The organism is Meiothermus ruber DSM 1279, from assembly GCF_000024425.1.
GTDB classification, from domain to species: Bacteria; Deinococcota; Deinococci; order Deinococcales; family Thermaceae; genus Meiothermus; species Meiothermus ruber.
Map to the genome: position 1 here is coordinate 2,944,544 of NC_013946.1, position 110,764 is coordinate 3,055,307.

Annotated in this window: 112 protein-coding genes, 3 tRNA genes and 1 CRISPR repeat array (2 of these 116 cut by a window edge); of the genes, 45 read left to right on the forward strand and 70 right to left on the reverse strand. The window is 64.0% G+C overall.

Annotation, left to right across the window (positions count from 1 at the left end; genetic code table 11):
• Positions 1–103, reverse strand: the start of a protein-coding gene (locus MRUB_RS14610) for an alpha-amylase family glycosyl hydrolase (protein ID WP_013015152.1). The gene continues 2,045 nt to the left of window position 1, outside the view; only the first 103 of its 2,148 coding nucleotides appear in the window; it begins with the start codon at positions 101–103; its stop codon lies beyond the left edge, outside the window.
• An 82-nt stretch (positions 104–185) separates the two neighbouring features.
• Here MRUB_RS14610 and MRUB_RS14615 point away from each other — a divergent pair, with 82 nt between their 5' ends.
• A complete protein-coding gene (locus tag MRUB_RS14615) occupies positions 186–395 on the forward strand; it encodes a hypothetical protein (RefSeq protein WP_015586631.1) in 210 nt (69 codons plus the stop codon).
• 341 nt (positions 396–736) lie between these two features.
• Here MRUB_RS14615 and MRUB_RS14620 read toward each other — a convergent pair whose 3' ends face one another.
• Both MRUB_RS14620 and MRUB_RS14625 read right to left on the reverse strand, forming a co-directional pair.
• Complete coding sequence (locus MRUB_RS14620) at positions 737–1,627, reverse strand: DMT family transporter (RefSeq protein WP_235438265.1); 891 nt, start codon at positions 1,625–1,627, stop codon at positions 737–739.
• Between the two features lie 6 nt (positions 1,628–1,633).
• The gene (locus MRUB_RS14625; protein WP_013015154.1) at positions 1,634–1,888 is read right to left on the reverse strand and encodes a hypothetical protein; all 255 of its coding nucleotides are present in this window, start codon (positions 1,886–1,888) and stop codon (positions 1,634–1,636) included.
• Between the two features lie 52 nt (positions 1,889–1,940).
• Here MRUB_RS14625 and glyA point away from each other — a divergent pair, with 52 nt between their 5' ends.
• Positions 1,941–3,173 (forward strand): serine hydroxymethyltransferase, encoded by a 1,233-nt coding sequence (gene glyA / locus MRUB_RS14630; RefSeq protein ID WP_013015155.1) that lies wholly within the window; start codon positions 1,941–1,943, stop codon positions 3,171–3,173.
• Here the strand turns inward: glyA and MRUB_RS14635 are convergent.
• Positions 3,170–3,853, reverse strand: a complete 684-nt coding sequence (locus MRUB_RS14635) for a putative 2OG-Fe(II) oxygenase (RefSeq protein WP_013015156.1) — start codon at positions 3,851–3,853, stop codon at positions 3,170–3,172. The two genes, glyA and MRUB_RS14635, sit on opposite strands and share 4 nt — an antisense overlap.
• A 19-nt stretch (positions 3,854–3,872) precedes the next feature.
• A complete protein-coding gene (locus MRUB_RS14640; RefSeq protein ID WP_013015157.1) occupies positions 3,873–4,115 on the reverse strand; it encodes a hypothetical protein in 243 nt (80 codons plus the stop codon).
• A gap of 72 nt (positions 4,116–4,187) precedes the next feature.
• Here MRUB_RS14640 and gabT point away from each other — a divergent pair, with 72 nt between their 5' ends.
• Complete coding sequence (gene gabT, locus MRUB_RS14645; RefSeq protein ID WP_013015158.1) at positions 4,188–5,492, forward strand: 4-aminobutyrate--2-oxoglutarate transaminase; 1,305 nt, start codon at positions 4,188–4,190, stop codon at positions 5,490–5,492.
• A 270-nt stretch (positions 5,493–5,762) separates the two neighbouring features.
• Here the strand turns inward: gabT and MRUB_RS14650 are convergent, their stop codons facing one another.
• The 3 genes from MRUB_RS14650 to MRUB_RS15850 are packed head-to-tail and all read right to left on the reverse strand — an operon-like array spanning position 5,763 to position 8,202.
• Positions 5,763–6,326 carry a hypothetical protein gene (locus MRUB_RS14650; protein ID WP_013015159.1) on the reverse strand — a complete coding sequence of 188 codons (564 nt, stop codon included), beginning with the start codon at positions 6,324–6,326 and terminating at the stop codon, positions 5,763–5,765.
• A 9-nt stretch (positions 6,327–6,335) separates the two neighbouring features.
• The gene (locus MRUB_RS14655) at positions 6,336–7,580 is read right to left on the reverse strand and encodes a hypothetical protein (protein ID WP_241476943.1); all 1,245 of its coding nucleotides are present in this window, start codon (positions 7,578–7,580) and stop codon (positions 6,336–6,338) included.
• Positions 7,501–8,202, reverse strand: a complete 702-nt coding sequence (locus MRUB_RS15850; protein WP_013015161.1) for a hypothetical protein — start codon at positions 8,200–8,202, stop codon at positions 7,501–7,503. The genes MRUB_RS14655 and MRUB_RS15850 overlap by 80 nt, the downstream gene beginning before the upstream one ends.
• Positions 8,203–8,469: 267 nt before the next feature.
• Here MRUB_RS15850 and MRUB_RS14665 point away from each other — a divergent pair, with 267 nt between their 5' ends.
• From MRUB_RS14665 to MRUB_RS14680, 4 genes are read left to right on the forward strand one after another with little or no spacing between them, the layout of a single operon-like run.
• Positions 8,470–9,525 (forward strand): ABC transporter ATP-binding protein, encoded by a 1,056-nt coding sequence (locus tag MRUB_RS14665; protein ID WP_013015162.1) that lies wholly within the window; start codon positions 8,470–8,472, stop codon positions 9,523–9,525.
• Positions 9,518–10,423 carry an ABC transporter permease gene (locus MRUB_RS14670; RefSeq protein ID WP_013015163.1) on the forward strand — a complete coding sequence of 302 codons (906 nt, stop codon included), beginning with the start codon at positions 9,518–9,520 and terminating at the stop codon, positions 10,421–10,423. Before MRUB_RS14665 ends, MRUB_RS14670 begins: the two co-directional genes overlap by 8 nt.
• A gap of 58 nt (positions 10,424–10,481) precedes the next feature.
• Positions 10,482–11,267, forward strand: coding sequence for an ABC transporter permease (locus MRUB_RS14675; protein WP_013015164.1), 786 nt, complete (start codon positions 10,482–10,484; stop codon positions 11,265–11,267).
• Positions 11,268–11,302: 35 nt separating this feature from the next.
• Complete coding sequence (locus tag MRUB_RS14680; RefSeq protein WP_013015165.1) at positions 11,303–12,328, forward strand: polyamine ABC transporter substrate-binding protein; 1,026 nt, start codon at positions 11,303–11,305, stop codon at positions 12,326–12,328.
• A 56-nt stretch (positions 12,329–12,384) separates the two neighbouring features.
• On the opposite strand, the gene MRUB_RS14685 is transcribed toward MRUB_RS14680, so the two are convergent.
• Both MRUB_RS14685 and MRUB_RS15675 read right to left on the reverse strand, forming a co-directional pair.
• The gene (locus tag MRUB_RS14685; protein ID WP_013015166.1) at positions 12,385–13,413 is read right to left on the reverse strand and encodes a hypothetical protein; all 1,029 of its coding nucleotides are present in this window, start codon (positions 13,411–13,413) and stop codon (positions 12,385–12,387) included.
• 1,205 nt (positions 13,414–14,618) lie between these two features.
• Positions 14,619–14,774, reverse strand: coding sequence for a type II toxin-antitoxin system Phd/YefM family antitoxin (locus tag MRUB_RS15675; RefSeq protein WP_152024907.1), 156 nt, complete (start codon positions 14,772–14,774; stop codon positions 14,619–14,621).
• A gap of 100 nt (positions 14,775–14,874) precedes the next feature.
• On the opposite strand from MRUB_RS15675, the gene MRUB_RS14695 reads away from it, so the two are divergent.
• The 4 genes from MRUB_RS14695 to MRUB_RS14710 all read left to right on the forward strand — a co-directional run bounded on the left by MRUB_RS14695 (position 14,875) and on the right by MRUB_RS14710 (position 19,338).
• The gene (locus MRUB_RS14695; protein ID WP_013015167.1) at positions 14,875–16,146 is read left to right on the forward strand and encodes a serine hydrolase domain-containing protein; all 1,272 of its coding nucleotides are present in this window, start codon (positions 14,875–14,877) and stop codon (positions 16,144–16,146) included.
• Positions 16,147–16,308: 162 nt separating this feature from the next.
• On the forward strand, positions 16,309–17,661 hold the full coding sequence (locus tag MRUB_RS14700; protein ID WP_013015168.1) for an aspartate aminotransferase family protein: 1,353 nt from the start codon (positions 16,309–16,311) through the stop codon (positions 17,659–17,661).
• Positions 17,662–17,668: 7 nt separating this feature from the next.
• Positions 17,669–18,625: a threonine/serine dehydratase gene (locus MRUB_RS14705; RefSeq protein WP_013015169.1), complete on the forward strand. Its 957-nt coding sequence runs from the start codon at positions 17,669–17,671 to the stop codon at positions 18,623–18,625.
• Between the two features lie 56 nt (positions 18,626–18,681).
• A complete protein-coding gene (locus MRUB_RS14710; RefSeq protein ID WP_013015170.1) occupies positions 18,682–19,338 on the forward strand; it encodes a GNAT family N-acetyltransferase in 657 nt (218 codons plus the stop codon).
• Positions 19,339–19,413: 75 nt separating this feature from the next.
• Here MRUB_RS14710 and MRUB_RS14715 read toward each other — a convergent pair whose 3' ends face one another.
• Positions 19,414–21,345 carry a DNA topoisomerase subunit B gene (locus MRUB_RS14715; RefSeq protein WP_013015171.1) on the reverse strand — a complete coding sequence of 644 codons (1,932 nt, stop codon included), beginning with the start codon at positions 21,343–21,345 and terminating at the stop codon, positions 19,414–19,416.
• 236 nt (positions 21,346–21,581) lie between these two features.
• Positions 21,582–22,499 (reverse strand): hypothetical protein, encoded by a 918-nt coding sequence (locus MRUB_RS14720; RefSeq protein ID WP_013015172.1) that lies wholly within the window; start codon positions 22,497–22,499, stop codon positions 21,582–21,584.
• A gap of 159 nt (positions 22,500–22,658) precedes the next feature.
• Between MRUB_RS14720 and MRUB_RS14725 the strand changes: the two genes are divergently transcribed.
• Both MRUB_RS14725 and MRUB_RS14730 read left to right on the forward strand, forming a co-directional pair.
• Positions 22,659–24,287 carry an amidase family protein gene (locus MRUB_RS14725; RefSeq protein WP_235438234.1) on the forward strand — a complete coding sequence of 543 codons (1,629 nt, stop codon included), beginning with the start codon at positions 22,659–22,661 and terminating at the stop codon, positions 24,285–24,287.
• A 12-nt stretch (positions 24,288–24,299) separates the two neighbouring features.
• The gene (locus MRUB_RS14730) at positions 24,300–24,719 is read left to right on the forward strand and encodes a hypothetical protein (RefSeq protein ID WP_013015174.1); all 420 of its coding nucleotides are present in this window, start codon (positions 24,300–24,302) and stop codon (positions 24,717–24,719) included.
• Here MRUB_RS14730 and MRUB_RS14735 read toward each other — a convergent pair.
• The 10 genes from MRUB_RS14735 to trpE are packed head-to-tail and all read right to left on the reverse strand — an operon-like array spanning position 24,682 to position 32,387.
• Positions 24,682–25,860 carry a lipid-A-disaccharide synthase-related protein gene (locus MRUB_RS14735; RefSeq protein WP_013015175.1) on the reverse strand — a complete coding sequence of 393 codons (1,179 nt, stop codon included), beginning with the start codon at positions 25,858–25,860 and terminating at the stop codon, positions 24,682–24,684. The two genes, MRUB_RS14730 and MRUB_RS14735, sit on opposite strands and share 38 nt — an antisense overlap.
• Positions 25,857–26,882: an anthranilate phosphoribosyltransferase gene (gene trpD / locus MRUB_RS14740; protein WP_013015176.1), complete on the reverse strand. Its 1,026-nt coding sequence runs from the start codon at positions 26,880–26,882 to the stop codon at positions 25,857–25,859. The genes MRUB_RS14735 and trpD overlap by 4 nt, the downstream gene beginning before the upstream one ends.
• A 17-nt stretch (positions 26,883–26,899) precedes the next feature.
• The gene (locus MRUB_RS14745; RefSeq protein ID WP_013015177.1) at positions 26,900–27,754 is read right to left on the reverse strand and encodes a glycosyltransferase family 2 protein; all 855 of its coding nucleotides are present in this window, start codon (positions 27,752–27,754) and stop codon (positions 26,900–26,902) included.
• On the reverse strand, positions 27,751–28,638 hold the full coding sequence (locus MRUB_RS14750; RefSeq protein ID WP_013015178.1) for a glycosyltransferase family 2 protein: 888 nt from the start codon (positions 28,636–28,638) through the stop codon (positions 27,751–27,753). The genes MRUB_RS14745 and MRUB_RS14750 overlap by 4 nt, the downstream gene beginning before the upstream one ends.
• Positions 28,614–29,432: a glycosyltransferase family 2 protein gene (locus tag MRUB_RS14755; protein WP_013015179.1), complete on the reverse strand. Its 819-nt coding sequence runs from the start codon at positions 29,430–29,432 to the stop codon at positions 28,614–28,616. The genes MRUB_RS14750 and MRUB_RS14755 overlap by 25 nt, the downstream gene beginning before the upstream one ends.
• Positions 29,429–29,821, reverse strand: coding sequence for a type II toxin-antitoxin system VapC family toxin (locus MRUB_RS14760; protein ID WP_013015180.1), 393 nt, complete (start codon positions 29,819–29,821; stop codon positions 29,429–29,431). Before MRUB_RS14760 ends, MRUB_RS14755 begins: the two co-directional genes overlap by 4 nt.
• A complete protein-coding gene (locus tag MRUB_RS14765; RefSeq protein ID WP_013015181.1) occupies positions 29,821–30,039 on the reverse strand; it encodes a ribbon-helix-helix domain-containing protein in 219 nt (72 codons plus the stop codon). Before MRUB_RS14765 ends, MRUB_RS14760 begins: the two co-directional genes overlap by 1 nt.
• 31 nt (positions 30,040–30,070) lie before the next feature.
• Entirely contained in the window at positions 30,071–30,631 is a 561-nt protein-coding gene (locus MRUB_RS14770) for an anthranilate synthase component II (protein ID WP_036198724.1), read from the reverse strand.
• 11 nt (positions 30,632–30,642) lie between these two features.
• The gene (locus MRUB_RS14775; RefSeq protein ID WP_024050644.1) at positions 30,643–30,975 is read right to left on the reverse strand and encodes a chorismate mutase; all 333 of its coding nucleotides are present in this window, start codon (positions 30,973–30,975) and stop codon (positions 30,643–30,645) included.
• Positions 30,972–32,387 (reverse strand): anthranilate synthase component I, encoded by a 1,416-nt coding sequence (gene trpE, locus MRUB_RS14780; protein WP_013015184.1) that lies wholly within the window; start codon positions 32,385–32,387, stop codon positions 30,972–30,974. The genes MRUB_RS14775 and trpE overlap by 4 nt, the downstream gene beginning before the upstream one ends.
• Positions 32,388–32,585: 198 nt before the next feature.
• Between trpE and MRUB_RS14785 the strand changes: the two genes are divergently transcribed.
• From MRUB_RS14785 to MRUB_RS14795, 3 genes are read left to right on the forward strand one after another with little or no spacing between them, the layout of a single operon-like run.
• Complete coding sequence (locus MRUB_RS14785; RefSeq protein ID WP_013015185.1) at positions 32,586–33,383, forward strand: HAD family hydrolase; 798 nt, start codon at positions 32,586–32,588, stop codon at positions 33,381–33,383.
• Positions 33,384–33,391: 8 nt separating this feature from the next.
• Positions 33,392–34,444, forward strand: coding sequence for an NAD(P)H-dependent flavin oxidoreductase (locus MRUB_RS14790; RefSeq protein WP_013015186.1), 1,053 nt, complete (start codon positions 33,392–33,394; stop codon positions 34,442–34,444).
• On the forward strand, positions 34,437–35,666 hold the full coding sequence (locus tag MRUB_RS14795) for an MFS transporter (RefSeq protein ID WP_013015187.1): 1,230 nt from the start codon (positions 34,437–34,439) through the stop codon (positions 35,664–35,666). Before MRUB_RS14790 ends, MRUB_RS14795 begins: the two co-directional genes overlap by 8 nt.
• A gap of 64 nt (positions 35,667–35,730) precedes the next feature.
• Here the strand turns inward: MRUB_RS14795 and MRUB_RS14800 are convergent, their stop codons facing one another.
• From MRUB_RS14800 to MRUB_RS14820, 5 genes are all read right to left on the reverse strand, one after another.
• Positions 35,731–36,348, reverse strand: coding sequence for a DsbA family oxidoreductase (locus MRUB_RS14800; protein ID WP_013015188.1), 618 nt, complete (start codon positions 36,346–36,348; stop codon positions 35,731–35,733).
• 24 nt (positions 36,349–36,372) lie between these two features.
• Entirely contained in the window at positions 36,373–37,338 is a 966-nt protein-coding gene (gene argC, locus MRUB_RS14805; protein ID WP_013015189.1) for an N-acetyl-gamma-glutamyl-phosphate reductase, read from the reverse strand.
• A gap of 183 nt (positions 37,339–37,521) precedes the next feature.
• Positions 37,522–38,463: an ornithine carbamoyltransferase gene (gene argF / locus MRUB_RS14810; RefSeq protein ID WP_013015190.1), complete on the reverse strand. Its 942-nt coding sequence runs from the start codon at positions 38,461–38,463 to the stop codon at positions 37,522–37,524.
• Between the two features lie 75 nt (positions 38,464–38,538).
• Complete coding sequence (gene deoD / locus MRUB_RS14815) at positions 38,539–39,237, reverse strand: purine-nucleoside phosphorylase (protein WP_013015191.1); 699 nt, start codon at positions 39,235–39,237, stop codon at positions 38,539–38,541.
• A gap of 104 nt (positions 39,238–39,341) precedes the next feature.
• Positions 39,342–39,665, reverse strand: coding sequence for a twitching motility protein (locus tag MRUB_RS14820; RefSeq protein WP_015586624.1), 324 nt, complete (start codon positions 39,663–39,665; stop codon positions 39,342–39,344).
• 202 nt (positions 39,666–39,867) lie between these two features.
• Here MRUB_RS14820 and MRUB_RS16015 point away from each other — a divergent pair, with 202 nt between their 5' ends.
• Both MRUB_RS16015 and MRUB_RS14825 read left to right on the forward strand, forming a co-directional pair.
• Positions 39,868–40,140, forward strand: a complete 273-nt coding sequence (locus MRUB_RS16015) for a winged helix-turn-helix domain-containing protein (RefSeq protein ID WP_036199488.1) — start codon at positions 39,868–39,870, stop codon at positions 40,138–40,140.
• A 35-nt stretch (positions 40,141–40,175) separates the two neighbouring features.
• Entirely contained in the window at positions 40,176–40,775 is a 600-nt protein-coding gene (locus MRUB_RS14825; protein WP_201342563.1) for a restriction endonuclease, read from the forward strand.
• Here MRUB_RS14825 and mltG read toward each other — a convergent pair.
• From mltG to alaS, 3 genes are read right to left on the reverse strand one after another with little or no spacing between them, the layout of a single operon-like run.
• The gene (mltG, locus tag MRUB_RS14830; protein WP_013015192.1) at positions 40,772–41,833 is read right to left on the reverse strand and encodes an endolytic transglycosylase MltG; all 1,062 of its coding nucleotides are present in this window, start codon (positions 41,831–41,833) and stop codon (positions 40,772–40,774) included. The two genes, MRUB_RS14825 and mltG, sit on opposite strands and share 4 nt — an antisense overlap.
• 16 nt (positions 41,834–41,849) lie before the next feature.
• The gene (ruvX, locus tag MRUB_RS14835; RefSeq protein WP_013015193.1) at positions 41,850–42,260 is read right to left on the reverse strand and encodes a Holliday junction resolvase RuvX; all 411 of its coding nucleotides are present in this window, start codon (positions 42,258–42,260) and stop codon (positions 41,850–41,852) included.
• A 47-nt stretch (positions 42,261–42,307) separates the two neighbouring features.
• Positions 42,308–44,959, reverse strand: coding sequence for an alanine--tRNA ligase (gene alaS, locus MRUB_RS14840; protein WP_013015194.1), 2,652 nt, complete (start codon positions 44,957–44,959; stop codon positions 42,308–42,310).
• A gap of 257 nt (positions 44,960–45,216) precedes the next feature.
• Between alaS and MRUB_RS14845 the strand changes: the two genes are divergently transcribed.
• Positions 45,217–46,329: an IMP dehydrogenase gene (locus MRUB_RS14845; RefSeq protein ID WP_013015195.1), complete on the forward strand. Its 1,113-nt coding sequence runs from the start codon at positions 45,217–45,219 to the stop codon at positions 46,327–46,329.
• Between the two features lie 2 nt (positions 46,330–46,331).
• Here MRUB_RS14845 and MRUB_RS14850 read toward each other — a convergent pair whose 3' ends face one another.
• From MRUB_RS14850 to MRUB_RS14865, 4 genes are all read right to left on the reverse strand, one after another.
• Positions 46,332–46,805, reverse strand: coding sequence for a DinB family protein (locus MRUB_RS14850; protein WP_013015196.1), 474 nt, complete (start codon positions 46,803–46,805; stop codon positions 46,332–46,334).
• A gap of 109 nt (positions 46,806–46,914) precedes the next feature.
• A tRNA-Ser gene (locus tag MRUB_RS14855) sits at positions 46,915–47,009 on the reverse strand.
• 76 nt (positions 47,010–47,085) lie between these two features.
• A tRNA-Ser gene (locus MRUB_RS14860) sits at positions 47,086–47,175 on the reverse strand.
• A gap of 84 nt (positions 47,176–47,259) precedes the next feature.
• Entirely contained in the window at positions 47,260–48,477 is a 1,218-nt protein-coding gene (locus MRUB_RS14865) for an MFS transporter (protein WP_013015197.1), read from the reverse strand.
• Between the two features lie 106 nt (positions 48,478–48,583).
• Here MRUB_RS14865 and rlmN point away from each other — a divergent pair, with 106 nt between their 5' ends.
• The 6 genes from rlmN to MRUB_RS14895 all read left to right on the forward strand — a co-directional run bounded on the left by rlmN (position 48,584) and on the right by MRUB_RS14895 (position 53,710).
• Positions 48,584–49,612 (forward strand): dual-specificity RNA methyltransferase RlmN, encoded by a 1,029-nt coding sequence (rlmN, locus tag MRUB_RS14870; RefSeq protein WP_013015198.1) that lies wholly within the window; start codon positions 48,584–48,586, stop codon positions 49,610–49,612.
• Positions 49,613–49,656: 44 nt separating this feature from the next.
• Complete coding sequence (locus MRUB_RS14875; protein WP_013015199.1) at positions 49,657–50,148, forward strand: FKBP-type peptidyl-prolyl cis-trans isomerase; 492 nt, start codon at positions 49,657–49,659, stop codon at positions 50,146–50,148.
• 116 nt (positions 50,149–50,264) lie between these two features.
• Complete coding sequence (rapZ, locus tag MRUB_RS14880; protein WP_013015200.1) at positions 50,265–51,095, forward strand: RNase adapter RapZ; 831 nt, start codon at positions 50,265–50,267, stop codon at positions 51,093–51,095.
• 11 nt (positions 51,096–51,106) lie between these two features.
• A complete protein-coding gene (locus MRUB_RS14885) occupies positions 51,107–52,432 on the forward strand; it encodes a gluconeogenesis factor YvcK family protein (protein ID WP_013015201.1) in 1,326 nt (441 codons plus the stop codon).
• Between the two features lie 127 nt (positions 52,433–52,559).
• On the forward strand, positions 52,560–53,246 hold the full coding sequence (locus MRUB_RS14890; RefSeq protein WP_013015202.1) for a glucodextranase DOMON-like domain-containing protein: 687 nt from the start codon (positions 52,560–52,562) through the stop codon (positions 53,244–53,246).
• Positions 53,247–53,341: 95 nt separating this feature from the next.
• Positions 53,342–53,710: a phage holin family protein gene (locus MRUB_RS14895; protein WP_013015203.1), complete on the forward strand. Its 369-nt coding sequence runs from the start codon at positions 53,342–53,344 to the stop codon at positions 53,708–53,710.
• 109 nt (positions 53,711–53,819) lie between these two features.
• Here the strand turns inward: MRUB_RS14895 and MRUB_RS14900 are convergent, their stop codons facing one another.
• The 3 genes from MRUB_RS14900 to MRUB_RS14910 all read right to left on the reverse strand — a co-directional run bounded on the left by MRUB_RS14900 (position 53,820) and on the right by MRUB_RS14910 (position 56,503).
• Positions 53,820–54,257: a CBS domain-containing protein gene (locus MRUB_RS14900; protein WP_013015204.1), complete on the reverse strand. Its 438-nt coding sequence runs from the start codon at positions 54,255–54,257 to the stop codon at positions 53,820–53,822.
• Positions 54,258–54,368: 111 nt separating this feature from the next.
• Positions 54,369–55,511: an MFS transporter gene (locus tag MRUB_RS14905; protein ID WP_013015205.1), complete on the reverse strand. Its 1,143-nt coding sequence runs from the start codon at positions 55,509–55,511 to the stop codon at positions 54,369–54,371.
• 107 nt (positions 55,512–55,618) lie between these two features.
• Positions 55,619–56,503 (reverse strand): SIS domain-containing protein, encoded by an 885-nt coding sequence (locus MRUB_RS14910; RefSeq protein ID WP_013015206.1) that lies wholly within the window; start codon positions 56,501–56,503, stop codon positions 55,619–55,621.
• A gap of 155 nt (positions 56,504–56,658) precedes the next feature.
• Between MRUB_RS14910 and MRUB_RS14915 the strand changes: the two genes are divergently transcribed.
• Entirely contained in the window at positions 56,659–57,837 is a 1,179-nt protein-coding gene (locus tag MRUB_RS14915; protein ID WP_013015207.1) for an MFS transporter, read from the forward strand.
• 30 nt (positions 57,838–57,867) lie between these two features.
• Here MRUB_RS14915 and MRUB_RS14920 read toward each other — a convergent pair whose 3' ends face one another.
• Complete coding sequence (locus MRUB_RS14920; protein WP_013015208.1) at positions 57,868–58,572, reverse strand: ABC transporter ATP-binding protein; 705 nt, start codon at positions 58,570–58,572, stop codon at positions 57,868–57,870.
• On the reverse strand, positions 58,572–59,711 hold the full coding sequence (locus tag MRUB_RS14925) for an ABC transporter permease (RefSeq protein WP_024050648.1): 1,140 nt from the start codon (positions 59,709–59,711) through the stop codon (positions 58,572–58,574). Before MRUB_RS14925 ends, MRUB_RS14920 begins: the two co-directional genes overlap by 1 nt.
• A 94-nt stretch (positions 59,712–59,805) precedes the next feature.
• Here MRUB_RS14925 and MRUB_RS14930 point away from each other — a divergent pair, with 94 nt between their 5' ends.
• Positions 59,806–60,354, forward strand: coding sequence for an LOG family protein (locus tag MRUB_RS14930; RefSeq protein ID WP_013015210.1), 549 nt, complete (start codon positions 59,806–59,808; stop codon positions 60,352–60,354).
• Here the strand turns inward: MRUB_RS14930 and MRUB_RS14935 are convergent.
• The 5 genes from MRUB_RS14935 to MRUB_RS14955 form a co-directional block, all read right to left on the reverse strand.
• Positions 60,329–60,916 (reverse strand): YceI family protein, encoded by a 588-nt coding sequence (locus MRUB_RS14935; protein ID WP_013015211.1) that lies wholly within the window; start codon positions 60,914–60,916, stop codon positions 60,329–60,331. The genes MRUB_RS14930 and MRUB_RS14935 overlap by 26 nt on opposite strands.
• Positions 60,917–60,926: 10 nt before the next feature.
• On the reverse strand, positions 60,927–61,472 hold the full coding sequence (locus MRUB_RS14940; RefSeq protein ID WP_013015212.1) for a hypothetical protein: 546 nt from the start codon (positions 61,470–61,472) through the stop codon (positions 60,927–60,929).
• 71 nt (positions 61,473–61,543) lie between these two features.
• Positions 61,544–62,839, reverse strand: a complete 1,296-nt coding sequence (locus tag MRUB_RS14945; RefSeq protein ID WP_235438235.1) for an ABC transporter permease — start codon at positions 62,837–62,839, stop codon at positions 61,544–61,546.
• Complete coding sequence (locus tag MRUB_RS14950; protein WP_013015214.1) at positions 62,836–63,549, reverse strand: ABC transporter ATP-binding protein; 714 nt, start codon at positions 63,547–63,549, stop codon at positions 62,836–62,838. Before MRUB_RS14950 ends, MRUB_RS14945 begins: the two co-directional genes overlap by 4 nt.
• Positions 63,546–64,892 (reverse strand): efflux RND transporter periplasmic adaptor subunit, encoded by a 1,347-nt coding sequence (locus MRUB_RS14955; protein WP_013015215.1) that lies wholly within the window; start codon positions 64,890–64,892, stop codon positions 63,546–63,548. The genes MRUB_RS14950 and MRUB_RS14955 overlap by 4 nt, the downstream gene beginning before the upstream one ends.
• Before the next feature lie 48 nt (positions 64,893–64,940).
• On the opposite strand from MRUB_RS14955, the gene MRUB_RS15855 reads away from it, so the two are divergent.
• The 4 genes from MRUB_RS15855 (at position 64,941) to MRUB_RS15865 (ending at position 66,517) form a co-directional block, all read left to right on the forward strand.
• Complete coding sequence (locus MRUB_RS15855; RefSeq protein WP_157413583.1) at positions 64,941–65,117, forward strand: hypothetical protein; 177 nt, start codon at positions 64,941–64,943, stop codon at positions 65,115–65,117.
• A 225-nt stretch (positions 65,118–65,342) separates the two neighbouring features.
• Positions 65,343–65,693 carry a hypothetical protein gene (locus MRUB_RS15860; protein WP_156113852.1) on the forward strand — a complete coding sequence of 117 codons (351 nt, stop codon included), beginning with the start codon at positions 65,343–65,345 and terminating at the stop codon, positions 65,691–65,693.
• A gap of 52 nt (positions 65,694–65,745) precedes the next feature.
• Entirely contained in the window at positions 65,746–66,267 is a 522-nt protein-coding gene (locus tag MRUB_RS14960) for a CPBP family intramembrane glutamic endopeptidase (RefSeq protein WP_013015217.1), read from the forward strand.
• A gap of 85 nt (positions 66,268–66,352) precedes the next feature.
• Positions 66,353–66,517 (forward strand): hypothetical protein, encoded by a 165-nt coding sequence (locus tag MRUB_RS15865; RefSeq protein WP_156113851.1) that lies wholly within the window; start codon positions 66,353–66,355, stop codon positions 66,515–66,517.
• On the opposite strand, the gene MRUB_RS14965 is transcribed toward MRUB_RS15865, so the two are convergent.
• The 10 genes from MRUB_RS14965 to MRUB_RS15010 all read right to left on the reverse strand — a co-directional run bounded on the left by MRUB_RS14965 (position 66,514) and on the right by MRUB_RS15010 (position 76,072).
• The gene (locus MRUB_RS14965; protein ID WP_013015218.1) at positions 66,514–67,572 is read right to left on the reverse strand and encodes a TolC family protein; all 1,059 of its coding nucleotides are present in this window, start codon (positions 67,570–67,572) and stop codon (positions 66,514–66,516) included. The two genes, MRUB_RS15865 and MRUB_RS14965, sit on opposite strands and share 4 nt — an antisense overlap.
• Positions 67,573–68,898: a TolC family protein gene (locus MRUB_RS14970; protein ID WP_015586622.1), complete on the reverse strand. Its 1,326-nt coding sequence runs from the start codon at positions 68,896–68,898 to the stop codon at positions 67,573–67,575.
• A 168-nt stretch (positions 68,899–69,066) separates the two neighbouring features.
• Entirely contained in the window at positions 69,067–69,963 is an 897-nt protein-coding gene (locus MRUB_RS14975; RefSeq protein WP_013015220.1) for an MBL fold metallo-hydrolase, read from the reverse strand.
• Between the two features lie 19 nt (positions 69,964–69,982).
• Positions 69,983–71,344: a M20/M25/M40 family metallo-hydrolase gene (locus MRUB_RS14980; protein ID WP_013015221.1), complete on the reverse strand. Its 1,362-nt coding sequence runs from the start codon at positions 71,342–71,344 to the stop codon at positions 69,983–69,985.
• 66 nt (positions 71,345–71,410) lie between these two features.
• On the reverse strand, positions 71,411–71,869 hold the full coding sequence (locus MRUB_RS14985) for an RES family NAD+ phosphorylase (protein WP_013015222.1): 459 nt from the start codon (positions 71,867–71,869) through the stop codon (positions 71,411–71,413).
• Positions 71,866–72,273 carry a type II RES/Xre toxin-antitoxin system antitoxin gene (parS, locus tag MRUB_RS14990; RefSeq protein ID WP_013015223.1) on the reverse strand — a complete coding sequence of 136 codons (408 nt, stop codon included), beginning with the start codon at positions 72,271–72,273 and terminating at the stop codon, positions 71,866–71,868. The genes MRUB_RS14985 and parS overlap by 4 nt, the downstream gene beginning before the upstream one ends.
• A gap of 62 nt (positions 72,274–72,335) precedes the next feature.
• Positions 72,336–73,949: a long-chain fatty acid--CoA ligase gene (locus MRUB_RS14995; protein ID WP_013015224.1), complete on the reverse strand. Its 1,614-nt coding sequence runs from the start codon at positions 73,947–73,949 to the stop codon at positions 72,336–72,338.
• A gap of 89 nt (positions 73,950–74,038) precedes the next feature.
• Complete coding sequence (locus tag MRUB_RS15000) at positions 74,039–74,953, reverse strand: MBL fold metallo-hydrolase (protein ID WP_013015225.1); 915 nt, start codon at positions 74,951–74,953, stop codon at positions 74,039–74,041.
• Between the two features lie 87 nt (positions 74,954–75,040).
• Positions 75,041–75,745: an endonuclease V gene (locus MRUB_RS15005; RefSeq protein WP_235438237.1), complete on the reverse strand. Its 705-nt coding sequence runs from the start codon at positions 75,743–75,745 to the stop codon at positions 75,041–75,043.
• A gap of 251 nt (positions 75,746–75,996) precedes the next feature.
• Positions 75,997–76,072 (reverse strand) — tRNA-Arg (locus tag MRUB_RS15010).
• 43 nt (positions 76,073–76,115) lie between these two features.
• Here MRUB_RS15010 and MRUB_RS15015 point away from each other — a divergent pair.
• Together MRUB_RS15015 and ndk are read left to right on the forward strand one after the other, a co-directional pair.
• Positions 76,116–77,978, forward strand: coding sequence for a peptidylprolyl isomerase (locus MRUB_RS15015; protein ID WP_013015227.1), 1,863 nt, complete (start codon positions 76,116–76,118; stop codon positions 77,976–77,978).
• Between the two features lie 112 nt (positions 77,979–78,090).
• Positions 78,091–78,507: a nucleoside-diphosphate kinase gene (ndk, locus tag MRUB_RS15020; RefSeq protein WP_013015228.1), complete on the forward strand. Its 417-nt coding sequence runs from the start codon at positions 78,091–78,093 to the stop codon at positions 78,505–78,507.
• On the opposite strand, the gene uvrB is transcribed toward ndk, so the two are convergent.
• Positions 78,504–80,504, reverse strand: a complete 2,001-nt coding sequence (gene uvrB / locus MRUB_RS15025) for an excinuclease ABC subunit UvrB (protein WP_015586619.1) — start codon at positions 80,502–80,504, stop codon at positions 78,504–78,506. The two genes, ndk and uvrB, sit on opposite strands and share 4 nt — an antisense overlap.
• A 79-nt stretch (positions 80,505–80,583) precedes the next feature.
• Between uvrB and MRUB_RS15030 the strand changes: the two genes are divergently transcribed.
• The gene (locus tag MRUB_RS15030) at positions 80,584–80,823 is read left to right on the forward strand and encodes a ribbon-helix-helix domain-containing protein (protein ID WP_013015230.1); all 240 of its coding nucleotides are present in this window, start codon (positions 80,584–80,586) and stop codon (positions 80,821–80,823) included.
• Complete coding sequence (locus MRUB_RS15035; RefSeq protein ID WP_013015231.1) at positions 80,823–81,230, forward strand: type II toxin-antitoxin system VapC family toxin; 408 nt, start codon at positions 80,823–80,825, stop codon at positions 81,228–81,230. The genes MRUB_RS15030 and MRUB_RS15035 overlap by 1 nt, the downstream gene beginning before the upstream one ends.
• Positions 81,231–81,277: 47 nt before the next feature.
• Here MRUB_RS15035 and MRUB_RS15040 read toward each other — a convergent pair whose 3' ends face one another.
• Positions 81,278–84,076 (reverse strand): S-layer homology domain-containing protein, encoded by a 2,799-nt coding sequence (locus MRUB_RS15040; protein WP_013015232.1) that lies wholly within the window; start codon positions 84,074–84,076, stop codon positions 81,278–81,280.
• A gap of 654 nt (positions 84,077–84,730) precedes the next feature.
• Here MRUB_RS15040 and glmS point away from each other — a divergent pair.
• Together glmS and MRUB_RS15050 are read left to right on the forward strand one after the other, a co-directional pair.
• Positions 84,731–86,545 carry a glutamine--fructose-6-phosphate transaminase (isomerizing) gene (gene glmS / locus MRUB_RS15045; RefSeq protein ID WP_013015233.1) on the forward strand — a complete coding sequence of 605 codons (1,815 nt, stop codon included), beginning with the start codon at positions 84,731–84,733 and terminating at the stop codon, positions 86,543–86,545.
• 68 nt (positions 86,546–86,613) lie between these two features.
• Positions 86,614–87,432 carry a DUF72 domain-containing protein gene (locus tag MRUB_RS15050; protein WP_013015234.1) on the forward strand — a complete coding sequence of 273 codons (819 nt, stop codon included), beginning with the start codon at positions 86,614–86,616 and terminating at the stop codon, positions 87,430–87,432.
• Here MRUB_RS15050 and MRUB_RS15055 read toward each other — a convergent pair.
• The 3 genes from MRUB_RS15055 to MRUB_RS15065 form a co-directional block, all read right to left on the reverse strand.
• Positions 87,412–88,593 carry an MFS transporter gene (locus MRUB_RS15055; RefSeq protein WP_036199979.1) on the reverse strand — a complete coding sequence of 394 codons (1,182 nt, stop codon included), beginning with the start codon at positions 88,591–88,593 and terminating at the stop codon, positions 87,412–87,414. The genes MRUB_RS15050 and MRUB_RS15055 overlap by 21 nt on opposite strands.
• Before the next feature lie 73 nt (positions 88,594–88,666).
• Entirely contained in the window at positions 88,667–89,626 is a 960-nt protein-coding gene (locus MRUB_RS15060) for a branched-chain amino acid transaminase (protein WP_013015236.1), read from the reverse strand.
• Between the two features lie 78 nt (positions 89,627–89,704).
• Positions 89,705–90,505, reverse strand: coding sequence for a DciA family protein (locus tag MRUB_RS15065; RefSeq protein WP_013015237.1), 801 nt, complete (start codon positions 90,503–90,505; stop codon positions 89,705–89,707).
• 82 nt (positions 90,506–90,587) lie between these two features.
• Between MRUB_RS15065 and MRUB_RS15070 the strand changes: the two genes are divergently transcribed.
• Positions 90,588–91,328, forward strand: a complete 741-nt coding sequence (locus tag MRUB_RS15070) for a sulfite exporter TauE/SafE family protein (RefSeq protein ID WP_013015238.1) — start codon at positions 90,588–90,590, stop codon at positions 91,326–91,328.
• Between the two features lie 9 nt (positions 91,329–91,337).
• On the opposite strand, the gene MRUB_RS15075 is transcribed toward MRUB_RS15070, so the two are convergent.
• On the reverse strand, positions 91,338–91,703 hold the full coding sequence (locus tag MRUB_RS15075; RefSeq protein WP_013015239.1) for a hypothetical protein: 366 nt from the start codon (positions 91,701–91,703) through the stop codon (positions 91,338–91,340).
• On the reverse strand, positions 91,700–92,773 hold the full coding sequence (gene recF, locus MRUB_RS15080; RefSeq protein WP_013015240.1) for a DNA replication/repair protein RecF: 1,074 nt from the start codon (positions 92,771–92,773) through the stop codon (positions 91,700–91,702). Before recF ends, MRUB_RS15075 begins: the two co-directional genes overlap by 4 nt.
• 83 nt (positions 92,774–92,856) lie before the next feature.
• Between recF and MRUB_RS15085 the strand changes: the two genes are divergently transcribed.
• Positions 92,857–93,696 carry an EamA family transporter gene (locus tag MRUB_RS15085; RefSeq protein WP_015586616.1) on the forward strand — a complete coding sequence of 280 codons (840 nt, stop codon included), beginning with the start codon at positions 92,857–92,859 and terminating at the stop codon, positions 93,694–93,696.
• 14 nt (positions 93,697–93,710) lie between these two features.
• Here the strand turns inward: MRUB_RS15085 and MRUB_RS15090 are convergent, their stop codons facing one another.
• The 3 genes from MRUB_RS15090 to MRUB_RS15100 form a co-directional block, all read right to left on the reverse strand.
• On the reverse strand, positions 93,711–94,316 hold the full coding sequence (locus MRUB_RS15090; protein WP_013015242.1) for a GNAT family N-acetyltransferase: 606 nt from the start codon (positions 94,314–94,316) through the stop codon (positions 93,711–93,713).
• Positions 94,316–96,487, reverse strand: coding sequence for a primosomal protein N' family DNA-binding protein (locus MRUB_RS15095; protein WP_013015243.1), 2,172 nt, complete (start codon positions 96,485–96,487; stop codon positions 94,316–94,318). Before MRUB_RS15095 ends, MRUB_RS15090 begins: the two co-directional genes overlap by 1 nt.
• A 96-nt stretch (positions 96,488–96,583) precedes the next feature.
• A complete protein-coding gene (locus MRUB_RS15100; RefSeq protein ID WP_013015244.1) occupies positions 96,584–97,465 on the reverse strand; it encodes a GGDEF domain-containing protein in 882 nt (293 codons plus the stop codon).
• A 166-nt stretch (positions 97,466–97,631) separates the two neighbouring features.
• Between MRUB_RS15100 and MRUB_RS15105 the strand changes: the two genes are divergently transcribed.
• Entirely contained in the window at positions 97,632–98,690 is a 1,059-nt protein-coding gene (locus MRUB_RS15105) for an MFS transporter (RefSeq protein WP_013015245.1), read from the forward strand.
• A gap of 6 nt (positions 98,691–98,696) precedes the next feature.
• On the opposite strand, the gene MRUB_RS15110 is transcribed toward MRUB_RS15105, so the two are convergent.
• Both MRUB_RS15110 and MRUB_RS15115 read right to left on the reverse strand, forming a co-directional pair.
• Positions 98,697–99,311, reverse strand: coding sequence for an MBL fold metallo-hydrolase (locus MRUB_RS15110; protein ID WP_013015246.1), 615 nt, complete (start codon positions 99,309–99,311; stop codon positions 98,697–98,699).
• A gap of 35 nt (positions 99,312–99,346) precedes the next feature.
• Complete coding sequence (locus tag MRUB_RS15115) at positions 99,347–100,033, reverse strand: sulfurtransferase (RefSeq protein ID WP_013015247.1); 687 nt, start codon at positions 100,031–100,033, stop codon at positions 99,347–99,349.
• Positions 100,034–100,076: 43 nt separating this feature from the next.
• Here MRUB_RS15115 and MRUB_RS15120 point away from each other — a divergent pair, with 43 nt between their 5' ends.
• The 4 genes from MRUB_RS15120 to meaB all read left to right on the forward strand — a co-directional run bounded on the left by MRUB_RS15120 (position 100,077) and on the right by meaB (position 102,767).
• A complete protein-coding gene (locus MRUB_RS15120) occupies positions 100,077–100,664 on the forward strand; it encodes a GNAT family N-acetyltransferase (protein ID WP_041654127.1) in 588 nt (195 codons plus the stop codon).
• 340 nt (positions 100,665–101,004) lie between these two features.
• Positions 101,005–101,406 carry a hypothetical protein gene (locus MRUB_RS15125; RefSeq protein ID WP_241476942.1) on the forward strand — a complete coding sequence of 134 codons (402 nt, stop codon included), beginning with the start codon at positions 101,005–101,007 and terminating at the stop codon, positions 101,404–101,406.
• A 30-nt stretch (positions 101,407–101,436) separates the two neighbouring features.
• Positions 101,437–101,814 (forward strand): RidA family protein, encoded by a 378-nt coding sequence (locus tag MRUB_RS15130; RefSeq protein WP_013015250.1) that lies wholly within the window; start codon positions 101,437–101,439, stop codon positions 101,812–101,814.
• Positions 101,815–101,840: 26 nt separating this feature from the next.
• Positions 101,841–102,767: a methylmalonyl Co-A mutase-associated GTPase MeaB gene (gene meaB / locus MRUB_RS15135; RefSeq protein ID WP_013015251.1), complete on the forward strand. Its 927-nt coding sequence runs from the start codon at positions 101,841–101,843 to the stop codon at positions 102,765–102,767.
• A 5-nt stretch (positions 102,768–102,772) separates the two neighbouring features.
• Here the strand turns inward: meaB and MRUB_RS15140 are convergent, their stop codons facing one another.
• A complete protein-coding gene (locus MRUB_RS15140; RefSeq protein ID WP_013015252.1) occupies positions 102,773–103,939 on the reverse strand; it encodes an aminotransferase class I/II-fold pyridoxal phosphate-dependent enzyme in 1,167 nt (388 codons plus the stop codon).
• Positions 103,940–104,281: 342 nt separating this feature from the next.
• Here MRUB_RS15140 and MRUB_RS15145 point away from each other — a divergent pair, with 342 nt between their 5' ends.
• Complete coding sequence (locus tag MRUB_RS15145; RefSeq protein WP_013015253.1) at positions 104,282–104,506, forward strand: hypothetical protein; 225 nt, start codon at positions 104,282–104,284, stop codon at positions 104,504–104,506.
• A gap of 18 nt (positions 104,507–104,524) precedes the next feature.
• A CRISPR array of direct repeats spans positions 104,525–109,080; the repeat unit is 29 nt; unit sequence CGGTTCATCCCCGCGGGTGCGGGGAATAC.
• A gap of 20 nt (positions 109,081–109,100) precedes the next feature.
• On the opposite strand, the gene cas2e is transcribed toward MRUB_RS15145, so the two are convergent.
• The 3 genes in view from cas2e to cas6e are tightly spaced (at most 2 nt apart) and all read right to left on the reverse strand, a layout consistent with a single transcriptional unit that may run on beyond the window.
• Positions 109,101–109,481: a type I-E CRISPR-associated endoribonuclease Cas2e gene (cas2e, locus tag MRUB_RS15150; RefSeq protein ID WP_013015254.1), complete on the reverse strand. Its 381-nt coding sequence runs from the start codon at positions 109,479–109,481 to the stop codon at positions 109,101–109,103.
• Complete coding sequence (cas1e, locus tag MRUB_RS15155; protein WP_013015255.1) at positions 109,435–110,397, reverse strand: type I-E CRISPR-associated endonuclease Cas1e; 963 nt, start codon at positions 110,395–110,397, stop codon at positions 109,435–109,437. The genes cas2e and cas1e overlap by 47 nt, the downstream gene beginning before the upstream one ends.
• 2 nt (positions 110,398–110,399) lie before the next feature.
• Positions 110,400–110,764: the 3' portion of a type I-E CRISPR-associated protein Cas6/Cse3/CasE gene (cas6e, locus tag MRUB_RS15160; protein ID WP_013015256.1), read on the reverse strand. It continues 268 nt past the right edge of the window; only the last 365 of its 633 coding nucleotides appear in the window; its start codon lies off the right edge, out of view; it ends in the stop codon at positions 110,400–110,402.

Genomic DNA, 110,764 nt, shown 5'->3' on the forward strand with positions numbered 1-110,764 from the left:
GGCCGTAGGGGGGGTCGTAGGTGAAGGTGACGGGAACTCTCTGCTGGGCCCAGGAGAAGCCCAGAAGCAGCAGCCACAGTAAAGCCCACTTACGTCCTTGCATCGTCTACCTCTAAACCAGTCCCTCGTCACTCCAGCCTACAAGACGTTTCTGGGCTCGAGGGCTTCTTGATACAATCCAGAATGTGAGGGGGAGCGTTTCCCATGACCGCGCAGAGGAAACCCTGCAGGCCAAGGCCCGCTGGTTCCGCTCCCTGACGCTCGAGGAGCGGATGGATTACCTGGTGATGATGACCGATCTCATCCTGCAAAATAATCCCAGCGCGCTTGCGAAGGCGGCCAAGGACGATGCTGCATCTCCTCAAAAACGTATTCGCGTCGTTGAACGCCCATGACGTCAGGTATGTGGTCATCGGTGGTATCGCCGCAGTTTTGTATGGCGTTCCCAGGGCCACTTTCGACCTCGGCCTACTAATAGAGGCAACGCCGGAAAATGCAGCAAAACTGCTAGATGCCCTATATGAGGCTGGAATTGCTTCTGCTGCCCGGAAGAAATACTGAGCAACGACATCACCGTTTTCAAAGACCGCATCCGCATTGACGTGCAGACCCACACACCGGGCCTGCACTTCGATACCGCCTGGGAGCGCAAAACCACCATGGCCTACCAGGGCCAAAGTTTTTACGTGGCATCGCTCGACGATCTGGTCACTTCTAAAAATTGCTGCCGGGCGACCTAAAGACCTCGAGGACGTTCAGGCCCTGCAGTCGGACGAAGAGGCGTAGCACCGGTCTGCGGCCTGAGCACCATCCACACCACCCCCGCCAGCACCAGCCCGGCCCCCAGGTAGCCCAGCAGGCTGAAGCGCTCGCCCCACCACAGCCAGGCTGTCAGGGCCGCCACCACCGGCTCGATGGTCGCCACCACCGAGGCCCGGGTGGCCTCCAGGCGCCGGAGGCCGGCAAAATAAAGCGTGACCGCGAAAAAAGTCGAGGCCACGGTCAGGAAGGCGATGGCCGTCCAGGCTTCGGCGTTTTTGGGCGCAAAGTGCACAAACGGCAGCAACCCCAGCGCCCCCACCGGCAGCGCGTACAAAAACACCGTGGGGGTGCTGTATTTGTTCAGGTAGAGCTTGCCAAACAGGTAGTGGGTGGCATAGGTCAGGGCCGAGAGCAGGCCCCAGAACACCGCCGCCGGCGTAACCCTGACCCCGCCCCCTTGCAGGCTGACCAGGGCTACGCCCAATAGGGTCAGGCCCACCGCCCCCACCTTGTGGGCGTCCATGGGCTCGCGCAAAAACAGCCAGGAGAGCAGGGCCACGATGGCCGGGGCTGTATAGAGCAGCACCGCGGCCAGGGCCGCCCCGCCGCTTCCGATGGCGAGCTGGTAAGACCCGTAGAAAAGCGAGATGCCCACCAGCCCAAAGCCCAGCACCGCCCCGGCGTCGGCGCGCTCGAGGCGAACTTTTTGTATCAGCACCGCCTGCGACCCAAAAAGCACCGCGCCCAGGGCAGCCCGCCAGAAGGCCACCTCGAGGGGGCTCACCCCCTGCTCGAAGGCCCAGCGCGAGACCACCCCCAGAAGCCCCCACAAGCAGGCGGCGGCCAGCACGTAGAGATAGCCAATCACGGCTTATTCAACCGCGTGGTTGCGGCGACGGGCCATCCAGCTCCAGACCAGACCCAGACCCAAGAACAGGCCCGAGCCAAACACCACCAGATAGGTAATCCAGAGGCGGGGGTTCACGTTGTAAAAGTCGCGGCTGCGCTGGGCCGTAAGGGCCACCAGGTAGTCGCGAATGGTGATGAAATTCATCGTGGCCAGGATAATCGCCACAACCAGTAGAATCAGCCCCAAGACCAAAGAGATGCGCCCCAAAACGCTCATAACACCAGTCTACCGGATTTAGCGGGCGTTTTGATATTGCTATACTTGGGGCGTGATCAAGGCGCCCGAAACCCCTCCCCGCGACGAGCTGGTCTTCGACCTGATCCGCCAGGAAGAAGCGCGCCAGCGCAACGGCCTCGAGCTCATTGCCTCGGAAAACTTCACCTCGGCCCAGGTGCGCGAAGCCGTGGGTAGCGTGCTCACCAACAAGTACGCCGAAGGCTACCCCGGCAAGCGCTGGTACGGCGGCTGCGAGGTGGTGGATCAGGTGGAAGCCCTGGCCATCGAGCGGGCCAAGCAGCTTTTTGGGGCGGCCTGGGCCAACGTGCAGCCCCACTCCGGCTCCAGCGCCAACATCGCGGTTTACACGGCCTTGCTCAAGCCCGGCGATACCGTGCTGGGCATGGATCTGTCGCACGGCGGCCACCTCACCCACGGCTCCCCGGTCAACTTTTCCGGCCTCAACTACAAGGTGATCGGGTACAAGGTGCGCCCGGAGGATGAGCTGCTGCACATGGAGGACGTGCGGGCCCTGGCCCTCGAGCACAAACCCAAAATGATTATCTGCGGGGCCAGCGCCTACAGCCGCATCCTCGACTTCAAGGCCTTCCGCGAGATCGCCGACGAGGTGGGGGCCTACCTGATGGCCGACATCGCCCACATCGCGGGGCTGGTGGCGGCGGGCCTGCACCCCTCCCCCCTGCCCTATGCCCACATCGTGACCTCCACCACCCACAAAACCTTGCGCGGGCCGCGTTCCGGCCTGCTTCTGAGCAACGACCTCGAGGTCGCCGCCATCCTCGATCGCTCCATCTTCCCTGGCACCCAGGGGGGGCCTCTGGAGCACGTGATCGCCGGTAAGGCGGTGGCCTTCTGGGAGGCCTTGCAGCCTTCGTTTAAAACCTACTCAGCCCAGATCATCAAAAACGCCCAGACCCTGGCCGCCGAGCTACAAAAGCGCGGCTACCGCATCGTCTCGGGCGGCACCGACAACCACCTCTTCGTGGTGGATCTGCGCCCCCAGGGCCTCAACGGTAGCAAGGCCACCAGGTTGCTCGACGCCGTGCACATCACCATCTCCAAGAGCACCCTGCCCTACGACACCGAGAAAATCATCCACGGCGGCGGTATCCGCATCGGCACCCCGGCCATCACCACCCGCGGCATGACCGAAGAACACATGCCCATCATCGCCGACCTGATCGACCGGGCCCTGAAGGGCGAAGACCCCGAAAAGCTCAGAGCCGAGGTCAAGGCCTTCGCCTCGCAGTTCCCGCTGCCCTAGTGAAAGCCGTACTCGAAGGCCTTGTCGCCCTGCTCGCCGTGCACCTGGGCGTTGAAGGAGATAATCACCCGGTCGCGCTCGCCGTCGTAGGGCATGGCCTTGTGCAGTAGCCAGCTTGGGAAGACCACCAGCACCCCTTCCTCGGGGGTTACGTCGAAGGTGGACTGCTGGAGGTAGGCGTTGCCCATGTCCATGTGGGCCCCGCCCAGCAGGTTGAGGTGCTGGGCGTAAAAGCGGGTAATGCCGTTGAGCGCCCCCAGCACCGGGTGCTGCCGCCGCTGCTGGACAGGGTCGAGCTGCAGGTAGTAAACCCCCGACCACGAGCAGTTGCCGTGGTTGTGGATGTCGTGGAAGCCGTAGCGGTTTTGAATCTGGAACCAGGCCCCCACGATCTCCATACGCAGGTTTTTGACCCCGGCCTGCTGCCAGATGGCCCCATTCAGGGTGCGGGCAATTTCGAAGACCGCGTCGGAGATAAAGCCAAACAAAGCCTGCAAGGCCGGGTGGTTGTAGCGCACCAGGATGTCGTCCGAGCTGCTGTAGACGGTTCCCTGCAAGCCCTGCGCACCCAGTTCGCGGTAGAAGAGGCGGAGGAGTTCCGGGTTCACCGCTGCGGCCTCCTCAAACCTACGAACCAGGATGGGTGTGGGCCAGAGCATCTGCACCGGGGATGTGTTCATAAAGACACCTCACCCCAATCTAAGGCCTGAGGCTCAGCAGGTACAAAAGCACCACCAGCCCAAGCTGCAGCCCCACCAGCAAGCCCAGCCAGCGGCCATGCCCCACCCATACCGCCACCCAGGCCAGGAACATCAGGGCGATCAGGGCCCACTGGGCCAGGTTCTGTACCCGGTAGCCGAGCGAGAAAAGGTAGGCGGTAAAGTAGACCAGGAAACCCGTCCAAAAGAGCAGGCCCAGGGTTTGCAGGGCTTTGGTGAGCATGGCGCAATTCTACACGGGGTACACAAGGCCTGTCTGGGGGTTTAGACTTTAGGAAGCGTCTGGAGGAAGCCTATGACCCAAACCCCATCCAAAAACCAAGCCCTCATCGAGCGGCGGCACAAAATTGTCCCCCGCGGCGTCTCGCAGGTGCACCCCATCGTGGTGGCCCGCGCCGAGGGCGGCAAAATCTGGGATGTGGACGGCAACGAGTACCTGGACTGGTTTGGCGGCATCGGGGTGCTGAACGTGGGGCACAACCACCCCAGGGTGGTGGAAGCGGTGGAAAAGCAACTGCGCCGCTACCTGCATACCTGCTTTCCTGGAGCAGCCTACGAGCCCTACATCGAGCTGGCCGAGCGGCTGGCGGCCACCGCGCCCATCTCCGGTGACAAGAAAGCCTTCTTTCTGAATACCGGCGTGGAGGCCACCGAGAACGCCATCAAGATTGCCCGCTCCTTTACCAACCGGCCCGGCGTGATCGCCTTCCGTGGTAGCTTCCACGGGCGCACCCTGATGGGCATGACCCTGACCGGCAAATCCAACCCCTACCGCCAGAACTTTGGCCCCTTCGCCCCCGAGGTCTACCACGCCCCCTACCCCAACGAGTACCACGGGATCGACACCCGCAAAGCCCTGGACGGCCTGCACGAGGTCTTCGATACCCAGATTCAGCCCGAGCGGGTGGCCGCGGTCATCATCGAGCCGCAGCTGGGCGAAGGCGGTTTTGTACCAGCCCCCAAGCCCTTCCTCAAGGCCCTGCGGAGCCTGACCCAGAAGCACGGCATCGTCTTCATTGACGACGAAGTACAGACCGGCATCGGCCGTACCGGCAAATTCTGGGCCATCGAGCACGCCGAGGTGGAGCCCGACCTGATCTGCTTCGCCAAGAGCATCGGCGGCGGGCTGCCCATCGGGGGGGTGCTGGGCAAGGCCGAGATTATGGACGCACCCGCGGTGGGCGGGCTGGGCAGCACCTTTGGGGGCAACCCCCTGGCCTGCGCCGCCGCGCTGGCCGTGCTGGACATCTTCGAGCAGGAAAACCTGCTGGAAAAAGCCCAGAAGCTGGGCGAGCTATTGCACGAGGGCTTCCGCAAAATTCAGGCCCGCTTCCCCCAGGCAGTGGGTGATGTGCGCGGCCTGGGGCCCATGATCGCCATGGAGCTGGTCAAGGATCCCAGCAGCAAGAGCCCCGACCCGCAGCTCACCAACCGGCTGCTCGAGGTCGCCCGCGAAAAGGGCCTGCTTCTGTTCAAGGCCGGGATGCACGCCAACGTGATCCGCTGCCTGGTGCCCCTGGTGGTGAGTGAGGCCGAGGCCCGCAAGGGCCTGGAGATTCTGGAGGCCAGCCTCGAGCAGGCCCTGAACGAAGCCAGATAATTCTAGTCGCAGAAACAGGTTATCGCACTCTTCACAGCCGTTGCCTCCCGGACGGGAGGCAACTGTGCTGTGCAGGACTTAGCAATCAAGCTGTGATACGCATTTCGGCAGTATCGTTCACTTCGGCAAGCCTAAACGATACTACCGAAATGCTTTTCTACTCCCTTCGGTCGGCTTGAATCCTTCACCTCTGACTGCGTCCAACGGTGAAGGATTCAAGCGAAAACGGTATGAGTGGCTCAATGTTTGTGAAGAGCGCTCTATACGGCGTCAAGGCCCGAGATCGGGGAAGCCATACTGCAAAACCCGCAGTTTGCTGGGAGCATCGGAGTCTTCCAGAATTACAAACACCCAATCGAAAGAGTTGCTAGCATACTCCAAAAGGGGAGCATTGCCGCACTGCAACTTGAGGAAAGGAAGCCTATTACTGTTATAACGGGGCATATACGTAAATCGGTAGAAACCCCTCCACTCTTCTTGCGGCGGCAGCGGGAGGTCGAGAACTTCCTCCCGCAAGGGGCTGGTGGCAGGCCGGTTCATCTGGAACCGAACCGCCGAATAGCCTCCCTCAACTCTTGGGTCAGGCTCCCATTCAGCAGGAACCTCCTCTTCGTTGTGCTCCCGGTAGTTTCCCGGATTGAACAAAAGGATGCGAGAAAAAAGGTAACCATTATCCCCCGGCGCCACACGCACCTCGATCTGGATGCCCTCCGGGCACAGGGTCGGGTTTTCCGGAAAGTAGAACAGAACTGGTGCAATTGGTGCGGGAGCAGGGAATGGACAGCCGGAGAGCAGCGGCAGGAGTACCAGTAGGGCTAATTTGAGCAATCTCATATACTCACCTCAGTCACGCGGCCCGTCCCCAGGAGGTGGGGTTGGGTTATCGCCAGGGTTAGAAGCTGTTGGGTTGTAAAGCCGATAGGCCGCAAAGGACATATCGTAGTAGTCGCTCAGAAAAACAACGTTGCTGTTATTCCAGTAATCCACATCACCGGTGCGGGCGTGGTATGGGAGGTCGGTTCTATTACTGATATTGACAACGGCATAGTTCGCCGACCAGTCCCAGTACTCCAGAATTTTGAACTTTTTGGCCAGCGCAAAGTGGCCGTTTCCGAAGCGAACGCCGTTCACAATAAGCGGAATTGAGTTATCGGTCTGATAGCCCACAATGGCCGGCATCTCACTGCCCTGAGGTGCGCCAATAGAGGCCTTGAGGATACCATTCACCCCCCAGGTAGCCTGTGACCAGGACACAAAATTCAGAATTGGCGGCAGGATTATAGAAAGGCTGAGAAAGTCAATGTCCCGCGACCACACCCCGGTCAGTCGCTCGGGCCAGTTGTTGTCGGCCAGCCAAGCATTTCCTCCGTTAAGTAGTCCTGAAAAGCTGGTGCTGGTCTGACCTGCAAAGTGCGAGGAGCCCATTTTCTCCGGCAGCCAGGCCGCATATACATCCCGTGTAACTCCATTGATGTATTTTTCACCCACTCGAATCGGCCAAAAGACCATCTGCATGAATTTTTCTTGCTCGGATTTGGTTGCGGCACTACTTACCGTTACTGTAGCCCCGTGTGGGGTTAGGTTGTTGTTTGGAAGGCGAATCTCACGGCTGTTCCCAAGTTTGCCCGCGGCCCTGCTCCAGTCCAACAAGCGGGCCACCGACATGGCCCCACAGCCCACAAGGTATTGTCCACCCGCATACTGGTCACCCGTGATCAGGCCCCGGGAAACTGGGCTGGGGTAGTCGTAGTCACCCCACACGCCCGTCCCTTGCTGGCTGGGCGCGGCCAGCGGGTTGCTGTAGTTCTGGTTTGGATTTTCCCGCCAACCAATATACGAACTTATCCACTGGTAGTTTCCGAAGTCGAGATCCCTAAGTAAATTCAGCTCACCTTCTACGACCCTAACAGTACATGACCATAAAAACCAGCTCACGCATTCGTTTCTGGTTGTGACCTGGCTACTAACGCCGTCTTTGAAAAACTGGCTACCAATGTGCATGGCAGGGTCATTGGTCGCACTCGAGGTCGTAGGCCAGGGCACGCCGTTGGGTGACTCGTCCAATAGTCGCTTCCAGCGTTTCGCCATTTCTCTTTGGAATATCCCCTTGCTCAACGCTGCTGGCAATCGCCGCAAAATTCTTTTTAATTGCGTCGGTTTCACTCGCGGAGAGGCGGTTTCCTTTAGCGTCCAACCATTCCTGGCCCCTGACCGCATACAGGCCATTCCCGTACTTAACCAACCGGCACTCACCACAGGTTTGATGAACAGATTTGAAGACCTCGACTGGAAAAAGGCTGCTATGGAAGGTTCGATTGGTTGCAGCGCCGGTCAAGTAAACCAAACTGTCATTTTTTGCGTTGCTTACAGATTGCCAAAAGCTGCTGGGGCGCTCACCGTCCACTATCAAATTGGCCCAGAAAGCCGGACGCATAAGCGGATCATGAATAAGGGTAGACACAATCCATTTGTTCTGAACAGTTTGGGGGGTCAAATTTAGATCGTCTTTCGAAGCATTTACAGCGAGTGCTTGCCCGATGTATGCCGGAACCGCTTCATAGGTCAAAGTATCCTGTACACAGCTTGCTTGTTGAGACCCACACGCCACCAGCAACAAAACTAGCCCAACGACCAACGACCAAAAGACGAAACACACATGGCTGAATGCACCTCCATAGTCCAGGCTACATTTTGGGGTAGCCAGAATCATCGTAGGTTAGTGCTTTGAGTTGAGTCAATAGCAAATATTTTATTTACATTAAGTACAAATTTATTGCTCCCTAGTCCAAGCCGTAATGCAGTACTACGGTCATTAGTGCCAGACGCTCTCTGACACTGCTACGACAGCATCCTTTACTCTTCCTGGGCTTTCCCCAAGGTTGGTGGCTTCTGCCCTCAGATGTCTGGCCTCGGCAACTGCACACATAACCCAAACGGTTCAAAAGCCCAGCCTCTTTTGGTACGCTATGCGCCAACCATGACCGCCACCATACGGCCCCCGGCCACGGGGGAGTCCCTTTCCATACAGAACGTGGTCAAAAAATTCGGCGACTTTACCGCGCTGGGCGGGGTGAGCCTCGAGGTGCCTGCGGGCCAGTTCTTCACCCTTTTGGGGCCCTCGGGCTGCGGCAAAACCACCCTGCTGCGGATTATCGCCGGCCTCGAGGTGCCCACCGAGGGCCGGGTGGTGCTGATGGGCCAGGATCTCACCCCCCTCCCGGCCAACCGGCGCCCGGTCAACACCGTGTTTCAGAGCTACGCCCTGTTCCCGCACCTTACCGTGCGGGAAAACATCGCCTTTGGCCTCAAGAGCCGCCGCATGGACAGGCTCGAGGTGGAACGGCGGGTAAGGTACGGGCTGGAGATGCTCCAGCTCGAGCCCTTCGCCGAGCGGCTGCCGCACCAGCTCTCGGGGGGGCAGCGTCAGCGGGTGGCCCTGGCCCGGGCCCTGGTCAACGAACCGCAGGTGCTCCTGCTGGACGAGCCCATGAGTGCCCTCGACGCCAAACTCAGGGCCGAGGTGCAGGTGCAGCTCCGGCGGCTCCAGCAGCAGTTGGGCCTGACCTTTATCCTGGTCACCCACGACCAGGACGAGGCCATGGCGGTCTCGGATCGCATCGCCCTCATGCGGATGGGCCACCTCGAGCAGGTCGGTACCCCCGACGAGGTCTACGAGCGGCCCCGCACCCGCTACGCCGCCGAGTTCCTGGGGGCGGCCAACCTGATCCAGGGCAAGCGGCTCCCCATGGGCTTCGAGGCCCCCTTTGGCAAGCTGGCCCTGGGCCAGACCCCACCCTGGGACGAGGGCTATGTGGCCATCCGGCCCGAACGGGTGCGGCTATCCGAGGTAGAACCCCGGCAGAACGGCCTCCGGGTGCGGGTGCGCGAGGCGGTCTACCGCGGGGCTTATCAGGAAGCCTGGCTCGAGCCCTGCGATATCCGGGTGCGCACCGCCCCCCACCCCACCCTGCAGGCCGGGCAGGAACTCTGGGCCGAGCTACCTGTAGATGCCTTGGTGGTGCTGGATGAATAGGCGCATGGTCTGGTTCGGCGAGCTGACCACCCCGGCCCAGCTCTACCGCCGGGGGCTGTGGTTCTTGCTGCCCGCCGCCATCTGGATTCTGGGCTTGCTGGTAATTCCGGGCCTCTCGCTGGTGGCCCTCTCCTTTGCCGAGCGGGGGCCGTACGGCGAGGTGGTCTGGAACTTCAGCCTGGAAAACTACCGCCGCCTTCTGGGCTATGGCATCTTCGGCTGGAGCCCCGACACCATCCTGATTCTGCTGCGAAGCCTCTGGGTGGCCTTGGTGACCACCCTTATCTGCATCGTGCTGGCCTACCCCCTGGCCTTCTTCATTGCCAGCCGCCCCCCCCGCACCCGCTATCTCTGGCTGGCCCTGGTCATCATCCCCTTCTGGACCAACCTGGTCATCCGCACCTACGCCTGGCAGATGCTCCTGGCCCCCGATTTTCCCTTCGCCAAACTGGCCCAGGCCCTGGGCCTGCTGGCCCCCGACAGCGGCCTCTACCCCAGCCCACTGGCGGTTTATATTGGCATGATTACGGCTTTTTTACCCTTTGTGGTGATGCCGCTCTTCTCCAGCGTGGAGCGGCTGGACTGGAGCCTGGTGGAGGCCGCCCAGGACCTCTACGCCAGCCGCATCCGCACCTTCTTCCAGGCCATCTGGCCCCAGACCCTGCCGGGCCTCACGGTGGGCATCATCCTGACCTTTATCCCGGCCATGGGCATGTTCGTGATCCCCGACCTGCTGGGCGGGGCCAAGTACCTGCTGGTGGGCAACCTGATCCAGCAGCAGTTTTACGCCAGCCGCGACTGGCCCTATGGGGCCGCGGTCAGCCTGGGCCTGATGGTCATGACCCTGATTGGGCTGGCCATCTACCGCCGCCGGGGAAAGGACGTGGACCTGGTATGACCCCGGCGCGCGCCGCACCCCCAAACCGACCTGGCTTGCAAAGGCACGGGAGGGCTTCATGCGCCTGAACCCCCTCATCAGCAGCGCGGCCCTGGCCACCCTGGCCTTTCTGTACCTGCCCATGCTGGCGGTGGCGGTGCTCTCGTTTAACAAAACCCGCTACGGCCTGCAGTGGTCGGGCTTTACCTGGGACTGGTATGCGCGGCTCTTCAGCAACCCGGACATCCTCGAGGCCGCCCGCAACACCTTCGTGCTGGCGCTGGTCTCTACCCTCATCGCCACGGTGCTGGGCACGCTTTTTGCCATCGCCCTGGAGCGCTACCCCTGGCCCCGGCGCAGCCAGGGCTTCCTGGAGAACCTGCTCTACCTGCCGGTGGTCACCCCCGACATCATCTTCGCGGTGGCCCTGGTGGTGGCCTTTGGGGCCTTCCGGGCGGTCTCGAGCCTCTTCGAGCCCGGCCTCTTCACCATGGTGCTGGGCCACGTCACCTTCCAGATTGCTTTTGTGGCCCTCACGGTGCGCAGCCGCCTCAAAAGCCTGGGCCACGAGCTCGACGAGGCCGCCCGCGACCTCTACGCCAGCTACGGCTACTACGTGCGCCGCGTCCTGCTGCCCCTGCTCACCCCTGGCATCGTGGCCGGGGCCATGCTGGCCTTCACCCTCTCCCTCGACGACTTCGTGATTAGCTTCTTCACCGCCGGCCCCACCTCGCAAACCCTGCCCCTGCTCATCTACGCCTCGGTGCGGCGGGGCGTCACCCCCGAGATTCACGCCCTCTCCACCCTGATTTTCCTGGTTACGGTGCTCCTGGTGCTGGCCTCCGAGCGCCTTACACGGCGCTGAAAACTACGGTAAACTAGCGCCAACCGGGAGGAAGCATGAAACGCCTGTTTGCCCTCTGCCTGCTGGCTCTGTCCTTGGCCCTAGCCCAGCCCCGCGAGATGCGGCTTTTTATCTGGTCGGAGTACATGGACCCGGCCATCATCAAAGCTTTTGAGCAAAAGTTCAACCTGCGGGTGCGCATTGACCTCTACGAGTCCAACGAGGACATGCTGGCCAAGCTCCAGGCCGGGGGGGTCTCGCAGTACGACGTCATCGTACCGGGCGACTACATCATCCCCACCCTGATCCAGCTCAAGCTGATCCAGCCTCTCGACAAGAGCAAAATCCCCAACCTGAAAAACCTCGACCCCAAGTTTGCCAACCCGCCCTTCGACCCCGGCAACCGCTACAGCGCGGCCTACCAGTGGGGCATGTCGGGCATCATGTACCGCAAAGACCGCGTCCCCACCCCCACCAGTTGGGGCGTGATTCTGGGGCCCGGGGCCGATAAGCCCTTTGTGCTGATGGACTCCATCCGCGAGATGCTGGGGGCGGCGCTGCGCTTCCAGGGCAAGTCCATCAACACCCGGAACCCCGCCGAGGTGCGGGCCGCCGGCCAGGTGCTTCTCTCTGCCAAGAAAAACCCCCGCTTCCTGGGCTTTGAAGGCGGCGTGGGGGCCAAGAACCGCCTGGTCGCCGGTACGGCCACCTACGCGGTGGTCTACAACGGCGACGCCCTCAAGGCCGCCGACGAGAACAAGAACGTGGGCTTTGTGGTGCCCAGGGAAGGGGCCGCGTTATTCCTGGACAACATGGCCATCCCCGCCCGTGCCTCCAACCCCGAGGCCGCCCACCAGTTCATCAACTTTATTCTGGACGCCAAAATTGGGGCCCAACTCTCCAACTACAACCGCTACGCCACCCCCAACAAGGCCGCCCTGCCCTTCATCAACCCCGCAGACCGCAAGAACCCGGCCATCTACCCCGATGCCGCCACCATGCAGAAGCTCGAGTTCGTGCTCGACCTGGGCAAAGACACCCGCCTCTACGATGAGGTCTGGACGGCCGTCAAGAGCCGGTGAAACCCGCTCCCTGACCAAGGGGCTCGCTCACCGTTAGACCTGCACCATCGGAGCCCCTACCGGGTGGGTTGTCCTCCCCTGAAGACGGATTCATCCATCACTTCCGGGGGGTCGAAGACCAGCTCGAGCATCTCCGACCGAACCATGGTTTTGCTTCCCACCACCCCACGGTAGTAGAGTAGCAACCCCGATTCCATATCTATCGCCAGCTCATAGTAATCGCACACCAGCCACCAGTCGTCCGGCGCACCCCACCAGTCCACCCAGAGCATCTCATCCTGTTCCTCAATGGTGCGGGGCACACCCCGAACCAGCACCGCAGGCCGACCCAGGTGGCTACACTCTCCAAGAACCTCGAGCTTCAAATCCAGGGCCAAGGGCCTCAGATAGTGGTGCTCGTTGACAATGGTCAGGTTAGGGTGTCGGGCCCGCACATTTACCGGGTCGCAGTAAAAGGCATCCACCCCGTCCTTGCTCTCACAGCGGCTAAGATTCTTGAGATTTACAGCACTCTGAGGCAACGTATATACCACATCAAGAACAGGTTGGAGTATGCGATCCACTGCCTCTCGAGTACGCTCATCCCATGCGGCTGTTTCTTCTCCAGTGCCCGGTCGCGTTCCCCCTGACCTAATCGCCGCCAGTAGCTTCTCTATTTCAGATAATTTTGCTTCTAGAATAAGCTCTTCCCTGCGTTTATGAACTTCCTTCTTCCTCGGATAGCCCTGCTCATCAAAATACCTTTGCAGATCTTTGTAGAATGCCTCGTCTATATCGCGTTGTAAACCTGGGTCATAGGTTGCATACGACCGGGATTTTGTCCGGTAGCCCACCTTTGGCTTCCACCAGAACTGGCTCTCTATCACAAGATTACCTTGTGGCTTAAGAAAAAACTCGAGCTTCCCAACCCCCTCTTCTGCCCGGTACGGCGTGATCTTGTCGTGATCCCTGGGCAGCCGGGCCTTGGTAACCGCCCACAGGCCCACGTCCTGCTCCCAGCGAATCTTGTAGTACACACCGCTGGCTCTGTTGAGCGGAGGGGTGATCATCCGGAGGAGCACGTCCTGAAGCGTGAACTTGGTCATCGTATTTATCTGGACTGATTGCCTAGCGTAGAAATCGAATCATCTGGTGGTGGATCTACAGGTGGGGGGCTTGGCGGTTCAGACACCTTCTCGCAGCTGTCAACTTTGAGTGTCGTAAAGTTTTCCGGATAAATAGGTATGGGCCAATTGAATATTTTTGGCGCCTTTCGGTATACATATCCGACAGCAAGGTATCTAGAGCGGGGTATGCAATTCGCAAAAACATAGGCCGTTGAGCGACTCCAAGTAGCAATCTGTTCTCCTCCTGAGATGTTACCCGGTCGTATATGTTCCGTCTCAGCAACCTTTACCCACTGGTTGAAGATTCTGGGCGGATTATCAATCCTATACAGCTGCAAAACTAAACGATACTGCATCCCCGGCACTGGCGGTGTGGTTACACACGAACCCCCAGCCTTGGCTTTGATAACGGTATTCGAGTCAATTGTTGTTATGTGAGGATGATCCAATTTCAACTCAGAACAATCCGTTCTAGCGCGAACAACTTGTTGGGTTTCCACCTGGTCTTCAACATTGAGCAGAATCTCCTCTCCAATAAGAGAGCCGGCGCCTTCATCAACCACTATCCTGCTGTCTTCGTGATTGGAATCAGGTGCGGAATCATTTCTTCCGCACGCCGCCAGCAACAGAACTAGCCCAACGACCAACGACCAAAAAATAAATCACGCATAGCTGAATACACCTCCATAGTCCAGGCTACATTTTGGCAGCCTGGTTTAGTTTAGGTCGGAGCGGTGTTTTTTGGCAATCTACTAAGCACTAAATATACTTGGTTTATTTTGTAATGAACCCCTTGACTTTTGTTTGAGACAGTGCAGTTTCAGAAAATGACCTGAGCCCTCCACGGTTGTTCAACGGGCAAGTCTGCCCTGACGGGGCTTGCAGGTTTGAGAGAGGGTGGTTTGTGGGCAGTTGGGTTCCCAACACCCTCCCGAGCTTCGTCCCGAACCATCAGAGCCCCTACCGGGTGGGTTGTCCTCCCCTAAACGAAGACTCCTTCTCGTCGTTACACCCTCGAGCCCGCAGGCAAACACACCAGGCCCTCGTCTCGTGCAGCCTGCCGCAGCCGCTCATCGTAGGCAGTAGAGCACAGCCACGCTTTTCCCTTTGGCCTTTGCAACGGGTTTGCGGGCTCTGAGCTTGCGGCCAGACCAGGCCAGAAGACCCAGTTCGGACAGGCTCTTCTAGGCTTCCCTGGGTTCCTCTGGCATGAGAAGCAGACGGGCTACGGGGTGTCCTCGATCGGTAATCTCGAGAGCGGCACCCTCCGCAACTTCGCGCAGGTAACGGCTTAGATGGGCTTTTAGAACTCGGATGCCCACCGTTTTAGTGCGGGACATGGCCCTCTGCATGAGCCATAATATTCAGTAAAGTAACCACAATGACCGGCATCGGCGATGTTTGCAAAAAGCCCTCTACATCCTCGTAAAATCAGGGTCAGTGGCGCTCGAGGACACCCACCAACGCCTGCAATCGCTGCTCAAAGACCCCCTGCGCGCCCTGCCCAGCTTGCAGGTGGCGGTGATCCGGGCCGGGGAGGTGGTCTATGCCCGGTCGTTTGGCTACCGCTACCTTGACCCCGACCCCGGCCAGTGCCTACCCGTCAACAACCAGACCCGCTTCCGGGTGGCCTCCATCTCCAAGCTGGTGGTGGCGCTGGGGGCCATGCGGCTGGTGGAGCAGGGGAAGCTCGACCTCGAGGCCGATGTAAGCCAGTACCTGGGCTTTCCCCTGCGCAACCCGGCGTTTCCGCAGGCGCCCATCCGGGTTTGGCACCTGCTCTCGCACACCTCCTCGTTGCGCGACGGCTCGTGCTACGCCATTCCCAGCCCCTACACGCTTCAGGACTTTTTTCATCCCCAGGGGCGTTTTTTTGAGGCCGGGGCCCACTTCGACCCGGCCCACCCGCCCGGCAGTTACGCCTGCTATGCCAACCTCAACACCGGCGTGCTGGGCACCCTGCTGGAGTGCGTGTCGGGCCAGCGCTTCGACCTGTTCATGGAGAACGAGGTGCTGCGCCCGCTGGGCCTGGGGGGTGGGTTCAACCTGAGCCGCTTCACCCCGGAAGCTATGGGCAACCTAGCGGTGCTCTACCGCAAGCAAACCGGCGGGGTGTGGAACCCGGCTGGCCCCTGGGTGGCCCAGGTGGACGACCACCGCGGGGTGGTTCCGGCCGGCCCCCTCGTCCCCGATCCCAGCCGGCCCGACGGGGGGTTTGTCACCGTGGATTTGCGCACCTACCGGCCTGGCACCAACGCCACCTTCTTCTCGCCGCAAGGGGGCTTGCGGGCCTCGGCCCTCGAGCTGGCCCGGATAGCCCAGCTTTTTTTGCACCGAGGCCGGGTGGGGGGCGTACAGTGGCTCGAGCCAAAGACGCTCGAGCAGATGTGCGCACCCCAGTGGACCTACAACGGCCACAACGGCGACACCCTGGAAGGCCAGGCCCTAAGCTGGGGGCTGGGGGTCTGGCGTTTTACCAACCAGCCGGGCCAGGACTGCCCGGTGCAGGGCCACCCCCGGCCCTGGTTCGGCCACTTAGGCGATGCCTATGGCCTTCTGAGCGGCCTGCTGTTCGACCCGGAGGCCGCTCACGCGCTGGTGTACATCCTGGGGGGCCAGGGCTGTGACCCCGCTCAGCACAGGGGCCTTTACTCGGCCTACACCCGCTGGGAGGAGCAGGTTCTAAGTGCGCTGTACGGTCTGCTAAGCTAGAGGCAAATGGATGTGCAAAAGGCGTGCATCCCGCCCCCCGCAGGCCTGGCGAGCCCCGGTCTCTTTCGGTAGGCTTTGCTTCGACAAGCTCAGCAACCATGCTTCGACCCCTTCGACCAGGGCAGGGGTCGGCCCAGCGACTAGCAACTACTAGAGGAATCTATGGCGTATATCCAGCTCAAAACCCCCATCCCTGGCCCCAAAAGCCAGGAACTCCAGGCCCGCCGGGCCGCCGCCGTCTCGAGCGCGCTGGCCCAGGCCAACCCCATCGCGGTTAAGAAAGCCCACGGCGCGCTGGTGGAAGACGTGGACGGCAACACCCTCATCGACCTGGCCGGCGGCATTGGGGCGCTGGCCGTGGGGCACACCCCCCAGAGCGTGGTGGAGGCCCTCAAAGCCCAGGCCGACGAGCTCTTGCACATGTGCAGCATCGTAGCCAACTACGAGCCTTATGTGGCGGTCTGCGAGGCCCTGAACCGCCTGACCCCCGGCGACTTCCCCAAAAAGACCCTTCTGGCCAACGGCGGGGCCGAGGCGGTGGAAAACGCCGTGAAGTTTGCCCGCCGCTATACCGGACGCCCTGGGATTATCGTCTTCGAGGGGGCCTACCACGGGCGCACCAACCTGACCATGGCCATGACCAGCAAATGGGGCCTGTTCAAGAAGGGTTTTGGCCCCTTTGCCCCCGAGGTCTACCGGCTGCCGGTGCCCAACCTCTACCGCACACCGCCGGGCATGACCCCCGAGGCGTACCTGGACTGGGCCTGCTGGAACCTGGAAAACGCCCTTACCGCGCACATCGACCCCTCGGCCCTGGCGGCCATCGTGATCGAGCCGGTGATAGGCGAGGGGGGCTTTATCCCGGTGCCGCACAAGTTTTTACGCAAGATTCGCGAGGTCTGCGACCAGACCGGGGCGGTGATGATCGCCGATGAGATTCAGTCGGGCTCGGGCCGCACCGGAAGGCTCTGGGCCATCGAGCACAGCGGGGTGGTGCCCGACCTGCTGATCAGCGCCAAGAGCCTGGGGGCCGGTATGCCCATCAGCGCCGTCACAGGCCGGGCCGAGATTTTAGACAGCCCCCACGTGGGCGGGGTGGGCAGCACCTACGGCGGCAACCCGCTGGCCTGTGTGGCCGCGCTCAAGGCCATCGAGATTCTGGAGTCGCCGGGCTTCCTCGAGCAGGCCCAACACATCGAGCGGATCATCCGCGAGACCTTCGCGCCCTTGCAAAAAGAAATCCCGGTGCTGGGCGACGTGCGCGGGCTGGGGGCCATGATGGCGCTCGAGTTCGTCAAAGACCCCACAACCAAAGAACCCTGGCAGGAGTTCGCCATGCAGACCATCCAACTGGCCTCCCGCCGCGGGGTGATTCTGATCCGGGCCGGGCTCTACACCAACTGCATCCGCTTCCTGCCCGCCCTCGACATCCCCGAGGCCATGCTGCGCGAGGCCCTGGGGGTGGTGGCGGGGGCCATCCGCGAGACCTACCAGACCCTGGCGGTGGGGGCCTGAGCCCAGCATGAACTGGCCCCTGACCATCCGGCAGGCCCACGCCCGCCTACGGCCCCACGTGCGCGAGACGCCGCTGGAGCTTTCGCTGGCCCTTTCCCAGGCTACCGGGGCCGAGGTCTACTTGAAGCTGGAAAACCTCCAGCACACCGGAAGCTTCAAGGTGCGGGGGGCCCTGAACAAGCTGCTACAGCTATCCCCCCAGCAGCTGCAACAGGGCGTGGTAACGGCCAGCAGCGGCAACCATGGGGCGGGGGTGGCCTTTGGCCTGGCCAAGCTGGGCGCGCGGGGCCTGGTCTTCGTGCCGCAGGGGGCCAGCCCCACCAAGCTCGAGGCCATCCGGCGCTATGGTGCAGCGGTGCGGGTCTACGGGCAGAGCGGCGACGACACCGAAGCCTACGCCCGGAGCTACGCCGCCCAGCACGGCCTGACCTACATCTCGCCCTACAACGACCCCCAGGTGATCGCCGGGCAGGGCAGCATCGGGCTGGAAATCGCCCAGCAGCTACCCCAGCCCCCCCAGGCCGTTTTCGTGACGGTGGGGGGCGGGGGGATGATCTCCGGCATCGCCGCGTACCTTAAGTCGCTCAGCCCAGCAACCCAGATAATCGGCTGCCAGCCGGCAAACGACGCGGCCATGTGGGCCTCGGTGCAGGCGGGGCGAATCGTGCGCCTCGAGGCCCAGCCCACCCTCTCGGACGGCAGCGCGGGGGGCCTCGAGGCCAACACCATCACCTTCGAGCTGTGCCGCACCCTGGTGGACGACTGGGTTACGGTGAGCGAGGAAGAGATCAGGGCCGCCATGCGGCTTTTCATCGAGACCCAGCACCAGCTTCTGGAAGGGGCCGCCGGTGTGGCCCTGGCCGCTTTGCTCAAACAGGCTGCGCGCTACCGGGGGCAGCGGGTGGTGGTGGTGATCTGCGGGGCCAACATCGGGCTATCGGCCCTGCAAGCGGTGCTGTGTTAGTTGCGCGGGAGCAACAGACACAGTATTTTGACGAAAAAGACGCAGGTAAATCGCCGATGACCGAACTCCTCCAAAGCCCCGACAAACGCTTTGCCGTGGTGCAGTCCGAGCCCTGGATGGCCGAGGCCCTCGAGGCCATCCAGCAGGCATCTTTCCCGTCACTGGCCAAAAACCAGCTCATTACTGCCGAGCATTACCGGGCCCACATGCAGGTCTTCCCCGAAGGCCAGCACGCCGTAATCGAGCGCGAGACCGGCCGGGTGGTGGCCTGCTCCACCGACCTCTGCACCCAGGTCGACTTTAGCCACTTCCAGCACCGCTACCTCGAGGCCGTGGGCGGCAACTGGCTCACCACCCACAACCCCAGCGGCGACTGGCTCTACGGCGCCGACATCGGCGTGCACCCCGAGTACCGCGGCCTGGGCCTCTCCACCCTGCTCTACACCGCCCGGCAAAACCTGGTGCGCCGCCTGGGCCTCAAGGGCCATGTGGCCGGGGCCATGCCCAAGGGCTACGCCCCCTTCCAGCGCGACCTGGCCATAGAACAGTACGTGCAAAAGGTGGTGCGCGGCGAGATGTTCGACCCGGTGCTCTCGGTACAGCTCAAGCGAGGCTACTCTGTGTGGGGCATTATTCCCGATTACCTCGACGACCCCAGTTGCGGCAACTACGGGGTGTTTATCGTGTGGCGGAATCCGGAGCGCTTGCTTTAGCGCCTGGCTCGAGGCCTTCTCAGGATCGCCACCCGCCACCGGAAGCCGCGCCGCTTATCGCACGGCTGGGTTGGGCTAAACTTCAATCCGCGCGAAGCGGGCGTTCTCCTCGATGAACTCCCGGCGGGGCTGCACGTCGGAGCCCATCAGGTCGTCGAAAATCTGGGCGGCGTAAGAGGCGTCTTTCATATCCACCTTTTTCAAAACCCGCCTTGCGGGGTCCATGGTGGTCTCCCAGAGCTGCTCGGCGTTCATCTCGCCCAGGCCCTTGAAGCGCTGGATCTCGTAGGGCTTGTCGCCGATGTTGGCCAGGGCTTTCTTGAGGGCTTCGTCGTCGAAAATGTACTCCATCTGCTTGCTCTTGCCCACCCGCAAGCCGTACAGGGGGGGCTGGGCCACGTACAGGTAGCCCCGCTCGATGATGGGGCGCATGTAGCGGTAGAAGAAGGTGAGCAGCAGGGTGCGGATGTGCGAGCCGTCCACGTCGGCGTCGGTCATGATGATGATCTTGTGGTAGCGCAGGTCTTCGATGTTGAAGTGGGCCTCTTCGTTGTCCTTGCCGCCAATGCCCGCCCCGATGGCCGCCACCATGGCCCGCACCTCGGCGTTCTTGAGGGCTTTGTTCAGGCCGGCCTTCTCGACGTTGAGAATTTTGCCGCGCAAAGGCAGGATGGCCTGGAAGCGGCGGTCGCGTCCGCTCTTGGCGCTGCCGCCCGCGCTATCCCCTTCCACGATGAAGAGTTCGGCCTCGGCGGGGTCTTCCGACTGGCAGTCGGCCAGCTTGCCGGGCAGGTCGTCGGACTCGAGGGGGTTGGCCCGGCGCACCAGCTCGCGGGCCTTGCGGGCCGCCTCACGGGCCTGGGCCGCCCGCTGGGCCTTTTCGTAGATCATCTTGGCAATGCGGGGGTTTTCCTCGAGGTACTCGGAAAACTTCTCGTACACCACCCTGCTTACAGCGGTACCGGCCTCGGGGTTCAGAAGCTTGCCCTTGGTCTGGCCCTCAAATTGGGGCTGGGGGATCTTGACCGAGATCACGCAGGACAGGCCCTCCAGCAGGTCGTCGCCGGTGGGCTCCAGGTCTTTGACCAGGCCGGCTTTCTTGGCGTAGGTGTTGATGGCGCGGGTGTAGGCGGTCTTGAAGCCTGAGACATGGGTGCCCCCATCCACGGTTGGAATCATGTTGGCAAAGCTCACCAGGTCGGCGCTGTAGCCCTTGGTGTGCACCAGGCCCACCTCCACCCCCACCGCCTCCACCTGGCCCTGCAAGAGCACCGGTTTATCGTAGAGCAGCTCCTCGCCGTCGGCGCGGAATTTGGCGAAGGAGGCCACCCCGCCTTTATCGAAGAAAACCTCTTCTTTTTGATGAATCTCGTCCTTAAAGACCAGCTTGAGACCCGCCACCAGGAAGGAGACCTCGCGCAGGCGCACCCGCAGGCGGCTGGCCTCAAACTTTTGCTCGCTGCCGAAAATCTGGGGGTCGGGCAGGAAGGTCACGCGGGTGCCGCGCTTGCCTTTGGGGGCCTCCCCCACCACCTGTAGGGGCCTGGTCACCTCCCCTCGGCTGAACTCGATCAGGTGGTGCTTGCCATCGCGGAAGACCTCCACGCGGGTAAATTCAGACAGGGCGTTCACCACGCTGGCCCCCACCCCGTGCAGGCCGCCCGAGACTTTATAGGCCCCTTCTTCGAACTTACCCCCCGCGTGCAGCACGGTGTAGATCACCTCCACCGCGGGCTTTTGCTCTTCAGGCATGATATCCACCGGAATTCCACGCCCGTTATCTTCCACGGTGATGGAGCCATCGGGGTGCAGGGTGGTAACAATCTCGGTAGCAAAACCAGCCAGGGCCTCGTCCACCGCGTTATCGAGAATTTCTTTGAACAGGTGATGGTAGCCATCGGCCTGAGTACCGCCAATGTACATGGCCGGACGGTGGCGAACCCCTTCCAGGCCTTTCAAAACCTTAATTGCGGATGCATCGTAGCTGGTGGTAAGGTCAGTGCTCACCTGAACAGCATACCACGTTTTGTTATTTGCGTAACAAAAAGAGCAAGGCTGGAAACCGCCAAATAGTGCGTTCTGGTCGCTTATAGGTGGATTTCCCGTGGAACCTCGAGCCGCCATTCATGCCATCATCTGAGGCACAAAGGGCTTTTAAGCGTGCGTGACGGGTTTATATATTTTACTTCCCGTGCCAGCGGCCCGTGCAGATTCCGATAAAGACAAAAAGCCCCCGGCCCACTTTAGCGTTTAACCGAACCCACCGCGCGGATGGCGTACTCGCTCGAGCCCGTGCTCAGGCGCAGGCGTTTGCCCAATTCGCGCCACCAGATATAGGCGGGGCTGTCCAGGCGTTTGATGTGCTCGAGGGCGGCCTCCTTACGCCAGGTCTTCAGGCGCAGCAAAAACAGGTTGAGGAACAGGTCGCGGTACTCGGCGCTGGCCCGCTCCATGTGAAAGTGAAAGCGCACCCCACGGTGTTGCGAGAAAGAGATGATGATGGGCACGCCTTCGGGGCCTTCTACCGGGATTTCCACGGTGCTGTCGGGCAGGGTGGAGGCGGTGAACTCGTACTCTTCCTGAATCATGCCAAGCTCGAGCAAAATGAGGGCAAACGCCCGCATCTCGAGGCCGTTAATCTCGCGGTAGATGCGATCGATAAGGTCGAAGGTGGGGCTGTAGTGAAACTGTTCGCCCTCCTGTGCAGCCCACCACATGGCGTACTGGCCCTTGGGAGCGCTCAGGGAAGCCTGGATAAAAAGCCGGTCGCGGTAGGTCACGGGCTCCAGGGTTTCGGGGTAAATGGACAGCAGGTCGTCGGTGCTGTAGTAGATGGGGCGGATGCGCCCCCAGCGCTGGGCCAGCTCCTGCACCGCCACGTAATGGGCGGCGGCTTTTTCGTCGGCCACGGGGTAAAAGAAGAGGTCATATTCACCGTCTTCGGCCCGCACCCGCAACGGGATCTCCAGAACCCCTTCCCGGGTCAGGCGCAGCACATCGGCTTCCAGCACCTGGATCCCCGACTTGCGGAACAGGGTCTCGATGGTGGTGGCAAAGATCAGGCGGTTGGCTGCCCTGACCTCAGGGGCATTGCTGTTGATCAGACCCTCGAGGCGAACCTTGGGCCAGTGGGCTGGTGCATTGGTATAAAGCTCGTGCATGATCACAACCAGGAAAAAGCATCCCCTAACCTAAGCCAAAGTTTAGCCCCCTTCGAGCTAAAGCCCTGTGACATTTAAGGGCCGCGCTGTTACCGACAAAAACCCCTGGGTAAGGGGCGTCGCAGTTAGCGCGCACGGGGTGGCTGCACAATAAAAGCCATGCCCAGAGGGGTTCGAGTGTGTGCGGCCCTGGTTTGGCTGGCTGCAGGGCTGGTAGTGTGGTGGGTGATGAGCCAGGCTGCCGAAAAACGTCTGAACCCCAACAAGCGCGACTGGGAGAGCTTTGTGGCCCGCCAGGTGGCCGAGCAGACCGCCCCTTCTAGCTACCCGTTGCAGCGCAAGCTGGACTTTACCCCCTTTGAAGGAGCTTTGGATCGGCTCGAGGCGGGAACCCTCGAGCGCCTGCAAACCCTTACCCAGCGGGCCACCATCGCCGAGCTACAGGCCCTGATGCAGGCCGGGCAGCTCACTTCCGAAGAGCTGACGCTTTTCTATCTGTGGCGCATCCGCCGCTACAACGACCAGCTCCGCGCCTATCTGGAGCTGAACCCCGAGGCGCTCGAGGAGGCTCGAGCCCGCGACCAGGAACGCCAGCAAGGGCAGGTGCGCGGCTTGCTGCACGGCATCCCCATCGCTCTGAAGGACAACATCTCTACCCGAGGCCCCTTGCACACCACCGCCGGGGCCGCGGTGCTGGCCCAGCACATCGCCGACCAGGACGCATTTATTGTGCAGAAGCTGCGGGCCGCCGGGGTAGTTATTCTGGGCAAGAACAACCTCTCGGAGTGGGCCAATTTCATGACCAGTCAGTCGGTCAACGGCTACAGCACGCTGGGCGGCCATACCCGCAACCCCTACGGGCCGTTTGATGTGGGCGGAAGCAGCAGTGGGACAGCGGTGGCCGTGGCGGCCAACCTGGCCGTGGCCGGCATTGGCACCGAGACCTCGGGCTCGCTCGTCTACCCCGCCGCCCAGAACAGCCTTTTCACCCTCAAGCCCACCCTGGGCCTGGTCAGCCGCGACCGCATCATCCCCATCACCGCCGCCCAGGACACCGCCGGCCCCATGACCAAAAAGGCCTCCGACCTGGCGGTCTTGATGTCGGTGCTCACCGGGTACGACCCCGGCGACCCCCAGACTCAGGTCGCCCAGGGTTTCACCTTTCCCGCCGTACCCCCCTCCCCGCCGGCCGCGCTGCGGGTGGGCTGGGTGCAGCACATCCAGCGCAGGGGCGACCAGGAAGCCCTGGAGCAGGTCGCACAGGCCCTGCAAAGCCTGGGGGCCGAGGTGGTGCCGGTGCCCTTCCCTGAGGGTTCCATCGAGATGATGCCGGTGCTGCACGCCGGTATGCGGCGCGACCTGGCCCACTACCTAAAGACCACCGGGGCTGCAATTAGGGGCTTGCAGGACGTGATCGAGTACAACCGCCAGCACCCCGAGGCCATGCGCTACGGGCAGGACTTGCTCGAGGCCTCCCTCAACCACCCCCTATCCGACGCCGAGTACGAGGCCCTGGTGCAAAAAAATCGCCAACAGGGCCGCGAGAGGCTGCTCGAGCTGATGCAGGCCCACCGGGTGGATGTGCTGCTAGCCATCAGCAACAGCCTGAGCCTGCTCACCTCCACCTCGGGCTTTCCGGTGGTGAATTTTCCGGCGGGTTACCGTGAAAGCGGCGAGCCGGTGGGGGCCTCGCTGGTGGGGCGGCCCCTGCAAGACCCCCTGCTGATCGGGCTGGCCCAGGCGGCTGCAGAACGGCTGGGCATCCACCGGCCCCCCATCCTTCAGTAAACTTTGCCTGGCATGGACACCCCCCTTCCGGTCTACATCATCGGGCTGCGCGGCCTGCTTAACCTGATTGTGCTGCTCTTAATCGGGGTTTCGTTTTTGTGGAACCTACCGCTGCTGGTGCGCGAGCCCCATGCCCGGCAGTTGCGCTTTTTTAAGTTTGTGGCGGGCTTTGCGGTGGCGGCGGTGGTGGTCGAGCTTTTGGTACGCACGCTGTTTATGGGCGGCGTGAGCTGGCTGCACGCCGTCTACGGCCTGCTGGCTGCCAGCATTCTGTGGTTTGTAAGCGGCCTCGAGCCCGGGGGCTGGTTCCGCAAAAGCCTGGAAAAGCCCCCCGAGCAGGTAGGGCCGTACTTCTTCTGGGCCAGCCTGGTCTGCTTGCTGCTGTGGTGGCGCTTTATCGAGACCGGGATCGCTCGGGTTCCAACCCAGTAGCCTGCAGGTGCTGGTGCAGGTGCTGGTGCAGATCCAGGGCAATCCGCGCGGCGGCGCCGGGCTCGCCCATGGCGGCTTTCCCGGCTGCTCGAGCCCGCTCCAGCAGGGTTTCGGAGGAAAGGAAGGCCCGCACACCCCGCACTACGGCCTCGGGGCTGGGCTCGGTGAGCATTAAGGCGTCCCCCAGCAAGCGTTTTTGCGTCTGGGCGAACCCAGGGGTGTACTGCGGCCCCGGCGTTGGGAAGCCCACCAGCGGCACCCCGTAGCCCGCAGCCTGCTCAGCCGCCGTTCCGCTGGTGGAGAGGGCCAGCCTCGAGCCCCGCAAGGCCGCACCGAAGGCCCGCTGCGCCAGGTACACCACAGTTCCATCGGGGTGGCTGAGCCGGTGGGTGACGCCCTCGCTCCGACCGGTGGCCTCGAGCCGGTAGTCTTTCAGCTCCAGCCTGTCCAGGGGCAGGCCCGCCCAGGCCACCACGGGCGTTAGGGCGGTATCGCGCAGCCGGCGGCAGGCCTCGAGCATGACCGGCAGGCTCCAGTAGGCGTCCTGGCGCGAGCCCGGCAGCAGCAGCAGATACGGTGGGGGAAGCTCGAGCGACCCCTCGTCCAGGGCATCCAGCATGGGGTTGCCCAGGTAGCAGGCCTGGGGAAGGCCTCGAGCCCGCAGCCAGGCCGCCCCTTCCGGCTCGCGGGGATACACCCTGACCGCCTGGCGCATCAGCAGGCGCTCGGTCACGCTGTAGGGGCGCCCCCCCACCCGCAGCGAGGAGCGGCACTGCATCAAAAACAGCGGGCGGCCCCCAAACACCACCCCCACCCCCAGGGCGTACACATCCCCCACCGCCAGCGTAGCCTGGGCCCCCCGGGCCGCCGCCTGCACCGCCTGGTACTGGGCCCGGCTCATGGAAAACCAGCCAGCCCGGAGATCGGCCCAGAGCGCCGCCGCACCTTGCAGGGCAAACCCCCCCGAGGGCAGCTCCCGACAGGGCCCCAGCGTGGGGATACCGGCCCGCCGGTAGGCCTGGCCCTGGCCCACCAGCGGCACCGCCTGCAGCGCGTAGCCCAGCGCCTGCAAGGCCCCGCCCAGGGTAGCTCCGATGATGTCCTCGCCGTGCCCGTTGGATATCAGCAGTATCTGTTTCATGCCTGGGTAAAGTGAACCAGGCGCTCGAGCACCGCCAGCCCGGCCCCTTCGTCCAGGAGTTGCTGGGCCAGCCGCACCCCCTCGGCCACCCCCTCCACCCGGCCCGCCAGGTAAAAGGCCGCTCCCGCGTTCAGCGCCACCGCATCGCGCTTGGGCCCCCGCTGCTGGCCGCTTAGAATGGCCCGCGCCTCCGCCGCGTTCTCGGCGGCGGTTCCCCCGCCAATCGCCGCGTAGGGGGCAGGCTCCAGGCCCACCTCTTCAGGCTGGAGGCGGTAGGTGCGGATCTGGCCGTCCCTAAGCTCGGCCACCAGGTTGTCGCCCAGGGCCAGCTCGTCGATGGCCTCGAGGCCCTCCCCACGCGCCATCTGGCCGTGCACCACCAGCGCCCGGCTGCTGCCCAGGTCGCGCAACACCTGGGCAAATGGCTCCACCAGGGCCGGGCTGCTCACCCCCACCAGGTTCAGGCTGGCAAAGGCAGGGTTGGTGAGGGGGCCCAGCAGGTTGAAGACGGTGCGCACCCCCAGCTCGGCCCGCACCGGGGCCACATAGCGCATGGCCGGGTGGTGGTTGCGGGCGAACAAAAAGCCCAGGCCCACCGTCTCGATGGCCTCAGCCACCTTTTCAGCGGGGATGTCGATCCGGATACCCAGCGCCTCGATCAGGTCGAAGGAGCCCGACTTGGAAGAGGCCGCCCGGTTGCCGTGCTTGGCCACCGCCACCCCGCCCGCGGCCACCACAAAGCAGGTGGTGGTGGAGATGTTGAAGGCCTCCGGGGCCACCCCCCCGGTGCCCACGATGTCCAGCAGGGGCTGGCGGCGGGTCTCCACCCGCACCGCGGCCTCGCGCATACCGGCTGCAAAACCAGCGATCTCCTCGGGGGTCTCGCCCCGGGTGCGCAGGGCCATCAGCACCCCGGCGGTCTGCACCGGGGTCAGATCGCCGGCCATAATCCGGCGCATCAGGGCATGGGCCTCAGCCCTGGATAAAGGCTCGGCCAGAAGGGCTTTCTTGAGTTCGTCCACGGTTCCTCCCCAAAAGTTTACACACTCGGCAGGCGCCAACCCCGCCAGAGGCCCCGCCCGAGGGCCCCCACCTTGTCGAAGCGGCCCCGCAGGCTGTACTCCAGCAGCCAGAACAGGCCATACCCGGCCACCGCCAGCAGGGGCCAGGGGGCGTGCTTGCGAAAGAGCCGGACGTTGTAGGCAGCAAAGTATTCGTCGGAGCGCAGGCTGCCCGACCAGGAACTGCCCCCTTTGTGCAGCACCCGCGCCCCCTCGGCCACCGCCAGCCGGAACCCCGCGCGGGTCAGGCGCAGGCCGTAGTCGCAGTCCTCGCCGTACATGAAAAACCCCTCGTCCAGCAGGCCCACCCGTTCCAGGGCGGCCCGGCGGATGAGCAGGCTGGCCCCGCTGATGTAGTTCAAACGCCCGGCCTGGCGCGGATGGGTTAGCAGGCGGATCAGGCCCCAGGGGAGCACCACCTGGCCCCCGCCCCAGGCCTGTACTTGCTGGGGGTTGTCCATCTCGTAGAGCACCGCGCCCACCGCCCCAATCCGGGTGTCCTGCTCGGCCCGCTCCACCATGGCGGCGAGCGCACCCGCCTCGGGCAGGGTGTCGGGGTTGAGCAGCCAGACGTAGTCGGCCCCCGCGGCCAGGGCCCGGCGGATGCCGGCGTTGTTACCCCCGGCAAAACCCAGGTTGCGCCCCAGCTCCACCAACTCGAGGTGCGGAAAGGCCGCGCGCAGCCGGGCCACCCCGTCGTTCTGGGAGGCGTTGTCCAGCACCAGCACCCGGTAGTTGGGGTAACGGAGCCCCTCCAGCGCCCGCAAACAGGCCAGGGTGTCAGGCCAGGCGTTGTAGTTGACGATCAGGATGTACACCAGGGGCGCGCTCATGCCGTGGCCCCTTCCAGCAGCCCCTGGGTGTAGGCGGCCTCGAGCACAAAGCGGTAGCACGCAAAGGCCCCCGCCCCCCCCTCCCAGTCGCGCACCCGCAAGAGCCGCTCGGCCCTGGCCCAGGGGTAGGCCCAGCGCTTGTAAGCCCGCGCCAGGGGGTGTACGCCCGTCCAGAGGGCCACCAGGGGGTGCGGGTGCAGCCGGTAAAACTGCCAGGCCATCCGCCCCAGGCTCCGCGACTTGGCGACCATAACGTCCAGGCTGACCCGATCCTCGTGGGCCGCGCGGGCCCCCAGGGCCAGGCGGGGCCGCACCCCCTTGCGCCAGAGCCGCCAGCCCAGCTCGTGATCTTCCCAGCCATAGCCCCGCATGGGTGCAAAAGCCTCGGCCTGCTCGAGCGGCAAAGAAAGACTGGCGAACCAGAAGCCGCCCCAGCCCAGCAACGCCCCATCGGCCCGGCCCCGCACCCCCGACTCGGCCCTTGCACGCCAGAAGCGTATAAAAGAATCCTGTCCCAGCGATTCCGGTATATAGGTATAACTCACCCCCGCCGCTCGAGGATAGCGCTGGTGCAAATTAAGATGAGCCTGTAAAAAACCCGCCTCGGGCACCACATCGTCATCGTTGAACAGCACATACTGGCCTCGAGCCTGAAGCAGCCCTGCATTGCGTGCATAGGCCATCCCCGCGTTGGGTTGGCGCAAAACCCGCAGGCGGGGGTCACGGAACCCGGCCAGCACCTCCGGCGTCGCATCGCTCGAGCCGTCGTCCACCACGATCAGCTCGAGCGCAACCCCTTCCTGGGCTAAAAAAGCCTGCACCGTGCGGGCCAGCAGTTCGGCCCGGTTGTAGGTGGGAATCACGACGCTGAAGGTGGGTTCCATGCCTCCGAAGCCCCCCAGGCATACGCCAGCTCGTAGTCGCCCCGCGCCCCCAGCAGGCCCTTGAAGGAGGGGAGCAGGGCCAGCTTCAGGCTCACCAGCACCGGGTGCACCCCCAGGGCCCAGGCGATGCGGGGGTCGTGGTGTTTCTGCCAGACCCGCACGTGGGCCGCCCCCGCCTGCCGGGCTTTCTCGATGGCCTGGCCCTGGTAGTCGAAAGCCTCATGCACGGCCAGCGCCTCCCGCACGAACACCAGCCGCGCCCCAGCCCGCATCAGGCGGTAGCCCAGGTCGGGGTCTTCGCCGCCGTAGCCGCTGAAGGCGGGGTCGTAGCCGCCCACCTCCTCAAACAGGGCCCTGGGCAGCGAGGTGTTGTTGCCGGTGATGTTCCACCAGAAGGCCCGGGGGCCCTTCAGCTCCGCCGCCCCCGTACCCCGCAGCGCGGGGGGCAGCTCGAGCCGCCCCACCGCCACCGTGCGGGGCCGGGTGTGCGCTTTCTGATGGGCCTCGATCCAGCCCGGCTGGGGTATCACGTCGTCGTCGGAAAAAAGCAGGATATCGCCCCGGGCCATCCCGGCCCCCCGGTTGCGGGCGTTGGCCGCGCCGAGGCCCGGCGTGATCTCAAGAAAGTGGAACGCAAAGGGCGGTTTGTACTGCTGTAGGAATTCCAGGGTATCGTCGGTGCAGCCATCGGCCACCACGATCACCTCAAACGCGCCCGGTTGGTTTTCCAGAGCGCGCAGCTTCTTCGCCAGCACTTCGCGGCGGTTGTGGGTGGGTACAATTACCGAGATCATGCCTGCTCCCAGTCGTCCAGTCGTAATCCCGCTATACGGGCAAACTCACGCTGGTTGCGCGTGACCAGCACCAGGTCGTGGGCTTTGGCAATGGCCGCAATCCACAGGTCGTTGGGGCCAATCAGCGCACCCTGGCGCTCGAGGTCGGCCCGAATCATCCCGTATACCCCTGCCACCAGCGCATCCACTCCGAAGCAGGGTATTTCGTTGCGGATGATCTCCACCCGCCTGAGGTTGGCCTCCACCCGCTGGCTTTTGCGGGCCCCGTAGTACAGCTCCCCCAGGCTGATGCTGCTGATGAAAATTTGGGGCTCAGCCTGTATGCGCGCGACCAAAGGCGGCACCCCCTTCAGGTAACCGATCCAGACGTTGGTGTCCAGCAGATACATCACAGCCCTTCCCGTTCCTCGAACGGCCCCTGCGGGGGGCGCTCGAGGTCGCCCTCCCAGCTTCCCGCCAGGGCCAGGAAAGCCGCCGAGCGTCGCGGTACAACCTGCGACTCGATCATCTCGCGCAACAGCTCGGAGAGCTTCATACCCCGGGCCTTGGCCCTCTGCTCGAGGATGCGGTAGGTCGCTTCTTTTAGATAGGTCTGCACCTGCGGCATGTAAATAGTGTATGTATATTTACTATACAACTCAAGCCATCGCCAGGAAATTCGCCAGCATCTGCTTGCCCCCCTCGGTCAAAACCGATTCCGGGTGAAACTGCACCCCGTGGGTGGGGTAGCGGCGGTGGCGCAGCCCCATCACCGTGCGGCCCCCGGCCTCGTCGTACCAGGCGTTGGCCTCCAGTTCGTCGGGCAGGTCTTCCACCACCAACGAGTGGTAGCGGGTGGCCGTCAGGGGGGTGGGCAGGCCGGCAAACACCCCGCTGCCGTCGTGCAGGATGGGGCTGGTCTTGCCGTGCACAATCACCCGGTGCCGCCGCACCGCAGCCCCAAAGGCCTCGCCAATGCTCTGGTGGCCCAGGCAGACCCCCAGGATGGGGTATCGGGGCGCGTAGCGCTGGATGAGCGGCACCGAGAGGCCGGCCTCCTTGGGCGTGCAGGGGCCGGGGCTCACCACAATGCCGTCGGGGTCAAGGTCGGCCACATCCTGCAAGCTAAAGCGGTCGTTGCGCCAAACGGTTACCTGGGCGCCCAGTTCGCCCAGGTACTGCACCAGGTTGTAGGTAAAGGAGTCGTAGTTGTCAATCATCAGAATTCGCTTCACAGTCCTGCCTCCCGCTTTTCCATGGCCGCAAACTCCCCCAGGATGGCGCGGTAGATGCGCTCGGCCACATTGGGCGATAAGCCCTGGTGCTCGGCCATATAGCGCACGTGCTGGATGATCTGTTCCTGCCGGTCTTTTGACTCAAGAGGCACCGGGCTTTGCCCTAGCCGGGCCGCTTCTTTAGCCAGCCGCGCCCGCTGGGCCAGCAGTACCACAATCCGGGCGTCAATGGCGTTAATTTGCAGGCGAATGTCCTCGAGGCTTCCCATCTCAACCCCTCCTTTGCGCGCGGCTTCCCACCGCCGCCCAACCCCGCCTTCCACGCTCACAACCCCTCCTCGGCCAGCCGCACCGCCTTGACCATGGCCTGGGCCTTGTTCAAGCACTCCTGGTACTCGGCCATCGGATTGGAGTCGTAGACCACCCCCGCCCCCGCCTGGATGTGCATCTGCCCACCAGCCACCACGATGGTTCGCAGGGTCAGGGCCATGTCCATGTGCCCGTCGTAGGCCACATAGCCAAAAGCCCCCCCGTACGCGCCCCGACGGGCGGGCTCGAGCTCCTCGATAATCTCCATGGCCCGGATCTTGGGGGCCCCCGAGACGGTGCCCATCGGCAAGACCGCGGCCAGGGCGTCGAGCGGGGTTTTGTCCTCGCAGAGCTCGCCCTCCACGGTCGAGACGATGTGCATCACGTGCGAGTAGTTCTCCACCTTCATAAGTTCGCGGGGCCGCACGCTGCCATAGCGGCAGACCCGGCCCAGGTCGTTGCGCGAAAGGTCCACCAGCATCACGTGCTCGGCCCGCTCCTTTTCGTCGGACAGCAGCTCTTCGGCCAGGGCCTGGTCTTCAGCAGCATCCCGGCCCCGCCGGCGGGTTCCGGCGATGGGGCGGGTCACCACCCGCTGCCCATCGGAGCGCAGCAGGCTCTCGGGGCTGCTCGAGACCAGGGTCACCTCGCCCAGTTCCAGGTAGCCCATGTAGGGGCTGGGGTTCACCGAGCGCAGGGCGCGGTAGACAGCAAAGGGGTGCACCTGCAGGGGGGCCGAGATGCGCAGCGAGGGCACCACCTGGAAGATGTCGCCGGCCCGGATGTACTCGAGCGCTTTCTCCACCATCTGCTCGTACTCAGCCTGGGTAACGTTCTGGCTGAACTCCACCCGCCGCCCGGCCCGTTCGCCCGGCACCCCCGGCAGCGGCCCGCTGAGCTTCTTCTCGGCCCAGGCGATGCGCTCCAGGGCCTGGGCCCGCTCGTCCTCCAGGGCCGGGGCCACGATGTGGAGCTGCTGCTTGAACTGGTCAAATACAATCAGGACTTCCGGCTCGATAAACAGCAGGTCGGGAATGCCCAGCAGGTCGGGCTTCTGGTTGGGCAGGCGCTCGTAGTAGCGGATGAGGTCGTAGGCCGCGTAGCCCACCGCACCGCCCCAGAACAGGGGCAGGTCGGGGTCGGGCTGGATGGGCCGGTGGATGGCCTGGTAGAGGGTGCGCAGGGGATCCTGGGTCGCCAGCGGCCGGCCATTCAGGGTAAAAACCCCCTCCTTCAGCCGCCAGATGTGGCGGGCCCCCACCCCCACAAAGCTCCAGCGGGCCCAGGCCTTGCCCCCCTCCACCGACTCCAGCAAAAAGCTGGGACTGGCCTTCTCCGAGAGCTTCAGGTAGGCCGTGACGGGGGTCTCGAGGTCGGCCAGCAGGGTTTTCTTGACCGGGATGGTGGGCTTGGTTAGGTGTGCAATGGGCATCTGCTCTCCTTTAGCAATAAAAAAATCCCCCTGAGGAAAGCCCCAGGGGTAACGACCGCTACCGTCCCAGGGCTATCCGGGCCACCACCAACCCTTGACGAGCGCGATCGGTACCATCTGGCCTCCAGTCTGCGCTATGGGCGGCCAGAATGCAAGTGGTTCTGTACGCCGGCCCCACAAAACGATAGGCTAAGGCCGATGCGCTGGCTTACCTTCGATTTTGACGGCACCCTGGCGGACTGGCCTTTTCGCCGCCTGATGCGGCCCCACATGGAGGCTTTGCTAGCAGAGCCTACCATCCGCCAGGCCCTGCGGAGGGAGTACCTGCGCCGCCTGGCCCAGGGCGACCCCACCAAGGTGTACGACTGGGGCGATATTCACCGGGCTGTGCGGGAGCAACTGGGACTTCCGCCGGTCTTCCCCAACATTGCCCAGGTGCTCGCCGAGGCGAAGCTGCCGCCAGGGCTGCTTTATCCCGATGTGCCGGCAGGTCTGGCCGCCCTGCGCGCCCAGGGTTATCGGATTGCGGTGGCCACCAACGGCCTGGCCAGGTATCAGCAGGTGTTGGTAGACAGGCTCAACATCACCTACGACCGGCTACTGGCCCCGGATATCTCGCAGGCCCTCAAGCCCGACCCGGCTTTCTGGAACCCCCTGCGCCGCGAATCGGTGGAAAAAATTGTGCACGTGGGCGATCTGCTCAGCCAGGACATCTGGGGGGCCAACGCCGCCGGCCTGGGAGCGGTCTGGATCTGGCGCACCATGCCCCAGGACTGGCGCGAAACCCCGGTGCTCGAGCGCACCCAGCGGCCTGACCTCGCCAGCGTCATCGCCGCCAGGGTAGAAAGCGAGTTAGAAGAGCACGGCCTAGTGGTTCCGGTTCGCCCCCCCACCCCACCCCAGCCCGACCACATCGTGGCCGACCTGGAAGAACTGCAGATCGTACTGAACAGCGCATCAACCACCCCCTCCCCTTCGCAGCTTTGCAGCGGGTAGAATCCAGCATGGTTTTTACCCTCACCCGCTACCCCATAATCCAGGCCCCCATGGCCGGTGGGGCCACCACGCCCGAGCTGGTGGCGGCGGTTTCCCAGGCGGGCGGGCTGGGCTCGTTGGCAGGGGCCTTGCTCCCACCCGACCGGCTGCGCGAGGCCATCCGCCAGGTTCGCCAGCTCACCGACCGACCCTTCAACGTCAACCTGTTTGTGCTCGAGGCCGCCAAAGTCTCGGCGGATGTGCTCGAGGCCGCCCTGGATCGCCTCGGGCCCATCCGGGCCGAGCTGGGCCTGCCCCCCGGCACAGCCCCCCAAAAGTTCAGCGAGGACTTCGGGGCCCAGCTAGAGGTGCTGCTCGAGGAAAAACCACCGGTAGTGAGTTTTCACTTCGATATTGTTCCAGCCCAGGTTGTCGAACGCTTACATAAAGCTGGTTGCAAAGTTATCGGCACCGCCACCAACGTAGCAGAAGCGCGGGCCTGGGAAGCCGCTGGGGCCGATTACATCTGTGCCCAGGGTGGCGAGGCTGGGGGGCACCGGGGTACTTTCATGGGCCCGTTCGAGCAGTCCATGACCGGAACGCTGGCCCTGGTGCCCCAGGTTGTAGATGCGGTAAAAGTTCCGGTGATTGCGGCGGGGGGCATTATGGACGGGCGGGGAATTGCCGCGGCCTTGCTCCTGGGGGCCAGTGCGGTGCAGATGGGTACAGCTTTCCTGACCTGCCCGGAGTCGGGGATTCACCCCCTGTACAAGCAAGCCCTGCTGCAGGCTAAAGGCGACCCCACGGTGGTGACCCGCACCTTTTCCGGGCGTCCGGCCCGGGGTTTGCACAATACCTTTATCGAACGGATGCGGCCCTACGAGGCCCAGGTGCCACCCTATCCCATCCAAAACGCCCTCACCACCGAGATTCGCCAGGCTGCTGCCAAAGCGGGCCGCATCGAGTACATGTCGCTGTGGGCTGGGCAGGGGGTTGGCCTGTGCCGGAGCCTGCCCGCTGCTATGTTGGTAGAAACCCTGATGCATGAGACCCAGACCGCCCTCAGGAGCTGGTGTGAATAGACTCTTTTATGGCTGGATCGTAGTCGCGGTGGCGGTGGTTGCCACCCTGATTGCCGCAGGCAACCGCTCGGTGCCAGGGGCGCTCATCCAGCCCCTGCACGAGAGCACCGGCTGGGCCATCCAGAGCATCTCTTTTGCCACCGCCATCGGGCTGGTACTGTTTGGCCTGGGTGCGCCTTTGAGCGGCTACCTGATGGATCGCTTCGGCCCCCGACGCATCACCCTCTTTGGCCTGGGCCTGATGACCCTGAGCATGGCCCTGAGCGCCCTGATGACGCACATCTGGCAGCTCAACCTGGTCTGGGGGGTGCTGAGCGGGGTGGCCACCGGGGTGGTGGGCGGGGTGCTGGGGGCCACAGTGGCCAACCGCTGGTTCATTCGGCACCGGGGCCTGGTCACCGGCATCTTTGGGGCCGCCACCTCGGCAGGCCAGCTAATCTTTATCCCGGCCCTGGTCTTCTGGGCCAGCGGGCTGGGCTGGCGTGAGGCCAGTTGGATCATGGCGGCCATCTCGCTTTTGGCCCTGATACCCGTGGGGCTCTTCATGAAAGACAGCCCGGCGGAGATGGGGCTCAGGGCGCTGGGGGCGGCCCCCGGTTCGGCCCCCATGAAGATTACGGCCGACACCGGCATTATGCACAGAGCCCTGCGCTCACCTACCTTCTGGCTGCTAGCGGCTACCTTCTTTATCTGCGGGGCCACCTCCAACGGCCTGATTGGGGTGCATTTCATCCCCTATGCGGCCTCGTGCGGCCTGACCCCCACCACCGCCTCCGGCATCCTGGCCCTCATGGGGGCTTTGAACTTTGTGGGCACCCTGGCCTCGGGCTACCTCACCGACCGCTACGACCCCCGGGTGCTTCTGAGCCTTTACTACGGTTTCCGCGGACTTTCGCTTTTATTTTTGCCCTTTGCGACCACCCCAGAAACCCTGCTAGTTTTTGCGGTGGTGTTTGGCCTGGACTACATCGCCACCGTACCCCCCACGGTGGCTCTGGTAGCGGATAACTTCGGGCGGCAGAACGTGGGCACGGTGTATGGCTGGGTGTTTGCCGCCCACCAGCTCGGTGCAGCGGCAGCGGCCTGGGCAGGAGGGGCCGCCCGCGATGCCCTGGGCGAGTACAATCTGGCCTTTTTGCTGGCCGGCGTCATCGGGATTGCCGCTGCCCTGCTTTCGCTGGGCATCCACCGACCAAGCAAGCTGGCTGCGGCCCAGGGCTAGCCCCCGGCGGCTAAGGCCGACGCTTCTAGCACAGGCTAGGCGGGTATGTCCTCGGTTGGGCTTTTTACCAGCGGGGCCGTTTGATGGTCTCGATATGGGCGCCGTTTTCCAGCACGGCGGTGAATAGCTCCCACAGGTTCACGGCCAGCTCCGGCTCGGTGGTGAGCTGGGTGAAACGGAGATAGGCCGCATCGCCCGAGGGCAGCACGAAGGTGGGCGTGCCAAAAACCCCCAGTTCACCAGCGACCTCGAGGTCGGTGGCCAGCTCGAGCCGCCGGCTTTCCTCATCTTCCAGGTCGGCCATGAAGCGCTCCAAGTCCAGGCCGGCCCGCCCCACCGCCTCCACCAGGGTCTGATCCTCGTCCAGCGGGCGCTTGTCCTGATGGTGCAAACGAAAAAGCTCGAGGGCAAAGCGCAGGTGGGCCGCCTTCCCCTGCTGCCTTGCGGCGTGGGAGGCCAGAAAAGCCCGGAGCGAGGGGGAGCTTTCCAGCGGCTGCTCGGCCAGCTTCCAGGCCGGGGTATGGCGCGGCCGGCCTGCGTTTTCGGGATGGTTGCCCTGCTCCAGGCTGTAGTGCCGGAGTGTCAAGTCCAGGCCCAGTTGGGGGGCCGCCACATAGGCCAGCTCGAGGCCCCGCCAGGCAAAAGGGCACAGGTAATCGAGGTAGATAACCACAGTCTGCATAGGCCCAACAAAGCGGCCTTTGAATCAGTCGCCAAAGTATTCGTAGGTATGGGGCCCTTCCAAACCCAGCATGATATCCAGGTTCTGCACCGCCGCGCCCGAAGCCCCCTTGCCCAGGTTGTCAAAGCGCGCTACCAGCAGGGCCTGCTCGCGCGCGGGGTTCTCGTAGACGAAGAGCTCGAGCAGGTTGGTGCCGTTCAGGGCCTGGGGGTCGAGCACCGGGTGGTGCTGGCCGTAGGTCTCCAGGGGCATCACCCGCACAAAGCGCTGCCCCTGGTAGCGCTCCACGAGGGCTTCGTGCAGCTCGGCGGCGGTGACCTTTTGCGGCAGGGCCCACAGGTGCACCGGGATGAAGTCCAGCATCCCCTGGCGGAAGCGCCCCACCGCCGGGGTGAAGATGGGGGGGTGCCGCAGGCCCGAGTAGACGGTCATCTCGGGGATGTGCTTGTGGGTAAGCTCGAGGCCATAGGCCCGGTAGTCCCCGGCCAGGCGGTGCTCCCCCCGGCCTTCCATGGCGTCTATGAGCTGCCGCCCCCCGCCCGAGTAGCCCGAGATGGCGTTTACCGAGGCCGCAAAGTCCGCCGGCAAAAGCCCGGCCTCCACCAGGGGCCGCAGGAGGGCGATCACCCCGGTGGGGTAGCAGCCGGGGTTGGAAACCAAGCGTGCCCGGCGAATCGCTTCGGGCTGGGCCGGGGTGAGCTCCGGGAAGCCGTACACCCAGCCCTCGGCCACCCGGTGGGCCGAGCTGGCGTCCAGGATGCGGGTCTCGGGGTTCTCCAGCATCGCCACCGCCCCTTTGGCCAGGTCGTCGTGCAGGCAGAGGATGGCCACATCCGCCATGTTCAGCAGGCGCTTGCGCTCGAGCTCGTCCTTGCGCTTAGCCGGGTCAATTGAAATGATCTCGATATCGTTTCTGTGCTGCAAGCGGGCCCGGATTTGCAGGCCGGTGGTGCCCGCCTCGCCGTCAATGAACACCTTGGGCTTACTCATGGCTCCACCCAGCCCCGTCTTGTCCCAGGGCGGCCAACAGACTTTCGAACGTGTGTGTGCGCATGCTTTGGTTCCAGGCCCAGCTCTAAGAGCATCTGTCGAAGAAGAAACGCCTGGGCCAGAGGCGACTTTACCTGTGGCCGGCCCACCTGCTTGCGTATGTGCTCGCTCTGCCCCATACCCCTAGCTTAGCAAATGGTAGAGCAGGGCTTTTTGCGCGTGTAGCCGGTTCTCGGCCTGGTCGAAGACCCTGGACTTTTTGTGCAGGGTGGCCTCCTCGACCACCTCCTCGCCGTAGTGGGCCGGCAGGCAGTGTAAAAAGATGCCGTCGGGGTCAATTAAGTCCAGCATGGCCGGGGTTACCTGAAAACCGGCGAAGTCTTTGATTTTGCGCCTCTGGCTGGCCTCGGCCTCCTGGCCCATCGAGACCCAGACGTCGGTATAGAGCACCTGGGCCCCTTTAGCGGCCTCGAGGGGGTCGTGGGTCAGGGTGATATCGGCCCCTAGCTTGAGGGCTTCCATGTAGATGATGGCGTTGGGCTCATAGCCGCGCGGGGTGGCGATGGTGAGCTTGACCCCGGAGAGCACCGCGCACTGGATATGGGCGTTGGCCATGTTGTTGCCGTCGCCAATATAGGCCACCTTGATACCCCTGGTATCGGGGAAGGTCTCCTCGATGGTCTGGTAGTCGGCCAGCAGTTGCACCGGGTGCAGCAGGTCGGAAAGGCCGTTGATGACCGGCTTGGAAGAGTAGCGGGCCAGCTCCTCGAGGGTCGAGTGCAGGTAGACCCGGGCCATAATAGCCTCCACCCAGCGCTCGAGGTTCAGGGCGATGTCGCGCACCGGCTCACGGGTGCCCAGGCCAATCTCGGCGTTGGTGAGGTTCACCGCATGCCCGCCAAGCTGGTTCATGGCTACTTCGAAGGTGGTGCGGGTGCGCAGGGAGGGCTTCTCGAAGATCATGGCCAGGGTCTGGCCCTCGAGGGGCCGCAGCCCTTTGTAAGCCCCTCGCTTCATGGCGTGGGCGGTATCCAGCACCGCGCGGTACTCGGCGGGCGACAGGTCGAGGTTGGAAAGGAAGTCGCGGCCTTTGAGGCTGGCAAGCGGCTTAATCACCTCAACCACAAGCACCTCCGCCCCTGTGTGTATAAAAACCCAGTCATAGGGTTTGATTATACAAATCTACAGGCCAGACGCTACTCAGATGGTCTCGAGCGCCACCTCAATCATCTGGTCGAAGGTCTCCTGCCGCTCCTGGGGTGTGGTTTTCTCGCCGGTAATCAGGTGGTCGCTGATGGTAAGAATGCACAAAGCCTGCACCCCAAACTTGGCCGCCAGCGTGTAGAGCCCGGCGGCCTCCATCTCAACCGCCAGCACCCCAAACTGGGCCCATAGCTGGTAGGGGTTGGGCTGGTCGTGGTAGAAGGTGTCGGTGGAAAGCACGTTGCCCACGTGTACCGGCATGCCCCTGGACTGGGCCTGCTCGTAGGCCCGGCGCAGCAGGTCGAAGGTGGCGATGGGCGCATAGTTCTGGCCGGCAAAGCGCAGGTTGTTGATGGAAGAATCGGTGCAGGCGGCCTGGGCAATCACCAGATCGCGCAGCTTGAGGCGCTCGGTGATGGCCCCGGCGGTGCCCACCCGAATCAGGGTCTTGCAGCCGTAAAACTGAACCAGCTCGTGGATGTAGATGCTGGCCGAGGGGATGCCCATCCCGGTGCCCTGCACGCTCACCCGCTTCCCCTTGTAGGTGCCGGTGTAACCGAACATGTTGCGAACCTGGTTGTATAAAACCGGGTTTTCCAGAAAGTTTTCGGCGATGTACTTGGCTCGCAGGGGGTCGCCGGGGAGCAGGATGGCCTCGGCCACAGCACCCGGTGGGGCAGAGATATGCGGCGTCATAACTGTACTTTATCTTGCCGTAGCGAAATCGCCAAAGCCGGGGCTGTCTAGCCAGCCCGTTTGCGTGGCCTCGAGCCCAAAAACACCCTTGGCTTTGTTTGAGCTCACCCTTCCGGCCCCTCGGAACCCTGGCGGCCTGAACGTCGCAGCACGGCCAGCTCGAACTGGGTTGGGCATGCAAACGGGCAGTCTGGTAATCCAAGGCCCTGGTGGTACAAAGCCAGCAGGCTTTGGTCAAAACCCTGGTAGCCTTCCAGGCCCTGTTCACGCAGCACCTCACACAGGCGGTCGGCCTGGCTGGGCTGTTTGAGGGCCTCATGAATGCGCGGGGTCATGGTGATGACCTCGGTAATAAGGGTTCGCTGGCCTTTAACGGTAGGAACCAGGCGTTGGTGAATGATGCCCAGCAGGCTTTCGGCCAGCAACACCCGGTTGATATTGCGCTCTGCCAGAGTGACAACGTCTCGGACTGAAGTCCAAGGCTTCTCGGAAATCACGGATACACCATCTCCGAAGGGGCCGAGAGCCTGAATGCGGCGGTGGCGCTGGGGGTGGTGCTGTATCAGGCGGGGCTTTCTCGCGGCTTAAACAGACGGAGCAAGTCTCGTCGGGCAAGTAGAATGATAGGAAATGCCAATTCCAAGCTACCAGCGATTCATGTTCCCATTGCTCAAGATGGCAGCAGATGGTGAAGCGCACTCGATGGAGGAAGCCTACGAGGTGCTGGCCGGACAGTTCAACCTAAGCAAAGAAGATCGGGCTGAATTGCTACCCAGTGGTGGGCAAAGTAGGTATGAGAACCGCGTCGGATGGGCCAGAACCTATTTGACAAAAGCCGGATTGTTGGAGTCTCCAAGCCGAGGACAATTCAAAATCACTTCAGAGGGTCGCAAAGTTTTGTAGTCTGGCATTACCGAAACTTAACGTCCAATACCTTAATGCAATTCCCCAGATTCGTTGAGCTTAAGCGCAGAGACCGCACCACGGATGAGGCGAGCTCAGAAGAAGAGGTTGGCAATGAAACAACACCAGATGAGCAGCTCGAACAGCTTCATCTAGTTTTGAGGAGACAGCTAGCACAGGAGCTTTTGGCACGCGTCAAGCAGTGCTCACCTGCATTCTTTGAGCGTCTTGTGGTTCAGCTTTTGGTAGCAATGGGTTACGGCGGTTCGGTAGCAGATGCGGGTAAGGCAGTGGGGCGAAGTGGGGATGATGGCATTGATGGCATCATTAAGCAAGACCGGCTTGGCCTGGACAATATTTACTTTCAAGCCAAGCGTTGGGAAAGAACCGTCCCAAGTGAAGTTGTCAGAACCTTTCACGGAAGCCTAGCCCTTCAAAGAGCAAGCCGAGGGGTTATCATCACCACCTCGGACTTTTCTAGTAGTGCGATTGAAACAGCTAAGGCGCTCGGGAATATCGTGCTAATTGATGGAAATACCCTGGCAGGCTTCATGATCGAGTACAACGTTGGAGTCACGGTAGCGGCACGGTATGAGGTGAAGCGGGTTGATAGGGAGTTTTTTGCAGAGGGCTAGCGATAATACTTCGCGGTATCGCGTAGATGCCCTTCAAAGTCCACGTTCAGAAACAAGCGGCCCTGGGCGTGCAGAAAGTAGAGGTACTTCTGGCCTTTTTCGTTGGTACGCACCGGATTAAGCACCGCCCGTAAGGCCTCGGTGCCGGGGTTGCTGATAGCCCCCGGGGGCAAGCCGCGCCGGGTATAGGTGTTGTAGGGGGTGTCTTTTTCGAAGTCGCCCGCGCCCCGGTCGAGTTCGGGCAGGCGTTTGCCCAGGCCATAGGCCACGGTGGGGTCGGCCTGCAGGGGCATGCCAATTTCCAGGCGGTTGAGAAAGACCCCAGCGATTACCGGCTTCTCACCCGAGTTGGCCGCTTCAGCCTGCACGATGGAGGCCAGCGTGACCCAGTCGTGAATGCTTTGCAGGCCAAGCTGCTGCAGGCGGGCCTGGGCCTCGGGGGTGAACTCCTGTTCCATGCGGCGGGTCATGGTGCGGATAACGTCTTCGGCGGTAAAGTCGAGGGGGAAGTCGTAGGTAGCGGGAAAAAGGTAGCCCTCGAGGGTGGGGCCTTTGGCCTCGGCAGGGCGCAGCTCGGAGGGGGGGTTGTTGACCAGCTCGAGGAACCGGGGCCCATCCAGGTTGTTTTCGCTCAAGCGCTGGGCCATATCCACCGCCCGCCAGCCCTCGGGAAAGGTGATGCGCACCGTGAGGGGACGGGATTCACCGGTGATGGCCAGGGCAATGGCCCGCAACCCGTTGCCCTCGAGCCGGTAGTAACCAGGCTTGAGCGCTTTGTCCTGGCCGGAAAAGCGCAGGTACTGGGCAAACAGATAGCCCGAGCGCACCAGCCCAGCCTGCTCGAGGATACGACCGACGGCTGCGGCCCCGCTGCCCCTGGGAATCTGTACCTGGGCGGTGACGCCGGTGGGCCCCATCAGGTAAAGGGCGTAGCCCAGCAGCGCTACCAGCAGTACAAACATAAGCAGCACACCCCGCAGAATCCAGCGGGTCGGCGACTTGCTGGCTTCCCGGGTTTCATCGGGGGGGGTAGCGGACAGTGTGGGCTTGTCGTCCATGCTCGAGGCTCCAAAGTTACTGTCCCACACGGGCCAGATATGACTCCAGCAGGGCGATGGCCGCGGCTTCGTCCAGTTTGCCTTTCTCTTGCCGGATGCGCTTGGGGGCGTGTTTAAGCCGGTTCTGCCCCAGCTTGGTGGTGTAGCGCTCATCCAGCAGCTCGAGCTGCATACCCCGTTCACGCATGGCCTCTACCAGGGCCTGCACCCGCTCGGCCTGGGCGCTGGGCCGACCATCGGTGCGCAGGGGCAGCCCCACCACAAAGCGCTCGGCCCGTTCACGCTCGGCAAAGGCCGCCAGGGCCTCGAGGTCGGCCTCGAGGTTCTTGCGCACCAGGTAACCCCGACCAAAAGCCCAGGGTGAGCCGATCTCGCCCACGGCCAGGCCAATCCGGGCTTCCCCCACGTCCAGCGCCACCACCCGCATCTACCCTATTATCCCCTCCAGCCCAGAAATGCAGATGAGTCCCAACACTATTCCAGCACCTGCTCGAGCGCCCCAAAAGCCTTTTCCAGGTCGAAGCCGCCGCCCTGGGCCAGCGCCCCCCTGCCGCCGCCGCGCCCGCCGGCAACAGCCGACAGCTTCTTCATTACCGCACCGGCATCCAGCCCCCTCTCCAGGGCCTTTTTGCTCACCTTGACCACCAGGTGCTGCCCCGAGCCCACCGCCACCAGGTCGGCCTGGTGCCTGTCCAGCAGCTCGTCGGCTGCACCCCGCAAGGCCCCGGCCTCGAGACCCTCGAGCTTGACTGCCAGATACCTGTAGCCGTTTGCTTCCTTGAGCGAGATGCCTGCCGCGCTGCCCCCGAGCTGGGCTCGAGCCAGATCCAGCTTCAGCTTTTCGATCTCTTTCTCGCGGGCCTTGAGTTCGTCCTGGAGCTTGTTCACCCGCTCGAGCAGGTGCTCAGGGGTCGTACCCAGTTCGCGGGAGAGGCCGCCCAGCCGATCCAGCATCTCGCGTACGTACTGCGTAGCCCCGGTTCCGGTCAGGGCCTCAATGCGCCGCACCCCCGCCGCCACCGACTCCTCGGCCACGATCACAAAGGCCCCGATTTCGCCAGTGCGCCGCACGTGGCAGCCACCGCAGAGCTCCTTGGAGGTCACGTTGTCGATGGCCCCTTCCACACTGACCACCCGCACCACGTCGCCATACTTTTCACCAAACAGGGCCATGGCCCCTTCTTTGCGGGCCTCCTCCAAGGGCTTGTAGGTATAGCTCACCGGGAAGTCGGCCTGAATCCAGCGGTTCACCAACAGCTCAATCCGGGCCAAATCCCTGGGGGCAATCGGCTCAAACTGGCTGAAGTCGAAGCGCAGCCGATCCGGCCCCACATAGCTGCCTTTTTGCTGCACATGGGAGCCCAGCACCGCCCGCAAGGCAGCGTGCAGCAGGTGGGTGGCGGTATGGTTTTTCTCGGTGTCACGTCGGTGCATATCCACCAAAGCCCGCACCGTCGAGCCCGCTTTGAGGGTGCCCTCCTCCACCCGCGCGATGTGCAAAAAGATGCCGTCGGGGTTTTTCTGGGTGGTCGAGACCCTGGCCCAGCCCCCTTCCCATTCCAGCACGCCCGCATCTCCCACCTGGCCGCCCCCTTCGGCGTAGAAGGGGGTTCTGTCCAGCACCACCTGCACCTCGGTGCCGGCCGGCGCTTCCTCTATGGTCTGCTCGCCCACCAGGAGCAGCTTGACCTGGGCCTGGGCCTCGAGGCTCTCGTAGCCCACAAACTTGGTGCCCCCGTAGTCGGCGGCCAGGGCCGCAAGGGCCTCGTTGGATCTCTTGAAAAGCTCTTTGCTGAAAGCGGCAGCGGCTCGAGCCCGCTCCTGCTGTTCCTCCAGGGCTTGCTCGAAGCCTTCGGTGTCCACCTGAACCCCGTGCTCGCTTGCAATTTCGATGGTTAAGTCGAGCGGGAAGCCGTAGGTGTCGTACAGGGTAAAGGCATCCCGGCCCGCCAGGGTATCGCCCGGCTTGAGGTTGGCCAGCATCGCGTCCAGGCGCTTGATACCGCTCTCGAGCGTGCGCAAGAACTGCTCTTCTTCAATTTTGATTTGTTTTTGTACGCCCTCGAGGTTCTCCTTTAGCTCGGGGTAGACCCCGCCCATCACCTGGGCCACCACCTCGGCCAGCCTGTACATGAAGGGCTCGCGCAGGCCCAGCAGGTAGCCAAAGCGCACCGCCCGGCGCAGCAAGCGGCGCACCACGTAGCCGCGCCCGGTATTGGAGAAGTGCACCCCATCGGAGAGGATAAAGGTCACGGCGCGGGCGTGCTCGGCAATCACCCGGTGGGCCACCGAGCTGGGGCCTTCGTAGCTGATACCGGTCAGCTCTACAATTTTGGCGATCAGGGGTTGGAATTCGTCGGTCTCGTAGAAGTCGGTCACGTCTTGCAGCACCATAGCCACGCGCGCAAGGCCCATGCCGGTATCAATGTTGGGCTTGGGGAGCGGCTCCAGCACACCACCGTCCTTGCGGTCGTACTGTGGAAATACCAGGTTCCAGAGCTCCACAAAGCGGTTGGACTCGCGGGTCTCGTAGTAGTCGGCCCAGGTGTCCGAGCCAAAAGCCGGCCCCCGGTCGTAGTAGATCTCGCTGCAGGGCCCGCACGGCCCGTTGGGGCCTTTGGTGGGGGCGTTCTGCGGCCAGAAATTCTCGTCGGCGTCGAAGCGGTGGATTTTCTCGGGAGGTACGCCCACCCGCGTCCAGTGTTCAAAAGCCTCGTCGTCGTCTTTGTAGATGGTCACGTAAATGCGGGTTGGATCCAGGCCCAGCCATTTGGGGTCGGTCAGGAACTCCCAGGCCCACTCGATGGCCTCTTTCTTGAAGTAATCGCCAAAGCTGAAGTTGCCCAGCATCTCGAAAACGGTCTGGTGGCGGTTGGTGCGCCCCACGTTCTCGATATCCCCGGTGCGCACGCTCTTCTGGCAGGTGGTCACCCGGTACCACTCGCCCTCGTGGCCGGGGAAGACCGGCTTTTTGCCCAAAAAGTAGGGCTTGAGGGGGGTCATGCCCGCGTTGATGAAGAGCAGGGTGGGGTCGTCCTGGGGCACCACGCTAAAGCTCGGCAGGCGTAAATGCCCTTTGGATTCGAAGAACTGGAGAAATTTTTCGCGGATTTCGGCGGTTTTCATCGTGGCCTCTCAAACTAACTCAGCATAAAAAATATACCCCGCCAAGCAAACCCCACCGGCCATTTCAACAAAAGAAACGCCCGGGTTAGCGGGTAGCTCGAGCGAAGGAAAGGGGTTTCATTGCTTGTGTTGCGCTCTCGTGCGGGTGGCCTCGAGCCCGGTCTGAATATACGAAGCACGCATACCTTTGTAAAGCCGGCCCGCAGTGTGGGCGACGCCGTAGACCCCTTGCCCAGGCTTTAGTACAATTTCGGCCCGTGAACTACGGCATTTTCGAGGAAATCGCCCAGACAGCCCTGGAAAAAACCCAGGCCGACCTGGCCCGCTACCCCTACGAGCGCTTTGAAACCTACTACACCTTCGCCGATAAAACCATCATCCCCACCTTCCTGACCCAGCCGGTCTCGCGCCGCCAGGTGAATGTGCGCCAGCTTTTTTACACCACCAAAGGCACCATCGAGATTTTCCCGGCCTTTGGGGCCTCCATGAGCATGATGCGCAGCCGCTTCGCCCGCGACGTATGGGACGGGGGCAACGGCGGGGTGCACATCTTGCCCAGGGTGGGGCTTTCCGACGAGGAGCGCCTTCGGGACGTGCAGGCCAGCGCGCCGGCCCTGGTGGGGGCCGCTTTGGGCATCAACGAAAAAGAGGAGTTTCTGGCCGAGCTCTTCGCCCAGCCCAACCTGATTTTTGCCTCGATTGACATCGCCCACGGGGCCAACGCGGCGGTGCTGCCGGTGCTGGCCAAGATTCGCGGGCTGGGCATTGATAGCGGGGTCATCCTGGGCAATGTGGGCTCCATCGAGGGCTTCGCCTACGCCTACTGGCTGATGAAGCTCTCGGGCTTCCGCCACTTCATCCTCAAGGTGGGGGTGGGGCCGGGCTCGGTCTGCACCACCCGCATCAACACCGGGGTGGGGGTGGGCCAGCTCTCGCTGCTGGAAGAGATTCGCCGGTTCCAGTCGGTGGTGGGTTACAGCGACGTGCAGATTATCTCCGACGGCGGGGTCAACAGCTCGGGCGACTTTGTGAAGGCCCTGGCCTACAGCGACGGGGTGATGATGGGCAAGTTCTTTGCCTCCGGCAGCTTCGAGGACGAGGTGCTCATCAAGAAGGACGGGCAGCTCGAGGGCGTCCTGCTCTACGGCATGGCCTCCATGCTGGTAACCGAGAAGCGCAACTTTATCGAGGGCTCCTCGCAAACCCTGCGGGCCTTCCACCACACCGCCCAGGAAGCCATCGCCCGCCTGCGCGAAGGTCTGCAGAGCGCCATGACCTACGTGAACGCCACCAACCTCACCGAGTTTAGGGGCAACGTGCGTTTTGCCCGTAACTCGGCGGCGGCCATCACCGAGGCGGGGGTGCACTAGACTCAGCGGGCCATTTGCAGCACCTCGCGGATGCGCCAGAAGGCCAGGTAGAGGTGGTGGGCCTCGTGCACTAAGAAGAGCTCGAGCCACACCCTTAGCGGCATGGGCCCGGCCGCGCTGTGGATGCCAATGCGCTCGAGCTGGGCCTCGCTCAGGGCCGCCACCTGCTGGTTGAGCTGGGCTCGCAGCTCCTTAAGCAGGCTTATCACCTCCTCGGGAGGGCGCTCTACCAGCCGCAAAAAGGCCGGTTCGGTGTCGGGCTTTAGCCGCTCGATCAGGGGGGCCTCTTCCTGCAGGATGCGGGCTATACGATCCTGGGTAACCAGGGTGAAGTGGGCCAGATGGGCCAGGTTCTCGTGGGCCGACCACTTGTCGGGCAGGCTGTGCTGGCGTAGCTGCTCAGGGGTGGCCGGGCCCAGGATCTGAGGCAGGCCGGCCAGCGAAAGCTCGAAACGGGTTAGCAGGGGGTTGTGCATACGGCTATAGCATAGGCCAAATCGGCTATGCCGGGTGTGCAAGCCCAGGCCTCCAAGCAAAAAGTTGGGGCCCAGGCCCCAACCCCCATGCTGGTTTTTCTGTTTTATCTGGCGGAGGAGGGGGGATTCGAACCCCCGATAGGGACTTTCGTTCCCTATAACGGTTTAGCAAACCGCCGCCTTCAGCCACTCGGCCACCCCTCCATCTGTCCAGCTCTGGGGTATCGCCCCCAAAACTGCAAACGATACTTTAGCACAAAACCCAGCAAATGAAATAGCCTGGCGGAGGGAGAGGGATTCGAACCCCCGGTAGACTTGCGTCTACAACGGTTTTCAAGACCGCCGCTTTCAACCACTCAGCCATCCCTCCAGGACAGCGCATTCCTAACTATGGCCAAGCCCCCCTGGGTTGTCAAGTAAAATCGCCGACCTCTGATCTCCCCCATCCTGGGGCTTAGCGCACCGAGCGGATCTGGCGAACCAGGAGGGTGCCCAGCACAAAGCAAACCGCCGCCACCAAGAACAGCACCGTGTAACCCAGCCCAGGGCTCTGGCGGTTGAAGGCATCCAGCATAGCCCCAAAACCCCCCGCCAAGACCTGCGGCAGCACGATGGAGGTCTGCCAGATGCCCATATCGGTGGCGTGGGCCTGGGGGTTGGGCAGCACATCGGAGACCAGGGCCCAGTCCACCGCCAGATAGGCCCCGTACAGCATCCCGAACACCAGGGCCAGCACCACCAGCACATCGTAACGGGGCAGCAGCAAAATGGGCAGCATCAGCGCTGCCAGGCCCACCCCGGCTGCATAGATAATGGGCTTGCGGCCATGTCGATCGGATAAACGCCCCGCCGGCACTGCGGCCACCGCGGCTCCAATGGAGATGAGCAAACCCAGCAGGGCCACCGCCTGAAAGGCCTCGGTCGCCAGGGTTCGGCCAAAGGCCTGGAAGGTCTGCACCACATCGGCCAGGTAGTACTGCAAGTAGGTTTGCACCACATACTGGGCCAGCATGACCAGAAAACGCGTGAACCAGACCCAGCGAAAATCGGCGCTGCGCCAGGGGGCCACCATGCTTTCCCACAAACCCCGGCGCTGGGGCTTTAGGCCCGGCACCTCGCGGATCAGGCTCAAAACCATTCCGGCTGCAATCAGGTTGAGCAGGGCGATCAGCAAAAACTGCCACTGCAGGTTGGCCAGCAGGAAACCCGTTGCGCCCGCCACCACCTGGCCGCCTACCTGGAGCGCGCCCAGCCAGCCCGAGGCCACCCCCCGCTCACGCCGGGCGGTCAGGTCGGGGATCAGGGCCGAGTACGGGCCGGTGGCCATATCGTCGGCCAGTTGCAGCAACAGGTAAGCCGCTACTAGCTGCCAGTAGCTGCCCGCATAGGCCATCCAGACCAGCGCGCCAGCAGTGATAATTGTGCCCATGGCCAAAAAAGGCATGCGACGACCCACCCGGTCGGAGATATAGCCCCAGATGGGCGGCCCGATGAAAGCCATCACCGCCCCCAAAGCAAACAGCAAGCCCAGGCGGGTAGCCCGCTCAGGTTCGGGCACCAGCTCGGCCACCCGCGCCGGTAACAACACAAGCAGAATAAGAAACCACTTGAAGCTGCTGGCAAACCAATAGGAGGAGAGCACCAAATACCAAGGGTTGGTGTGAGCGCGCATTTGCCACAGTATACGGGCGGCTGACTGGCGGGCTGGCACGGTGGGGGCTTGAAAACCTCGAGCCGCCCACCATCTGAAGCAGCCATGCCGGCTATACTGAAGCGTTATGGCTTTGCCGCAAGACCAAATCCCCTTGCTTGCCCTGCCCATCGAAGAGCTTCCGGGCCAGGGCTACCGTCGGGGCCAACTGGCCGCCTGGCTCTACGCCAAGGGGGCGCGGCAGTGGGACGAGATGACCGACCTGCCCAAGGCCTTGCGCGCCGAGTGGGCCGAGCAGTACCGCATCTCGGAGTTCACCGAGGTCGCCCCTTTCCCAAGCCAGGACGGCTCGGTCAAGTACCTGTTCACCCTGCTGGACGGCCAGAAGACCGAGGCTGTGTACATGCCCTACCTGAACCGTAAAACCATCTGCATCTCCAGCATGGTGGGCTGCCCGGCGGGCTGCACTTTTTGCGCCACCGGTCGGATGGGCTTTGGGCGCAACCTAACCGCCGCCGAGATGCTGGATCAGGTTCTGTTTGCGGCCTACCACCAGCAGCACGCGCCCCGCGAGATTCGCAACGTGGTGCTGATGGGCATGGGCGAGCCGTTGTTGAACCTGGAAAACGTATTTAAAGCCCTCGAGCGCATGCTGCACCCCGAGGGGCTGGCCATGAGCCCGCGCCGCATTACGCTTTCTACCGTGGGGATTCCCCGGGGCATCTACAAAATGGCCGAGTGGGGGCTCGAGGTGCGCCTGGCCCTATCGCTCCACGCCCCCGACGACGAAACCCGCCAGCGAATCATCCCCACCGCCCACCGCTATAGCATCGCTGAAATCATGGAAGCTGTGCGGCACTACTACGCCAAGACCAAACGCCGCATCACCCTGGAGTACACCCTGCTCAAAGGCGTCAACGACCACGACTGGCAGGCCCGGGCCCTGGCCCAGCACTTTAGGGGCCTGAGCGTCCACATGAACCTGATTCCCTGGAACCCCTGGGAGGGGGCCCCCCACCAGGGCACCCCCAGGGCGCAAATTCTGAAATTCGCCGCCATTCTGGAGCAGCAGGGCATCCCCACCTCGGTGCGCTGGAGCCGGGGACGCGACGTGGGGGCCGCCTGTGGCCAGCTCGCGCTGAAGCAACCCGCCTGAGCCAGCCATCGCACCGGGGCAAAAGCCATACAATAAACAGCGATATGAACCGAAACGTCATCCTCATTGTGGTTATCGTGCTGGCTTTGCTGGGGGTGGGGGCCTATTTTCTGTTTGGGCAGCGCCCGGGCAGCCAGGCCAGCGCAGGCAGCGGCACGCTCTGCACCAACCAGCCCCCGGCGGCCACCGGCCTGACCAATGAGGGCATCACCACCCTGCGCATCGAAGACCTCAGGGAGGGCAGCGGCCCCCAGGCCATCACCTCCAACACCGTGCGGGTGCAGTACATCGGGCGGCTGGTAGACGGCAAGCAGTTCGACACCTCCTGCCAGCCGGGCCGCACCCCCTTCGAGTTCACCTTAGGGACCGGTCAGGTGATCCCTGGCTGGGACTCGGGCATTGTGGGTATGCGGGTCGGCGGCCAGCGCCGGCTGATTATCCCGGCCAGCCTGGCCTATGGTGAGCGCAGCCCCAGCCCCGATATTCCCCCCAACTCGGCCCTGGTTTTCGATGTGGAGCTTTTAGAAATCAAGTAGTCCTCGCCAGCAAGTGTTCTAACCCATACCTTACGAAGGCTGCGGGTATACTTGGAAGGTGGGTTCGCCCGGCGGGGGTGTGCATTTTCTGCCGGGCCCAGTTTCCAAAGGTGAACATGCGGTTTGTGGTATTGAGCGGACAAAGCGGGGCCGGCCTGACCTCGGCCCGGATGGCCCTGGAAGACCTGGGCTATTTTTCGGTAGACAACATCCCTCCGCAGCTTTGGAATGACCTGCTCAGAACCGTTGAGGCTCGAGGCATCCATAAGGTGGCGGTGGTGCTGGATATCCGGGCCCGGGATTTGCTGAACGAGGTGGAAAGCGTCCTGGCCCAGCTCCATCCCTTCATCATCTACCTGGAGGCCAAGTCCGATATCCTGCTCAAGCGCTACAACCTTTCGCGCCGCCTGCACCCGTTGGGCATGGGCAACCTGCTGCGCGAGATTGAGGAAGAACGCCTGGCCCTGGCCCCCCTGCGCGACCGGGCCGACCTGGTGATTGACACCTCCGAGCGCACCCCCCGCCAGCTCAAGGAGGCCCTCGAGGCTGCCCTGGGCGAAGAGGAAGGCTTCCTGCTGCGCCTGTTCTCCTTCGGCTTCAAATGGGGCCCACCCCAGGATGCCGATCTGGTGCTGGATGTGCGGGCGTTGCCCAACCCCCACTACGACCCGGTACTCAAGTCGCGCCCGGGCACCGACCCGGAGGTGGCCGCCTATGTGTTCGCGGAAAAGAAGCACGAACCCTTCTACCGCACCCTGCTGACCACCATCGGGCTTTCGGCAGATGGCGCCCGCCAGACCGGACGGGCCGCCTACACTGTAGCCATCGGCTGCACCGGTGGACAACACCGCAGCGTAGCCGTGGCCGAGCGCCTGGCCCAGGAACTCTCGAGCCGCTTTCGGGTGGAGCTCGAGCACCGCGACCTAGATAAAGCCATGACCGCCTGAACGAGGCTGATATGCTCTGGAACAAGGCCAAGCGCCTCAACCTGCAAACCCTTGCCCAGGGCCTGCGCACCAATCCCGCCGACGACCGCTTTTTCAGCTCGTTGCGCTGGCTGCTGCCGGGCATGCGGGTCAAGCGGTATGCGTTTTTGGCGGCCCTGGGCCTGCTGTGCATGTTTACTGGGGTGGTTCATCTCTCCTGGCAAACCTCGTTCTTACCCTGGTTCCTGCAAACCACCCGCTGGGCCGGCTACTTTTCCATCCCGCTGTGGATCTCGGGGGGGCTTTGGCTGCTGGGCGGCCTGGTGCTGTTTTTAATGGGCTTGCGCTGGATGAACCGCAGCATGCTCTCGGCCATCACCGACCCCAGCTCGGTCTCCAAGCAGGTTTACATCCGCCGGCGGCTCGAGGCCGGCCCCCGCATCGTGGCCCTGGGCGGAGGCACCGGGCTTTCACGCGTGCTACGGGGCCTCAAGATGGAAACCGCTAACATCACCGCCATCGTAGCGGTCACCGACGACGGCGGCTCCACCGGGCGCCTGCGGGTCTCGTTTGGGGTTCCAGCGGTGGGCGACCTGGTGGACTGCCTGGCCGCCCTCTCGGATGCGGAGGGGCTACCAGAGCTGATGGAGTATCGCTTTCAGCGAGGAGAGGAGCTCAAGGGTCATACCTTTGGCAACCTGATGCTGGTCTCGCTGTTCGAGCTTAACAACGGCTTCGCCAAAGCCATGCGCCAGGCCAACCAGGTGCTGCGCCTGCGCGGCGCGGTATGGCCGGCTACCTACGAAGCGGCCCGTCTCTGGGCCGAGCGCGAGGATGGCACGCGGGTGCAGGGGGAGACCGCCCTGCGCGAAAAACCCGGCCGGATTCGCAGGGTGGGGCTAGCCCCTACTGGGGTGGCCGCCATGCCCGAGGCCATCACCGCCCTGCAAAAAGCCGATTTGATTGTGCTGGGGCCGGGCAGCCTCTACTCCAGCGTGATTCCCAGTTTTTTGCCCAAGGGCATCCAGACCGCCATTCAGCAGTCCCCGGCCAAGCTGGTCTACATCGTCAACATCATGAGCGAGCGCGGCGAGACCGAGGACATGGACGCTTACGACCATTTTCGCGCCATCGAGCAGCACCTGGGTCGCAGGCCCAACGTGGTGCTGGTCAATAACACCCGCATCCCCGAGGATCTGCTCAAGCGCTACCGGGCTGAAGGCCAGACCCCGGTACGTTTCAACCCCAAACGCTTCGAGGGGTTGGGGGTACGGATTGTGGCCGGCGATTTTTTGGAGCCCGGTTTTGCCCAGCACGACCCCACCCGCCTGGTTAAGGCCCTGATCAACCTGTGCTAGGGTTCTTGATGTAGGAGTCCATACAGGGTAGGGTGTGGGGCTGTGGGCTGCTCTGGCCCACCCATTGCCTGTGCCCCACCCAGATACCACCCGGCATTGTGGGGTATTGCAGGGGAATCCATCCGCCATGATCCCGCTTCTCTTCTCCGATCCCGTAGGTGACGACCATGGGCTGGGCTACGCCTACCCCCGCGCCCCGCTGTTCGCCGAGGCCGGTTTTGCCGATCTGACCGGTTTTGAAGCCCTTCGCAGTGGAGAGAAGCTGGTGCTCCGGGTCAGACTCCACCGCTACCCCAACCCCAACAACGCCCCCCATGGCTTCTCGCTAGCCACCATTGGCATTTACATCCACACCGGGCCTGGCGGCCAAGAAGAGCTGCCCGGGGCTGGCTTCAAGACCCCGCCGGGGCAGGGGTGGAACTGGGCTTACCTGCTCACCGGCTGGAAAGCTGAAGAGCACCGCCCTGATGGCCGCATCGAGAACGTATCGGTTACAAAGAACGGGGACTGGCTCGAGCTTGCCTCCAACCTGTCCCCAGGGGACTATGGCTACTACGTGGCGGTGGGACTCTACGACCCCTTTACGCCCTGGCACTTTCGCCCGGTGCGCCCCGGTGGGGGCGCATGGACGCTGGACGGGCCAGCAGAAGCCCCAGCCGCCGTCGACGTGCTCTCTCAAAGCCAGAATCGGGCCTATCAAAGCGGTGTTTTACAGCCCGTTCGCGCCACCCAGAACCGCACCCCCTGGGCCATCCTGAGCGCGGCTTTGGGGGTGCTGTTCATCCTGCTGGCTTTCCGCTTTCCTCGACGATGAGCCCAGTCCTGATTGCTTAAACCGATGGCTTTGCGGGGGGTTTCGAACGACTCCCCGTACTTATGCGAACGGGCCCCCAGGGTGTACCCTAGGTTATGCGCGATTTCCTGCTAAGCTTGCTGCTCAACACCCTGGCCCTGTGGCTCGTAACCCAGCTCTACGGCGGGCTTTTTTTCGCTCATGGAAGCGGTTTGGGCGATTATCTGCTGGCCGGGCTGATATTTGGCCTGGCCAACGCCCTGCTCAAACCGGTGTTGCTGTTGCTTACACTGCCCTTTAACATCCTGACCCTGGGTTTGTTTACCCTGGTGGTCAACGCTGTGATTCTGCTGGTTGTGGCGGCCCTAACGCCACTGGACGTGCGGGGTTTTGGCGGGGCTTTGATTGGGGCTATCTTGCTCTCGGTTATCAGCTTCGGACTCAACCTGCTCATTGGGCCTTCAGATCGGCACCGGGCAAGATAGCACCGGAGTCGAAAAGACAATCAGGGTGGGGTGAAGGCTGTTCCCCAGGCCAACAACACCCGCTGGGAGTGCGCCGGTAGCTGCTTACCAGCACGGAGGCTTGAAAGCTTCAGCGCGAACCCGTAATGTAGCTTTCCAGCTCGGCAATCATGAACTCCTGCTGGGTTATGATGGCTTTCACCACGTCCCCAATGGAGATCACCCCCACCAGTTTGCCGTCCTCGAGCACCGGGAGGTGGCGTATGTGGTGGTCGGTCATGAGGTTCATGCAGTCGGCCACGGTGGCCTCGGGGGTAACGGTAATGAGGTCGCTGGTCATAACCTCCCCCACCCGGGTGTCCTTGGAGATGCGGCCCATCAGGATGATCTTGCGAGCATAATCGCGCTCAGAGAAGATGCCCACCAATTGGTCGTCTTTCATCACCATAAGGGCCCCCACATCGTGGGCGGCCATGCGCTCGAGGGCCTCAAACACCGTGGCTTCCGGCGAGATGGCGTGCACCTTATTGCCCTTAGCCAGAAGCAACTGCCGTACTGTGCTGGTCATAGCGAACACCTCCCAAAACAGGCGTACTAAGCGGCAAGCCTTTCCACTTCCTCTTAGGTTCGGAGTGTGTAGGCTATTGTACTTGGCCCAGCCCAACTTTTGAAATAGGGGTTAGGCAGCTCGAGGCCGGGGCTGCGCCTCGCGCACTGCCAGGGACAGGGTCAGGGCCGGCACCAGCAGCAGGCCCAGCACACTCAGGCTCTCGAGCACCCCATACCGCTCGATAATCGGCCCCACCACCCCGTACAAAAGCCCGGCAAACCCCCAGGTAAATCCCATCAAAAGCCCCGAGACCGTGGCCATCTGGCTTGGCTCGTGCTCCTGGGCCATGGTGACCGCCACCGGCACACCCGCGTTCATCAGCGCACCGGTAGCAGCCAGCAGCAACACATAGAACCAGTTTTCCGGCGGAACCAGCAGCAAAGCAACGTAGAGCGGAATGGCAAAGATCATGGTTCCTACCAGCACGTTGCGCCGCCCCAGCCGATCCGAGAGGGTTCCTCCCAAAAAAGCCCCTACGGTGGCCGAGATACTATAGACCGACAGGGTGAGGGCCACCTGGGCATCGGAGATACCGCGCTGGTGAAACCAAAAAGGAATGGTGGTGGAGAAGCTCATAAACACGATGCTGCGCAGGGTCGAAACCGCCCACAGGCGGGCCACATGCCCCCGAAAAACTCGAGCCAAGTCCCGAAAGGAAGAGGGCCTGGTCTGTAGCCGGGCGGGCGGCGCCTGGCGCAACAGCAAAAAAGCCGGGATCAGGGCCAACGGGATGAACCAGGCCAGGGTCTGTAGCCCCCCCTGGTTAACCGCGGTGAGCGAGACGATGGGGCCCAGCGAGAGGCCAATGTAACCCCCGGTGCCAAAAAAGCTCATCCAGAAACCCCGCCGGGCCGGATCGGCGTACTGCCCCACCAAAGCCGCCCCCGCCGAGTGGAACAGGGCCGAGCCCAGCCCCGACAAAGCCAGCACCACCCCCGCCACCCAGAGGTTGGGGAAAAACCCCAGCAAGCCCCCCCCCAAAGCCATCAATAAAGGCCCCAAGGCGGCCAGAACCCGGCGGTCGTACCGGTCGGCCACCAGCCCAGCCAGGGGTTGCAACAGGCTCCCGGTTAGGGATTGCAAGGCCACCAGCAGCGATACCGCCCCATAGCTCACGCCAAAGGCGGCCTGAAGTTTGGGCAGCAGAGGGGTAAGAAAGGCACCGAATAGGTCGTTGGTGGCATGAAGCCAGGAGAGCAAAAACGGCAGCACCCCAAGAGCATACGCTGACCGCCAGGTCAGGAAAAGCGGTTTAGGAATCAAAGCCCGGCGCGATGTGCGGGCGGGGTGGTTCGGTGAAGAACCGAACGAATCTGGTTTCACGTAGCCTGCCGCAGGTTGTCCAGTACCTCCCAGTCGCCCGGCTCCACCCCGTACAACAAGGCCAGGTAGTAGCTGGCCCAGGCCACCCGGTACCAGTAGCACAGGGCTTTGGCCAGGGTGCCTTCGGCCTCGGGCTCGGGCAGCTCAATCAGGGTGTCCACCCGGCTTTCCAGGATCTCCTGGGCGTAGCTTCGGCGCTCGTCATCACCAATGAGCACGGCGGCGATGGGATCGCCCTGCTCGTGGCGGGCCTCCAGCGCCGTCACAAAGAACTCCAGGGCCGAGGGCGGGGGGGTGAAGGAGAGGCTTTTACCGATGCGGCTAAAGGTTTGCTGCAGGGCCTGGCCCAGGCCCGGATAGCGGTCGGGCACCACCCACATAGGGGTGCGCTCCAACAGCGAGTAGGCCATAAACTTGGCTGGATTTTTACTCAAACCGACCTCGGGGCGTAAGCGGTCGCGCTCCAAAAGCAAAGCCCGGTCGATGCGGGCCAGCTCGGCTTGCTGACCCGTGGCCAGCAGCAAAAAACGCAGGTAGCGGTAGGTGGCGAGGGGGTGGGCCGGCACCTCCACCTCGACATTCTCCCGAAAACCCAGCCGCACGATCTCTGCACCGCTCACCGATGCATAAAGCCCAGCCCCAGCCGCACCGCCAAAGTCGTAGCCCCCTTCTAGCACGAATTGCGTACCGGTAGCGGTAAGCTCCAGGGCAAAGTCGCGCGCCAGCTGTGCCGCCCACCAGCCTTCCCCAAACCCCACCACCCCGTACGGTGGGGCGTACCTGGCCTGGGGGATTGGCCCACTGCCCACCAGGTCGCGCAGATCAAAAGCCAGCCCCAAGCGGTCGGCCAAGTAGGTTTCCTGGGCGTCAAGGTCGCGCATTCTTTTTTCAGTTTACCCACCCTTCAGCTCAACAAAAGCGTCTTGCGGGCTTGACTGCTCATCCGGCCTTGGGCTGTCTGGCCCATAGTCCCAAAACGGTGGCCTGCAAGGCCTGGTTTTACGCATCTGGCTAAATGCGGTAGCCTGAAGCTCGCATGTCGCCCTGGGCCGTCCTCATCGCCGCCATGTTTGCCGGAACCGCCGTCTCGCTCATTGGGCAAGCCTACCCCACCCTGGCCCCCTATATCCGCACCGATCTACAGCTTTCCCTGGCCGCTGTAGGCCTGCTCAACACGTTTGTTTACATCGGCACCATGCTGGGTTCGCTGCCTTCGGGCTGGCTTACCGACAAGCTGGGCAGCCGCACGGTGATGATTGTGGGCACCCTAGCGGGCGCTGGGCTCGCCATTGCCATTGCCCTGTTTGCCAAGTCCCAATGGATGTTCATTCCGTTTTTGTTTCTGGTGGGGTTGGTGGTGGCTTCGGCCACACCCGCTGGCTCGCACGCGGTCGCCCAGTCGTTCCCGCCCGAACGGCGCGGCCTGGTAATTGGGCTACGCCAGATGGCGGTTCCCCTGGGGGGGGCGCTGGCCGCTGCCATCTTGCCAGCGGTAGCCCACCTAGCCAGTTGGCGCTGGGCCTCGGTGGTTGCAGCCGTCATCGCCATACTGGCCGCCCTGGTCACAGCCCGGCTCTACCGCGAAAGCCTGGTGCCAAAAGCCGCCCCCCAGGCCACCCCTCCAGGGCTGGCCGCGGTGTTGCGCGAGCGCAATATCCTGCTGGCGGCCACCGCCGGCGTAACCCTGCCAACCGGGCAGTTTGTGATGATTACCTACCTGATTCTGTTTCTTAAGGAGCAGTACGGGATTCCCGAGCTCACCGGCGCTGCCCTGCTCACCGCTGCCCAGTTCGCCGGCGCTTTTAGTCGGGTATTCTGGTCGTGGCTATCGGACAGGATGGGGGGCCAGCGCAAACCATTGCTGGTCATGATGGTGGGGCTGGCCGGGTTAAGTGCACTGGTGCTGGCCTGGCTTCCCCCTGGCACGCCCTTGCTGTTCAAGGCCCTCATCGTGGTGCTGTACGGAGCCACCGCACTGGGCTGGCAGGGCTTGCATTTTTCGCTTCTAACCGAGCTTTCGCCTCCCGGCTGGGAGGGGCGGGTGGTGGGGTTTGGCCTGATTTTTACCTCCATCGGCATCGCGGCTGCGCCGCCCCTGTTTGGCCTGTTGGTAGATTCCAGCAACAACTACGCCCTGGGCTGGATTGCCCAGGCCGCGGTGTTTGGGCTCGGCGCTTTTTTGCTGTCCAACATTGAGGAGAAAACCCGCCGTTAGCGCGGTTTCGTCGGTGATGTTGCCGTCTTTTCATCTGCCCGTCGGCACCGCCGGCAGATCGGAGGGGGCCTCCTCGATCTCAATCAGCCGACCATCCCGCAGCCGCAGGATGCGCTGGGCCTGGCGGGCTAGCTCGAGGTCGTGCGTCACCAGGATCACCGTACGGCCCTCCTGGGCCTGGCGCATTAGCAGTTCCACCACCCGGGCCCCCGAGGCCGAGTCCAGGTTGCCGGTGGGTTCGTCGGCAAACAGGATGGGGGGGTTGAGGGCCAGGGCCCGCGCGATTGCCACCCGCTGTTGCTCGCCCCCCGAAAGCCTGCTGGGCAGGTGTTTGGCTCGCCCGGCCAGCCCCACTGCCTCTAAAAGTGCGGCAGCCCTGGTGGTGCGCTCTTTGAGGCTTATACCCGCCAGCATCATCGGAAAAGCCACGTTTTCCAGGGCGGTCAGGGTAGGAATCAGGTTCCACTGCTGAAAAACAAAGCCCATGTGCTTCAGGCGCAGTTCCGAGCGGGCATCCTCGGACAGGGTGGAAAAGGGGGTGTTGTCAAGCCACACCTCGCCCTCGCTGGGCACATCGAAGCCGGCCAGTAGGTTCAAGAGGGTGGTTTTACCCGAGCCCGAAGGCCCCACGATGGCGGTCAGGCCGGCCGGAAAACGGTAGCTGAAGCGATCCACCGCCACCACGTCCACCTCGCCCTGGTGGTAGCGTTTGTGCAGGTTGATGGCCTCGAGCATCACAGCCTCCCCAGCGCCTCAACCACTTTGAGCCGGCTGGCGGTTCGGGCCGGCAAGAACCCGGCCAGCAACCCCAGCACCACCGCGACCAAAAGCGCAAAGGAGGCCAGGCGGAAGGTGACGGCGGAGAGGGCCAGGCCCACCTCGCGCCCGGTGAACCAGTTCACCAGCCCCGAGGCCGCCTGGCCTAAAACCAGGCCCAGGAGCCCCCCCACCACCCCCAGCAGCAAGGCTTCCAGGAGCACCAGCCCGAATATAAAACCCTGCTTGGCCCCCAGGGCCCGCATCAGACCAAACTCGCGGATGCGTTCGTAGACCGACATCATCACGGTGTTGGCTACCAGCAAGCCCCCCACCACCAGCGCCACCAGGCTGATGCCAAAGCGCACCAGGTCGGAGATGCGCACCGCGCGCTCGGCGAAGCGCAGCACATCCCCGGTGGTCTGGGCGTTCACCCCAGCGATCCGGGCCTTAATGGCCTCGGCCACCTGGTCGGCTTTGAACCCCTCCCGCACACCCACCGCCGCCGCCGTGTAGTTGCGCGTGCCCAGGGCCTCCTGCACGACGCTAGAAGGAACATAGATGATGTTGTCGGAGAGGCCCCCGTTGGGCTTCAAAATACCCTCTACCCGCAGCGAGATGCTGGGCGAGAGGCGCAGCACCTTACCAAGGCCGAGTTGGTTGCGCTCAGCCAACCGGCTACCCACCACCGCACCTTTGGGGCCTGGAACCAGGCTGCCCGCGGCCAGGGTGAGGTTGGGGTACAGCGCCTTGGGGCTGAGACCTTCGGGTATCCCCTGAAAGACAAAAGCGGTCTGGGGATCCAGCCCCCCTCGAGTCAGCACTACATACGGGATCACCTGGCTGATACCCAGTTCGGCGGCAGACTTTTGCAGGGCCTCTACCGTTTCGGGTCGTAGCTCTGGGTAGCCAGGGCTAAAGGCTTCGACACCCTCCGGCAAAACCAGCACCGCCGGCCCCACGGTTGATAGCTCGGCTCCCAGGGCTTTACGCAGCCCCTCGCCAAATGACAAAAAAAGCACCATAGAGGCCGTTGAAACCACAATTCCCAGCAGGGTCAGGATGCTGCGAACAGGCCGGGCCCGCAGGTTGCGGTAGATGAGCGCCAGAACTTCCACGCCCATCAGAATACCTGTAAAAGGTGGTCGGAGGTGGGTAATCCACGCCAAGATTCTCGCCAGCGTGCATTTCTACCCACGATAAACTGTAGGCATGCAGCTCATTACGGTGTTTGGTTCATCGAGGGCACAACCGGGCACACCCGCTTTTATCGAAGCCCACGCCTGGGGCCGGGCCATCGCCCAGGCCGGGTTCGGTGTAGCCACCGGCGGCTACAACGGGGCCATGGAGGCCGTCTCGCAGGGGGCCAAGGAGGCCGGGGGGCTGGTGGTGGGCATCACCGCCCCCAGCCTGTTTCCCCAGCGCAACGGGCCCAACCTGCACGTGGATCTGGAGCTACCCTCCTCCTCGCTGCTCACCCGCATCGAGCGGCTGATTGACGTGAGCGTGGCCTGCCTGGCCCTGCCGGGTGGGGTGGGCACCCTGGCCGAGCTTCTGGCGGCCTGGAACCTCAACCACATCGCACAGCTACAAGGCAAGCCTCTGAAGCCGCTGGGGGTGCACGTGGGCTGGCTCAAGGTCATCCGCCCCGGCCTCGAGGTCACCCCCGACAACCTGAAGCTGCTCACCCCCATTGAATCGCTGCAAAGCCTGCAAAGGTTTTTGCAGGGGCTTTCTAGCGCTCCAGTATCCGGAAGGTAAAGTTCACCTCGAGGCGGATGGTCTCGTCCACGCTGAGCACCGACAGCACCCGCGGCTGGGTCAGGCCAAAGTCGCGGAAGGTGAAGCTGGTGCGGGCTTGCAGGATGGCTGTGTCGCCCCGAAACTCCACCTCACCCTCCCAGGTCACGCTCCGGGTCACGTCGCGAATCTTCAGGTCGCCCACAATCTGCACCGTGGCCTTGCCGCTCGCGGGCAGCGGGAAGCTCAGGCCGCGCACCTCCTTTGGCACGAACTCGGCCAGCGGGTACTGGGCGGTGTTGAGGGTATTGCGCCGGAGGTAGTTGTCGCGCCGGGCCTGGTCGCTGGTGAGGGCCGAAAGATCCACCGTAAAACGGGAGCCCTCGAGGGCCCGCCCGTTGCGGTCGAGCCGCACCACCCCCTGCACCTGCTTGCTAACCCCCACCGCATCGCTGGGAAAGTTGACACCAGCAAGCTGCTCACGCACCCGGTAGCGGGCCTCGCTCTGGGCCGGGACAAGCTCGAGCCGGCTCTGGGCCAGGGCAGTTCCAAAAATTAGCAACAGTGCAACAAGCCTCCACATGGTTCCTCTCCTACCTCTTTGAGAGCAGGGCGATCAGGTTCTTGAGGTTATCGGCCGCACGGGGCTGCTCTTTGAAGGGGTTGTAGGGCTTGCCCTGGGCGACCGCCTGGAAGAAACCCCCCTGGCCGCCCGGCCCCCGCGGCTGCCCCTGAAGGTTGCCCGGGCCCATCTGGGGGTTCTGCCCGGCAGCCTCGCGCCGCTGGCGGGCCTCCTCCCGCTGCTTGAGGATGGTCTGGTCAATCCACATAAGCTGGGCCGGGGTGAGGATGTTGTCCTCGATGTTGCTCAGTATCTTGCTGGCCTCGGCGGGCTTGAGGTCGGTGCGGTTCTGCAGGTCGCGCAGAATGGGCAGCAGCTTCTGGGCCTGGGCCTTGGTAAAAGCCAGGCCCCGCTGCTTGTCCAGCTCGTCCAAAAGCCCAACGGTGGCCACCAGATCCAGCACCGGACGGTAGGCCTCGAACCGCTGCCGCATCTCGGGGCTGAGGTTGGATGGCCCGCCCTGCGCCAGCGCCAAACCCAAAGCCAGTGTGGTTAGCAGGCCGATCAGTCTTTTCATGTGCACGCCTCCAACATCCGCAGTCTGCCATTGCTTTGTGTAGAAGCGATAAAGATTAGCTTGGCCGGTTGCTACTCATACCGGAGCGACTCCACCGGGTCGAGCCGGGCCGCCCTCGAGGCCGGGTAAAAGCCGAAGAACACCCCCACCGCCACCGAGAACAGGAAGGCCAGCACCATGCTAAAGGGGTCGAAGACCGGGGTCACCCGCAGCAACTGTCCCACACTGCCGGCCATGGCCAGGCCCAGCAGGATACCCAGGATGCCGCCCCCCACCGAAAGCACCACCGACTCCACCAAAAACTGGGTCAGGATGTCGCGGGGCTTGGCCCCCAGGGCCTTGCGGATGCCAATCTCGCGGGTACGCTCGGTCACCGAGACCAGCATGATGTTCATGATGCCGATGCCCCCCACCAGCAGGCTGATCCCGGCCACCCCACCCAGGAACAGGGTCATGGTCTGGGTTACCTGGTTGACCGAGGCCAGCGCGTCGGCCTGGTTCTGCACACTAAAGTCGTACTCGCTGGGGTCGGTCACTTTGCGGCGCTGGGCCATAAAGTCGGTGAGCTCCTGCTGCAAGCGGCTGAGTGAGTCCTTGTCGGGAGCCTGCACGTAGATGGCGTTCACCCGGGGCTGGCCGGTGCTGCTGCTGCGAGCCAGGCGCTGCAGGTAGGTCGAGAGCGGCACCATCACCTGATAGTTGGGGCTGGCAAAGCCCGAGTCGCCCTTGTCGGGCAGCACCCCCACCACCGTAAAGGAGATGCCAGCGATGCGGATGCGCTGCCCCAGGGGATCCTGGCCGCCGAACAGATCCTGGGCAATGCCGTAACCAATCACCGCCACCCGGCGGCGGCTTTGCAGGTCGGTCTCGTTGAAGAAGCTGCCAGAGGCCGGCTGGGCGTTGCGCACGCTGGCATAGTCGGGCCAGGTGCCAATCACGGTGACGTTGAGGTTGCTGGCCCCCACCTTGACCTGCTGGTTGCTCTGCAGGGTGGGGGCGATGCCGACAATGCGGCCTGCAAAGGCCGACTGTACCGCCTCGGCGTCGGCCAGGGTGATGGTCTGGGGGCCGCCAAAGCGCACCAGGCCGAAGCCCCCACCCCGCCCCCCGGTGTTGCTGCCGATGGTGATCAGGTTGGTGCCCAGGCTTTGCAGGCTGCGGGTGATGTTGGCCGTGGAACCCTGGCCCACCATGGTCAGGGCCACCACCGCCGCCACCCCGATGATCACCCCCAGGGTGGTCAGCACCGAGCGCAAAGGGTTGCCCAGAATGGCGCGCCAGGCGATGCGGAAGACCTGCCAGAGGTTCATGCCGCCCACGTGGGAGCGAACTTTTTGCGGAGCCGAGCCCACTACAGAAACACTCATGCCACACCTCCTACAGCCCGTTTGCGGTGGGGGTTGGGGCCGTCGGACTCGATCTGTCCGTCCCGGATGCGCACGATGCGCCCGGTGTACTCGGCGATATCGGGCTCGTGGGTCACGATAATCACGCTGGTGCCCTCATCGTTGAGCTCCTGAAACAGCCGCATGACCTCTACGGCGGTCTTGGAGTCGAGGTTGCCGGTCGGCTCGTCGGCCAGCAGGATGGAGGGGCGCATGGTCAGGGCCCGGGCGATGGCCACCCGCTGCTTCTGGCCGCCCGAAAGCTGGGAGGGCAGGTTCTTGAGCTTGTTGCCCAGTCCCACCTTTTGCAGCACCTCGAGGGCCCGCTCCCGCCGCTCCTGGGGGCCATAACCGGCGTAGGTGAGGGGCACCTCCACATTCTCCAGCACGCTCAGACGCGGCAACAGGTGAAAAGCCTGAAAAACAAAGCCGATCTCCTGGTTGCGCACTTCGGCCCGCTCGTTTTCGGTCAGGGTGGTGACGTCCCGCCCGGCCAGGATATAGCGCCCCTCGGTGGGGCGGTCGAGCAGGCCGATGATCTGCATCAGGGTGGTTTTGCCCGAGCCCGAAGGCCCCATCAGGGCCACCATCTCGCCCTGGCGAATCTCCAGCGAAACCCCCTTGAGGGCCTCAAACTCGAGCGCCCCGCTTTTGTACACCTTGCGCACCTGCTGCAGGGAGACCACCGTCACCGCCCACCTCCTGGAGGGGCCCCCAGGGGCAGGCGCAGCCCGCCCTGGTTGCTGGAGCTGCTGGAAGTGGACTGGACGCGGCTGGGCAGCACCACGGTCTGGCGCGGCTCAAGGCCCTCTAGCACCACCTGGTTCACCCCATCGTCGGGCCCCAGCACCACCCGCACGGTCTCCTTGCTGCCGTCGGGCTGCAGCACGTCCACATAGGCCCGGTTGCGCACGGTCTGCACCGCCCGCTTGGGGATGGTCAGGGCGTTGGGAATTTCCTCCGCGATAATCTCGCCCTCGGCGGTCATGCCGGGCCGCAGCTTGCGCTCGGGGTTGGCAATCCGCACCGTCACGTAAAACACCGCGATGTTCTGCTGGATGGTGGCGCTGGGAGAGATGGCCGTCACCACCCCCTCGAAGGTCTCATTGTTGAAGGCATCGAGGGTCACCTCCACCTTCTGGCCCACCTTGACCTTGGCGATCTCGCTCTCGTCAATCTGCACCGGCAGGTTCACGCTGCTGTCGTCAATCAGGGTGAGCAGGGCGGTGCTGTTGCTGACCGTGGCCCCCACCCCGATGCTCCCCACCTGGGCGTTGACCTCCGAGACCACCCCGTCGAAGGGGGCGTAGATTTTGGTGCTGGCCAGGTTTTCCTCGGCGTTTTTGACATCGAGGCGGGCCTGATCCACGGCGATCTGGGCGTTTCTCAGTTCCTGTGCGTCGGCGCTTTTCCGCAGGGCCAGGGCCTGGCGCGCGGTGTTCAGGTTAACCCGGGCCATCTCCAGGCTGGCCTGGGCTTTGGCGTAGGTATCGCGCGCGCTTTGCAGGCTCTGGGCGCTGGCCCCCCCCAGCTCGAAGAGCTTCTGGGTGGCCTCGAGGTTGGTGCGGGCGGCCTCGAGGTCGCGCCGGGCGCTGTCGTAAGCCACTTCGGCGCTGGAAACGCTTTGCTGGGCTGAGGCCAGGGCGCTTTGCTGGTCGGCCCGGAGCTTGTCGAGGGTCGCCTGGGCCTTCTGCAACGCCAGCCGGGCGTTCTCCAGGGCGCGGGCATACTCGGTGGGGTCAAGCTCCACGATGAGCTGGCCTTTTTGCACCCGGTCGCCCACGGTGGGCAGCTTGAGCACCGTGCCGTTCACGGCAGGTTTAACCGAGAGGCTCTGGACGGCCTCGAGGGTGCCCGGCCCCGAGACCGAGACCCGGAACACCCCTTGCTGCACGGTAGCGGTCTCGAGTGTAGGCGCAGTGCTGGTGGGCTTGGGCCGCAAAAACCAGTAGGCCGCAACCCCCAGGCCGGCCAGCACTAAAACCACAGCCAGCCAGCGCCAGGGTATGCGGTTGCGAGAACGGGCTTGAGTCATATTCACCCTTTGAGTTTCTCCCAGGATATCCAATGTTTGGTGTATGCCATGCGAAGATTTGGTGAAGATGCTTGCCGCAGCCGCAAGGGGGCGGCTGGGCTGATGTATTTCCACGATGTGCTCCTCAACCTTTTACATCTCAACAACCTATCCCCGCTGCGCTTCATTCGCTACTTCCCCCAACAGACTCTACAGGTTGTTGTGCTCTTCGTGATAAAAGCCTGAGGGCCAGCACTTACCTGCACGGGAACTTGACGAAATATTAAAATCCCAGGTTCCAAAACCGGTAACTTTTCACTTCCATTTTCTTTGGTGGTTTACTAGCCTCATGTTGTACAGGAAGGGGGCAATGCCGCCCGCACGGGCGGGTACTGTAGCACCACAGCAGTGACTTTTTGGCTGAGGAAGAACGAGCAAGCAGGATAAAGCGTGAAAGAGGAGGGTAAAAAGATGAGGTTGATTGAGATTCCACCGACGAACCTCGAACAAATCCACGGTGGCCAGGGTGGTTCGTGGAACAGTACGGTGAACCCCGAGACAGGCAACAGGTATACCTGGTTCGAGACCGCTGACGGCGCGCGCTCGAGTGTCAGGGTGGATACACCCCCTACACATTCGTTTGTTTGGGGCGATGGTTCGATTACCATCCGCTGCTGCAATCTGACTTCACCACATACTGGATTGCATGATGTTGACTATAGCCTGTATACGTTCAGGGCAACTCCGGGCAGCTCCTACATGATCTCGCAGGAACAAATGGCCCACAACCTTTATCGAGCTGGCGAGCGCATGGGTTACTAAGCCGCTGGTGGTTCGGCGGGACAGCACGTGCCCGCCGAACCGCTCCAATCGTATGACTGTTACAAGCAACGATCTGTTTCTGGCCGTTATTGTCATAACGGTAGTACAGCGACTGCTTAACCGTCGGTCTCTCTTTTTCCATCAAGCCCGGCCCAGGGAGCTAGCGCTGGCATTCCTGCTGGGTCTCGCCTACACCATACCCCACCTTCTAACCATCGATTTCACTATTCCAGAAGCAGAACACCGAAGAATGCTGGAGGCCCGGCTCGAGCCTTGGCCGCTTTTGCGGCTGATGATCTACGTGCCGTTATTTGAAGAATACTTCAATCGCGAAATAATGCTCAAAAACCTAACGAACCGTATGGGTTTCCCAGTTGCATTGGCGATAAGCAGCCTGTTTTTTGGTCTGATGCATGTACTGAAAGGTTGGCCTGGTTTTCTATTCGCCCTGCTCTTTGGTGTGCTTGCCGGGTTGCTGTACCGCAAGTACGGGTATTTTGCCGCAGCGGCCGCGCACTCCGGGGCAAACCTGGGCGGTACGCTATTTCCTTACCTTGTAGTGCTACTTCGCTAAAGGGGTTCACGGAGCAGCAGAACAAATAGCCCGACACGCTCGTCCAACCATGCTTCGGCCAAGGTTGCTCTAAGCTTGATGCATTTTGCATATCAAGGGTGCGCGGGGTGGTGACCTGGGCCTCGAGCAGCCCGATAAACCGCGGGGCCTCCTGGCGCATCTCTTCCAGCAGCAGTCGGTTGCGGGCTTGGATTCGCTCGAGGCCGTCTATCATCCCTGCGTCTCCTCGATTAGGACTCCAAAGGGCTAGGGCGCACTGGCCGCCCGCACCAGGCCGGTGAAGTCCTGGCCGGCGGCCACCGAGAAGGCCGCCAGGGCCCTCCAGTAGCTGCCGATGGCCTGCACCAGGGCGTACTCAGCGCTTTTAAGCGAGACCTGATCGGTTTGGAGCTGCAAGGCCGAGATGGTGCCGGCCCGCAGGGCGGCCTGGCTCTGCTCCACCACCTTTTGGGCGTTGGCGAGGTTGGCCTGGGCCAGGGCGATGCTTTTGTAGGCGCTCTGGGCAGCCTGGTAGGCGTTGGTCAGGCTGGTCTGGGCGTTTTGCTGGGCGGTTTGCAGGGTGCGCAGGTTGTTTTCCAGGCTGGTTTTGGCGGTGTTGAGCTGAACCGCCGGGGTATAGTCGTTGTCGGCCAGTTTAACGTTGAGCTGGGCAAGCTCCACCGCCTGCTGGGCTTGCAGCACGCTGGGGAGGCGCTCAAACAAGCCGTTGCGCAGGGCCTCGAGGTTGGCTTCCAGAGCGGGCGGGTTCGGGGGGGCCGCCACCGTCACATTGCCCAGGTCGCTCAGGCCCAGGAGCGCAGCGAGCTGAGCGGCCAGCACCGGTATTTGCGCCTGGGCGTTGGTGAGCGACTGCCTCGAGCTATCCAGGGTGGTCTGGGCCCGGGCCACGTCCAGCGCGGTGGCGTTGCCCGCGGCCTGGCGGGCCTTGGCCACCTCCAGGTTGCGCTGGTTCAGGGCCACCTGGGCCTGGAACAGGGCCACGTTCTGCTGGGCTTCGTAGAGGTTCGTATAGGCGTTCACCACGCTCTGCATCACCGAGAGCCGGGTGGCCTCGAGGTTGACCTGGGCCAGCTTGGCGTTCTGCTCGGCCTGGGTGAGGGCCACAATCAGGGTGCTGGGGTCGGCCTTGAGGGCGTTGAGCTGGAGGGTGGCGTTTTGCAGGGTGGCCTGGGCGCTTTGCAGCGAGGGGCCCCGGCTATAGGCCTGGGCAAGGGCCTGTACCAGGGTCAGGCTGTTCTGGGCCAGCCCAGCCGAAAAAACCAGCATCGGCAGTAGCCAAAAAAAGCGTTTTGCGAAGCGAATCATCTATTTTCCTCCAAGGGCTGCGGTGAGGTCGGCGCCCAGGGCATTTTGCAGGGCCAGGGCGGCCAGTTGGGCCTGGATCAGGGCGGCCTCGAGGTTGCGCTGGGCCTGAAGCTGGCTCACCTGGGCTGCCTGCACCTCCACACTGGTACCGGTGCCGGCCTGGAGCCGGGCCTGGGCAGTGCGCAGGTTCTGGTTGGCCGTATTCAAAGCGGCCCTGGCTGCGGCAATGGCGGCCTGGGCGGTCTGCAGGTTCTGATACTTCTGCCGCACATCCAGCTCGGCGGCCCTGCGGGCGGTTTCCAGGGCCTGCCGGGCTGCCTGCAAAGCGGTCTGGGCAGTGCGAATGCTGCTGTCGCTCACAGGGTCGAAGATGGGCACGCTCAGCGACAGACCCAGGCTGTAGCCCTGCGACAGCGTACTGCTGGTGGCCTGGCCCACAGGCAGGGCCGCCGAGAGCGAAGCGGTGCCGCTTTTGAGGTTCAGGCCTGCCGAGAGCGTGCTGCCGCTGTCGCTGTAACCCACGGTAACCGAAGCATTGGGAATCAACCGGTTGCGCTCGGCGCTGGCCAGGTTCTCTTCGGCATCGCGAAGCTGGGACAGAGCCCGCAGCACATCCGGGCGGCTGGCCAGCGCCCTTTGCAGCAGGGCTTCCAGGCCCTCATCGGGCAGGCTGGGTTCCTCAGGGGGGGTGGTGGGGTTGCCGAGCTGCTGGGGGTTCAGACCCAGGGTACCCGCCAGGGTGAGCCGGGCCAGCTCGAGGGCCCCCTGGGCGCTCAGCAGGCTCGAGCGGGCTGTGTCCAGGTTTTGCTGGGCGGTGAGCAGGTCGCTCAGGGTGGCGCTGCCGGCCTGGTTCTGGGCGGTCACAATCTGTAGCTGGCGCTCGCGCAGGGCCAGGGTGGCCTGGGCCAGGGCCAGGTCGGCCTGGGCCTGGCGCAGGTTGAAGTACTGGGTGTGCAGGGCGATGTACAGGTTGTTCCGGGCCTCGCGCCGGGCCAGGGCGGCCCGCTCCAGGGCCCGCTCAGCGCTGCGCACGGCGTCGGCGCTGCTCGACCAGGGCAGCACCCCCAGGCTGGCGGTGCCGGAAACGGTCAGGCCGCTGCCGCTACCCTCGCGCAGGGTGTAGTCGGCCCCACCTGAGAGCTTGAGGCCCTGGGCGGCCAGGGCGGCCTCGAGCTGCCGCACCGCGCTCTCGTAGCTGAGGTCGGCGCTTTGCCAGTCCAGGGTGCTGGGTAGGGCCTTGAGCGCATCGGAAAGATCAAGCCCCTGGGCTAGCACCGGGGGGGCCAGGGCCAGTAAGGTTGCAATGGTTGGGAGTAGTCTCTTCAAAACGCCACCTCCACTCGGGTCATCTTTGACAAGGCGCATGTACGCGCAACGAACGAGATGTGTAGGTTTGGTGAAGGAGTCCCGGATGGCCAGCCCAGGGGCCTGGCCTTGCGGAGATTTACTCACAGCCAATACCCCCCGTTGTCGTTGCGTCTTGGCGCAAACCCGCTAGCTCATCACCTCTTCCGGGTGGTGCTTGTTCCAGTAGCGCACCAGCCCATCCACGCTCATCCAGGCGGGGTCGGCAAACTCGTACTCCCGAACTTCCTCCTCCGAAAGCCCCGCAGCCCGTAGGGTGTTGGTCACGTAGGCCTCAAAGGCCTGCACCATCTGTTCACGGGTCAGGCCGGCCTTGAGCTGTTGCTTGATCCAGTCGGCCCACTCCAGCAGCCGGGCCTCCAGCGCATCCAGGTGTGGCCCGACCTCCTCGGTCTCGCCAAAGTGGGTCAGGTAAATCTTGTTCAGCTTTAAGGCCCGTAGCCGGGCAAGGGAGGCGCGCCAAGCTTCGATGTGAATCTCCGGCGGGGGGCAGGGGGGCAGCACCGGGCCGCGCCCAATTTTGACCCCGGTTACATCACCGCCAATCAGTACCTCGCCAATCCGGTAGGCGTGGTGGTGGTAGGCGTGGCCGGGGGTCTCGAGGGCCTCGATCTGGGCCTCGCCAATCCGGATCACCTGACCATCCTGAACGATCTCGATCTGGCCCTCCGGCACGTGGCCCATCTGGCCCCAGAGTTCTTCCATCCGGTCGCCGTAGATGCGGCTGGCCGAGGCCCAGAGTTTGCTGGGGTCTACCAGGTGCGGCGCCCCCTTGGGGTGGACGTAGATGGTCGCCCCCCGCTCGGCCATGCGCCAGGCGGCGCCCGCATGGTCGAGGTGGATGTGGGTCACGAAGACGTGCTTAATGTCGGAGGCGGCGTAGCCCAGCGCGTTGAGGCCATCCAGCAGCACCGAGAAGCGCGACTCCGGCCCGGTCTCGAAGAGCACCGGCCCCTGGCTGGTTTCCAGCAGGAACGAAGCAATTACCCTGGGGGCGCGGTCATGAAGGTCGAGGATGTGGATCACAGGCCTATTGTATGCCGGCCTAAAAGATGCCTGCAAAGCCGTCCAGAATGCGGGCGATATGCCGGGCAGCGTTGTGGAAGTCCTGGATGCGGATGTTCTCGTTGGGGGCGTGGGTGCGGTTGGTGATGCCGTAGCCCACCCCCGCGTCGATGACCGGGATGTTCAGGGGCCCGGCAAAGGCGTACACCGGCGAGCTGCCCCCGGTGAGGGGGATGCGTTGGTAGGGCTTCTGGTAGACCTCCTGGGCTGTGCGGGCCGCCAGCTCTACCAAAGGGTGCTGGGGGTCGGAGCGGGCCGGGAACATGTAGTCGGCGTGGGTGATCTGCACATCGGTGAAGCCCTCGGCGTCGAGGTGGGCCCGCAGCTTCTGGAGGATGTCGGTGGGATCCTGGTCGGGCACCAGGCGGAAGTCGAGCTTGGCCTTGGCCCGGGCGGGAATCACGGTCTTGGTGCCCGGGCCCTGGTAGCCGGTGGTGATGCCCTGGATGTTGCAGGTGGGGTTGAAGACGGCCTTGCGCAGCTCGAAACCGCTCAGGTTGTTCACAAAGCCCCGCACCCCGAAGCTCTGGCGCAGGTAGGCCTCGAGGTCGGGCAGGTTGCGCAAGAGCTCGAGGTCCTGTTCCGAGACAGGCCGCACATGGTCGTAGAAGCCGGGAATCAGGATGCGCTCGTTCTCGTCTTTCAAAGCGGCCAGCACCCGCACCATCCGCCAGGCCGCGCTGGGCAGGATGTGGGCGTTGCCGGAATGGGCGTCGCGCGAGAGGGTCTCGACCTCGAGCTCCAAAGCCAGAATCCCCCGCCGGCCCAGCGAGGTGCCGGGCCGTTCCTCAAAGTCAATGCCCCCTTCCTCCCAGATGGCCCCGTCGCATTTGAGCAAGTCCAGGTGATCCTGCACGAACCGGGCGATGCCGGGGCTGCCCACCTCCTCGTTGCCCTCCACCACGAAAAGCACCCCGCAGGGCAGCTCGCCCCCATGCGCGGCCCGCACCGCCTCCACCGCAGCCAGGCGGGCCATAAACTCGCCCTTGTCGTCCTTGGCCCCGCGGGCAAAGAGCTTACCCTCGCGGATTTGCGGCGCAAAAGGGGGCGAGTCCCACAGCTCCAGGGGCTCGGGGGGCTGCACGTCGTAGTGGTTGTAAAAGAGCAGGGTGCGCTCCGATTTCCCGGCAGCCCGGCCCACCACCACCGGGTTGCCGTAGCCCTCGATCTTCCAGGTCTCAAAGCCGTGCTGTTGCAAGATTTGTTCGACCAGTTGGGCGCACTCCAGCACCCCCTCGCCGGTGGCCGAGACGCTGGGCTGGGCGCAGAGGCGGATGGTTTCTTGCAGGTAGGCCTCGAGGTGCTCTTGCAGGTAGCGGTCTATAGCTTCGGTTCTGGACATGGTTAGACTATACGTCTTCTGTACGACAAGCTGGCAACCTTCACCAGCCGACCCACCTGGGCGCTGCTACCGCAGCAGCCGAGGGTCGAGCCATAGGTCTTGGGGTTTACCGACCTTTATCTCAGACATCGCTGGATGTCTGGGGTTGAGCAGCAAATTGAACTCAACAGGCACGACCGCCGAAGGCACTTTGAGCGCCAGCGAACGCAAGCTTTGCGCCCACTCGCTACCCAGTTGCTGGGTGGACGCTGGGTAGGGTTCGGGCAGTTGCTGCCAGTCCGGCGGCAGATGCTGCAAGGTCTCTATATGCGCGTCGGGGACTTCAACCTCAATGGCCACAAAAGCGGCCAGGTACGACCGTTCGGTGACGTGCACCAGGATTTCCAGAATTCCCGTGGCAAGGCTCCCCGCCAAATACACCACCGGAACCCCGCTCTGGTTCCAACGGCCTGGACTTCGGGCCGCTCCCTCACCGGTGAAAGCCGCATGGGCATATCTGCGCGAGGTGATCCGCCAGGCCCTCATGTCACCAGGCCGTCTTCCAGGCGCCCCAGCAGATGCTCAACGGCCCTAAAACCGGGCTCGGTATCGAGGTATTGCAGCGGGCTAGCACCATGTAAAAACAGCTTGGGACTATTCATCCACCCTGCTGCCAGCCGAGCAGAGCCAAAGAGTTCCTCCGCCCTCCGGAGCAGATACATCACCTTGTACAGCCGGTTGGATTGCTCCCGGTTCAGGCGTCCAAACCCCTTATATCGGTGCGCACTGCTGCGCGGAATGCCCGCAGCCTCGAGCACCTCCTGCTGGCTCAGACCATACCGCTGCGCGATTTCTCCGATGAGTTCAACCGGCAGGCCCTCCCGCACGCGGGCCACCTCATCGGGCGAAAAGTCGAAGCGCAACCCAACGGTTTGTCCCATAAAGGACATGGTATTGTTCCATATGGATGCTGTCAAAGGTGCATGCCCTCATCCAGGGTTTATACGGCCTCCTACTGCGGTACTTGCCGGTAGTTCCTGAACTGCTCCCGCAGCTTGGACTTGAGGAACTTGCCGGTGCTGGTGCGGGGAATCTCGTCCAGGAAGACATAGGCATCCGGCAGCCACCACTTGGCAAACCGAGGCTCCAAAAACCGGGCCAGCTCCTCCGGGGTAACGCTAGCCCCCTCCTTGAGCACCACCGCGGCCAGCGGGCGCTCGTCCCACTTGGGGTCGGGTATGGCGATCACCGCGGCCTCTTTGACGGCCGGATGGGCCATCAGGGCGTTCTCCAGGTCAATCGAGCTGATCCACTCGCCGCCGGACTTGATCAGGTCTTTGGTGCGATCGGCAATGCGGATGTAGCCCTCGGGGTCAATCGCCACCACGTCGCCGGTACGGAACCAGCCGTCGGGGGTCCACTTGTCGGACTCTTCTTCCAGGTTGTAGTAGCTCGCGGCCACCCAGGGCCCCCGCACCTGCAGCTCGCCCAGCGACTGCCCGTCCCAGGGCACCACGCCCTGCTCACCCACCGCCCGGATCTCCACCCAGGGGGTGGGCAGGCCTTGCTGGGCCCGGTAGCGGTACTCGAGCGCCGGGTCGCCCCGCAGGTAGCGCTTGAGCCGGCTCACGGTGCCCAGCGGGCTCATCTCGGTCATGCCCCAGGCGTGCAGCACGGTGTGGCCCAGGCGGTCGTAGGCCCGGATCATGGCCTCGGGGGCCGCGCTCCCCCCCACCACCATCTCCATCGGTTTGAGCTTCCAGCGGGTGGGTTCTTTCTCGAGGGCTTGCAGCACCCCCAGCCAGATGGTGGGCACCCCGGCGGTCTTGGTCACCTGTTCCGACTCGAACAGATCCAGCAGGCTCACCGGGTCGAGGTGGGGCCCTGGCAGCACCATCTTGCTGCCCACCATCACCCCGGTGAAGGGCAGCCCCCAGGCCAGCACGTGGAACATGGGCACCACCGGCAGCAGCACATCGTGGCCGGCCAGGTTCAGGGCATCGGGCAGGGCCGAGGCCAGGCTGTGCAGGGCAATGGAGCGGTGCGAGTAGACCACCCCCTTGGGCTTGCCGGTGGTACCGGAGGTGTAGCACATCCCGGCGGCGTCGCGCTCCTCGAGGGCGGGGTAGCTGAAGTCGGGGTCGCCGGTGGCCAGGAAGTCCTCGTAGCTCATGAAGCCCTCCGGCACCGGCTGGCCTGAGAGGGGCACCACAATCACCTTCTCCAGGTTCACCTGCTCCCTTACCGCTTCATACAGCTTCAAGAGCACATCGTCTACGATCAAAAACCTGTCCTGGGCGTGGTTGATGATATAGGCGATATCGGAGGGGTGCAGCCGCAGGTTCAGCGGGTGCAGCACCCCCCCGGCCGCCGGGATGCCAAAGTAGGCCTCGAGGTGGGCGTAGGTGTTCCAGGAGAGGGTGGCTACGCGGTCGCCCTTTTGCAGCCCGGCCTTTTGCAGGGCCGAGGCCAGCCTACGCGAACGCTGGTAAAAATCGCCAAAGGTGTAGCGGTGCAGCGACTTGTCGGGCAGCCGGGTCACAATTTCTTCCTTTGGAAACAGCTTGCCGGCCCGCTCCAAAAGGTGCGGCAGGGTCAGGGGAAAATCCATCATGGTGGACTGCATGGGCATCTCCTCTCGCTTCGGGTTGTAACAAAAGTATAAGACCCCCTCGAGGTCTTTACCACGAGGGGGCCGGGGTTCCAGGAAGGGGCCTAGAAAGTGAAGAAGGCCGGCACGAACTCGTAGGCGTTGCCCGCGCGGCGCACGTAGCCCACGCCCGGCCAGGCGAAGTGGTAGCCCACCACCATAATCCGCTCCGCCGCCGCGGCCTGCCACAGCCGGGCCCGGGTGGCCACGGCCTGCTGGGGGTTGTTGTCAAAGCCCAGGTAGTGATCGGGGAAGCGCAGGGAGAGGATGTAGTGGCCCCCGGCATCGCCCAGGTGCCACAGCGTCCGTCCACCCGAGGTTACCTGTACGGCCAGGTGCCCTACGGTGTGGCCCGGGGTATCCACTGCGGTGACGCCGGGGGCAATCTCGGCCCCAGGACGCACCCGGGTAAAGCGGTCGCGCAGGGCCACCAGGTTGGCGGGTGGGGTGGCCTGGGAGAGCCAGAACTGTAGCTCGGTCTCGCCGATGACGTGCTGGGCGTTGGCAAACACCGGCTGCCCATCCCGCACCAGGCCGCCAATATGGTCGCCGTGGCCGTGGGTGATGAAGACGATATTGATATCGGCAGGCCGCAAGCCGGCGTTGGCCAGGTTGTTCAGCAGTTGCCCGGCCTGGCCCCGGCCGGTATCGATGAGAATCTTGGCCCGCCCGGTGTCGATGACCATGGGGTTGAAGTTGTTGATGAACTGGGTGGGCTCGAGGAAGTTCTCCCGCAGGGCTGCTTCAAACTCGGCCTGCCTGCCAGGGTTCGCCCCCCAGTTGGGAAAGGCGTTGCCAGGGGGGGTCTGACCGTCGCTCAAAACCGTTAGGGTAAAATCCCCCAGTTTGAACCGGTAAAAGCCGGCCCCATTGGGCATCGCAGACGCCTGTTGAGCCATGGTGGGTATCGTACCGGCAGCCGCCACCGCACCGGTAGCACCCAGCAGCTTGAGGGCTTGGCGACGAGAAACTTTACTCATACGAGCCTCCTTAGGGTTTTCTCATCTTGCTTGACGAAATAAAGTACGTAAAAAACCATAGCTTAGGGGGTTCAGCCCAATGTAGGCTCACCTCACATTGGCCTGCCGCCGCTGCAACCCTGCGTGTAGGTGGGCCTGGCGCAGGGGCTCGGGCAGGCGGGTCTTCCCCATCAGCAAGCGCACCAAAGCCAGGCTCTCTTCCATGCCCACCCGGTGGCCCGGCGAGACCACCAGCGGACGAACCCCAGTGCGGCTACGGAAAAGCCAGCCAATCTGCGCCCCCCCATCCAGCAAGCGCACCGCTGAACCCGCCTCCAAAGGCAGTACACCCTCTGGCCGGCCCCAAAGCAGGGTTTTGGCAACCCCTAGGGCTGGGAGGTTCAGGTGCACCCCCAGGTGGGCGGCAATGCCCAGCCGCCTGGGGTGCGCGATGCCCTGTCCGTCCACCAGGAGCACCTCGGGCAGGCGGGATAGCCGGGCCAGGGCCGCCAGGTACAGCGGGGCCTCGCGGAACGATAGGTAGCCGGGAATGTAGGGAAATAGCTCGGCCGCGTCCATCTGGGCTGCGGCGACCTCGAGCACCCCCCCCGTCTGCCTGTCCCACAAGACCGCCACCGCCACCGAGGGGCCTTTTTGCCTGGAAAAACGGGTCGGGTGGGAGGCATCCAGGGCCGCGATATACCGGGCCCCACAGGGGTTCCCGGCCAGCACCACGGCCCTAGCAAGCTCGGCTTGCAGCGCCGCTGCCGCCTGCAAGCTGCCCGGCCAGGTCAGGCGGGCGGCATCATCCACCCCCTCTATAAATCGCTCCTCCAGGAAAGGTTCTGCATACCCCTGCACAAAACGCGCCGTACCAATTGTAGCGCTGGGCAACCCCGGCCATCGCGACGTCGCTTCCAAAACCACCGGCCAGGTATGCTACAATCGGCCCTTGGCGTAGGTTCGCTGATGCTTAACCCGGGTCTTAGCTTATCGGGGTACAAAGAGTTCGGTGGGCGATGCTACCGGAAAAAGGGGCCGGGCCAGGCCCGACCCCAAGAAGCTGGCGCACCCGACAGGACTCGAACCTGTGACCTTTCGCTCCGGAGGCGAACGCTCTATCCACTGAGCTACGGGTGCATAAGCACCAAGCAGGGTAGCACCGCATAGAGGAGGCAGTCAAGTGTTTGGAATCAACAGAAGGGTAGTTGCGGTTATTTTCGGGGTTCTGGCCCTGGCCTTTGTGGTGGGTTCGGTTCTGCTCTTTACCCCCCAGGGCCAGCGCAGCACCCAGGGCAAGACCGAGTTCACCGTGAACGGTCGCCCGGTCTACGAGCTGGATCTGGCCAGGGCCCAGCAGAGTGACCCCATTTTGAGCACCAACCCCCAGGGTCTTCTGAAAAATCTGGCCGAGGTCAACTTCGTCGATCGGATGATCGTGACCACCGCGCTGTTGCAGGACACCGCGCGCGTGCGGGTCTCCAGCGGGGAGCTCAAGAAAGAGCTCGACACCATCAAGGAGCGCTTCGGCCTGCAAAAGAAGGAAGACTACGACCGTTTCCTGACCCAGGTGGGCTACACCGACTCGCAGTTGCGCAACGAGTTGCGCGACCAGATCCGCATCAATAAGCGGGTAGAGGAAATCCAGAAAAAAGCCGAGCCGACCGAAGAAGAGATGCGGCTGTACTTCGAGCTGAACCGCGATCAGTACAAAAACGAAGAACGGGTGCAGGCCCGCCAGATTGTGGTGGATGACAAGACCACCGCCGACAAAATCTACGCCGAGGTGACCGCTCCCGGCGCGGATTTTGCCGCCATCGCCAAGGCCAATTCCAAGCTGAACGCCGAGCAGGGCGGGGCCCTGGGCGCCCAGGCCGGCCAGAGCGAGCCCGGCCCGGTGACCCGGGTGGTCTTCCCCAACGCGGTGGCCGAGGCGGTCTTCAAGCTGCGCGACGGACAGATCAGCAAACCCATCGAGGCGGGGGGCCGCTTCTACATCGTGAAGGTCGAGAAGTACCTCCCGGCGGGCGATGTGAAGTTTGAAGAGGTCAAGGATCGGGTCAAGGAAGACGCCAAGCGCATCAAGGGCCAGGGCGCCCTGGAAGCCTACATCGAAGAATTGCGGGCCAAGGCCAACGTGAAGTTTGCCGAAGGCTCCACCTACAAATTTGAAAACCCGGTTGTGGCTAAGGTCGGTGATACCGAGATCAAGCTGACCGAGGTAACCCAGTCGGTCTTTGCCAACCCGCAGGTGCCCCAGCTTCTGCAGCAGGGCCTGGGGGAGCTGGCCGTGCAGTTCTTCATGCCCCAGACGCTGGAACAGCTCATCAGCCGGGAGGCGGCCTACCAGTTTGCCCAAACCCTGGGCCAGCCCTTCTTCGGCTCCAAAAGCGATGTGGTCGCCCAGGCCCAGCAGTGGAAAACCCGCGACATCACTGTGACGGAAGCCGAGGTGCGCAGGTACTACGACGCCAACCTGGCCAACTTCACCATCCCGGCCTCGGCCAAGGTGCAGGCGGTGAACTTCAAGAAGGAAGACAAGGCCAAGGCCGATGCCTTCCGGGCCGCCGCCCTCAAAGGCGGCAAGCTCGAGGATCTGGCTAAGGCCAACAACGGCACCGTGCAGGATTATGGCGTGGTCAACCCCGGCACCATGCCCCCCGTACCCAACCGGCTGGTCTTCCTGACCCGCGGCACCTTCCCCAAAGGGCCGCTGGGTGAGGTGAGCGAGGTGGTGAAGCTCGAGGACGGGAGCTTCCAGGTGCTCATCGTCAACGACCGCAAGGCCGAGGTGCTGCGCCCCTTTGAGGAGGTCAGGGAAGAAGCCCGCCAGCAGGTACTAGCCAGCCGCCGGGCCGAGGCCGCGCAGAAGTGGTTGGAGGAGGTGCGCAAGGCCGCCAAGGTAGAGAACAACCTGCAAAAGGTGCTGACCGCCCTGACCCCCAAAGAAGAGCCCAAACAAGAGCAGCCCAAGACCAACGAGAGCCAGCCCAGCGGCAACTCGTCCCAGCCTGGCACCAATCAAAGCACCCCGGCCAACCGCTAATCCCGTACTGTTTGTGGCCCTCCCCCAAGGCGGGGAGGGTCTTTATATGGCAGCGGGGGCCCCCGCGCCGACCTTCTGCAATTGGCCGGCAGCGTGTAAACTCTAGGGCGGTATGGAACGCACCTACATCATGGTCAAACCCGACGGCGTGCGCCGGGGCCTCACCGGCGAGATTATCAACCGCATCGAGCGCAAGGGCTTCAAGATTGTGGCGATGAAGAAGATGGTCATACCCCGCGAGACCGCCGAGACCCACTACGGCGAGCACAGGGGCAAGCCCTTCTTTGAGGGGCTGGTCAACTTCATCACCAGCGGCCCGGTGGTGGCGATGGTGGTGGAGGGGCCGGGGGTCATCGCCGAGATGCGCCGCCTGATGGGGGCCACCCGCCCCTGGGAAGCCGCCCCCGGTACCATCCGCGCCGACTTTGCCACCACCGTGGACGAAAACGTGATCCACGGCTCGGACAGCCCGGAGAGCGCCCAGCGCGAAATTGGTATTTTCTTCAAGCCTGAAGAGATTATCGGTTAGCGCTTGCGGCGGCGCCGGGCTTTGCCGGCGGTGGTGGGTTCGGGCAGGCCTTTGATGCGGGCCTCGAGGCTCCGCATCTGGTCGCGCAGGCTGGCGGCCTTCTCGAAGTCGAGGGCCTCGGAGGCCGCCCACATCTCGGTCTCGAGCTGCTCCAGCAGGCTCTGTAAGAGCGCCGGGTCGTCCAGCACTGCCTCGGCGGCCTCGGCCTCGTAGTCCTCGGGCTTGACCAGCTTGCGCACCGACTTCTGCACGGTGGCGGGGGTGATGCCGTGCTCGAGGTTGTAGGCTTCCTGCAGGGCCCGGCGGCGGTTGGTCTCCTCAATGGCGGCCTTCATAGCGTCTGACACGGTGTCGGCGTAGAGGAACACCTCGCCCCCCACGTTGCGGGCAGCCCGCCCGATGGTCTGGATCAGGGAGCGTTCGGAGCGCAGGAAGCCCTGCTTGTCGGCATCCAGGATGGCCACCAGCGAGACCTCGGGCAGGTCGAGGCCCTCGCGCAGCAGGTTGATGCCCACCAGGGCATCGAAGTAGCCCAGCCGCAGGTCGCGCAGCAGGGCCTGGCGCTCGAAGGCGTCGAGTTCGTGGTGCAGGTAGCGGGCCCGCACCCCGTGCTCCACCAGGTAGGCCGTGAGCTCCTCGGCCATGCGCACCGTCAGCACCGTGACCAGGGTGCGCTCACCCCGGGCCGCGCGGGTGCGGATGGCCCCCATCAGGTCTTCGATCTGGCCGGTGGTGGGTTTGACCGTCACCCTGGGGTCGAGTAGGCCGGTGGGGCGGATGATCTGCTCCACCACCCGGCCCGAGACCTCGAGCTCGTAGGGCCCTGGCGTGGCCGAGACAAACACCACCTGCCCCACCCGCTCCAAAAACTCGTTGAACTTGAGGGGGCGGTTGTCCAGGGCGCTGGGCAGGCGGAAGCCGTAGTCCACCAGGGTCTTCTTGCGTATGTAGTCGCCGTTGTACATCCCCCGAAGCTGGGGCACACTCACGTGCGACTCGTCCAGGAGCACCAGGTAGTCCTCGGGAAAGTAGTCGAGCAGGGTGTAGGGTGCTTCGCCGGGGGTCTTGCCGGACAAAAACCGGCTGTAGTTCTCGATGCCGGGGCAGGTGCCCATCACCTCGAGCATCTCCAGGTCGTAGAGGGTGCGCTCCTTGAGCCGCTGGGCCTCCAGCAGCTTGCCCTCGGCCTCGAACACCTTGAGCCGCTCCTCCAGCTCCCGCCGAATCTCCGGGATGGCCTCCTTGAGCCGCCACTCCGGGGTGGCGTAATGGGTGGCCCCCAGCAGCACAAAACCCGGCAGATCTTTGAGGCGTTCGCCCGTCACCGGATGCACCACCGTCACCCGGTCGATGGTGTCGCCGAACAGCTCGATGCGGATGGGCTCCTGCTCGTAGGCCGGCCAGACCTCGAGCACCTCGCCCCGGGCCCTGAAACGCCCGGCCTCGAGCTGCAGATCGCCCCGCTCGTACTGCAAGTCCACCAGCCGCTCAATCAGGCGCTCGCGGGGGCAGTCCTGCCCCACCTCCACCACCAGGCTCATGTTCTTATAGTCCTCGGGGCTGCCCAGGCCGTAGATGGCCGAGACCGAGGCCACCACAATCACGTCGCGCCGGGTGAGCAGGCTGCGGGTGGTGGAGTGGCGCAGCCGCTCGATCTCGGGGTTGATGCTGGCGTCTTTCTCGATGTACAGGTCGCGCCCCGGCACGTAGGCCTCGGGCTGGTAGTAGTCGTAGTAGCTGATAAAAAACTCCACCGCGTTTTCCGGGAACAGCTCGCGGAACTCGGCGGCCAGCTGCGCGGCCAGCACCTTGTTGGGGGCCATGACCAGGGCCGGGCGCTGCAACGCTTCAATCACCTTGGCCATGGTCACGGTCTTGCCAGTGCCGGTCGCGCCCAGGAGGGTGACAAAGCGCTCGCCGTCGCGCAGGGCTTCGGTGAGGGCGGCAATGGCCTGGGGCTGGTCGCCTTTGGGTTCGGGGCCTTGGTAGCGGAACATTAGCAACCAATCTACTACCATCCAATAGATTATGTTTGTATCGAAACTCGCACTGACCTGGGTATGCTAACATAAACATATGAAACGCACCACCATTTACCTGGATCCCGAGCTCGAGCTGCTGCTCAAGCTCGAGGCCCGGCGCTCAAAAAAGCCCGTGGCCGAGATTATCCGCGAGGCGGTTCGGGATAAGCTGTACAAAAAACCCCGAGGGCTCCCCGTTGGGGTGGGTGAATTCGATAGCGGCCACACCGATGGTGCCGAGCGTTTTGAGGAGATCTTGGACGAGCTGGGGTTTGGCAACCCGGAGAATAGCTGATGGCCCTGATCCTGGACAGCGGCGTGCTAACCGCTCTTTACGATCGGCGAGACCAGTGGCATCTTGCAACCAAAGATTTACTGCTTCGCGAATCAGGCCCACTGGTTATACCAGCCCCAGCGATCCCGGAGGTGGATTACTTCCTTGGTAAAAGGCTGGGCCTTCCAGCCCAGCTTCGGTTTTACCAGGGCATTACCGAGGGTGCCTATCTGGTAGCCGATCTATCCGAAGCCGGATACCAGCGGGTTTTTGCGCTGAACCAGCAGTACCAGAGCCTCCGCCTGGGTTTCGTGGATGCCGCCGTCATCGCCATTGCCGAGGAACTGGGCATCGGGCAGATTGCCACCCTCGACCGCCGGCATTTCGGGGCGGTGGAGGCCCGAATCAAGCTCGAGCTGCTGCCCTAAAAAAAGAACCCCGCCCTTTCGGGCGGGGGTTGAAGTGGGTTCGATGTTTAGAACTTCACTTCGTAGCTGATCTTGAAGCCCGAGCCGTTGCTGACGGTAGCGCCGCTGCCATCCGCCAGGGTGGCCGAGGCCGCCGCCATGGTCAGGTTGCCGTACTTCCACTCGAGGTACAGGCCGGTCACGCTACCCGAGTTGGTGCCGAAGTCGGTGGTGAGGTTCCAGGGGAACTGTACTTCGCCGGGGTAGTTGAAGACACGGTCGGTGGTGAGGCTCAGGGGGAAGTTGCCGAAGCCGCGGGCCGGCGCACCGCCCACAGGGTTGGGCGATACCACGTTGGTCGCGCTGTAGCGGGCATAGCCCACCTTGAAGACGCTGCCGGTGGCCAGGAACTCGTTGAGGTTCAGGCCCACCCGCCAGTACTGCTCGCTCGAGGAGTTGCTACCTGGTGCGGTCTCGGTGATGGACTGCTGCACGAAGGCACCCTCGAGGCTGGGCTTGAGGAAGATCCCAAGCTGGTCGGTGGTTACACCGATCCCATACTTGAGAGCGTTGGTAGACCGGTTGCCCGGCGCCGGCGCAGCAGCCGAGAAGCTGTGGTAGCGCAGGATGGGGTTGAACGAGATGAAGCCCAGCTTGGCGTTGTAACCCACGCTGGCGAGCACATCATTACCGGCGTTGGGGCCCGCGAAGGACTGGTACCACAGGTTGATGTCCAGGTTGGGGATCAGAGCGTTGCTGGCACGACCGTTGTGGATCAGCTTGACCCCGAAGCCACTCGACCAGCGGGCATCCTGGTTGTTGTAGAGGTAGTAGTTGTAGTTGCCGTTCAGGCCCGACTGGCCGCCGGTGGCACCGGAGACCTGCGCACCGTTCACGTTGGTGTTGTTGAAGAAGGGGTTCAGGCTGAAACCAGCGAACAGCGGGATGGTAGCACCCACGCTGAAGGTATCGGCGGTCTGGGCGCCGGTGGCGAAGTCGGCGGAGTTGTCGTAGAAGCCGCGCACCTCGATGCCGCCCAGGATAGGCAGGGTCAGCTTACCGTCGAGGCCGAACCCACGGTTGTTGGCGCCGTAGGGGGCCTCGCCGTTGCCGCCCAGCCCGAAGTAGTAGTAGCTGGAGGCCGAGGACAGGCCGGCCTGACCGTTGTTGTACTGCGGGTCAATGGCGCGGTAGTTGGCATTCAGTTCGATGATGCCCAGCTTCACCCCCAGCTTGGTGTAGAAGGCCTGGTCGGTTACGAGCTGGTTGGAGAAGTCAACGGGGGTACCGAAGGGCGTGGAGGCCACAAAAGCGCCTTCCAGGTTCACAAGCCCAAAGAGGCTGCCCTTGTAGTCCACCCCAAAAGCCGAGCGGTTGCCGCGGTTCTCGGCGTAGCTGAGACCGGTGGTGATACCCAGCAGGTTGAGCTCGGCCCGCAGACCACCGTAGGTGGGGTCGGTTCCCCATACGCGGCTTGCGGCTGGAATTGCAGTGTCGTCAATCCCCTCACCCGCCACCACGGTGAACTTCGGAGACAGCGGGAAGGCTTTGGCATCCAGGGTAGCCACAAAGCCACGGGTGGTGATCAAATCCCCCACGGTGCTGTTGTTGAAGAGGTAGGGGTTGAAGCTGAAGGTGCTGTCGTCGTTGTTGTAGGTAACGCTGAAGGCCTGGCCGGAGAGGCTGCCCTTGACGCTGGCGCTGTTAAGGGCCAGGGTACGGGCCACGCCGGAGTTGACCAGGTCGGCGCTCAGGCCCAGGCTCACCTCGCTGATGGCGCCGCCGGTGGGCTTGAGGCCAAAGTTCAGGCTGGCCCCGCCGTAGGTGTAGGTCTGGTTGAAGTCGCCGCGGCGGAAGGCGTTGCGGATGCGGTTGCCCGACACATCATCCGTACCGGTGCCAGAGCTCAGGGCATTGCCGGGGAAGAGGCGGTCGAGGTCAAAGTCCCCGCCGGTGTTGGTGGAGTAGCCATAGGTGGCCGAGAGCGAGCCGGTCAGGGTCGGGCGGGTGGCTTCCACCGCCGCCAGGCGCTGATCCAGGGCCCCCACGCGGGTATCCAGGGCGCTCACCCGATCGGACAGGCGCACCAGGTCGCTGCGCAGGGCGGTGGCGAACTCCTGGATGGCGCTCACGTCTTCGCGGTTGGCGAAGCTTTCGAAGTCCACGTCGCCCAGTTGCTTCTCGAGGGCGGTCACCCGGTCTTGCAGGCTGAGCACATCCTGGTTCAGAAGCACGGCCAGCTCGTTGAGGGCGCGGATGCTGTCGGCGTCGGCTTCCACCTGGGTCTTGAGGGCGGCCACATCACCTTCGATGCCATCAAGACGCTCGGCCAGCACCTGGGCCTGGGCCAGGGCGGTGTCGGCGGCCACGCTGGCGGCTTCTACGCGGTCGGCCAGGTCGGCCAGGGCGGCCTCATCCATGCCCGGGGCCGGGGCGGGCGCAGCCTTCAGGGCTTCGATGGCGGCCTCGAGGCGGGCGATGTCGTCCTTGGAAGCGGCGTTGTCTTCCAGGGCCGATACGCGCACGCCCAGGGCGGCCAGCTCGGCGGCCAGCTCCTGCACCGCGTTGCGGATGGCGGTCATGTCTTCCGCGTTCATGCCGCTGCCGTCGGCCTTCACGCACTCGCCGCCCTGCTGGATCTCGTTCAGCAAGCGCTGGAAGATCAGGGCGGCCTGGTAGCGGGTCAGGTTGGTGTTACCACGGAAGGTTCCATCGGGGAAGCCCGTGATAAGACCGCAGGCCGCGATGCGCTCAACGGCTTCCTTGGCCCAGTGCCCGGCGGGTACGTCGGAGAACTGCGCCTGGCCGAAGCCTAGACCGAGCACGGTCAGCAACCCAGCCAAGTAAACTACTAGCTTCTTCTTCATTCTGCCTCCTCAAAGCCTCGCGGGCCTCCGGATGGATGCCGCACGAGAACCGGTTTTGCGGAGGCGCGGGGTTTTGCGGGGCGAGTTGCCGTGTTTCCTCTCCCAGAGTCCCCAGCGTCCGCAACGGATGCTCGGTAGAGCGGGCTCCCCACTCACGGGGCTCAAAAAGCTCTCACCTTGCGCATCCGGGGGCATCATACCCATGTATTTATCGGGATGTCAAGTATGAACAGGCGCTCAGACGATTAAACTGTACAATGGGCTGGGGTTTATTAAGGCCCCAGGAAAGGAGGTTGGGTCTCAAAGTGAGGAGCGCAGGGGGTCGGATACCGACCTTACGAGGTGGCGGTCTCATGCCGAGATAAGCAGCCAACTGCGAAAGATCGAGTGGTTCCGCGGATGCCGCCAGGGGGCGAACCCCTCCCTCTCCGCTGGCCCAGCGGCCAGAGCAGCCCTGCGGGAAAGCCGGATGCGCGAGCGCCGGACAGCCAATGGGCAGGGTTCAGGTGGAGAAAGCAGCCTAAATTCATCACACCCACCGGCCTTATCCAGCCGGTAAGGGGTGGCCTTTGGGGTGTATGGCCCCAGGTTTGGTGCAAATAGCAGCGGCTTGAACGGACAGTTGGTCTATGGTTTAGGAAAAGAGGTAAAAAGATGTGTGGAATCGTAGGGTATGTGGGTTTCCGCGAGGCGTCGGAGGTAATTCTGGACGGGCTCAAACGCCTGGAGTACCGCGGTTACGACTCAGCGGGGATTGCAGTAAAGGTTAACGGGCACCTCGAGGTGGTCAAAAAAGCTGGCAAGCTCCAGGTGCTGGCCGACAGCCTCAAGGAGCATAACCTGAGCGGGCAGTTTGGGGTGGGGCATACCCGCTGGGCCACCCATGGGGCCCCCACCGACCCCAACGCCCATCCCCACACCACCGAGAAGGGCGATATTGTGGTGATCCACAACGGCATCATCGAGAACTACTTGCCGCTCAAGGAAGGCCTGATCGCCCGGGGTCATACCTTCACCTCCGAGACCGACTCGGAGGTGCTGGCCCACCTGATCGAGGAAAAATACCGGGGCGACCTGGTGGAGGCGGTGCGGCTGGCCCTGGCCGAGGCCTATGGGGCCTACGCCCTGGTGGTGGCCCACCAAGACCACGAGGAGATTGTGGTGGCCCGCACGGTGAGCCCGCTGGTGATTGGACTGGGCGAGGGCGAGAACTTCGTGGCCTCGGACGTACCGGCCCTGCTGCCCTACACCCGCCGGGTGATCTTCCTGCACGACGGCGATATGGCCGTGGTGACCCGTGAAGGGGTTAAGGTGACCGACCTGGCCGGCAACCCGGTGGAGCGTGAGGTGGTGACGGTGGAGTGGAGCCTCGAGGCCGCCGAAAAAGGCGGCCACCCCCACTACATGCTCAAGGAGATCTACGAGCAGCCCCGGGTGCTGGAGAACACCCTGGGGGGCCGCCTGCACGAGGAAGAAGCCGGAGTGGAGCTGGGGCTCAAGCTGGATCCCACCCACTACGACAAGGTGCACATCGTGGCCTGTGGCACGGCCTACTACGCGGCCTGGGTGGGCAAGTACCTGCTGGAAGCCCTGGCCCGCGTGCCGGTGGAGATCGACGTGGCCTCCGAGTACCGCTACCGCGACCCGGTGGTGGACGACAAAACCCTGGCCATCTGCATCAGCCAGTCGGGCGAGACCATCGATACCCTGGAGGCCATCCGTGAGGCCAAGCGCAAGGGCGCGGGCACCCTGGGGGTCATCAACGCCAAAGGCAGCAGCATCACCCGCGAAGTCGACGACACCCTCTACATCCACGCCGGGCCGGAGATCGGGGTGGCCTCCACCAAGGCCTACATCGCCATGCTGGCCGCCATGGCTATGCTGGCGGTCTGGATGGGCCGGGCCAGGGGCAGGCTGGACGAGAAGACCGCGCGGGAGTTTCTGGGGGAGATGCGCAAGCTGCCCCGGCTGGTGGAAGAGACCCTCGAGCTGCGCCCCCAGGTGGCCCACATCGCCGAGAAGTACCACCAGGCCCAGGACTACCTGTTCCTGGGGCGGCATATCCAGGCCCCCACCGCCTACGAAGGAGCCCTCAAGCTCAAGGAGATCAGCTACATCCACGCCGAGGCCTACCCCGCCGGCGAGATGAAGCACGGCCCCATCGCCCTGATTGACGAGCGCCTGCCAGTGGTGGTGCTCGCCACCCAGAGCCCCTTCTACGAGAAAACCGTCTCCAACATCCAGGAGGTGCGGGCCCGGGGCGGGCGGGTGATTGCCGTAGCCACGGAGGGCGATACAGAGGTGAAGAAGTTTGCCCAGGACGTGATTTATGTCCCCCAGACCCACCATCTGCTGGCCCCGGTGGTGAGCGTGGTGCCCCTGCAACTGCTGGCCTACGAGACGGCGGTGTTCTTGGGGCGCGACGTGGATCAGCCCCGCAACCTAGCCAAGAGCGTGACGGTGGAGTAGCTGCGCCCGTATAAACGCGCCACCTGCGGGCGGCGCGTTTTTTTGGTTCCTGTGCCACAATAGGCGGGGTGGAAATCTACCTGGGCACCGGCGGCTACACCAACGAGGACTGGGTGGGCCTTTTGTACCCGCTCGAGGCCAAAAAAGACCAGTGGCTCTCGATATACGCCCGCCACTTCAACGCCGTGGAGCTGAACTCCTCGTTCTACAACATACCCGGCCTCAAGGCCTTTGCTGGAATGCTAAAGCGCAGCGAAGGGCGGGTGCACTGGGCGGTCAAGATTCACCAGAGCATGACCCACGAACGCAAGGCCGGCGACGAGGACTACCGGCGGCTTTTTGAGTCGGTGGCCCCCCTGCGCGAAGCCGGGGTGCTGGGGCCTTTTTTAGCCCAGTTTCCCCAGAGCTTTCACCGCACCCCCGAGAACCGCAGGTATTTGGCGGCCCTGGCCCAGCGTTTCGCCGACAAAACCCTGGCCCCCGGCGGGCTGGCAGTGGAGTTTCGCCATGCCTCCTGGGACAACGAGGAAGTGCGCGAAGCCTTCCGCAAAGCGGGCCTGACCTGGGTCAGCACCGACTACCCGCCCCTGCCCGGCCTGCCCAAAAACCAGCTCCACATCACCAGTGAGATCGCCTACATCAGGCTCTCGGGGCGCAACAAGGAAAAGTGGTACGAAGGCAAAGACCAGGCCGAGCGACACGACTACCGCTACAGCGAGGAGGAGCTGCGCTTCTGGGTGCGATCCCTGCAGGCCGCCTTGGAGCACGAAACCCCCACCCAGGTCTGGTTCATCTTCAACAACACCACCAGGGGCCACGCCCTGGTCAATCTGGAGATGCTGCAGCGGCTGCTGGAGGAAGCCGGGCTACTCCCGCTGACTGGCTAGCTGCGGTCGGGCCAGGAAAAACAAAAGCGCCAGACCGATCAGCATGGCGGAAAACACATACGGATAGGCCGGGGAAAACCCGTACAAAGAGGTGCCCACCACCGGCCCCAGCATGCGCCCCAGGGCCTGGGCCGCGCTGGATAGACCGGCCACCACCCCCTGTTCGTCGTCGGAAACCGCCAGCGACTGGGCGGCCGTGAGCCCCGGGGTTGCCATCGAACCCAGCCCCAGCAAGACCAGCGAGGCGGTGAGCCAGGCGAAGCTGGGCGCGAACACCAGGCCCAGGTAGCCCAGCAACAGCAGGGCCAGCCCAAGGCCCAGCAACGCCCTGGGCGGCCACCTGACCGTGCGCACCCAGAAGCCCTGCACCAGTACCCCCACAATGCCAAAAATCACCAGGGCCAGGCCGACAGTCTGGGCGGTCTGGGCTGGGGTGAGTCCCAGGCGATCCTGGTACAAAAAGGCCACAGTCTGCTCCATGGCGATGGAGGCCAGGTTGATGCTCAAGCCGATAAGGAGCAAAGGCCGGATGCGGGGATCAGTCCAGGAGAGGCTGGGAGGGGTTGGGGTGCGCTCGAGCGGCCGGCGCGACTCAGGCAGGGCCAGCCCGACAAAAAGCGCGTTCAGTAAGGCCAGGCTGGCCGAAAAAACCACCGGCACCAGCAGCCCAAAGTGCGCCAAACCCGCCCCGATGGCCGGGCCAAAAATCACCCCAAGCCCAAAGGCAGCCCCCAAAACGGCAAAGTTCTGGGTGCGCTGTTCGCGCGGGGTGATGTCGGCCAGGTAGGCCTGGGCGGTGGGCAGGGTGGCCGAGGAGAAAGCACCCCCCAACAGCCTGGAGAAGAGCAGGCATGCAAACAGCCCCCAGCCCGAAAGCACCTGCTGGTAGCCCAGCCAGGCGAACAGCGCAAACAAAAAAAAACTGGCCGCAAAACCCAGGATGCCCATCAGCAAGATGGGTTTGCGCCCCACCACCTCACTGCGTCGCCCCCAGTAGGCAGCCAGGATGAACTGCATCAGGGCGTAGCCGGTGGAAAACAACCCCACCTGCACCTCGCTCAAACCCAGCTCTCGTGCAAGCGGCCCCAGGATAGGGAACAAGACCGATAAGCCCAGAATGCTATTAAACAGGGTTAGGAACAGCAACGAAAGTGGTTTCACCATTCAACCATCGCGGCTCGAGGAGCTGGATAAAAAGCCGGGCGGGAGCCCACTGGGGTCGGCGCAGCTCGGCCTACTTAACATAGGTCAGCCAGGCTGCGTACTTGGGATTTTTACCGTGCACCACGTCCATATAGGCAGCCCTGATCTTCATGGTGTGCTCCCCGGCCTTACCCGTGCCAATGGCCCGGTGATCCAGGTACGAGACCGGCGTAACCTCGGCGGCTGTGCCTACCATAAAGACCTCGTCGGCCATGTAGAGCTGGTCGCGGGTGGCCCGCACCTCGCGCACCTCGTAGCCCAGGTCGCGGGCAATGGTGATGACCGAGTCGCGGGTGATGCCCATCAGGTTAACCGAGTGCTCCACCGCATACAGCACACCATGGCGGATGAAGAAGATGTTTTCTCCTGACCCCTCGGCCACAAAGCCTTCTTTGTCGAGCAACAGGGCCTCGTCAGCCCCCGCCTGCTGGGCCTCCACGCGGGCCAGGGCGCTGTTGACGTAGTTCCCTCCCACCTTGGCCTTGCCGGGCATCACGTTGGCCGGGAAGCGAGCCCAGGACGAGGTAATCAGCCGGGCCCCCTTGCGCACGGCCTCCTCACCCAGGTAGGTGCCCCATTCCCAGGCCGCGATCATCACCTCGGCTGGGTTGTTGGGCAGGGGGTTCACCCCCAACGTGTGGGCCCCCATCCAGGCCAGCGGGCGGATGTAGCAGCTTGTATAGCCGTTGGCCCGGACGACCTCCTGGATGGCCTGGTTGATCTGCTCAGGGCTAAAGGGCAGCTCGAACATCATGACCTTGGCGCTGTGAAAAAAGCGCTCGGTGTGTTCCTGCAGGCGGAAGATGGCCGGGCCCTGGGGGGTGTTGTAGGCCCGGAGGCCCTCAAAAATGCTGGTTCCGTAGTGCAAAGCGTGGGTCAGTACCGAGACTTTGGCCTCTTCCTGGGGCACCATCTGCCCGTTGAACCAGATGAGCCCGGCCTTCATTTTGCTATCGCCACCAACGCTTTTGGTTTTGGTCTCGGTTGCCATGTTTCCTCCAAGAACAAACGCGGTTCATTTGCTGTGCATCCCTCGCGGCAGGCCAGGGAAGCGCTGCGGACTCCACCATCATACTTCTTTGAGCAGCGAGGCCAGGGTATCGGGTAGCAGGTGGCGGTGGCTTCGAACCTCCTGTTCACCGGTGCGAAGCTGCAGGTAACGCCGGGCGGTGTCTTGCAGGATGGGCATCAGCTCGGGCTGCTGGATCACCTGGGGTAGCAGGTCGCGTAGCTGGGCCTCGAGCTTCTGCTGGGCCAGGTAGCGAGCGGCCTGCAGGGGCTCGCCCTCGAGGCGCGCTCGTAGGGGAAAACGGGTCAGGTGTGTTGCCTCGCGTTGCACAGTAGGCGCATCCAGCAGCCTCTGGCAGGATTTGCAAGGATGCACCGGACTGGGCGCGCCGCAGATGGGGCATGGCGGGTGAGGGTTGCCTTTCTGCCTTTGCAGTATGGCCCTGCCAGCCCGGAGAATCACCCCCTGGAGGTCTTGCGGGGAGCGCTTGGCCAACTCTTGCAGCCGGGCTTCTTCTTTGGGGTCTAGCCTGGGTAGGGTTTTTGGCTTTTCTTTGGGCCTGGCTTTTTTCTCGGCTCCCACCAAGAAGCGCAGCTCCTGTACCAGTCCGGGCTGCTTCTCCTGGTAGCGCCTGAGGAACTCCTCCCGCAGGTAGGTAAGCTGGTGGGCCACCACCGCATCGACCACCCGCACGAACAGCACCCCGTCTTCCAGGCGCTCCGCCTCGGTGAGCTCGCTCAGGGCCGGCCCGGCAATCTCGGGCCACAGCGCCAGGGCCTGGCCTCGCCGAACCCCGCTGCTCAGCCCTTTCTGGCGCAAAATTTGGGCGACAATCTCGGCAGATGAACGAGCCTTGGACATCCCTCACTACAGGCTAGGCAAAAGCCCCTCCCTTGGCTACTACCCAGCCCACCAATGGGCCAGGCCAGGGTATGGTAGCGGTGTGGAACTCAGCCCCCAGTCCTGGGCGGTGGCCCTGCTGGCCGCCTGGCTGGTGGGTGCTTCCAAGGCCGGTCTATCGGGTGCGGTGACCATTGCCGTGGTTTTATTCGCCAGCATTATTCCGGCGCGCGAGGCCACCGGCGCTTTGCTACCGGTGCTGATCTGCGCCGACTTTATCGCTGTCAGCATGCTGCGCAACAACGTGCGCTGGCAAGCGCTCATGCGAATTTTCCCCTGGACAGCGGTGGGGGTGGGCCTGGGCACATTGATGCTTTACTTTAGCAACGACGCGCAGGTGCAGCGGGTGATCGGGGCCATTGTGGCCGGCATGACCCTGTATCAGCTATACCGCAAGGCCCGCAATCTAAACGACGTGATGGTTTCCCGCCACCCCGCCTTTGCGCTCAGCATGGGCGTGGCGGCTGGTTTTACCACCATGGTAGCCAACGCGGCAGGGCCTTTTGTGCTCATCTATATGCTGGCTATGCGGATGGGGAAGCTCGAGGTGGTGGGCAGCATCGCCTGGTATTTCCTGGTGGTCAACCTGTTCAAGGTGCCTTTTGCGGTAGGCCTGGGCCTTATCACCTGGGAGTCGCTTGCCTTTAACCTGTGGCTAACCCCCGCGGTGGTGCTGGGGGCCCTGGCAGGCCGCCGGCTGCTAAACCACATCCCGCAAAGCACCTTCGAGTGGATGGCGCTCTTGCTGGCCCTGCTGGGGGGCCTGCGGCTGCTCCTGGCCTAGGGGGGTCTTTCAGCGTTTGCGTTTATTTTTGGGTTTCTTCTGGGCCTTCTTGCTGGCAGCCGGCAGGGGCCTGGCCCAGACCCGCCGCAGCCAGACCAAACCCCAGAGCGAGGCCAGGCCCAGTCCCAGCGCGACAGCAAACGTTGCAACCGCCACGCGCAGCCAGGAGGGGTGCAGGCGCTCGCCCGAAGGCAGGGTCACAGGCCCGCTCGAGGTCGCCAGAACCTCGGCGTAGGGTAGCAGGCGCACCAACACAAAGCCCATAAACACCACCACAATTACAGCCAGGATGGCCAGGCCCAGCAGCAGGGCCCAGGCCAGCCCGCGCCGGGCCTCCTGGATCGATGAAGCATCTATTTCTCTCCCGGGCTTCATACGCTCCACACCCCGGCTTCAATCTCGATCACGGCCCCGGTGCCGGGGGTTTCCAGGCCGGCCAGGATGGCCTGTGGCAGGCTCTGGGCATAAGCCAGCAAGGCCCCGCGCCGGCGGTTGTCCAGCTCGCTGTGCCACTCGTCTACCAGCAGCAGTGGGGCCTCCTCGTAGTGTTGCCAGAGCAGGCGGTGTTCGGCCAGGCGGAGGGCCAGCGCGATGCTACGGCACTCGCCCCGGCTACCAAAGCGGGCGGCCTCGCGCCCTTCGAGCAGAATAACCAGATCATCGCGGTGGGGCCCCACGCTGGTGGCCCCGCGCTGGAGGTCGTCTTGCAGGTTATCCTCCAGGGTTTGCAAAAAGCGATCCGGGTCGGTGGTCTCAGACAGCTCCAGGTTCAGTTCGCCCGGAGCCAGCTCGCGGTAGGCCTCGCGGGCCAGGGGGGTGAGCTTGGCCAGCATTCGGCGGCGCAGGCTAAGAATTTCGCTGCCATACTTGACCAGTTCATGGTTCCAGATGCCGATGGAGGCCCTTGTTGAGCTGGGTGCACCCTCGCCCTGTCCCCTGGAGGTCGGACGAAAGCCACTCTTTAGCACGGCATTGCGCTGCTGCAAAGCCCGGTTGTACTGGCTGAGCATTGAGCGGTAGCGGGCCGAGAAGCGTGAGAGCAGCACATCCAGAAACCGGCGGCGTTCCTCCGGGGGGCCCAGCACCAGCTCGAGGTCGTCGGGGCCCAGCAGCACCGCACCGGGCAGCTGGGCCAGCTCCCGCAGCGAGGCCGGGGCCTCGTTGAGCCGGTGCTCGCGGCCTTCGCGGCTCAGCTTTACCTCCAGGCGGCTGTTGCCAAACTGGGTCTCGATCTCGGCATGTAGCCAGGCCTCTCCCTGGCCGAAGGCGATGCGTTCGGCCAGGCCATTGCGTAGCTCACCACCCAGGGCCAGCTCGATGGCCTCGAGCAGGTTGGTCTTGCCCTGGGCATTCCCCCCCACCACGGTGGTCAGGCCCGGCCCCGGCGCGAAAACTGGGGTGAAAAGGTTTCGGAAGTTTTTTTGCCGCAAGCGCAACAGACGCACTGGCTATAGGCTAAGGGCCCCAGGCTTTAGGCTCAAGACCAGAAAGCTCATTTGCTGCCCAGCCATAGCGTATGCTGGCGCTCATGAGTCCCGAACTGCTCGCGGTTTCTTTTGCGCTGCTTTCGGCCATCTCGTGGGGCGCAGGCGACTTTAGCGGAGGGGTGGCGGCCCGCCGGCTCAACCCCTACCTGATTGCTTTGCTGGTGCATGCCACCGGTTTGCTGCTTTTTACTCTGCTGGCCCTGCTGCGCGGGGAGGCCTTTCAGGCGCAGGATGTGCCCTGGAGCCTGGGCGCAGGGCTGGCGGGCTGTGCAGGGCTGGTGTTTCTGTACCGGGCTTTCGAGGCCGGGCAGATGGGGCTGGCGGCCCCCGTGGCCGGGGTGGTGGGGGCCGGGCTGGCGGCCCTGGTGGGGTTTGTGCTCGAGGGCCATCCCACGCCATCCCAGCTCCTGGGCTTTGGGGTGGGTCTGCTGGGCGTCTGGCTGGCGGCGCGTCCCGATGGTGCTTCTGGCCCCTCGAGGGGGCTGATCTACGCCTTCCTGGCGGGTCTGGGGTTTGGGGGGTATTTCACCCTGATTCACCAGGTAGAGGGCCTGTTCTGGCCCTCGGCCCTGGCCAAGCTCACCGCCACCACCCTGATGCTCGGGCTGGTGGGGGGGCTGGGTCTCTTGCGGCGGGAGGCCAGGCTGGTCACCAGCCTGGGTCTGGTGGGCCTGGCCGGACTCCTGGACGCCGGGGGCAACCTGCTTTTTCTGGTCGCGGCCCAGACCGGGCGGCTGGACGTGGCCGCCGTGATCTCCTCGCTATACCCCGCCTTTACCACTGTGCTGGCCTGGGCGCTGCTGCGAGAACGGCTGGGCCAGGGCCAGGTGATGGGGGTGGTGCTTTCGCTGGCGGCCATCGCCCTCATCGCCGCCGGTTAGCTGGGCTTGCGGCGCTAAAGCTTCAAGCCGTACTCGTAGCCCCAGGAAAAGGTCTGCAGGCGCGTAAACCCCATCCGCTCGTAGAAGGCCACCGCGCCCAGGTTGCGCCGGCCCACCCCCAGGTGCACGCCCGGCACCCCCAGCCGGCGCAGGCGCTCCAGAAACACCTCCATCAGCTTGCGGCCCTGCCCCTGCCCCTGGGCCCTGGGCAGCAGGTCGATGTGCAGGTGGGCCGGGTAGGTATCGGCCAGGCTCGAGGGCACATAGCCTTTGTGAATCAGGCGGATCATGGCGGCATCCCTGGAGGTATCGGCCTCGAGCGGCAGGGGGTACTTCTGTCGCAGGGGCGGTAGCCACACGCTCTCCATCCAGGCCGCGAACTCGAGGGAGTCGCAGCAGCCCAGCACGTAGCCGCACACCCCCTCGAGGTCGGTGAGCACAAAAACCAGGTCGGGCTCGTGAACGGCGTAAGGGGCCGCGTAGAAGTGGCCCAGCAGGCTGGCATCCCGGTATAACCCGCTGGCATCGGCCCCGCTGTCGCCGGTTAGCAAACAGACCCGGTAAAGCTGCGGCAGATCGGCCGGCTCATAGGGGCGGATGGCGAAACCCATGCCTTGCATCAGTCCTCCAGCAGTCCCACAAAGCTTTGCGGATCGGGGTCTATCCTGAGCCGCGCGCCGCGCACCGGGGGCAGGTTCGCCATCAGGGCCCGGACTCGCTCTTCGGAGCTTTTGAGCAGCAGGTGAAACACGTACTGGCCCCGCAGACGGGCCACAGGGGCCGGGGCCGGGCCCAGCAGCTCGCCTGGCTCGGCGCTGGCCTGGAGAAGCTGGGCTAAGCGAAAGATGGCATCGCGGGCCACCGGCTCCTTGGGGTGGGCCACCTCGAGCTTCACCATCCGGCTGGCCGGGGGGTAACCCAGGGTGCGGCGCAGGGCCAACTCAACCTCCATAAAGCCCTGGGGGCTGGCGGCCTGGAGCGCCCGGTGGGCGGCGTGCCCCGGCTCAAAGGTCTGCAACACCAGCAGCGGGCGGCGCTGGGGGTGCAGGTCGGTGAGCTGCCACAAAAGCCGGTGGTAGCGCTCAACCGCCCGAAAGTCGGTCTCGAGGACAAACCCATCGGCATAGGGCAGCAGCACCAGCGCCAGCTCGGGCAGCACCGGCCCCCGCAGAATGGCGGTGGTGCCCACCAGCACCCCCGGCTCGCCAGCCAGCAAGGGGCGCAGGTCGTCTTTGGCCTCGGCGGTGTAGCGGTAGCGGGGCAGGCTGGGAAGGTACCGCCCCAGGGCCTCCACAAGCCACTCCACCCCCGGCCCCCTGGGGTCGAAAACGTCGGACTGGCAGCTAGGGCATAGCTCGGGCGCTTTCTCCTCGTGGCCGCACTGGTGGCATTGCAAGAGGCCCAGCCGCCCGCTCTTGTGGTAGCGCAGGGGCAGGGCGCAGTTGGGGCACATAGCCTTCCAGTCGCACTGCTTGCAGCGCAGCACTGCGCTATAGCCCCGCCGGGCCGAGAGCACAATGGCCTGGCGCTTTTTCTCCTGCACCTGCTGCAACAGGGCGATGGCGGCTCCGGTCAGGGGCCAGCCCCGCTCCTGGTGCAGATCCAGCAGGTGCAGCCGCGGGTGGGGCGGGGGCAGCAGGTAGGATGGTTCGTCCCAGACCTCCAGGCTGTTGACGCTCGAGCAGTAGTGGATGGGCACCCCCAGCCCCTGGGCCCGCAGCCGGGCCAGCCGGGGCACGAAGGCCCTCGAGCCCCCCGGAAGCTTGTAGGCCTCGGCGGCCTCCTCCACCACCACGATGCGTTCCCAGTCGAGCGGAAGCAAGAGCCCCTGATAGGTCGCCAGCACCCACCTGGCCGCCCCCTGAATAAGCCTTCCCCACACCAAGCGGCGCTCCTCGGCTTTCATCTCGCCGTGTAAAACGGCGGCCTCGGGGAAGAAGGGCTGGCATTTTTTGAGCAGCGAGACCTCGGGAAAGAGCAGCAGGGCCGGGCCCTTTTGCACCAGGCCCGCCAGGGCCCGCAGCCGCTCCAACAGCCGCCCCCCCTGCAGCCGCACCGGCGACAGGGGCAGTTCCAGGGGCTCGAGCGCGCGCGCCGCAACGGCCTCGAGGGCCGGCGTTACCTCCACAAACCCGATATAGCCCTTCTCGAGCAGGCCCTTCACCACCCCCACCCCCACCCCGGCGGCTCGAGCCAGCGCGGCCATGCTCTCCACCTGGCGCAGGTCGCGCAGGGCATACCAGGCCGCTTTAGCCTTCTCGCTCAGGCCCTCCGCGGGTTCGCGCAACACCACCAGGGCCTGGGCCGGGGTGCGCCGCTCAGCCACCTCCTCCTGCAAAACCCCGGCCTCACGCAAAAAATCCAGCAGCTTGGGATCGAGGCCCTGGGCCTCCTGCCAGCCTGCGGCCAGGGCTTCCAGGCCTCCGGGTAGCACCGCCGGGTCGGCCCCGGGCACAAGCCGCACCCGGTGGGTAAGGGGGGGCTCGAGGAAGGGCAGCAGGTCGTTGAGCAAAACGCCCACCGCACAAAAGCTGTCGCGGGCGGCGGACAATAGAAACTCGAGGGCTGCAGGGTTCAGCCAGGGCTGCGCGTCGAGGTAGGCCAGGGCCTCCCGCAGCGCAAAGGCTTTCTGGGGAGCTTCTTCGCGCCCAACCACCACGCCCACCCGCAGCTCGCCGCGCCAGGGCACCACCACCCGGTAGCCCAGCACCTCCGCTCGAGGGTCGGCGTGCGGGGGCAGGTAGGTCATCGGCTCGAGCGGCAAGGGCAGGGCAACCTTCAAGACCCACATCCCGCCCAGATTACCCGAAGGCGCGGGGCCGGTGGCATCCTCCAACCCCTACGGGGTGCTGTTCCGGGGAACCCGCCGCGCAGTCGCCTAAAACCGCTAGGCCCTGGGCATCCCGGTGTGGATTTGCTGGGGCCGCCGGTGGCTTCGATACAGCAGCTCCTGGGCCTGGCGCAGGGCCTCCTCCAGGGTCAGGCCGTTGCAGGCCACCCAGACCACCCGGGCGTTGGCGAACCGCTGGCTCAGGCGCTCGGTCAGCTCGTGCCCGCTCACCAGTCCAATGTGCAGGCCGCAAAACAGGTGATCATCCATGCGGTATAGCCCATCCCCCTGCCGCACCGCTTCGCGCATAATCTGCCCCAGCTCCTGCAAAAGCTGGAGGTTCTGGCCGGTCTCCGGGAGCAGCCAGTAGGAGAACAGCAGCGGCTGGTCGCTGCGGCTGGCCAGGGCCTGGTAGCGTTCGTAGTCGACCTCGAGGGCCAGGCGCGTGCTCAGGCCGGTCTGGCGGTCGAAGAGGGCCACCTGGGATAGCTCCCGCTGGGTGACCTCGAGGTTGCGCACAGCCTGGAAAAGCGCCACCCCCACCAAACCCCCCAGGGCCCACAGCGGCCACACCACCCAGTAAGGCCCCGACTCGGGATGGGGTAGCAGCGCCACCAAACCAATCAGGCTCCCCAGCATTACCCAGGGCCCTCCAAACAAGGCCAGCGCGGTCAGGCCCAGGGTGGCCAGGGTGGCGACCGCGTAAAACATCACCTCCTGATTCCAGCCAGGCACGACCGCCTCCGGCTGCTGCACCGCCCAGACCAGCAGCCCCAGGGTTATCCCCAGGTGCGTAATGAGCGCTGGCTGCGGGTAGCGCTGGGTTAGCGACAGTATGATGGGGATGGTTCCAAGGTAGATCAGGGACACCCACCGGGCTGTGTCGGTGCCCACCACAAACTGGGTTAGCGCCAGGGCCCCCCCTCCGAATACGGTCATACGCCAATACAGCCGGTGGAGCCAGGATCCAACCGGTTCGAGCGGCTGCCACATGGGGCTATTGTAGAAAAACCTCCGGGCCGGATGCCACAGGAATGAGCGTTAAAACATAGATCGGCGTTACATCCAGGCCCCCCGCCCCGGCAGAACCGGATATGCTTTAGGCGTGGCCTGGGCCTTGCTTCCATCGGGCGCGCTGCTTTACGTAGCGCTGTATGCGGTGGTGCCCATGCTCCCCGGCCTGGAACGCCTGTTCGGCACCCCGCCCGGCAGCGCCCATTTGGGCATCAGCCTGCCCTTTGTGCTGCTGGTGCTGCTCTCACCGCTGGTGCCGCGCCTCCGCCTGCCGGCGGGTATGGTGATGGGCGGCGGGCTGCTGGGGGTGGGTCTGTTTGGCGTGCTGGCCGGGCTGGCGCCCAGCCTAGAAATCTGGACGCTCTGCCGAACCCTGCAGGGGGCCTTTGCGGCAGCCGTTCCAGGGCTTTCGCTGGCCCTGCTGCCCCGGCTGTATCCCCGCAAGCACGCCCAGATGGCCGGGTTCTGGGTGGCCGGCAATGTGCTGGGCGGGGGCCTGGGGCGGGGGCTGGGGGGACTGTTTGCCGAGTGGTTTGGTGAGCGCTGGGCCATGGTCTTGCTGGCCCTTCCGGTGGCCGTCATCGCCTGGGCGGTGCTGCGCACGCGCGACCGCCTGGCCCTGCCCGCACCCCAGTACACCCTGCGGGCCTGGCCCCTGTACACCCTGGGCTTCATTCTGCTGTTTCTGAACTTTTTTGTGACCAACCTGCTGCCCTACCGCCTCGAGGCCCTGGGGCTATCGCAGGCCCAGATTGGGGGGATATTTTTCGCCTACCTGGCCGGCATCCCCGGCAGCGCCCTGGCCGGGGCGCTGGTCAGGCGGCTGGGCGAGGTGCGGGCCTTCCGGCTGGCCTTTGGCCTGGTCACCCTGGGCCTGCTGGCGCAGTTGCCCGACCAGCCTTTGTGGATTCTGGTGGGGTTTGTGGCCATGATGGCGGGCATCTTCACCGCCCAGGCCATCGCCGGTGGGGCCTCGGGGCGGGGCGGCAGTGGGGTGAGCGGCACCTATGTGGCGGCGTTCTACCTGGGTGGGACGGTCGCAGGCCTGGTCTACCCGCCCTTCATCGGGCAAAGCCCCCTGTGGGGCCTCGAGGTGGCCCTGGGGGTCTCGCTGCTGGCGGTGCTGCTGGCCGGGCGGGCCCTGCGCTGACCCGGCTCAGCCTGCCAGGTAAGGGTTACTCGCCAGCTCCTCTGCAAGGGTGGTGGTGGGGCCATGCCCGGGGTAGACCACCGTTTCGGGCGGCAGTTGGACGACTCGCTGGAGCGAGGCCAACAACGCCTGGGGGTCGCTGCCGGGCAGGTCGTAGCGGCCGATGCCCCCACGGAAGAGCACATCCCCGCTCACCAGGTGGCCGGGCCGGTAGAAGCCCACATGCCCTGGGGCATGCCCGGGCAGAAACAGCACCTCGAGGCCCAGGCCAAAATCCAGGGTCTGCCCCTCGGCCAGGGGCTCGATGGGTTCGGGCGGCTGGGGAATGGAGAGACCCCAGCGGGCCGCACTCAAAGCTGCGCTGCGGTAGAGCGGCAGGTCGGCTGGGTGCAGGTAGACCGGTAGCCGCAAAGCTTCTACCAGCGGGGCCACCGCCCCCACGTGGTCGAAATGCGCATGGGTGAGCAAAATCGCCTCCGGCTTTAAACCCACCCGCTGCACCTCGGCCAGGATGCGCCCGGGCTCGTCGCCGGGGTCTACGATAACCCCCCGTCCGTCCTCGGCCACCAACAGATAGGTGTTTTCCTGCAAAGGGCCTACAGCCAAGCCATACACCTTCATGCCCTACAGCCTACAGGCAAATTCTGGCAAGGGCCTCAGGAACGTTCTACCGGCAGGTCGGCCTCGGCCTCCCACTCGAGCATGCTGCCCAGGTAGTTGCGGGCCTGCACCCCCTGCTGGCGCAGGAGCCAGAACGCGCTGGCGCTGCGGGCCCCGCTGCGGCAGTGCACCCCCACCGCCTGGCCGGCCAAAAGACCCAGGGCCCCGGCGTTGTCCGGGCCGAACGCTCCGAGCGGAATGTTTTTGGCCCCGGGAATCCGGGCGGTGGCAAACTCTTGGGGCTCGCGCACGTCCAGCAGAGGATACGGCAGACCGGCCAGGATTTCGTCAGCGGTGAGCAGGATCTCGCGGTTGAGCCGGGCCCAAGGCTCACCGGCCACCGGCTGGGCTGGGGTCTGCTGGGTGGCTCGAGGTTCCCATCCTTGCGGCCACAGGTAGACCTCGAGGCCCCCCAAGGCCAGCATGAAAGCGGTTTTGGTCAGGCGGGTGTTGAAGCCCAGGTCGTAGACCACCACCGGGCGGTGGGGGCCCGCCCCGATGCGGCCGTTGAGATCGGCCAGGGCTTGCTCGAGCTGCGCTAGCTCTTCCTCGCTGCGCAAGCGCCCGCGAAAGCCCGACAGGTCGAGGTTGATGGCGCCCTCGAGGTGGCCCTGGGCGTACTCAGCCGGGGAGCGGCTGTCGATGAGCAGCGCGTGGGCAGGGGGATCGGCGGAGAGAATCATTGCTAGATTGTACCGGGCCGGCCCCCTGTTTATGCTGAAAAGCATGAACCTGCGCGTGGATGTTTTCTCCGGTGCCGAGGTGGCCCCCTTCATCCCCGAGCTGGCCCGCCTGCGCATGGCGGTTTTTCGGGAGTGGCCCTATCTGTACGAGGGGAGCCTCGAGTACGAGACGCACTACCTAGCCAAGTTTATGAACCTCCCCGAGAGCACCCTGGTGGTGGTGCGGGACGGCGAGCGGGTGGTGGGGGCCTCCACCGCCCTGCCCCTTGCCCAGGCCGAGGTCGAGTTCCGGGAACCCTTCATAAAGGCCGGGCTGAATCCCCAGGACTGGTACTACTTCGGGGAGTCGGTGCTGGAGCCCGCGTATCGGGGCCGGGGGCTGGGGGTGGCCTTTTTTCATCACCGGGAGGCGCGGGCCCTCGAGCTCGGCTACCGCCGGGCCACCTTCTGCGCCGTCGAACGCCCCGCCGAGCACCCCCTCAGACCCGCCGATTACGTGCCGCTGGACGCCTTCTGGCAGCGGCGGGGGTTTAGCAAGCGCCCCGACCTGGTCTGCCAGTTCACCTGGCGCGACCTCGGCCAGCCCCAGGAGACCCCCAAACCCATGGTCTTCTGGGTGAAGCACCTCTAATGCAAGCCGCATGAATTGACAACCGTTTCACATTTGGGCTTTTGAAAAATATCCCGTCCCAAACGAATAAAACCCCTGCCTCCTTCTGGGAAACACCCAGATACCCACAAAGTTATCCACAGGCCAGGCCGGGTTATCCACAAAGTTATCCACAGGCCCGCCCCTTACATGAGGAAAAAGTGAAGCAAAGCCCAAGAACTGTCTGAGTTTTCCTGGGCCTTCCTTTCAGTTGCTTAATGACCCTGGCCTATAGCATGATTGGGTATACGGGTTGCTTATGCCAGCATCGGATGCCATTCGAATTGAGCCAAGACCATTTTTGCGCATGGTGGCTGGTCTTTTGAACCGATGCCCCTCCTGGGTGGCCTCGCCAACCCCAGACCAGAACTATCTCCTGGCCCGCTCGCCCGTAGGAACCCGGTATATATTCCAGGTACTCTCTCACCTGTCGGCCCTGGACAGCGCCTTGCAGGACGTGTTAAGCGCCAGGCAAGCCCACCGGGCCGAGGGCGTTGTTTTGATTCTGCTCGACCAACCCCAGGGCGCCTCGTTCAGCGAGCTGGCCCAGGCCCACGGGGTGCAGCTATGGACCCTGGCCGACATGGACTACCTGGTCATGGCTGCCGACCTCGAGTCCAACGCCCCCCTGGCCCACCTGGGCCTCCACACCCAGCAGTCCAGCGCCACCATCACCGCCCCGCCCGCCGCTGCCGGGGCCTCTAGCACCACCTCCCAGGGCTAACCCACCCGGCTTGTGGTATAAGCTGTGGGTATGAGTCAGCAGCGCGTACAAACCGATCAAGCCCCTCAGGCCATCGGTCCCTACAGCCAGGCCATCGTGGCCGGTGGGTTGGTGTTTTGCTCAGGCCAGATTCCCCTCACCTCCTCCGGCGAGCTGGTCGCGGGGGATGTGGAGGCCCAGACCCATCAGGTCATGAAAAACTTAGGGGCGGTGCTCGAGGCCGCCGGAAGCTCGTATGCCAAGATAGTGCAGACCACCTGCTACCTGGCCGATATGAACGACTTTCCGGCCTTTAACAAGGTCTATGCCGAGTACGTGCGCGAGCCCTTCCCGGCCCGGGCCACCGTGCAGGTGGCCCGCCTGCCCCGCGACGTGAAGGTGGAGGTGGCCTGCATCGCCCTGCTGTAGGGGCCTGGCCGCGATACACTAGCCCCATGAACCTCTACGAGCGCTTTCTGGCCCAGGACGTGCGGGCCCTGGCCCGGGCCATCACCCTGGTGGAGTCGGGCTACCCCGAAGGGCAGGCCTTGCTGCGGCAACTGCGGGGGCGCGGCCAGGCTAAAGTGGTGGGCCTGACCGGCAGCCCTGGAGCCGGCAAAAGCACCCTCACCGACCGGCTGATCGAGGAGGCCCGGCGGCGGGGCGAGCGGGTGGCGGTGCTGGCGGTGGATCCCAGCAGCCCCTTCACCGGCGGGGCCATCCTGGGCGACCGCATCCGCATGATGCGCCACCACCAGGATAAGCAGGTCTACATCCGCTCGCTGGCCAGCCGGGGGGCTTTGGGCGGGCTGGCCGGGGCCACCGTGGCCAGCCTGACGCTTCTGGAGGCCTTTGGCTTCGACCGCATCTTCGTGGAGACGGTGGGGGTGGGGCAGAGCGAGGTGGACATCGCCCGCGTGGCCGACACCACCGTGCTGATTCTGACCCCTGCGGCTGGCGACGCGGTACAGGCCTTCAAGGCCGGGGTGATGGAGATCGCCGACGTGTTCGTGGTCAACAAGTTCGACCTGCCGGGCGGCGAGCGCATCGTGCAGGAGCTTAAAACCACCCTGGAGCTGGCCGCCCCCCGCCCGGCGGGCTGGAAGCCGCCGGTGCTCACCGCCATCGCCCCCAAGGCCGAGGGCATCGCGGAGCTGTTCGAGGCCCTCGAGGCCCACCACCAGCACTTGCAGCAACACAACCTGCTCGAGGCTCACCGGCTCGAGCGCGCCCGCTTCGAGGTGGAGAGCGTGATCCAGGAGTGGGGCCGCCGCAAAACCCAGGAAGGCCAGGCCCTCATCGCCCGGGTAGCCCGGGGCGAACTCACCCCCGAGGAGGCCGCCCTGCAACTGCTGAGCGGGCCCCTGGGCGTTCAGGTCTAGCTGCTTCAATCTGTAACCACACTGCGCATGAAGGCCCCGATCTGCTGGGCCGCCCGGCGCAGCACCGCCTCGGGCTGCACCAGGGCAAAGCGCACGTACCCCATCCCACCCGGCCCAAAGGCCCGCCCCGGCGCAAGGGCCACGCCGGTCTGGGCCACCAGGGCTTTGGCAAAGGCCAGGTCGTCCAGGGCCAGGCTGGAGGGCAACCGGGCCCACAAATACATCCCGGCCTCGGGGAGCGGCACCGCCCAGCCCTGCTGGGCCAGGGCCTCCACCATGGCTGCCCGGCGGCGGGCCCAGGTCTGGGCGTCGGCCTGCAGGCGGGCCTGGGGTACAGCCAGCGCGGCCATGCCCATGCGCTGGATGCCCAGGTACTGGTTGAAGTCAATGGGGGCTTTGAGGGCTTCCAGGCTGGCGATGGCCTCGGCGTTGCCCAGGGCAAAACCCAGCCGGAAACCGGCCAGGTGGTAGCTTTTGGAGAAGCTAAAAAGCTCCACCACCCGCTCCCGCCCCCCCGGCAGGGCCAGGGGCGAGGGGGTGGGTTTCAAGGCCTGGTCGAGGTAGGGGTTGTCGTGGATGAGCAGCAGGTCGTAGCGGCGGCAGAACTCGAGCGCCTCCGCAAAAAATTCCTCCGAGGCCAGGGCCGCGGTGGGGTTGTTGGGGTAGTTGAGCAGCAGCGCCTTAGCCCGCCGGGCCACCGCCTCCGGCACGACCCCCAGGTCGGGCAACAGGTGCTCGCCCAGCGGCATCAGGTGAACCTCGAGGCCCGCCACCTTGGCCGCTCCAAAATAGGAGGGGTAGGCCACATCGCACATCAGCAGAACCTCGCCGGGGTCGGCCACGGCCATCAGCAGATGGGCCAGTCCCTCCTGCGAGCCAATCAGGCTCAGGGCCTCGCGCCGGGGGTCGAGCTGCACCCCGTAGCGCCGGAAGTACCAGTCGGTGGCGGCCTCGAGGAAGGGCAGGGTGCCCGACTTGAGGCAGTAGCCGTAGCTCGAGGGGTCGTCTATGGCCTGTTTGAGGGCCTCCAGGGCCTCTGGGGGCGGGGGCAGGTCGGACGCCCCAATCGAGAGATCCACCACCTCGAGGCCCTGGGCGCGGGCCTCGGCCTTGGCCCTGTCCATCTCCAAAAAAACCCCTCCGCCGGTGGGGGTGCGGCTCGAGCGAAACATATGGGTTCTACCATACCGCAAACCGCTCAGTGGTAACTCGAGTGGTTTTCCAAACAGCCGGCAACCTAACAATACGCCTGTGCGCAGCTCAGGAGCTTCGACCCCTCCTGGTTTGCTATAATGTAGGGAGTGCCCGGGAGTTTACGTGACAACTAACAAGCCAGCCGTCGCAACCCTGAACGACCACCATCTATTCGTTTTGGCGCGATGGCTGTTATACATAGGAAGAGTTTGAGCAGCTCTGGCTGTAACCAATCGAGGCTTCTGGCGGAGATTACGAGGCACTTAATGCGGTGCGTATGTTGAACCCGAAGACTGGTTTCTGAACAGCTTGAGGTAGTTATGGCTCCCCACCCGATATCCGAACTGTACGACGAAATGTACATCTTGTACCGGGAAGGCCGCTATACCCGCGAGGACTTTGAGCGGCTCTGGCCGCAAATGGTGGAGATTGCCCGCAAAAATAACGACTGGGATTTGCTGAGTACAGTTCGGCTGCTTACTCCCCAGGAGTGGCTCCGGGATGCGTGGCAGAAGGTGCTAGCTGAAAGCCGCGCAGGTACGTAACCAACAAAGGCTTCATTTCCGTTCATCCCCGCGGGTGCGGGGAATACGCGGTGGGCAACGAGCAGGGGTGGGCGCTCAACGGTTCATCCCCGCGGGTGCGGGGAATACCAGAACCCAGTCTCAAAGTAGTTGCCATCGAACGGTTCATCCCCGCGGGTGCGGGGAATACCGATGTCGTCCACGCTCAGTGCGGGGGCATCGCGGTTCATCCCCGCGGGTGCGGGGAATACGGAGTCGGGCCGCTTTGTTCTGGTGCCCACGCCGGTTCATCCCCGCGGGTGCGGGGAATACATGTGGTTCCAACTTCTGTCCTTCTCCCATAGCGGTTCATCCCCGCGGGTGCGGGGAATACTCGAACTGTTCAAACGCTGAGCAAATATCGGTCGGTTCATCCCCGCGGGTGCGGGGAATACACTGTGGATGGCTCCCGTGATCTGCGGGGTGCCGGTTCATCCCCGCGGGTGCGGGGAATACTCATGTGTAGGAGACAGATACGAAGTATCTGTCGGTTCATCCCCGCGGGTGCGGGGAATACGCTTGTCTTCCACCACAGAAGCCTTTGCAATCCGGTTCATCCCCGCGGGTGCGGGGAATACCCCTCGGATTTTGCGCGCCGCACGATGGCCGCCGGTTCATCCCCGCGGGTGCGGGGAATACTTCAGGGCCCCATTCCATGGCCGCTTCTTGCCCGGTTCATCCCCGCGGGTGCGGGGAATACGACTGCCGCATTGATGTTGTCGCAGGCCATATACGGTTCATCCCCGCGGGTGCGGGGAATACCTGGGGCTGGGTGCGGTTACCCCCAAGCTGAGCGGTTCATCCCCGCGGGTGCGGGGAATACCGGTGGTTGACCCGCACCGTCCAGGTGCGGGTCGGTTCATCCCCGCGGGTGCGGGGAATACATGAAATGCGTATGCCGCTGCGTCGACCATGTCGGTTCATCCCCGCGGGTGCGGGGAATACACCAACGCATGGCCGCTATACGACTACGCCATCGGTTCATCCCCGCGGGTGCGGGGAATACGGGGAAAAGGCCAAAGCCTGGTTGCGCTCAAAGCGGTTCATCCCCGCGGGTGCGGGGAATACGGCCCCCAGGCCTGGGCGGGCAGCCTCTGCTCGGTTCATCCCCGCGGGTGCGGGGAATACGATACATCGTTCGCCGAATCGCGGGGGTGGGGCGGTTCATCCCCGCGGGTGCGGGGAATACGAGTCTCTTGGGGAGAAAGCAAAAACCAGGGACGGTTCATCCCCGCGGGTGCGGGGAATACCACTGGTGGCCGGGAGTATGGACACAATGTCGGTTCATCCCCGCGGGTGCGGGGAATACTCCACCGCGCCATCGGCTATATGCAGGCCTACCGGTTCATCCCCGCGGGTGCGGGGAATACACAACGAAACGCACTTCGGCGTCACCGAGTGTCGGTTCATCCCCGCGGGTGCGGGGAATACCGGCCAGCAGCGGCGATTGCAGCATCGAAAAGCGGTTCATCCCCGCGGGTGCGGGGAATACACCCGACGCACAAGCTCAGGCGGCAGCTTGACCGGTTCATCCCCGCGGGTGCGGGGAATACGGGGCGACATGGGAAAAGGGAAGTGAGCCCACCGGTTCATCCCCGCGGGTGCGGGGAATACGCGTGGGCCCGGGGGAAGGGGGATTGAACCCTACGGTTCATCCCCGCGGGTGCGGGGAATACGACGGCCACCATCTTTGAACGGCAGGTGGCCCGGTTCATCCCCGCGGGTGCGGGGAATACATTACATGGTAGCGCGCCATTGTGTAATGTCCACGGTTCATCCCCGCGGGTGCGGGGAATACGCCGAGGGCAAAAGACGGGCTTCCCTACCTGACCGGTTCATCCCCGCGGGTGCGGGGAATACGTAGCGCTCCATGTCCTTGGTGTGATCGTTTTCCGGTTCATCCCCGCGGGTGCGGGGAATACTACGAGCGCTGGGGGACGAAGGGGCCGCCCTACGGTTCATCCCCGCGGGTGCGGGGAATACGGCATCATCTAGGGGGCTAGACGTGCTCGAGTACGGTTCATCCCCGCGGGTGCGGGGAATACGCTCGAGGCGGGCCCGGTCATCCGGTTCAGCACGGTTCATCCCCGCGGGTGCGGGGAATACACTGCCCAAGCGTGACAAAAAAGGACGCTTCACGGTTCATCCCCGCGGGTGCGGGGAATACTTCACCAAGCAAGCCTTGCACAACCTGCGCGGCGGTTCATCCCCGCGGGTGCGGGGAATACTGTGGCCTGATACCGTGTGGCGGCATCCTCAGCGGTTCATCCCCGCGGGTGCGGGGAATACTCCTCTACCCCCCTGGTGGTACGTCTGAGACCCGGTTCATCCCCGCGGGTGCGGGGAATACGCGCGCTACCCGCCAGGTCATGCCAGTTCCCTCCGGTTCATCCCCGCGGGTGCGGGGAATACTGGGGCCCCGCCGATTGGGCCGATGCCCTGCGCGGTTCATCCCCGCGGGTGCGGGGAATACGCGCACGGCCAACCGGCTCAGCACCGGGCGCAGGGTTCATCCCCGCGGGTGCGGGGAATACGCAGCACGTCTTGGACGTGTACTGCGGTGGCACCGGTTCATCCCCGCGGGTGCGGGGAATACGCATTTCGCGATGGGCTCCGCGCCGATGGCTACGGTTCATCCCCGCGGGTGCGGGGAATACGAGGGCCCTGTCCAGGCCCAGCGCCAGAATGACCGGTTCATCCCCGCGGGTGCGGGGAATACCCCTGCTAAAGTGGGAATCCGGATATTCATGCGGTTCATCCCCGCGGGTGCGGGGAATACCTCGCGCATGGAGAGGGTCAGGGTCAGGCCGTCGGTTCATCCCCGCGGGTGCGGGGAATACGGCAACCCCCACAAGTCCCGAGGCGGCGCAGAGCGGTTCATCCCCGCGGGTGCGGGGAATACGGGCGACTTCTCGATCGGGACTTCGCCCCATCCGGTTCATCCCCGCGGGTGCGGGGAATACCTCGAGGGCCGGGTTGCTGAAGCCGATGTCCACCGGTTCATCCCCGCGGGTGCGGGGAATACAAAGACCCTCGGTCTGGACGTAGGGCTACAGGACGGTTCATCCCCGCGGGTGCGGGGAATACGGCGTACTCCTGGCCGAAGATCAGGCTTAAGACGGTTCATCCCCGCGGGTGCGGGGAATACGCTGGCGCATGGCCGCTCGAGCATCTCATGGCCCGGTTCATCCCCGCGGGTGCGGGGAATACGTTGTAGGGCGGGGCTCCCTGCCCGACCAGGGCGGTTCATCCCCGCGGGTGCGGGGAATACGCACCGGGTACCAGTCGAGGGCCTGAGGGAGCGGTTCATCCCCGCGGGTGCGGGGAATACGTCCTGCCCGAGCATTTCGCGCTCGTGCAGTTCGGTTCATCCCCGCGGGTGCGGGGAATACTCCGACGAGCCCAAGCCGGTGCTGCGCTTTCTCGGTTCATCCCCGCGGGTGCGGGGAATACTGTACCGGGCGGCTCAAAACGCGCTACAAGAGCGGTTCATCCCCGCGGGTGCGGGGAATACTCAGGCTCGGGGGCGGCCCAGGGGCAGGCCGCCGGTTCATCCCCGCGGGTGCGGGGAATACGGACGCGGATGGGTATTTCTCTCATGCGTCACCTCGGTTCATCCCCGCGGGTGCGGGGAATACTGCGCAAACATTCGGTGCCGATAGGGTACGCTCGGTTCATCCCCGCGGGTGCGGGGAATACGTTAGCGAGTCAGGGGATATTTACAGGATTTCCGGTTCATCCCCGCGGGTGCGGGGAATACGGACGCGGATGGGTATTTCTCTCATGCGTCACCTCGGTTCATCCCCGCGGGTGCGGGGAATACTGCGCAAACATTCGGTGCCGATAGGGTACGCTCGGTTCATCCCCGCGGGTGCGGGGAATACGTTAGCGAGTCAGGGGATATTTACAGGATTTCCGGTTCATCCCCGCGGGTGCGGGGAATACGTCGCCGGGCACCTGGCTGCCGTACAGGCGCTCGGTTCATCCCCGCGGGTGCGGGGAATACCAGCTCTACACCCAGCACATCGGATCCGGCACCGGTTCATCCCCGCGGGTGCGGGGAATACTCATCGGGACAATCAAGAACGGCTCAGGGACTTCGGTTCATCCCCGCGGGTGCGGGGAATACGCGACGCTGGGCTGTGCAACGACGCTCTGCCCGGTTCATCCCCGCGGGTGCGGGGAATACCCGCTCCACTAGCCTGTAGGTCCAGTATACGTCGGTTCATCCCCGCGGGTGCGGGAAATACTGCAGGTGGCTACTGTGGCTGTGGCCACTATTCGGTTCATCCCCGCGGGTGCGGGGAATACGGGGACGCCCCGATTGATAAGTGGGGCGGATCTGGTTCATCCCCGCGGGTGCGGGGAATACGCGGCGCTGCTCTTTTCGTTTTTCCCGTTTGCTCGGTTCATCCCCGCGGGTGCGGGGAATACGCTGCTGACCGTGCTGGGGGACACGGCATCGGCCGGTTCATCCCCGCGGGTGCGGGGAATACGTTGAACGGTCCGTTGAGGACAGGGTGCTTTCGGTTCATCCCCGCGGGTGCGGGGAATACACTTGATTCTAACAGCAAAACTAGCCGCTCGATCCCCCGGAAGTGTCAGAATCCCGAGTCTGATTGTCAAGATTCACCCCTGGTTTGGCTTTTCTACTTCGCTTTTGGTGCATACGCTCCCACTCGGCATTCTTCACGGCCACCAGGGTCAGGCCGTCAAAGTCTACGAGGGTGCGGGTGGTGTCGCCATGGGTTCGGATGGCAAAGCCCTGTTCGTTGTTGGTGCGGTAGAGCAGGCAGCAGCGTCCAGCAGTTTTTTTGGCGACGCACTTTTCCCAGAGCAGGTCGCGCACCAGCGCCGAAACGCTGCCCACAAACACACCGGTACTCACCTCGAGCATCCAGCGCGAGAGCTCACCCCTCAGGGTCTTGGGTACCTTCTCCAGGACGATCACTACCATAGGCTATCCCACCTGGAACCGGGCCGTCGGGATCCCATAGATCGCCCGGTGCTGCGGGGTCGGCAGCGTAGGGGTCGGGGGTCTCGAGGGCATCGAAGAGGCTATGCAGGTCGGAGACGATGCGCTCCAGGAGCTTGACCTCCTTAAGCTGTTCGCGCAGGGTGTGGCGCACGCGGCGTTCGACGCCCACGTCCGACTCGGCGACCACTCGGAAGGCGGTGGGTATGAGGGTTTCGGCCTTGTAGATATCGGCCACGTCGTAAACGAAGGAAAGCTGCTTACCGGTGTGGATGAAGCCCAGGGCCGGGCTGTAGCCCGCCGAGAGGATGGCGGCGTGGGCCAGGCCATACAGGCAGGCTGCCCCGGCGGAGATGGCGCGGTTGATGGGGTCGGCGGCGGCCCAGTTGCCCCGCTGGTAGTTGCGGCCCTTCCACTCCACGCCGGTCTCGCGGCTCCAGCGGGCGTAGGTCTCGCGCACCCGCACCCCTTCCAGGCCCCGGATTTGCTCAAGGGAAAGCTCGGGCGACAGCGGCTCGGGAAAGCGCAGCCGGTAGAGGCGCTTGACCACCTCGAGGTGGGCCTCGGGGTCGGCCCAGGCCCGCACCTGGCGCATCAGGTTGGCGCTGGAGCGGGTCTCCCCCATCCCGCTGGCATAGAAGCGCACCATCTCCTCACCCACCCAGAACACTGAACAGCCGTTGTTGGCTAGCTGGCGTATAGCGGCGTGGGTGATGGAGGTGCCAGGGCCCAGCATCAGCACCCCCAGCGCCGCCGCCGGGATGGCTACCACCCCTTCCTGGCTGTAGTAGGCCACCGCCTGGTCTTGCTGCTCGAGGCGGCCGTGTTCCAGGTAAAGGTACGAGAGCCCATCGCGGAATTTGGGGAGTTCCTGGAGGTTGCGGGTCTCGTACTTCATGGCTACACCTTTGCGATGGAAAGCAGGCCAAAACCCAGGGCTTTGGCGTGGCCCAGGCCAGCAGCCAGGGTGTGTTTGAAAGCCTCGAGGTCGGTGATCTTCAGATGCCCCTCGTACAGCACCGACTGAAGCACAATCGGGCCGGAGCCGTCGTGTTTGTACATGCGCACCCGCTCGCTCTGAACCACCATCGCGCCCAGCACCGAGAAGCCCCCTTTGGCTCCCTGGCGATGCAGCCACTCGAGCTGCTCTTCGAGGGTTTTCAAACCGTGGCGCTTGCGCTTTTTGCTATCAGGATTGTTGGGATCTTTTTTGGTCACAGTAGGGTTAGCACGTAGGCGAAAGCGCAGCACCTGGGCAGGCTGGA

Coding starts and splice junctions, on each gene's coding strand:
- MRUB_RS14755 (WP_013015179.1), bottom strand. CDS start 29,432: ATGATCTCGGTAATTGTACCCACCCACAACCGCCGCGAAGTGCTGGCG.
- MRUB_RS14640 (WP_013015157.1), bottom strand. CDS start 4,115: ATGCTCACCAAAGCCCTGCAAACCCTGGGCCTGCTCTTTTGGACGGGT.
- ruvX (WP_013015193.1), bottom strand. CDS start 42,260: ATGCGGGTGGTGGCGCTGGACGTGGGGGAAGCCCGGATTGGCCTGGCC.
- MRUB_RS16015 (WP_036199488.1), top strand. CDS start 39,868: ATGCCAATTCCAAGCTACCAGCGATTCATGTTCCCATTGCTCAAGATG.
- MRUB_RS14945 (WP_235438235.1), bottom strand. CDS start 62,839: ATGAGTGTTTCTGTAGTGGGCTCGGCTCCGCAAAAAGTTCGCTCCCAC.
- MRUB_RS14850 (WP_013015196.1), bottom strand. CDS start 46,805: ATGCACAACCCCCTGCTAACCCGTTTCGAGCTTTCGCTGGCCGGCCTG.
- MRUB_RS14735 (WP_013015175.1), bottom strand. CDS start 25,860: ATGAAACAGATACTGCTGATATCCAACGGGCACGGCGAGGACATCATC.
- MRUB_RS14985 (WP_013015222.1), bottom strand. CDS start 71,869: ATGAGGGCCTGGCGGATCACCTCGCGCAGATATGCCCATGCGGCTTTC.
- MRUB_RS14865 (WP_013015197.1), bottom strand. CDS start 48,477: ATGCGCGCTCACACCAACCCTTGGTATTTGGTGCTCTCCTCCTATTGG.
- MRUB_RS14825 (WP_201342563.1), top strand. CDS start 40,176: ATGCAATTCCCCAGATTCGTTGAGCTTAAGCGCAGAGACCGCACCACG.
- MRUB_RS14915 (WP_013015207.1), top strand. CDS start 56,659: ATGTCGCCCTGGGCCGTCCTCATCGCCGCCATGTTTGCCGGAACCGCC.
- MRUB_RS14625 (WP_013015154.1), bottom strand. CDS start 1,888: ATGAGCGTTTTGGGGCGCATCTCTTTGGTCTTGGGGCTGATTCTACTG.
- MRUB_RS14725 (WP_235438234.1), top strand. CDS start 22,659: ATGCCCAGAGGGGTTCGAGTGTGTGCGGCCCTGGTTTGGCTGGCTGCA.
- MRUB_RS15095 (WP_013015243.1), bottom strand. CDS start 96,487: ATGTGGGTCTTGAAGGTTGCCCTGCCCTTGCCGCTCGAGCCGATGACC.
- MRUB_RS15140 (WP_013015252.1), bottom strand. CDS start 103,939: ATGTTTCGCTCGAGCCGCACCCCCACCGGCGGAGGGGTTTTTTTGGAG.
- MRUB_RS14980 (WP_013015221.1), bottom strand. CDS start 71,344: ATGTCCAGAACCGAAGCTATAGACCGCTACCTGCAAGAGCACCTCGAG.
- MRUB_RS14650 (WP_013015159.1), bottom strand. CDS start 6,326: ATGAGATTGCTCAAATTAGCCCTACTGGTACTCCTGCCGCTGCTCTCC.
- MRUB_RS14765 (WP_013015181.1), bottom strand. CDS start 30,039: ATGCCGCAGGTGCAGACCTATCTAAAAGAAGCGACCTACCGCATCCTC.
- deoD (WP_013015191.1), bottom strand. CDS start 39,237: ATGACGCCGCATATCTCTGCCCCACCGGGTGCTGTGGCCGAGGCCATC.
- rlmN (WP_013015198.1), top strand. CDS start 48,584: ATGGCTTTGCCGCAAGACCAAATCCCCTTGCTTGCCCTGCCCATCGAA.
- MRUB_RS14760 (WP_013015180.1), bottom strand. CDS start 29,821: ATGTATCTGCTGGACACCAACGTCTGGATCGGTTACCTGAAGGGGGTG.
- MRUB_RS15120 (WP_041654127.1), top strand. CDS start 100,077: ATGAACCTGCGCGTGGATGTTTTCTCCGGTGCCGAGGTGGCCCCCTTC.
- MRUB_RS14800 (WP_013015188.1), bottom strand. CDS start 36,348: ATGCAGACTGTGGTTATCTACCTCGATTACCTGTGCCCTTTTGCCTGG.
- MRUB_RS14885 (WP_013015201.1), top strand. CDS start 51,107: ATGCTCTGGAACAAGGCCAAGCGCCTCAACCTGCAAACCCTTGCCCAG.
- MRUB_RS14710 (WP_013015170.1), top strand. CDS start 18,682: ATGACCGAACTCCTCCAAAGCCCCGACAAACGCTTTGCCGTGGTGCAG.
- MRUB_RS15850 (WP_013015161.1), bottom strand. CDS start 8,202: ATGATTCTGGCTACCCCAAAATGTAGCCTGGACTATGGAGGTGCATTC.
- MRUB_RS14935 (WP_013015211.1), bottom strand. CDS start 60,916: ATGTGGAGGCTTGTTGCACTGTTGCTAATTTTTGGAACTGCCCTGGCC.
- MRUB_RS15145 (WP_013015253.1), top strand. CDS start 104,282: ATGGCTCCCCACCCGATATCCGAACTGTACGACGAAATGTACATCTTG.
- MRUB_RS14940 (WP_013015212.1), bottom strand. CDS start 61,472: ATGAAAAGACTGATCGGCCTGCTAACCACACTGGCTTTGGGTTTGGCG.
- MRUB_RS14675 (WP_013015164.1), top strand. CDS start 10,482: ATGCGCCTGAACCCCCTCATCAGCAGCGCGGCCCTGGCCACCCTGGCC.
- MRUB_RS14875 (WP_013015199.1), top strand. CDS start 49,657: ATGAACCGAAACGTCATCCTCATTGTGGTTATCGTGCTGGCTTTGCTG.
- trpE (WP_013015184.1), bottom strand. CDS start 32,387: ATGCCCATTGCACACCTAACCAAGCCCACCATCCCGGTCAAGAAAACC.
- MRUB_RS14745 (WP_013015177.1), bottom strand. CDS start 27,754: ATGAGCGCGCCCCTGGTGTACATCCTGATCGTCAACTACAACGCCTGG.
- MRUB_RS15115 (WP_013015247.1), bottom strand. CDS start 100,033: ATGATTCTCTCCGCCGATCCCCCTGCCCACGCGCTGCTCATCGACAGC.
- MRUB_RS14955 (WP_013015215.1), bottom strand. CDS start 64,892: ATGACTCAAGCCCGTTCTCGCAACCGCATACCCTGGCGCTGGCTGGCT.
- MRUB_RS14965 (WP_013015218.1), bottom strand. CDS start 67,572: ATGATTCGCTTCGCAAAACGCTTTTTTTGGCTACTGCCGATGCTGGTT.
- MRUB_RS14790 (WP_013015186.1), top strand. CDS start 33,392: ATGGTTTTTACCCTCACCCGCTACCCCATAATCCAGGCCCCCATGGCC.
- MRUB_RS15130 (WP_013015250.1), top strand. CDS start 101,437: ATGAGTCAGCAGCGCGTACAAACCGATCAAGCCCCTCAGGCCATCGGT.
- MRUB_RS14895 (WP_013015203.1), top strand. CDS start 53,342: ATGCGCGATTTCCTGCTAAGCTTGCTGCTCAACACCCTGGCCCTGTGG.
- MRUB_RS14920 (WP_013015208.1), bottom strand. CDS start 58,572: ATGCTCGAGGCCATCAACCTGCACAAACGCTACCACCAGGGCGAGGTG.
- MRUB_RS14890 (WP_013015202.1), top strand. CDS start 52,560: ATGATCCCGCTTCTCTTCTCCGATCCCGTAGGTGACGACCATGGGCTG.
- MRUB_RS14635 (WP_013015156.1), bottom strand. CDS start 3,853: ATGAACACATCCCCGGTGCAGATGCTCTGGCCCACACCCATCCTGGTT.
- rapZ (WP_013015200.1), top strand. CDS start 50,265: ATGCGGTTTGTGGTATTGAGCGGACAAAGCGGGGCCGGCCTGACCTCG.
- MRUB_RS15860 (WP_156113852.1), top strand. CDS start 65,343: ATGAGGTTGATTGAGATTCCACCGACGAACCTCGAACAAATCCACGGT.
- MRUB_RS14770 (WP_036198724.1), bottom strand. CDS start 30,631: ATGATTGACAACTACGACTCCTTTACCTACAACCTGGTGCAGTACCTG.
- MRUB_RS14995 (WP_013015224.1), bottom strand. CDS start 73,949: ATGCAGTCCACCATGATGGATTTTCCCCTGACCCTGCCGCACCTTTTG.
- MRUB_RS14720 (WP_013015172.1), bottom strand. CDS start 22,499: ATGCACGAGCTTTATACCAATGCACCAGCCCACTGGCCCAAGGTTCGC.
- MRUB_RS14705 (WP_013015169.1), top strand. CDS start 17,669: ATGAACTGGCCCCTGACCATCCGGCAGGCCCACGCCCGCCTACGGCCC.
- MRUB_RS14750 (WP_013015178.1), bottom strand. CDS start 28,638: ATGGAACCCACCTTCAGCGTCGTGATTCCCACCTACAACCGGGCCGAA.
- MRUB_RS14680 (WP_013015165.1), top strand. CDS start 11,303: ATGAAACGCCTGTTTGCCCTCTGCCTGCTGGCTCTGTCCTTGGCCCTA.
- MRUB_RS15030 (WP_013015230.1), top strand. CDS start 80,584: ATGAAACGCACCACCATTTACCTGGATCCCGAGCTCGAGCTGCTGCTC.
- MRUB_RS15855 (WP_157413583.1), top strand. CDS start 64,941: ATGCGAAGATTTGGTGAAGATGCTTGCCGCAGCCGCAAGGGGGCGGCT.
- MRUB_RS15040 (WP_013015232.1), bottom strand. CDS start 84,076: ATGAAGAAGAAGCTAGTAGTTTACTTGGCTGGGTTGCTGACCGTGCTC.
- MRUB_RS15000 (WP_013015225.1), bottom strand. CDS start 74,953: ATGAGTAAAGTTTCTCGTCGCCAAGCCCTCAAGCTGCTGGGTGCTACC.
- MRUB_RS14960 (WP_013015217.1), top strand. CDS start 65,746: ATGACTGTTACAAGCAACGATCTGTTTCTGGCCGTTATTGTCATAACG.
- MRUB_RS15090 (WP_013015242.1), bottom strand. CDS start 94,316: ATGCAAGGCATGGGTTTCGCCATCCGCCCCTATGAGCCGGCCGATCTG.
- MRUB_RS14670 (WP_013015163.1), top strand. CDS start 9,518: ATGAATAGGCGCATGGTCTGGTTCGGCGAGCTGACCACCCCGGCCCAG.
- MRUB_RS15035 (WP_013015231.1), top strand. CDS start 80,823: ATGGCCCTGATCCTGGACAGCGGCGTGCTAACCGCTCTTTACGATCGG.
- MRUB_RS14700 (WP_013015168.1), top strand. CDS start 16,309: ATGGCGTATATCCAGCTCAAAACCCCCATCCCTGGCCCCAAAAGCCAG.
- argC (WP_013015189.1), bottom strand. CDS start 37,338: ATGAGTAAGCCCAAGGTGTTCATTGACGGCGAGGCGGGCACCACCGGC.
- MRUB_RS14685 (WP_013015166.1), bottom strand. CDS start 13,413: ATGACCAAGTTCACGCTTCAGGACGTGCTCCTCCGGATGATCACCCCT.
- MRUB_RS15110 (WP_013015246.1), bottom strand. CDS start 99,311: ATGAAGGTGTATGGCTTGGCTGTAGGCCCTTTGCAGGAAAACACCTAT.
- MRUB_RS15075 (WP_013015239.1), bottom strand. CDS start 91,703: ATGAAGCCCGGGAGAGAAATAGATGCTTCATCGATCCAGGAGGCCCGG.
- cas2e (WP_013015254.1), bottom strand. CDS start 109,481: ATGGTAGTGATCGTCCTGGAGAAGGTACCCAAGACCCTGAGGGGTGAG.
- MRUB_RS15065 (WP_013015237.1), bottom strand. CDS start 90,505: ATGTCCAAGGCTCGTTCATCTGCCGAGATTGTCGCCCAAATTTTGCGC.
- glmS (WP_013015233.1), top strand. CDS start 84,731: ATGTGTGGAATCGTAGGGTATGTGGGTTTCCGCGAGGCGTCGGAGGTA.
- MRUB_RS14910 (WP_013015206.1), bottom strand. CDS start 56,503: ATGCGCGACCTTGACGCCCAGGAAACCTACTTGGCCGACCGCTTGGGG.
- mltG (WP_013015192.1), bottom strand. CDS start 41,833: ATGGACGACAAGCCCACACTGTCCGCTACCCCCCCCGATGAAACCCGG.
- MRUB_RS15085 (WP_015586616.1), top strand. CDS start 92,857: ATGAGTCCCGAACTGCTCGCGGTTTCTTTTGCGCTGCTTTCGGCCATC.
- MRUB_RS15060 (WP_013015236.1), bottom strand. CDS start 89,626: ATGGCAACCGAGACCAAAACCAAAAGCGTTGGTGGCGATAGCAAAATG.
- uvrB (WP_015586619.1), bottom strand. CDS start 80,504: ATGTTCCGCTACCAAGGCCCCGAACCCAAAGGCGACCAGCCCCAGGCC.
- MRUB_RS14730 (WP_013015174.1), top strand. CDS start 24,300: ATGGACACCCCCCTTCCGGTCTACATCATCGGGCTGCGCGGCCTGCTT.
- MRUB_RS14655 (WP_241476943.1), bottom strand. CDS start 7,580: ATGGCGAAACGCTGGAAGCGACTATTGGACGAGTCACCCAACGGCGTG.
- MRUB_RS14930 (WP_013015210.1), top strand. CDS start 59,806: ATGCAGCTCATTACGGTGTTTGGTTCATCGAGGGCACAACCGGGCACA.
- MRUB_RS15100 (WP_013015244.1), bottom strand. CDS start 97,465: ATGACCGTATTCGGAGGGGGGGCCCTGGCGCTAACCCAGTTTGTGGTG.
- MRUB_RS14665 (WP_013015162.1), top strand. CDS start 8,470: ATGACCGCCACCATACGGCCCCCGGCCACGGGGGAGTCCCTTTCCATA.
- MRUB_RS15675 (WP_152024907.1), bottom strand. CDS start 14,774: ATGTCCCGCACTAAAACGGTGGGCATCCGAGTTCTAAAAGCCCATCTA.
- meaB (WP_013015251.1), top strand. CDS start 101,841: ATGAACCTCTACGAGCGCTTTCTGGCCCAGGACGTGCGGGCCCTGGCC.
- alaS (WP_013015194.1), bottom strand. CDS start 44,959: ATGAAAACCGCCGAAATCCGCGAAAAATTTCTCCAGTTCTTCGAATCC.
- gabT (WP_013015158.1), top strand. CDS start 4,188: ATGACCCAAACCCCATCCAAAAACCAAGCCCTCATCGAGCGGCGGCAC.
- parS (WP_013015223.1), bottom strand. CDS start 72,273: ATGTCCTTTATGGGACAAACCGTTGGGTTGCGCTTCGACTTTTCGCCC.
- ndk (WP_013015228.1), top strand. CDS start 78,091: ATGGAACGCACCTACATCATGGTCAAACCCGACGGCGTGCGCCGGGGC.
- cas1e (WP_013015255.1), bottom strand. CDS start 110,397: ATGAAGTACGAGACCCGCAACCTCCAGGAACTCCCCAAATTCCGCGAT.
- MRUB_RS14900 (WP_013015204.1), bottom strand. CDS start 54,257: ATGACCAGCACAGTACGGCAGTTGCTTCTGGCTAAGGGCAATAAGGTG.
- MRUB_RS14785 (WP_013015185.1), top strand. CDS start 32,586: ATGCGCTGGCTTACCTTCGATTTTGACGGCACCCTGGCGGACTGGCCT.